The organism is Ammoniphilus sp. YIM 78166 (assembly GCF_004522215.1).
In the GTDB taxonomy this organism is placed as follows: Bacteria; Bacillota; Bacilli; order Aneurinibacillales; family RAOX-1; genus YIM-78166.
In genome coordinates, this window is the sequence record NZ_SDLR01000011.1 from 1 (window position 1) to 99,177 (window position 99,177).

99 protein-coding genes, 4 pseudogenes and 1 riboswitch are annotated in these 99,177 nt (G+C 43.7%); of the genes and pseudogenes, 72 read left to right on the forward strand and 31 right to left on the reverse strand.

All coding sequences use genetic code 11. The features are described 5' to 3' along the window. Window positions 1-290: 290 nt before the first annotated feature. From EIZ58_RS29320 to EIZ58_RS29330, 3 genes are all read right to left on the reverse strand, one after another. Window positions 291-1,082, reverse strand: coding sequence for a nuclease-related domain-containing protein (locus EIZ58_RS29320; RefSeq protein ID WP_167578035.1), 792 nt, complete (start codon window positions 1,080-1,082; stop codon window positions 291-293). A 137-nt stretch (window positions 1,083-1,219) separates the two neighbouring features. Beyond that, window positions 1,220-2,002, reverse strand: a complete 783-nt coding sequence (locus EIZ58_RS29325; protein WP_134704542.1) for a carbon-nitrogen hydrolase family protein — start codon at window positions 2,000-2,002, stop codon at window positions 1,220-1,222. After that, the gene (locus EIZ58_RS29330; protein ID WP_134704543.1) at window positions 2,003-3,343 is read right to left on the reverse strand and encodes an APC family permease; all 1,341 of its coding nucleotides are present in this window, start codon (window positions 3,341-3,343) and stop codon (window positions 2,003-2,005) included. A gap of 220 nt (window positions 3,344-3,563) precedes the next feature. Here EIZ58_RS29330 and EIZ58_RS29335 point away from each other — a divergent pair, with 220 nt between their 5' ends. The 4 genes from EIZ58_RS29335 to EIZ58_RS29350 all read left to right on the forward strand — a co-directional run bounded on the left by EIZ58_RS29335 (window position 3,564) and on the right by EIZ58_RS29350 (window position 6,951). Further along, window positions 3,564-4,820: a sigma-54 interaction domain-containing protein gene (locus EIZ58_RS29335; protein WP_240689455.1), complete on the forward strand. Its 1,257-nt coding sequence runs from the start codon at window positions 3,564-3,566 to the stop codon at window positions 4,818-4,820. A gap of 3 nt (window positions 4,821-4,823) precedes the next feature. Then, window positions 4,824-5,618: a carbon-nitrogen hydrolase family protein gene (locus tag EIZ58_RS29340; protein ID WP_134704544.1), complete on the forward strand. Its 795-nt coding sequence runs from the start codon at window positions 4,824-4,826 to the stop codon at window positions 5,616-5,618. Between the two features lie 172 nt (window positions 5,619-5,790). Then, window positions 5,791-6,186 carry a DoxX family protein gene (locus EIZ58_RS29345; RefSeq protein ID WP_134704545.1) on the forward strand — a complete coding sequence of 132 codons (396 nt, stop codon included), beginning with the start codon at window positions 5,791-5,793 and terminating at the stop codon, window positions 6,184-6,186. A 60-nt stretch (window positions 6,187-6,246) separates the two neighbouring features. Beyond that, window positions 6,247-6,951, forward strand: coding sequence for a pirin family protein (locus EIZ58_RS29350; RefSeq protein WP_134704546.1), 705 nt, complete (start codon window positions 6,247-6,249; stop codon window positions 6,949-6,951). Window positions 6,952-7,090: 139 nt separating this feature from the next. On the opposite strand, the gene EIZ58_RS34960 is transcribed toward EIZ58_RS29350, so the two are convergent. Continuing rightward, window positions 7,091-7,213: a hypothetical protein gene (locus tag EIZ58_RS34960; protein ID WP_255438465.1), complete on the reverse strand. Its 123-nt coding sequence runs from the start codon at window positions 7,211-7,213 to the stop codon at window positions 7,091-7,093. Window positions 7,214-7,455: 242 nt separating this feature from the next. Between EIZ58_RS34960 and EIZ58_RS29355 the strand changes: the two genes are divergently transcribed. The 8 genes and pseudogenes from EIZ58_RS29355 to EIZ58_RS29390 form a co-directional block, all read left to right on the forward strand. Continuing rightward, window positions 7,456-7,629 (forward strand): YezD family protein, encoded by a 174-nt coding sequence (locus tag EIZ58_RS29355; RefSeq protein WP_134704547.1) that lies wholly within the window; start codon window positions 7,456-7,458, stop codon window positions 7,627-7,629. Between the two features lie 141 nt (window positions 7,630-7,770). Next, window positions 7,771-8,829 carry a sulfate ABC transporter substrate-binding protein gene (locus tag EIZ58_RS29360; RefSeq protein WP_134704548.1) on the forward strand — a complete coding sequence of 353 codons (1,059 nt, stop codon included), beginning with the start codon at window positions 7,771-7,773 and terminating at the stop codon, window positions 8,827-8,829. A gap of 27 nt (window positions 8,830-8,856) precedes the next feature. Beyond that, window positions 8,857-9,693, forward strand: a complete 837-nt coding sequence (gene cysT, locus EIZ58_RS29365; RefSeq protein ID WP_134704549.1) for a sulfate ABC transporter permease subunit CysT — start codon at window positions 8,857-8,859, stop codon at window positions 9,691-9,693. A 14-nt stretch (window positions 9,694-9,707) separates the two neighbouring features. Continuing rightward, the gene (gene cysW, locus EIZ58_RS29370; RefSeq protein WP_134704550.1) at window positions 9,708-10,577 is read left to right on the forward strand and encodes a sulfate ABC transporter permease subunit CysW; all 870 of its coding nucleotides are present in this window, start codon (window positions 9,708-9,710) and stop codon (window positions 10,575-10,577) included. Continuing rightward, on the forward strand, window positions 10,574-11,695 hold the full coding sequence (locus EIZ58_RS29375) for a sulfate/molybdate ABC transporter ATP-binding protein (protein ID WP_134704551.1): 1,122 nt from the start codon (window positions 10,574-10,576) through the stop codon (window positions 11,693-11,695). Before cysW ends, EIZ58_RS29375 begins: the two co-directional genes overlap by 4 nt. Window positions 11,696-11,936: 241 nt before the next feature. Further along, the gene (locus EIZ58_RS29380; protein ID WP_134704552.1) at window positions 11,937-12,860 is read left to right on the forward strand and encodes an aldo/keto reductase; all 924 of its coding nucleotides are present in this window, start codon (window positions 11,937-11,939) and stop codon (window positions 12,858-12,860) included. A gap of 4 nt (window positions 12,861-12,864) precedes the next feature. Then, window positions 12,865-13,083: pseudogene (locus EIZ58_RS34965) on the forward strand (zinc ribbon domain-containing protein); the annotation flags it as partial. Window positions 13,084-13,232: 149 nt separating this feature from the next. Next, a pseudogene (locus EIZ58_RS29390) lies at window positions 13,233-13,817 on the forward strand (threonine synthase); the annotation flags it as partial. Window positions 13,818-13,882: 65 nt separating this feature from the next. Here EIZ58_RS29390 and EIZ58_RS29395 read toward each other — a convergent pair. The 3 genes from EIZ58_RS29395 to EIZ58_RS29405 form a co-directional block, all read right to left on the reverse strand. After that, window positions 13,883-14,344 (reverse strand): cysteine dioxygenase, encoded by a 462-nt coding sequence (locus tag EIZ58_RS29395; protein WP_134704554.1) that lies wholly within the window; start codon window positions 14,342-14,344, stop codon window positions 13,883-13,885. 301 nt (window positions 14,345-14,645) lie between these two features. Then, window positions 14,646-16,769 carry a heavy metal translocating P-type ATPase gene (locus tag EIZ58_RS29400; protein WP_134704555.1) on the reverse strand — a complete coding sequence of 708 codons (2,124 nt, stop codon included), beginning with the start codon at window positions 16,767-16,769 and terminating at the stop codon, window positions 14,646-14,648. Further along, a complete protein-coding gene (locus EIZ58_RS29405; RefSeq protein ID WP_134704556.1) occupies window positions 16,750-17,136 on the reverse strand; it encodes an ArsR/SmtB family transcription factor in 387 nt (128 codons plus the stop codon). The genes EIZ58_RS29400 and EIZ58_RS29405 overlap by 20 nt, the downstream gene beginning before the upstream one ends. Before the next feature lie 174 nt (window positions 17,137-17,310). On the opposite strand from EIZ58_RS29405, the gene katG reads away from it, so the two are divergent. After that, window positions 17,311-19,512 carry a catalase/peroxidase HPI gene (gene katG, locus EIZ58_RS29410; RefSeq protein WP_134704557.1) on the forward strand — a complete coding sequence of 734 codons (2,202 nt, stop codon included), beginning with the start codon at window positions 17,311-17,313 and terminating at the stop codon, window positions 19,510-19,512. A gap of 62 nt (window positions 19,513-19,574) precedes the next feature. Here the strand turns inward: katG and EIZ58_RS35255 are convergent, their stop codons facing one another. Together EIZ58_RS35255 and EIZ58_RS34635 are read right to left on the reverse strand one after the other, a co-directional pair. Next, on the reverse strand, window positions 19,575-19,796 hold the full coding sequence (locus tag EIZ58_RS35255; protein WP_370297842.1) for a YetF domain-containing protein: 222 nt from the start codon (window positions 19,794-19,796) through the stop codon (window positions 19,575-19,577). Beyond that, window positions 19,735-19,881: a DUF421 domain-containing protein gene (locus EIZ58_RS34635; RefSeq protein WP_240689456.1), complete on the reverse strand. Its 147-nt coding sequence runs from the start codon at window positions 19,879-19,881 to the stop codon at window positions 19,735-19,737. The genes EIZ58_RS35255 and EIZ58_RS34635 overlap by 62 nt, the downstream gene beginning before the upstream one ends. Before the next feature lie 324 nt (window positions 19,882-20,205). Between EIZ58_RS34635 and EIZ58_RS29420 the strand changes: the two genes are divergently transcribed. Then, window positions 20,206-21,216 (forward strand): DUF3231 family protein, encoded by a 1,011-nt coding sequence (locus EIZ58_RS29420; protein ID WP_134704558.1) that lies wholly within the window; start codon window positions 20,206-20,208, stop codon window positions 21,214-21,216. Between the two features lie 426 nt (window positions 21,217-21,642). Here the strand turns inward: EIZ58_RS29420 and EIZ58_RS29425 are convergent, their stop codons facing one another. The 3 genes and pseudogenes from EIZ58_RS29425 to EIZ58_RS29435 all read right to left on the reverse strand — a co-directional run bounded on the left by EIZ58_RS29425 (window position 21,643) and on the right by EIZ58_RS29435 (window position 22,846). Beyond that, on the reverse strand, window positions 21,643-22,134 hold the full coding sequence (locus EIZ58_RS29425; RefSeq protein ID WP_134704559.1) for a DUF2935 domain-containing protein: 492 nt from the start codon (window positions 22,132-22,134) through the stop codon (window positions 21,643-21,645). Then, window positions 22,111-22,499 (reverse strand): annotated as a pseudogene (locus EIZ58_RS34970) (DUF2935 domain-containing protein); the annotation flags it as partial. The pseudogene EIZ58_RS34970 and the gene EIZ58_RS29425, both read right to left, overlap by 24 nt. After that, window positions 22,406-22,846: a DUF2935 domain-containing protein gene (locus EIZ58_RS29435; protein ID WP_205672405.1), complete on the reverse strand. Its 441-nt coding sequence runs from the start codon at window positions 22,844-22,846 to the stop codon at window positions 22,406-22,408. The gene EIZ58_RS29435 and the pseudogene EIZ58_RS34970, both read right to left, overlap by 94 nt. Before the next feature lie 766 nt (window positions 22,847-23,612). On the opposite strand from EIZ58_RS29435, the gene galT reads away from it, so the two are divergent. From galT to EIZ58_RS29450, 3 genes are read left to right on the forward strand one after another with little or no spacing between them, the layout of a single operon-like run. After that, window positions 23,613-25,139 (forward strand): UDP-glucose--hexose-1-phosphate uridylyltransferase, encoded by a 1,527-nt coding sequence (gene galT, locus EIZ58_RS29440; RefSeq protein WP_370297838.1) that lies wholly within the window; start codon window positions 23,613-23,615, stop codon window positions 25,137-25,139. A gap of 14 nt (window positions 25,140-25,153) precedes the next feature. Continuing rightward, window positions 25,154-26,332, forward strand: coding sequence for a galactokinase (locus tag EIZ58_RS29445; protein ID WP_134704562.1), 1,179 nt, complete (start codon window positions 25,154-25,156; stop codon window positions 26,330-26,332). Window positions 26,333-26,365: 33 nt separating this feature from the next. Next, a complete protein-coding gene (locus tag EIZ58_RS29450; RefSeq protein ID WP_134704563.1) occupies window positions 26,366-27,610 on the forward strand; it encodes an ROK family transcriptional regulator in 1,245 nt (414 codons plus the stop codon). A gap of 989 nt (window positions 27,611-28,599) precedes the next feature. Here EIZ58_RS29450 and EIZ58_RS29455 read toward each other — a convergent pair. From EIZ58_RS29455 to EIZ58_RS29465, 3 genes are read right to left on the reverse strand one after another with little or no spacing between them, the layout of a single operon-like run. Beyond that, a complete protein-coding gene (locus EIZ58_RS29455) occupies window positions 28,600-29,547 on the reverse strand; it encodes a PDR/VanB family oxidoreductase (protein WP_134704564.1) in 948 nt (315 codons plus the stop codon). 23 nt (window positions 29,548-29,570) lie between these two features. Continuing rightward, on the reverse strand, window positions 29,571-30,011 hold the full coding sequence (locus tag EIZ58_RS29460; RefSeq protein ID WP_134704565.1) for a dimethylamine monooxygenase subunit DmmA family protein: 441 nt from the start codon (window positions 30,009-30,011) through the stop codon (window positions 29,571-29,573). Between the two features lie 17 nt (window positions 30,012-30,028). Continuing rightward, complete coding sequence (locus tag EIZ58_RS29465; protein ID WP_134704566.1) at window positions 30,029-30,970, reverse strand: heme-dependent oxidative N-demethylase family protein; 942 nt, start codon at window positions 30,968-30,970, stop codon at window positions 30,029-30,031. A gap of 397 nt (window positions 30,971-31,367) precedes the next feature. Between EIZ58_RS29465 and EIZ58_RS29470 the strand changes: the two genes are divergently transcribed. After that, entirely contained in the window at window positions 31,368-32,138 is a 771-nt protein-coding gene (locus EIZ58_RS29470) for an IclR family transcriptional regulator (RefSeq protein WP_134704567.1), read from the forward strand. Window positions 32,139-32,187: 49 nt separating this feature from the next. Continuing rightward, window positions 32,188-33,477 carry an ammonium transporter gene (locus EIZ58_RS29475; protein ID WP_205672407.1) on the forward strand — a complete coding sequence of 430 codons (1,290 nt, stop codon included), beginning with the start codon at window positions 32,188-32,190 and terminating at the stop codon, window positions 33,475-33,477. A 38-nt stretch (window positions 33,478-33,515) separates the two neighbouring features. On the opposite strand, the gene EIZ58_RS29480 is transcribed toward EIZ58_RS29475, so the two are convergent. Further along, window positions 33,516-34,331 (reverse strand): helix-turn-helix domain-containing protein, encoded by an 816-nt coding sequence (locus EIZ58_RS29480; protein ID WP_134704569.1) that lies wholly within the window; start codon window positions 34,329-34,331, stop codon window positions 33,516-33,518. A gap of 224 nt (window positions 34,332-34,555) precedes the next feature. Here EIZ58_RS29480 and EIZ58_RS29485 point away from each other — a divergent pair, with 224 nt between their 5' ends. The 4 genes and pseudogenes from EIZ58_RS29485 to EIZ58_RS29500 form a co-directional block, all read left to right on the forward strand. Then, window positions 34,556-36,520: a primary-amine oxidase gene (locus tag EIZ58_RS29485; RefSeq protein WP_134704570.1), complete on the forward strand. Its 1,965-nt coding sequence runs from the start codon at window positions 34,556-34,558 to the stop codon at window positions 36,518-36,520. A gap of 60 nt (window positions 36,521-36,580) precedes the next feature. Further along, window positions 36,581-37,150, forward strand: coding sequence for a hypothetical protein (locus EIZ58_RS29490; RefSeq protein ID WP_134704571.1), 570 nt, complete (start codon window positions 36,581-36,583; stop codon window positions 37,148-37,150). Window positions 37,151-37,262: 112 nt separating this feature from the next. Further along, a complete protein-coding gene (locus tag EIZ58_RS29495; protein ID WP_205672410.1) occupies window positions 37,263-38,525 on the forward strand; it encodes an ammonium transporter in 1,263 nt (420 codons plus the stop codon). 74 nt (window positions 38,526-38,599) lie between these two features. Continuing rightward, window positions 38,600-38,788 (forward strand): annotated as a pseudogene (locus EIZ58_RS29500) (MerR family DNA-binding transcriptional regulator); the annotation flags it as partial. A 192-nt stretch (window positions 38,789-38,980) separates the two neighbouring features. Here the strand turns inward: EIZ58_RS29500 and hxlB are convergent. From hxlB to EIZ58_RS29515, 3 genes are all read right to left on the reverse strand, one after another. Next, the gene (hxlB, locus tag EIZ58_RS29505; RefSeq protein ID WP_134704574.1) at window positions 38,981-39,538 is read right to left on the reverse strand and encodes a 6-phospho-3-hexuloisomerase; all 558 of its coding nucleotides are present in this window, start codon (window positions 39,536-39,538) and stop codon (window positions 38,981-38,983) included. An 8-nt stretch (window positions 39,539-39,546) separates the two neighbouring features. Beyond that, window positions 39,547-40,194 (reverse strand): 3-hexulose-6-phosphate synthase, encoded by a 648-nt coding sequence (gene hxlA / locus EIZ58_RS29510; RefSeq protein WP_134704575.1) that lies wholly within the window; start codon window positions 40,192-40,194, stop codon window positions 39,547-39,549. 174 nt (window positions 40,195-40,368) lie between these two features. Continuing rightward, the gene (locus tag EIZ58_RS29515) at window positions 40,369-40,743 is read right to left on the reverse strand and encodes a winged helix-turn-helix transcriptional regulator (RefSeq protein WP_134704576.1); all 375 of its coding nucleotides are present in this window, start codon (window positions 40,741-40,743) and stop codon (window positions 40,369-40,371) included. A gap of 183 nt (window positions 40,744-40,926) precedes the next feature. Here EIZ58_RS29515 and zwf point away from each other — a divergent pair, with 183 nt between their 5' ends. Genes zwf through EIZ58_RS29530 form a run of 3 tightly spaced genes read left to right on the forward strand, consistent with a single transcriptional unit; the run spans window position 40,927 to window position 44,697 of the window. Continuing rightward, window positions 40,927-42,426, forward strand: a complete 1,500-nt coding sequence (gene zwf, locus EIZ58_RS29520) for a glucose-6-phosphate dehydrogenase (RefSeq protein WP_134704577.1) — start codon at window positions 40,927-40,929, stop codon at window positions 42,424-42,426. Between the two features lie 28 nt (window positions 42,427-42,454). Further along, window positions 42,455-43,351 (forward strand): phosphogluconate dehydrogenase (NAD(+)-dependent, decarboxylating), encoded by an 897-nt coding sequence (gene gnd / locus EIZ58_RS29525; RefSeq protein ID WP_134704578.1) that lies wholly within the window; start codon window positions 42,455-42,457, stop codon window positions 43,349-43,351. 14 nt (window positions 43,352-43,365) lie between these two features. Next, the gene (locus EIZ58_RS29530; RefSeq protein ID WP_134704579.1) at window positions 43,366-44,697 is read left to right on the forward strand and encodes a glucose-6-phosphate isomerase; all 1,332 of its coding nucleotides are present in this window, start codon (window positions 43,366-43,368) and stop codon (window positions 44,695-44,697) included. A gap of 177 nt (window positions 44,698-44,874) precedes the next feature. On the opposite strand, the gene EIZ58_RS29535 is transcribed toward EIZ58_RS29530, so the two are convergent. Then, the gene (locus EIZ58_RS29535; RefSeq protein WP_134704580.1) at window positions 44,875-45,603 is read right to left on the reverse strand and encodes a hypothetical protein; all 729 of its coding nucleotides are present in this window, start codon (window positions 45,601-45,603) and stop codon (window positions 44,875-44,877) included. A gap of 484 nt (window positions 45,604-46,087) precedes the next feature. Between EIZ58_RS29535 and EIZ58_RS29540 the strand changes: the two genes are divergently transcribed. From EIZ58_RS29540 to EIZ58_RS29560, 5 genes are all read left to right on the forward strand, one after another. Further along, window positions 46,088-46,627, forward strand: coding sequence for an FAD synthetase family protein (locus EIZ58_RS29540; RefSeq protein ID WP_240689457.1), 540 nt, complete (start codon window positions 46,088-46,090; stop codon window positions 46,625-46,627). Between the two features lie 396 nt (window positions 46,628-47,023). Next, window positions 47,024-47,440 carry a cupin domain-containing protein gene (locus EIZ58_RS29545; protein ID WP_134704581.1) on the forward strand — a complete coding sequence of 139 codons (417 nt, stop codon included), beginning with the start codon at window positions 47,024-47,026 and terminating at the stop codon, window positions 47,438-47,440. A 109-nt stretch (window positions 47,441-47,549) separates the two neighbouring features. Continuing rightward, complete coding sequence (locus tag EIZ58_RS29550; RefSeq protein ID WP_134704582.1) at window positions 47,550-48,770, forward strand: acyl-CoA dehydrogenase family protein; 1,221 nt, start codon at window positions 47,550-47,552, stop codon at window positions 48,768-48,770. A 343-nt stretch (window positions 48,771-49,113) separates the two neighbouring features. Further along, window positions 49,114-50,445 (forward strand): ammonium transporter, encoded by a 1,332-nt coding sequence (locus EIZ58_RS29555; RefSeq protein WP_134704583.1) that lies wholly within the window; start codon window positions 49,114-49,116, stop codon window positions 50,443-50,445. 29 nt (window positions 50,446-50,474) lie between these two features. Then, complete coding sequence (locus EIZ58_RS29560; protein WP_134704584.1) at window positions 50,475-50,714, forward strand: hypothetical protein; 240 nt, start codon at window positions 50,475-50,477, stop codon at window positions 50,712-50,714. Window positions 50,715-50,862: 148 nt separating this feature from the next. Here EIZ58_RS29560 and EIZ58_RS29565 read toward each other — a convergent pair whose 3' ends face one another. Further along, window positions 50,863-51,561: a DUF421 domain-containing protein gene (locus tag EIZ58_RS29565; RefSeq protein WP_134704585.1), complete on the reverse strand. Its 699-nt coding sequence runs from the start codon at window positions 51,559-51,561 to the stop codon at window positions 50,863-50,865. A 159-nt stretch (window positions 51,562-51,720) separates the two neighbouring features. Further along, window positions 51,721-52,431, reverse strand: a complete 711-nt coding sequence (locus tag EIZ58_RS29570) for a YheC/YheD family protein (protein ID WP_134704586.1) — start codon at window positions 52,429-52,431, stop codon at window positions 51,721-51,723. Between the two features lie 350 nt (window positions 52,432-52,781). On the opposite strand from EIZ58_RS29570, the gene EIZ58_RS29575 reads away from it, so the two are divergent. Continuing rightward, window positions 52,782-53,201 (forward strand): hypothetical protein, encoded by a 420-nt coding sequence (locus EIZ58_RS29575; RefSeq protein WP_134704587.1) that lies wholly within the window; start codon window positions 52,782-52,784, stop codon window positions 53,199-53,201. A 122-nt stretch (window positions 53,202-53,323) separates the two neighbouring features. Here EIZ58_RS29575 and EIZ58_RS29580 read toward each other — a convergent pair whose 3' ends face one another. Beyond that, window positions 53,324-53,548, reverse strand: coding sequence for a LexA family transcriptional regulator (locus EIZ58_RS29580; protein ID WP_134704588.1), 225 nt, complete (start codon window positions 53,546-53,548; stop codon window positions 53,324-53,326). Between the two features lie 104 nt (window positions 53,549-53,652). On the opposite strand from EIZ58_RS29580, the gene EIZ58_RS29585 reads away from it, so the two are divergent. From EIZ58_RS29585 to EIZ58_RS29605, 5 genes are all read left to right on the forward strand, one after another. Continuing rightward, window positions 53,653-53,883 carry a hypothetical protein gene (locus EIZ58_RS29585; protein WP_134704589.1) on the forward strand — a complete coding sequence of 77 codons (231 nt, stop codon included), beginning with the start codon at window positions 53,653-53,655 and terminating at the stop codon, window positions 53,881-53,883. Between the two features lie 237 nt (window positions 53,884-54,120). Next, window positions 54,121-55,305, forward strand: a complete 1,185-nt coding sequence (locus EIZ58_RS29590; RefSeq protein WP_134704590.1) for a 2-methylaconitate cis-trans isomerase PrpF family protein — start codon at window positions 54,121-54,123, stop codon at window positions 55,303-55,305. Window positions 55,306-55,404: 99 nt separating this feature from the next. Next, window positions 55,405-56,406, forward strand: coding sequence for a Bug family tripartite tricarboxylate transporter substrate binding protein (locus EIZ58_RS29595; RefSeq protein WP_134704591.1), 1,002 nt, complete (start codon window positions 55,405-55,407; stop codon window positions 56,404-56,406). A 42-nt stretch (window positions 56,407-56,448) separates the two neighbouring features. Then, complete coding sequence (locus tag EIZ58_RS29600; RefSeq protein WP_134704592.1) at window positions 56,449-56,931, forward strand: tripartite tricarboxylate transporter TctB family protein; 483 nt, start codon at window positions 56,449-56,451, stop codon at window positions 56,929-56,931. 16 nt (window positions 56,932-56,947) lie between these two features. After that, window positions 56,948-58,468: a tripartite tricarboxylate transporter permease gene (locus EIZ58_RS29605; RefSeq protein ID WP_134704593.1), complete on the forward strand. Its 1,521-nt coding sequence runs from the start codon at window positions 56,948-56,950 to the stop codon at window positions 58,466-58,468. Window positions 58,469-58,520: 52 nt separating this feature from the next. Here the strand turns inward: EIZ58_RS29605 and EIZ58_RS29610 are convergent, their stop codons facing one another. Further along, the gene (locus tag EIZ58_RS29610) at window positions 58,521-59,399 is read right to left on the reverse strand and encodes a LysR family transcriptional regulator (protein WP_134704594.1); all 879 of its coding nucleotides are present in this window, start codon (window positions 59,397-59,399) and stop codon (window positions 58,521-58,523) included. 186 nt (window positions 59,400-59,585) lie between these two features. Here EIZ58_RS29610 and EIZ58_RS29615 point away from each other — a divergent pair, with 186 nt between their 5' ends. The 11 genes from EIZ58_RS29615 to gnd (EIZ58_RS29665) all read left to right on the forward strand — a co-directional run bounded on the left by EIZ58_RS29615 (window position 59,586) and on the right by gnd (EIZ58_RS29665) (window position 70,062). Beyond that, window positions 59,586-59,783 (forward strand): hypothetical protein, encoded by a 198-nt coding sequence (locus EIZ58_RS29615; RefSeq protein ID WP_134704595.1) that lies wholly within the window; start codon window positions 59,586-59,588, stop codon window positions 59,781-59,783. A gap of 198 nt (window positions 59,784-59,981) precedes the next feature. Beyond that, window positions 59,982-60,251, forward strand: coding sequence for a citrate lyase acyl carrier protein (gene citD / locus EIZ58_RS29620; RefSeq protein WP_134704596.1), 270 nt, complete (start codon window positions 59,982-59,984; stop codon window positions 60,249-60,251). A 16-nt stretch (window positions 60,252-60,267) separates the two neighbouring features. Continuing rightward, window positions 60,268-61,152: an aldolase/citrate lyase family protein gene (locus EIZ58_RS29625; RefSeq protein ID WP_134704597.1), complete on the forward strand. Its 885-nt coding sequence runs from the start codon at window positions 60,268-60,270 to the stop codon at window positions 61,150-61,152. Window position 61,153: 1 nt separating this feature from the next. Then, the gene (gene citF, locus EIZ58_RS29630; RefSeq protein ID WP_134704598.1) at window positions 61,154-62,704 is read left to right on the forward strand and encodes a citrate lyase subunit alpha; all 1,551 of its coding nucleotides are present in this window, start codon (window positions 61,154-61,156) and stop codon (window positions 62,702-62,704) included. A gap of 26 nt (window positions 62,705-62,730) precedes the next feature. Further along, a complete protein-coding gene (locus EIZ58_RS29635) occupies window positions 62,731-63,573 on the forward strand; it encodes a GNAT family N-acetyltransferase (protein ID WP_167578039.1) in 843 nt (280 codons plus the stop codon). After that, entirely contained in the window at window positions 63,570-65,003 is a 1,434-nt protein-coding gene (gene citG / locus EIZ58_RS29640; protein ID WP_167578040.1) for a triphosphoribosyl-dephospho-CoA synthase CitG, read from the forward strand. The genes EIZ58_RS29635 and citG overlap by 4 nt, the downstream gene beginning before the upstream one ends. A gap of 203 nt (window positions 65,004-65,206) precedes the next feature. Then, on the forward strand, window positions 65,207-66,004 hold the full coding sequence (locus EIZ58_RS29645; protein ID WP_134704601.1) for a fumarylacetoacetate hydrolase family protein: 798 nt from the start codon (window positions 65,207-65,209) through the stop codon (window positions 66,002-66,004). Between the two features lie 129 nt (window positions 66,005-66,133). After that, complete coding sequence (locus EIZ58_RS29650; RefSeq protein WP_134704602.1) at window positions 66,134-66,817, forward strand: GntR family transcriptional regulator; 684 nt, start codon at window positions 66,134-66,136, stop codon at window positions 66,815-66,817. Window positions 66,818-66,930: 113 nt separating this feature from the next. Next, entirely contained in the window at window positions 66,931-67,989 is a 1,059-nt protein-coding gene (locus tag EIZ58_RS29655; RefSeq protein WP_134704603.1) for a tartrate dehydrogenase, read from the forward strand. A gap of 27 nt (window positions 67,990-68,016) precedes the next feature. Next, window positions 68,017-68,991, forward strand: coding sequence for a 2-hydroxyacid dehydrogenase (locus tag EIZ58_RS29660; RefSeq protein WP_134704604.1), 975 nt, complete (start codon window positions 68,017-68,019; stop codon window positions 68,989-68,991). A 162-nt stretch (window positions 68,992-69,153) separates the two neighbouring features. After that, complete coding sequence (gene gnd, locus EIZ58_RS29665; protein ID WP_134704605.1) at window positions 69,154-70,062, forward strand: phosphogluconate dehydrogenase (NAD(+)-dependent, decarboxylating); 909 nt, start codon at window positions 69,154-69,156, stop codon at window positions 70,060-70,062. A 113-nt stretch (window positions 70,063-70,175) separates the two neighbouring features. Here the strand turns inward: gnd (EIZ58_RS29665) and EIZ58_RS29670 are convergent, their stop codons facing one another. Further along, window positions 70,176-70,478: an MGMT family protein gene (locus tag EIZ58_RS29670; RefSeq protein ID WP_134704606.1), complete on the reverse strand. Its 303-nt coding sequence runs from the start codon at window positions 70,476-70,478 to the stop codon at window positions 70,176-70,178. A 204-nt stretch (window positions 70,479-70,682) separates the two neighbouring features. After that, a riboswitch (cobalamin riboswitch) is annotated at window positions 70,683-70,851 on the forward strand. Between the two features lie 83 nt (window positions 70,852-70,934). Between EIZ58_RS29670 and cobT the strand changes: the two genes are divergently transcribed. The 5 genes from cobT (at window position 70,935) to EIZ58_RS29695 (ending at window position 74,626) form a co-directional block, all read left to right on the forward strand. Further along, the gene (cobT, locus tag EIZ58_RS29675) at window positions 70,935-71,996 is read left to right on the forward strand and encodes a nicotinate-nucleotide--dimethylbenzimidazole phosphoribosyltransferase (protein WP_134704607.1); all 1,062 of its coding nucleotides are present in this window, start codon (window positions 70,935-70,937) and stop codon (window positions 71,994-71,996) included. 127 nt (window positions 71,997-72,123) lie between these two features. Then, entirely contained in the window at window positions 72,124-72,792 is a 669-nt protein-coding gene (locus EIZ58_RS29680; RefSeq protein WP_134704608.1) for an aspartate/glutamate racemase family protein, read from the forward strand. Window positions 72,793-72,807: 15 nt separating this feature from the next. Then, window positions 72,808-73,572, forward strand: a complete 765-nt coding sequence (locus EIZ58_RS29685) for an SDR family NAD(P)-dependent oxidoreductase (protein ID WP_134704609.1) — start codon at window positions 72,808-72,810, stop codon at window positions 73,570-73,572. Between the two features lie 412 nt (window positions 73,573-73,984). Continuing rightward, window positions 73,985-74,251 (forward strand): AbrB/MazE/SpoVT family DNA-binding domain-containing protein, encoded by a 267-nt coding sequence (locus tag EIZ58_RS29690; protein ID WP_134704610.1) that lies wholly within the window; start codon window positions 73,985-73,987, stop codon window positions 74,249-74,251. Window positions 74,252-74,254: 3 nt separating this feature from the next. Beyond that, window positions 74,255-74,626 carry a type II toxin-antitoxin system VapC family toxin gene (locus EIZ58_RS29695; RefSeq protein WP_134704611.1) on the forward strand — a complete coding sequence of 124 codons (372 nt, stop codon included), beginning with the start codon at window positions 74,255-74,257 and terminating at the stop codon, window positions 74,624-74,626. A gap of 98 nt (window positions 74,627-74,724) precedes the next feature. Here the strand turns inward: EIZ58_RS29695 and EIZ58_RS29700 are convergent, their stop codons facing one another. The 3 genes from EIZ58_RS29700 to EIZ58_RS29710 all read right to left on the reverse strand — a co-directional run bounded on the left by EIZ58_RS29700 (window position 74,725) and on the right by EIZ58_RS29710 (window position 77,355). Next, window positions 74,725-75,183: a universal stress protein gene (locus EIZ58_RS29700; protein WP_134704612.1), complete on the reverse strand. Its 459-nt coding sequence runs from the start codon at window positions 75,181-75,183 to the stop codon at window positions 74,725-74,727. After that, entirely contained in the window at window positions 75,180-76,355 is a 1,176-nt protein-coding gene (locus tag EIZ58_RS29705; protein WP_134704613.1) for an MFS transporter, read from the reverse strand. The genes EIZ58_RS29700 and EIZ58_RS29705 overlap by 4 nt, the downstream gene beginning before the upstream one ends. A gap of 127 nt (window positions 76,356-76,482) precedes the next feature. Beyond that, a complete protein-coding gene (locus tag EIZ58_RS29710) occupies window positions 76,483-77,355 on the reverse strand; it encodes a LysR family transcriptional regulator (protein WP_134704614.1) in 873 nt (290 codons plus the stop codon). A 152-nt stretch (window positions 77,356-77,507) separates the two neighbouring features. Between EIZ58_RS29710 and EIZ58_RS29715 the strand changes: the two genes are divergently transcribed. From EIZ58_RS29715 to EIZ58_RS29745, 8 genes are all read left to right on the forward strand, one after another. Next, window positions 77,508-78,593 (forward strand): isocitrate/isopropylmalate dehydrogenase family protein, encoded by a 1,086-nt coding sequence (locus tag EIZ58_RS29715; RefSeq protein WP_134704615.1) that lies wholly within the window; start codon window positions 77,508-77,510, stop codon window positions 78,591-78,593. Between the two features lie 67 nt (window positions 78,594-78,660). Then, window positions 78,661-79,308 carry a class II aldolase/adducin family protein gene (locus EIZ58_RS29720; RefSeq protein WP_134704616.1) on the forward strand — a complete coding sequence of 216 codons (648 nt, stop codon included), beginning with the start codon at window positions 78,661-78,663 and terminating at the stop codon, window positions 79,306-79,308. Between the two features lie 92 nt (window positions 79,309-79,400). Further along, entirely contained in the window at window positions 79,401-80,696 is a 1,296-nt protein-coding gene (locus EIZ58_RS29725) for a four-carbon acid sugar kinase family protein (RefSeq protein ID WP_134704617.1), read from the forward strand. Further along, complete coding sequence (locus tag EIZ58_RS29730; protein ID WP_134704618.1) at window positions 80,693-81,214, forward strand: sugar phosphate isomerase/epimerase family protein; 522 nt, start codon at window positions 80,693-80,695, stop codon at window positions 81,212-81,214. The genes EIZ58_RS29725 and EIZ58_RS29730 overlap by 4 nt, the downstream gene beginning before the upstream one ends. Before the next feature lie 20 nt (window positions 81,215-81,234). Then, window positions 81,235-81,390, forward strand: a complete 156-nt coding sequence (locus EIZ58_RS33940) for a hypothetical protein (protein ID WP_167578041.1) — start codon at window positions 81,235-81,237, stop codon at window positions 81,388-81,390. A gap of 166 nt (window positions 81,391-81,556) precedes the next feature. Continuing rightward, complete coding sequence (locus tag EIZ58_RS29735) at window positions 81,557-82,615, forward strand: tripartite tricarboxylate transporter substrate binding protein (RefSeq protein ID WP_240689458.1); 1,059 nt, start codon at window positions 81,557-81,559, stop codon at window positions 82,613-82,615. Between the two features lie 71 nt (window positions 82,616-82,686). Next, on the forward strand, window positions 82,687-83,145 hold the full coding sequence (locus tag EIZ58_RS29740; RefSeq protein ID WP_134704620.1) for a tripartite tricarboxylate transporter TctB family protein: 459 nt from the start codon (window positions 82,687-82,689) through the stop codon (window positions 83,143-83,145). A 13-nt stretch (window positions 83,146-83,158) separates the two neighbouring features. Continuing rightward, the gene (locus EIZ58_RS29745; protein WP_134704621.1) at window positions 83,159-84,685 is read left to right on the forward strand and encodes a tripartite tricarboxylate transporter permease; all 1,527 of its coding nucleotides are present in this window, start codon (window positions 83,159-83,161) and stop codon (window positions 84,683-84,685) included. A 96-nt stretch (window positions 84,686-84,781) separates the two neighbouring features. Here the strand turns inward: EIZ58_RS29745 and EIZ58_RS34975 are convergent, their stop codons facing one another. Beyond that, complete coding sequence (locus tag EIZ58_RS34975) at window positions 84,782-84,916, reverse strand: hypothetical protein (RefSeq protein ID WP_255438470.1); 135 nt, start codon at window positions 84,914-84,916, stop codon at window positions 84,782-84,784. Window positions 84,917-84,999: 83 nt separating this feature from the next. Between EIZ58_RS34975 and EIZ58_RS29750 the strand changes: the two genes are divergently transcribed. From EIZ58_RS29750 to EIZ58_RS33950, 6 genes are all read left to right on the forward strand, one after another. Further along, complete coding sequence (locus EIZ58_RS29750; protein ID WP_134704622.1) at window positions 85,000-86,079, forward strand: Ldh family oxidoreductase; 1,080 nt, start codon at window positions 85,000-85,002, stop codon at window positions 86,077-86,079. Between the two features lie 10 nt (window positions 86,080-86,089). Beyond that, window positions 86,090-86,707, forward strand: a complete 618-nt coding sequence (locus EIZ58_RS29755; protein WP_134704623.1) for an RraA family protein — start codon at window positions 86,090-86,092, stop codon at window positions 86,705-86,707. Window positions 86,708-86,779: 72 nt separating this feature from the next. Then, complete coding sequence (gene acnA, locus EIZ58_RS29760) at window positions 86,780-89,497, forward strand: aconitate hydratase AcnA (protein WP_134704624.1); 2,718 nt, start codon at window positions 86,780-86,782, stop codon at window positions 89,495-89,497. 15 nt (window positions 89,498-89,512) lie between these two features. Beyond that, window positions 89,513-90,595 (forward strand): lactonase family protein, encoded by a 1,083-nt coding sequence (locus EIZ58_RS29765; protein WP_134704625.1) that lies wholly within the window; start codon window positions 89,513-89,515, stop codon window positions 90,593-90,595. A gap of 29 nt (window positions 90,596-90,624) precedes the next feature. Continuing rightward, the gene (locus EIZ58_RS33945) at window positions 90,625-90,846 is read left to right on the forward strand and encodes a hypothetical protein (RefSeq protein WP_167578042.1); all 222 of its coding nucleotides are present in this window, start codon (window positions 90,625-90,627) and stop codon (window positions 90,844-90,846) included. Between the two features lie 29 nt (window positions 90,847-90,875). Further along, entirely contained in the window at window positions 90,876-91,013 is a 138-nt protein-coding gene (locus EIZ58_RS33950) for a hypothetical protein (RefSeq protein WP_167578043.1), read from the forward strand. 4 nt (window positions 91,014-91,017) lie between these two features. On the opposite strand, the gene EIZ58_RS29770 is transcribed toward EIZ58_RS33950, so the two are convergent. Continuing rightward, window positions 91,018-91,893, reverse strand: a complete 876-nt coding sequence (locus tag EIZ58_RS29770; RefSeq protein WP_134704626.1) for a LysR family transcriptional regulator — start codon at window positions 91,891-91,893, stop codon at window positions 91,018-91,020. A gap of 202 nt (window positions 91,894-92,095) precedes the next feature. Between EIZ58_RS29770 and EIZ58_RS29775 the strand changes: the two genes are divergently transcribed. The 4 genes from EIZ58_RS29775 (at window position 92,096) to EIZ58_RS29790 (ending at window position 97,394) form a co-directional block, all read left to right on the forward strand. After that, window positions 92,096-94,009, forward strand: coding sequence for a PTS mannitol transporter subunit IICBA (locus EIZ58_RS29775; RefSeq protein WP_134704627.1), 1,914 nt, complete (start codon window positions 92,096-92,098; stop codon window positions 94,007-94,009). A gap of 24 nt (window positions 94,010-94,033) precedes the next feature. Then, window positions 94,034-95,185, forward strand: a complete 1,152-nt coding sequence (locus EIZ58_RS29780; RefSeq protein WP_134704628.1) for a mannitol-1-phosphate 5-dehydrogenase — start codon at window positions 94,034-94,036, stop codon at window positions 95,183-95,185. Window positions 95,186-95,427: 242 nt separating this feature from the next. Next, the gene (locus EIZ58_RS29785) at window positions 95,428-96,285 is read left to right on the forward strand and encodes an AraC family transcriptional regulator (RefSeq protein ID WP_134704629.1); all 858 of its coding nucleotides are present in this window, start codon (window positions 95,428-95,430) and stop codon (window positions 96,283-96,285) included. 128 nt (window positions 96,286-96,413) lie between these two features. Then, window positions 96,414-97,394 carry a formylglycine-generating enzyme family protein gene (locus EIZ58_RS29790; RefSeq protein WP_134704630.1) on the forward strand — a complete coding sequence of 327 codons (981 nt, stop codon included), beginning with the start codon at window positions 96,414-96,416 and terminating at the stop codon, window positions 97,392-97,394. Between the two features lie 61 nt (window positions 97,395-97,455). Here the strand turns inward: EIZ58_RS29790 and EIZ58_RS29795 are convergent, their stop codons facing one another. Then, window positions 97,456-98,328: a LysR family transcriptional regulator gene (locus EIZ58_RS29795; RefSeq protein ID WP_134704631.1), complete on the reverse strand. Its 873-nt coding sequence runs from the start codon at window positions 98,326-98,328 to the stop codon at window positions 97,456-97,458. 150 nt (window positions 98,329-98,478) lie between these two features. Here EIZ58_RS29795 and EIZ58_RS29800 point away from each other — a divergent pair. Next, a partial coding sequence (locus EIZ58_RS29800) for a class I SAM-dependent methyltransferase (protein ID WP_134704632.1) occupies window positions 98,479-99,177 on the forward strand: 699 nt, incomplete at its 3' end.

The following is a 99,177-nucleotide window of genomic DNA, read 5'->3' on the forward strand; positions in this document are numbered from 1 at the left end:
AAACCCAGCCGAAGCCCGTATCGGGGCACCAAAGCACCTGTTTGATGCCCTCCACCCCCGCCGAAGCCCGGATCAGGGCACCAAAGTCGCAGTTTGATGCCCTCAAATCCCGCCAAAGCCCGGATTCGGGCACCACCCCCCTGTTTGATGCCCTCCACCCCCGCCGAAGCCCGAATCCGGGCACCACCCTAATCTAATCCCTTCGAATAAAAGAACAAGTCTTAGCATGTCCTACCAAGGTAAAGTTGTTTAATAAGATATTTCGGATAACTTTTTTAGACACTAATTCGCTACACCAGGTATGTATTTTGGTTGGTGGTTAGTTTAAGGTGAGGAAACAGCATTCTATATTCCTCTACATTTCGAAGGATGGCATGATGGTAGGGTTCTAAAGTATTGCATGAATGGCAAACTAAAGCGTTCTTAATAATGCTTGAATACATTCTTTTACAATGGGGGCAGGGTATACCTTTCTTCAGTTGATCGAAATGATATTTAGGTAAACGACTGTATGGGGAATCTGTTAAATGGGTAGATAATAACTTTGCGGCTAAGTTGGAGTGGGTATCTTTTAGGATCGAGGGTGACTTTGCTAATCTTCCAATAAATCGTTGGAGCTGGGTGGGGAAAATAATGGAGAGATTTGGGGGACAGTTGTAGAGGTGAAATTCGGGGTTAATAAAGATTACGTAAGACATGATGGGAAAAGGAAATCCCAAATCTTGAAGTAACCGCCTCATTAAACTTTCATTGCGCTGCAATTGGAGGAGGGGATTTTTTATTTCGTTTTTGGAAAGGGAGTGCCAACGATCTTCTTCTATATAGTAGTCACCTTCAAAATTTTTTACTTCAAAAAGATAAACTTTATCCATGTCAATTACGAACGAATCAACTTGTAATAAGGTATGATTGTACTCTAGTAATAAGTCGTGAAGGATCAGTCTACTGTTGGCTAATGACTCTATCCATTTATCAAATTCTTGTTCCCCTCTAAAGCCTTTTTCAAGATTTGAAAAATAAGTTTGGTCATTCGGTGTTAGTTCCATTCGGGCGTTTAATGATCTCAGGATTCTTAGTTCCAACGATTCACTTCGTGGTTTCATGATCAATGGCTCTCTCTCCCATCTATTCTAATATTTTTATCATATTTCGGACGTGAAAAATTAGCAAGTGGAAAGGCCTGACCTCATCCACTCTGGAAAAATGTCAGGCCATCCTTCTATCGATACAGCTCGGGTCTGCGTTCCTTTAAGTAATGGTAATTGTGACTAGCATGGGGGGCCAAATCGAGCTTGGCCATCCCAATCGTTTCTTCATCCCTTTGCAGATCCAATACGATTGTCCCGTTAGGATGAACCACGAGGCTTTCCCCGTGATATTCGTAGTGATCATTGGTTCCTATGCGGTTGCAATATACGACATGGCATTGGTTCTCCATGGCGCGGGCCTGACTGAAGATGCGGTGCTGATTCTCGTAAGGGGTCATATTAGCCGAATTGACGAGCAGCACTTGCGCTCCCTGCATGGATAAAGTTCTAGCTGGCTCGGGAAACTCAATATCGTAGCAGGTTAGCATGCCGAACGTAACGCCTTCGAGCTCAAAGGTATCCAAGTGGTCTCCTTTTGAAAACAGTTGGTTTTCATCGGTAAAAAGGTGGGCTTTGCGATAATAGTGCTGGGGTTCACCTTCCTTATCCACCAGACACGAGGTAATGTATACGTTGTTACCCTCAGATTCCATAAACGAGTAGACCACATGGATGGGGTACTTGTGGATAATACGTTGGATCGTCTTTAGTGTGTGCCCGTTTCTTGCTTCCGCAAGTTGGAAAAGCTGCTCTCTTTCCACGAGACCGGTGACGATCAGCTCGGGCAAAAGGAGTAGATCAGCGGATAGCTGATGGGCTTCTTGGATGACTTGTTCGATTTTTTTTAAGTTAGCTTCCTTATCGCCGTCTTGTATAGGAATTTGGGCAAGCGCGATGTTCCATTCTTTTTTCATTTATACGACCTCGTCCATTTTTAAGTCTGCTGGCTGCTGTTTAAATCCTTTTGTCAAATAGACTAAATACATGAGTCCTAAAGCTGCCCATATCATGCCGTATTGTTTGGCCATGGGGTCTAAGCTCCACAGTAAAAGAACGTTAAGTACTGCTCCGATTAATGGGATGATGAGATTGAAAATCAAACCGCTTCCAGAACGTTCATTGTTTTTCCCGTAGTAATGGACAATCACGGATAGGTTGACCATGGTAAAGGCGGCAAAAGCGCCAAAGTTGATGCAGGATGCTGCACTTAAGACATCAAACCGGATCGCGAAGAGTCCGATGAGTCCGATCAGGATAAGTGTGATGACAGGCGTTTGATACTTGGGACTGATATAGCCAAAGATTGCTTTTGGCAATACGGAGTCACGGCCCATGGCGTAAAGAAGGCGGGAGGCAGAAGCTTGCGCCGATAAACCTGAGGTAAATTGGGCGATGATCAGCCCGGCCAAAAAGATCGCGCTGAATAAATTTCCGCCTACCATATACGCCAGCTCATCCCCTGCGGTAGCCATATCTTTAAACTGAGTGTAATCAGGAAAGACCAGATGGGCTAGGTAGGATACGCCAATGAACGTGATTCCTCCGATGAAGGCGGTCAGCATGATCGCTCGCGGCATCGTTTTGACTGGATCTTTGGTTTCTTCTGTAAAGGTCGTAATCGCATCAAAGCCTAAAAAGGAATAGCAGGCAATGGCCGCACCGGCTAAAACGAAATGGAATGAAGTGCCTTCATTGAAAAACGGCTGGATCGAAAATAGGGTGGCTGCCCCGGTTCCGGTCAACAGGCTTCGGATGCTTAACAGAATGAAAATGCCAATGACTAAAAACTGAAAGATCATAAGCAAAAAGTTCACTTTATTACTCACGCGGACCCCTAGAATGTTGACTGCCGTGGTTAGAAGAATAAAGGCGACAATCCAGACCCACATCGGTACGCTAGGGAAAAGGGTGCCAAAATACAGGGCTCCTATCAGCCAGATGACCATCGGAATGAAAACGTAATCAAGGAGAATCGCCCAACCTACCATGAAGCCAACATGGGCATTGAAGGTTTTTCTGGTAAACGTATAGGCAGATCCGGCGATAGGGTAAGCCTTTACCATTTTTCCGTAGCTGTAAGCCGTAAAGAGCATGGCGACGAGGGCGAGAACAAAGGTTGGGACCACGGCACCATGGCTGGCCTCGGCGAGCGTGCCGTACATCCCAAACACGATCATGGGAGTTAAGTAAGCAAGTCCAAATAAGACTACTTGATACAAGCTGAGCTCTCGTTTTAAGGCTGTTTCTTCCGTCATAAAATTCCTCCTCTAAGTTGATTGACTAATTTATACGCAAGAACGGTGCCAATTCGCTCAACTTATTAAATTCAGTTGATTTAGAAAGCTAGAGAACCTATAATGGGCATAAAGATGATTTTTTTCATCAAAACCAACGGTATCGTTCATGAATTTTTTCATCATCATGATTTTTTTCATCACCCTTCCCTCGTGGAAGAAAGAAACGGGAGGAGAGACCATGCCTCAACATGTAGCCGGAATACAAGGGGGCTTATCCTTACTATTGGATGGGCATCTTTACATTCGTTCGATTGCTGCGGATGGACAGGCGAACGACCCAGGCGAGATTTTTCAGATAGGATCATCCCTCCATGATGTAGATTGGGGTGCTTACTTCGTGACCCCACCAGAAATCGGTAAGCCTATCCAGTCGCTGATGTCCCACCAGGGAGAAATGGTGGCTTATAGTTGGAAAGAAATAAGAAATCCAGCGGCCGACGGGATTGAATTCGTCCTCACCCTGCTTAATTTATCTACTATACCATCAACGGCCCTTGCGATCGAGGAAAGTTTGGACACCGGGGAAAATCGTCTGATCATGAAGTCAGAAACGATGCAGCGAGTCATGAAAATTATTCATGCCGTAGCGCAGGTCGATTCCACCGTTCTTCTGCTTGGGGAATCAGGGGTGGGGAAAAGTGCCATTGCCCATCTGATCCATCGTACCAGTAGTCGGGCGAATAAACCGTTTATCTCCGTCAATTGCGGAGCCTTTCCTGAGCATCTTATCGAAGCAGAGTTGTTTGGCTATGAGCATGGGTCCTTTACAGGCGGGAAAAAGGGCGGGGCCATGGGCCTGTTTGAGGTTGCCCACGAGGGAACCATTTTTCTCGATGAAATTGCGGAGCTTCCTTATAGTCTGCAGGCAAAGCTGCTCAATGTACTGCAGGAAAATACGATCCGCAAAGTAGGCAGCACAGTAAACAAGAAAATCAATGTGCGAATCCTTGCCGCTACTAATAAAGATCTAGCCCAGATGGTAAAAGAAAAGTCTTTTCGGGAGGATTTGTTTTATCGTTTGAATGTGGTACCTTTGACCATTCCCTCACTCCGCGAGAGAAAAGAGGACATTCCTGACCTAATTGATTATTTCCTATCTAAATACAATAAAAAATACGGATTGTTCATGCAGCTTCGTCCTCAAGTGAAGGATGAATTGCTTCATTACAACTGGCCTGGAAATATCAGAGAGTTAGAAAATAGAATTGAGAGAATGGTTGTAACAAATAGCCAAGAGGGCTTAGATCAACGCGAACCGTCTAAATCAGATGAGGAGGCCGTGTTTCCTCCGTTAAAGCAAGCGAAGAAGCAGCTGGAAAAAGAGTTGATTCTAAAAGCGTATCAATTGTACGCTAACACGTACAAAGTGGCAGAAGTCTTGGAAGTTGATCAGTCCACTATCGTAAAAAAATTAAAGGAATACAGAAAGGGATAGCCTATGTCGACCTGGAATTTGGGTTTAGCACAATTAAGGAGCAGTTTGTTTGAAAAGGAAACCAATCTTCGCCGTGTGCTCGAAGCCATGTCCATGGCCAGCAGCAAGCAGGCAAGTTATGTCTTGTTTCCTGAACTATATATGACCGGCTATTTTTTAGGGGAGCGGGTATTCGATTTGGCTGAACCCTTGGAGGGAGAGACCATTACGAGAATACGAGAACAAGCCAAACGGCTCAATACCGGGGCCATCATCGGATTTCCGGAGCGAGAAGGGGATAACATCTATAATTCTGCGGCTTTCATCAGCCGCCAAGGCGAGATTCTCGGTACCTATAGAAAATGTCATCTTTTTGACCAGGAGAAGCTCTATTTCTCCCCAGGTGAACAAGCTCCGGTGTTTGAAGCTCCAGAAGGCAAATTTGGGATCATGATTACGTATGATATGGAGTTTCCGGAGCTGGCCCGGGTCCTTGCAATCAAAGGAGCCCAAGTGATCCTGATCCTCAGCTCAAATATGATCCCTTATCAGCCCTATCAGCATATTTACCTGCGCGCAAGAGCGATTGAAAATCACGTGTTTGTGGCCACGGCGAATAAGGTAGGACTAGAGAACGACACCTTGTTTTTTGGCGAAAGCGAAATTATCCACCCGACAGGAACCTCGTTATACAAGTCCTTGAACAACGAGGATCTTGCGGTGGTTCCAATCACGCTTACCGAAACCTCCTCTTCCAAAGGGGTCCTCAATTATATGGAAAATCGGCGGGGGGACCTGTACCGCCGGGAGGGGTTATAAAAATAACATAGCCTGAATCTAGCTTGCTCACAACCCAGCCCAATTTGGCTGGGTTTTAATATTTTTTTAAAAGTATCTTGACAAAAATAAGTACAAAACAGTATGATACTTACATAAAGTTAGTTATAACAAAAAGTAAGTAAATAATAAAAGGTAAAAGGAGAGGGTAGATATGATGGATCTAGGTCTTTTAATCATTCGATTAGTTATAGGTCTAACTTTTATGGGACATGGCGCGCAGAAGTTATTTGGTTGGTTCGGAGGGTATGGACCGAAAGGAACCGGTGGTTGGATGGAATCAATCGGAATGAAGCCCGGTGTCCTGCTAGCCATTCTTGCAGGATTAAGTGAATTCGTAGGTGGCTTGCTTTTTGCTGCGGGATTATTAACGCCAGTGGGAGCTCTACTTATCGCGGCAACCATGGTGGTGGCGATTTTGAAAGTACATGGACCAAACGGTTTTTGGGGTGATAAGGGAGGATTTGAGTATCAATTGGTGTTGATTGCGGTGGTGATCGGTGTGGCTCTTATCGGTGCCGGTTCTTATTCCTTTGATGCAGGGCTATAAGGTTACTCGTGTGTTACGATGAAGTATATGGGGAAAATAAAATTAAAATAGGAGGTTATTATGATTAAGGTATATCCAGCAGAATCACGTTTTACAGCCAATCACGGGTGGTTAAAGAGTTCTCATAGTTTTTCGTTTGCTGATTACTATGACCCGAATAATATGAATTTTGGTCCTCTACGTGTATTAAATGATGATTTCGTTGCCCCAGGCAATGGATTCGGAGCGCATCCTCACCGGGATATGGAGATTGTCTCCATCGTTCTTAAAGGGGAATTGAAACATCAAGATAATACAGGGAGCTCGGAGGTTGTTCGTCCGGGAGAAATCCAAAGGATGACGGCAGGAACCGGTGTGGTTCATTCTGAATTTAATCCCTCTGACACGGAAGAGGTGAACTTCCTTCAACTTTGGTTTATGCCCGAGAGAACTGGACTGTCGCCGTCTTATGAGCAAAAAGCATATGACCAGAATGCCATGAAAAATCAGTTTCTCCCTATCGTTTCGAACCGTGTTCAATCTGAACAGGTGGCGTTCATCCATCAAGATTTAACCTTGTATCTGTCCGAGTTAGAGGCAGGAAAAGCACTGACCTATACTCAAGAGGCCAATCGTAAAATTTTTCTGTTTGTAATTGAAGGCGATCTGACTTTAAACGGAGAGACGAAGTTAAAAACACGCGATTCCGCAAGAATCACGGACGTTACGGAATTGAACTTTGAGGCGAATTCAAACGCGAAAGTTATGTTGATTGATTTACCTTAAATGGGAAGTTTTTGCTGACTCTACGAAGAAAAGCAAACCGATTTGAAACGGTTTGCTTTTTTCTTTTTGAGAATTACTGCGAAAATGATGGCTGAACTCATGCATGAGCAATTGCAGAATAAGGAGGTATGAGAATGAATTAGGCCTCTCGCTGTCGAGTCGGCCCATGATTTTTACTTGTTTTTTGAGGGGCAGCCCATGGACGGAAGATGGTCGCTGTGTCCTCATCTGTAACGGCTTTCTTCGGTGCGATAGCAAACAACTTCACCTCTTCATAGGATAATTCTGACTTGACAGGTAGGTTTTATTGGATTAATATTAGTCTATAAAATTTTAAGAACGGGCCAACCGACTCATCGGAGGTTCAAGGGATTAGATTTTTGGGGAGGTGAATTCACCTACGGAACTACTAATGAATATACCTATGTTATAAATTATTTCTTAAAATCTCGACTGGTTTACTCAAGAATAGTGTTTTGAACACGAAGAAAAGGAGGAAGAAACTTGTCAAAGCGTCAGATTGATGAGTCTTTGGTGGAGAAAATCCTTCGATCCCTAGAAGGGCTCGAATACGGCTCGGTTCATATTACTATACATGATTCTAAAATCACCCAAATTGAAAGAGTGGAAAAACAGCGCTTCCCTTTAGAAAAGAATTCGTTGAAAAAGGGAGTGTAAGCCATCATTCTAATTTAATATCGTTTGGCCGATCGGACCACCGAAGGCTCCTTTAGTCTAGCAACGTTATTTTGGTTGCGGGATTAGTGGAGCTTTTTTTGTTGACCAAAAATTTAGGTACTAAAAAGGGGGAGATTTAAGATGTTGAAAAAATTAGCCTTTTCTTTACTCGCAAGCAGCTTACTGGTGGGGTTAGTCGGATGCGGCACCAGCCAAACCCAGCCGGCTTCTACTCCTGCGCCTGCTTCAGAAGTCAAGCAAGAACAGAAGCCGGTGGAATTGCTGAATGTATCGTACGATCCGACGAGAGAGCTGTACCAGGAGTTTAATGCTAGCTTCGCTTCCAAGTGGGAACAACAGACGGGACAAAAAGTAACGATCAATCAGTCACATGGGGGTTCTGGAAAGCAATCCCGCTCGGTGATCGATGGGCTAGAAGCCGACGTTGTTACTTTAGCCTTGGCCTATGATATTGACGCCATTGCGGAGCATGGTCTAATTCCAGCTGATTGGCAGCAGAAGCTGCCGGATAACAGTGCCCCTTACACCTCAACCATTGTGTTTCTTGTTCGTAAAGACAATCCAAAAGGCATCAAGGATTGGGATGATCTGGTGAAGCCGGGTGTATCCGTCATTACCCCGAACCCAAAAACCTCCGGGGGAGCACGCTGGAATTACCTTGCCGCGTGGGGGTACGCTCTGAAAAAGCATAATGGAGACGAAACGAAAGCGAAGGAATTCGTCACCCAGCTGTTTAAGAACGTTCCTGTTCTCGACTCTGGGGCAAGGGGCTCGACCACCACGTTTGTAGAGCGCGGCATTGGGGATGTGTTGCTCGCATGGGAGAACGAAGCGTTCCTGGCGGTCAATGAACTGGGCAAGGATAAATTTGAAATCATTGTGCCTTCTGTAAGTATTCTTGCGGAGCCCCCCATTGCGATTGTCGATAAAGTCGTCGATAAAAAAGGAACGCGTGAAATCGCTCAGGCGTATCTGGAACATCTCTATAGCGAAGAAGGCCAAGAGCTGGCAGCGAAACACTATTTCCGCCCGCGTTCTCAAGCCGTAGCAGCAAAATACGCCGATAAATACCCGCAAGTGGAGCTATTTACGATTGATCAGGTATTCGGTGGCTGGCAAAACGCCCAAAAGATCCACTTTGCCGATCAAGGCATTTTTGACGAGATCTACAAACCTTAGTCCCAAAGTAGAAAAAGGAGTGTCAACATGAGTAAAAGGTTAAAGCAAAGCAGCATCTTGCCCGGATTTGGACTTTCGATGGGCTATACCCTGGTTTACCTCAGTTTAATTGTACTGATCCCGCTTGCGGTTCTGTTTATGAAGACGACGACGTTAAGCTGGATGCAGTTTTGGGAGACCGTGACTGCGGATCGAGTGGTCGCCTCCTATAAGCTTACGTTTACCGCTTCCCTCGTCGCGGCTAGCCTGAATGCGGTATTTGGATTAATCATTGCTTGGGTATTAGTCCGTTATGAATTTCCTGGCAAGCGGATCGTAGACGGCATCGTCGATTTGCCGTTTGCGTTGCCGACAGCGGTAGCGGGGATTGCCCTGACCGCAATCTATGCCCCGAATGGATGGATTGGTCAATACTTGGACCCCTTAGGGATTAAAGTGGCGTTTACGCCGCTAGGGATCATGATTGCTTTAACCTTTATCGGACTTCCTTTTGTCGTTCGCACCGTCCAGCCGGTTCTCCAGGACTTGGATAAACAGGTTGAAGAAGCGGCTGCCACCTTGGGAGCCACACGATGGCAAACCTTTAGGCGGGTTATCTTCCCGCCTTTGCTCCCCGCTCTGTTTACGGGGTTTACGCTGGCCTTCGCCCGGGCCCTGGGGGAGTATGGATCCGTAGTTTTCATTTCCGGCAATATGCCGATGAAAACGGAGATTACCCCATTGCTGATCATCACGAAGTTAGAACAATTTGATTACGCGGGAGCAACGGCCATTGCGTCCGTCGTGCTGGTCGCATCCTTTCTTTTACTGCTGCTCATCAACTTCCTTCAGTGGAAGAGCAGCAAGAAACATCTAGTTGGGTAAGGGGGAAGCCGTGTATGGCTAAAAGTGCTGCAGTCCAATCACCGGGAATACCGTATCCTCAGACGAGTGAGGGAAAAGGGGTCAGATGGCTCCTCATCGGCATCGCCTTAGCTTTTCTCGGTTTGTTCCTTATTGTTCCGCTCATTGCGGTGTTTTTTGAAGCCTTTAAAAAAGGAGTAGAGGTGTATTTTAGCTCCCTCTGGCATCCAGAGGCCCTGTCTGCGATCCGCTTGACGCTTCTTACGGCGATCATCGTTGTTCCGCTCAATCTTGTATTTGGCGTAGCCGCAGCCTGGGCGATCGCGAAATTTGAGTTTAGAGGAAAGAACTTTTTGATTACCCTGATCGACTTGCCTTTTGCGGTTTCTCCCGTCATCTCCGGTCTGATCTTTGTTTTATTGTTTGGTGCGCAGGGGGTGCTCGGTCCTTGGCTACAGGCGAACGACATCAAAATCATTTTTGCCGTCCCTGGCATTGTGTTAGCTACGATTTTTGTTACGTTCCCTTTTATTGCCCGCGAATTGATTCCCATTATGCAAGCGCAAGGAAGCGAGGAAGAAGAAGCCGCCCTTTCTCTAGGTGCGAATGGCTGGCAGACCTTTTGGCGGATCACGATTCCTAATGTCAAGTGGGGGCTACTGTACGGTGTGATTTTGTGTAACGCGAGAGCGATGGGAGAATTCGGAGCTGTATCCGTAGTGTCCGGTCATATCCGAGGCCAGACCAACACGATTCCGCTGCACGTGGAAATCTTGTATAACGAATACCAGTTTGCAGCGGCGTTTGCCGTTGCCTCTTTACTAGCCATTTTAGCCATCGTGACCTTAGTGGCCAAAAGTATCGTGGAATGGAAAGCAGAACATGACAGGGGGAATATCGAATGAGTATAGAGGTGCGACAGGTAACGAAACAATTCGGTTCTTTTCAAGCTTTGAAAGAAGTGAGTCTTGATATTCCGACAGGAGAGCTCGTGGCCCTATTAGGTCCATCCGGATCTGGAAAAACCACCTTGCTGCGGCTGATTGCCGGACTAGAAGGAACCGACCAGGGCCAAATTTTATTTAAAGGTGACGATACCACAAGCAAGTCGGTACGAGAACGGAAGGTCGGATTCGTTTTCCAGCATTACGCGCTATTCCGTCATATGAATATTTTCGATAATATTGCCTTCGGTCTTCAAGTTCGCCCGCGAAAAGAAAGGCCATCAAAAAAAGAGATCCATAAGCGTGTCCATGATTTGCTGGGGCTCGTTCAGCTCGAAGGATATGCGGGTCGCTTTCCTTCGCAGCTGTCCGGGGGACAACGGCAACGCGTGGCGCTAGCTCGGGCGCTGGCGGTAGAGCCGGAAGTCTTATTGTTGGATGAACCGTTTGGCGCGCTTGATGCGAAGGTTCGTCAAGAGCTGCGGCGCTGGTTGCGGGAGCTTCACGAAAAGCTTCACATTACCACCGTGTTCGTTACGCATGACCAGGAAGAAGCCCTGGAAATGGCCGACCGAGTTGTCGTGATGAGCCAAGGGCAAATCGAGCAAATTGGGACGCCGGAAGAGGTTTATCATGCTCCCGCTAATCCTTTTGTGTACAGCTTTTTGGGCCGCGTCAATTTATTCCAGGGGAGACAGGAGCAAGGGGAGTGGAGAGTGGCGGCTACCAAAGTCGATCTTCCTGCGAGTCTACCCAAAGAACACGTGCAAGCGGTCGGCTACATTCGTCCGCACGATATCGAGGTAAGCCGATCCTATGGAGAAAAGACTACGGTCCCGGCGTTGATTCGGCATATCCATGCAGTGGGGCCTACCGTCCGATTGGATCTGCGAGCAGCAGAGACCGAGGAGTTATTTGAAGTCGAGCTGACCAAAGAGCAATTTAAAACTCTTGATCTAGCCGTTGGGGATGAAGTGTATACTGGCTTGAGTAATATTAAGATTTTTGTGGATCGACATCTGGTCGAAACCCATGTAGAGAAAAGGGCTATAGTTGAAGCGCAGTCGGTTCCGGTGTAAGACATGATGAGAGTCCCTGAGCATTAATGGCAGGGACTTTCGTGTTGTCCGAATGAGGCTAGTATTCGGACAGGCTTAAGCTTTTTTCTCGCCTCCTTGTCCGAATCGAGGAATAACCCCTGAAATCCCTCCCCTGAGTTCTCCATCCAACTCTTGTAAAATTCTGTTATAATAGGAGAGAATGATAGCGGTAACAGTTTTGAGCGCATCAGGGCAGTAGAAGAAGCTAGGAGGATGGAATATGAGAACGATTAGACTTGGAACTAGCACATTAGAAGTCCCGGTTATTGCGGTCGGCTGCATGCGAATGAAATCGTTGAGCAAGAGCGGGGCTGAGTATTTTGTTCAGACGGCGCTAGAAGAAGGGGCAAATTTCTTCGACCATGCGGATATTTATGGGGGTGGCACTTGCGAAGAAATATTCGCGGATGCCGTACCTAGGAACGATGACTTTCGGGAGAAGATCATCCTGCAATCCAAGTGCGGCATTCGCAAGGACTTGGGCATGTTTGACTTCTCGAAAGAGTATATCCTGGAATCGGTGGATGGCATCCTAAGAAGGCTGAAAACCGATTATCTGGATATTTTGCTTTTGCACCGCCCGGATGCTTTAGTAGAGCCGGAAGAAGTGGCGGACGCTTTCGATATTCTAGAAAGCTCGGGAAAAGTGCGACATTTCGGTGTTTGCAATCAGAATCCCATGCAGATTCAGTTGCTACAGAAGTCGGTCAAGCAGCCGATTGTTGCCAATCAATTGCAATTAAGTATAACGAACGCAAACATGATTTCTAATGGAATTAATGTCAATATGGAAAATGAGTCCGCTGTTAATAGAGACGGCAGCGTGCTGGATTTTTGCAGACTAAATGATATCACCATCCAACCTTGGTCGCCTTTTCAATATGGATTTTTCGAGGGCGTATTTCTAGGAAATGAGAAATTCCCGGAACTCAACCAGAAGATCGATGAAATTGCAGCAAAATATGAAGTAAGCACCACCACCATCGCGATCGCATGGCTTTTGCGCCATCCTGCTAAGATGCAGCCGATCACTGGGACAATGAATTTAGACCGGCTAAAGGATTGTTGTAAAGCAGCTAATGTTTATTTGACGCGCCAAGAATGGTATGAAATTTATCGTGCCGCAGGGAATATACTTCCGTAATAACGTTTCGCATAAAGACCGTTTTGTTCGTTTCGGATATGAATGGTTTGAGCGTTTTTTACAGAATTGTGGAGTAGAAATTTTAATCGTGAATAACGAGAGTCTTAGTTTATCGGAACGAGTATTCCAGTGTGAAAACTGTCAGATGGAAATGGATCGTGACTTCAATGCAAGTCTCAACCTGAAATATGCAACAGAATATGCCATGATCACCACACGATAAGGTATATGTGTACGGTGGGCTATCATCGGAATTTACGCCTGTGGAGAGCCAAACTCACGATAGTAGCGAGCAAGTGGCGAGGTCGGGTTCGTAGAAGCAGGAAAAGTCTAGCATAAACAAATGAATATATTTGTTTTTGTTTTTAGTAGCAGCCTTACCGGATTGAGGGCAAGAAGACTATCGGTTTAGAAATCGCCGAACAGCTTCAATGGAAGGTTCACGATGTGATCTTGTATCCCACTGGAGGAGGAGTGGGGTTGATCGGCATATACAAAGCGCTAAAGGAGTTGCAGGAAATCGGTTGGATCGGAAGCAAAATGCCAAGATTCGTGGCTGTTCAAGCTTCCGGCTGTGCTCCCATTGTTAAGGCTTGGAAAGAAGGGAAAAGCGAGTCCGTGTTTTGGGAGAATGCGAGTACGGTGGCGTTCGGTATTACGGTTCCTAAAGCCCTAGGGGATTTCCTTGTCCTAGAAGCTATTTATGCAACCCATGGTTGTGCTATTGCGGTGAGTGATGTTGAAATTCTGGAAGAACAAAGAAGGTTGGCTGCCGCAGAAGGGGTGTTCGCTTGCCCAGAAGGAGCCGCGACTGTCCTAGCCGCTCGCCGTTTAGCCGAGCAAAAATGGATTCATGAAGATGAGGTTGTAGTCTCGATCAACACAGGGACGGGGATAAAATATCCGGAAACGGTTCAGGTTCAAGTGGCTTCCTTGGAGCCTGGAGACAGTATTTAACATCATCAAGCACAAACCAACTCTAAGGCGTTCCATTCTTCGTAGAGTCGATTTGTGCTTTTCGATTATTCTTGATAGACCGTTACATTTTGAAGAGGAGGAGAGTAGACGTGTAGGGATATCATGCGTTCGGTGTGGGGATTTGTCATTTTGTGGATGAGGCCTTTAGTAGAGGAGAATGATTGCCTTTTTCGGATCAAATGGGAAGAAACTTGTTTAATTACACCCTGGTTAGAGCGGTAGACCGAATTGATTAATTTTCCTTCTATTACTCTTGCAAAACCGATTGAATCGCCGTGATCGTGGATTGCCGTCTCCTTATTAGCCGGAAGATGGATGATAATGACTTCCAGCCAATCATTTCGGTAGATGACATTTCGTCCATAGGCATAATCATCTGGCTCCTTAACATAAGGAGCAACGGAAGAAGATAAGGTTGTCAATTTACCTAAAGCTTCCTCTAACTCTTCCAGTGTAGGATTGGTAAGTCTCCCAAAATGTTGATGGATACACTCAGGCAGTTCCATGATTGCTTTTCCTCCTCTGTCCCCATACCAAAGTTGAGTGAAACAGTCGGGAATTCTAGACTGTTGCATAGTACATATCTATCAATGAACAGATCATGGCGTACGCCCAATTGGGATGCTACCTATATGCAACTGGAGTTTTGGTGGGTTCTGGAGAGATGGCTTATAGAACATAAGTGGAGAATAGTCACTTAATTTATGTTTAATCCCCTTACTATCGTCGGTTCATTTCGTTTAGTTGATGATTATCCACCTAAACCCAAAAAGCCGATACCACCAATAAGGTGATATCGACCTATCTTTAATCTTTCACTCTCAGCAGTCTCAAACTGTTCAAGGTGACGAGTAAGGTAGCTCCCATATCTGCGAATATGGCCATCCATAGGGTCAGCCATCCAGGGACGATGAGCAGAAGGGCTACGGCCTTGATAGCCAACGAGAACGTAATATTTTGCTTAATGATGCGCAACGTTTGCCGACTCAGCCGAATAGTAAACGGTAATTTACTCAAATCGTCTGCCATTAAGGCGATATCAGCCGTTTCTAAAGCGGTGTCTGTTCCAGCCCCACCCATCGCGACACCTACCGTCGAAGCAGCCAATGCTGGGGCATCATTTACTCCATCGCCCACCATTGCCACTCTACTTCCATCACTTCTCAGTTTTTTGATAAAAGCTAACTTATCTTGCGGGAGAAGCTCTGCTTGCACTTCATCCACAGCTACCTGTTCACCAATCGCCAGTGCGGTTGCTCGATTATCCCCGGTGAGCATGATGGTTTTTTTCAAACCTAATTCGTGAAGTTTTTGAATCACTTGCTTGCTGTTCTCCCGAACCTGATCCGCTACGGCTAGAAGGGAGAGGATCAGGTGTTGAGTTCCTAAGATCATCACCGTTTTCCCTTGCTTTTGCAGCTGTTCAATTTGCTTCTTGGTTTCGTGGTCAATACGGCCTTCAAACAGCTCATCAAATAAGACAGGACTTCCTACGTAGTAAAGGCACTCGTTCACTTTCGCTTTAATTCCCTTTCCGGTGATTGAAGTAAAATCCTTGACAAGAATGCTGTTAAAATTAATCCCTTCCCGTTCAGCCTGGCGTATGATCGCGGAAGCTAAGGGATGTTGTGAGCCTTTTTCCAGTGCCGCTGCTATCCCTACTAATTGTTTTTTGTCCTCGTCAACAAGAACGACAATGTCGGTCACTTCAGGAACCCCTTGGGTGAGCGTACCGGTTTTATCAAAAGCAATAACGGATAAAGCCCCTGCTTCTTCAAGGTGTACACCACCTTTGATTAATACTCCATTCTTCGCGGCATTTCCTATCGCGGTCACAATGGAAACCGGTGTAGAAATTACTAAAGCACAAGGGCATCCCACCACGAGCACAGCCAATCCTCGATAGATCCATTCGCTCCAATCCCCGTTGATTACCATTGGAGGTATGACTGCAATGAAAAAAGCGACCAGCATAATAACCGGGGTGTAGTACTTCGCGAAACGGTCAACGAAAGCTTGAGAAGGAGCCCGTTCCGCTTGAGCCTCTTCGACTAAATGAATAATTTTAGCAATCGTGGTGTCTTCCACCCGTTTGGTGACCCGAACTTCTAGTAAACCTTCTTCGTTTAAGGTTCCAGCAAACACTTCATCGCCAACCGTTTTCGTAACCGGAACGGACTCTCCTGTGATCGATGCTTGGTTCACCGTTGAGGTTCCTTTGATAATTTCTCCATCCATCGCCAATTTTTGCCCCGGCTTCACGATCATGACATCGCCAACTTGGATCACATCTACCGGAATCATAATTTCTTGATTCCCTCGACGGATGAAGGCTTCTTTAGGGGAAATGTCCATCAAGGATCGAATCGACTGCCGTGCCTTATCCATCGAATAGGTTTCTAGGACCTCACTAATCGCGAAAAGGATGACGACAGTTGCCCCTTCCCCCCATTCGCCAATGGCGGCGGCTCCTAAGATCGCGACCGTCATCAGGGTTTTCATATCAAATTGCAAACGAATGAGATTGATTAACCCTGTTTTGAACAGACGCAAGCCTCCAATAATCATGGAAGTGGCATAAAGTAAGACAGAGGATAGACTATTTTCTCCGTCATACTCCGCAGCAAGCCATCCGCCGAGCAAAAATAGCACAGAAATCAACACGTTGATATTCTCTTTTTTGCGCCAGAACGGGACTTGAACTTCTTTTACGTGCTCAGGCGTAATTTTTAGATTCTCAAAGGCTCCGGCTTTTTCTAATTCTGCTATGGTAGTCTCACCATATACGGTCACTTTTGATGCACCGAAATTCACTTTCGCATCTTGGACACGGGGTAATTCCTTTACATTCTGTTCGAACCGAACAGCACAACCCGCTCAGGTGAATCCTTGAATTCGATAAGTGGTTTGATTAGGTGATTCTGGGTTCATGGGGGTCGGATACCTCCTTGCTATGAAGAAAGGCTAAAGTGATTAGCTGTTTCACATGATCATCATCAAGCGAATAGAATACTAACTTTCCTTCTTTTCGGTACTTCGCAAGGCCAAGATTTCTTAATAATCGTAAATGGTGGGATGCGGTTGCCATGGAACACCCCACGATATGGGCTACATCACAAACGCAAAGTTCCTCCTCTCGAGACAGGGCATAAGCCACTTTGACTCGTGTATCATCGGCAAGTGCTTTAAAAATCTTAGAAACGGATAGGGTATCCTGCTGACCAAGTTCGCCCTTCAGTCTGTTCACTTTCTCTTCGTCATAACAAAATACTTCACAATAATGATGGTGGTTCGCCATGTTTCACCTCATAATCAAATGGTCATTTGATTATTATATTACTCCTTAACGTTGGAATATTCAAATATGTATTTGAGTATTGTGTGGATATGAATTTTAAGTAATGGCTTACTAGATTCCTAATAGAATAGTTATAGCGGTATTCTCATTTGTACATAGAAAGGGGAAAAACATATGGACTTGAAAAAAAATCATGCTAACACCGGAGGGTGCCCGTTTCATCATGGAGCCGTTACGAGCAATAAATCGGGAAGTACGTCAAATCGAGACTGGTGGCCCAAGCAGTTGAACTTGAATATTCTCCACCAACATGACAGAAAAACGAACCCTATGGGTGAGGACTTCGATTATGCGGAGGAATTTAAGAAGTTAGACTATGAGGCTCTTAAGCAAGATCTTCACAATCTCATGACGGACAGTCAAGATTGGTGGCCTGCTGATTACGGACATTATGGTCCTTTCTTTATCCGGATGTCTTGGCACGCGGCAGGTACTTATCGTACAGGTGACGGCCGTGGTGGGGCAGGAACGGGTGCACAGCGTTTTGCTCCACTAAACAGCTGGCCTGACAATGGTAATCTGGATAAAGCTCGTCGACTGCTATGGCCAATTAAGCAAAAATATGGCAACAAGATTTCTTGGGCCGACTTGCTGGTTCTAGCGGGTAATGTTGCCATCGAATCCATGGGCGGCAAGACCTTTGGTTTTGGGGCAGGACGCCCAGATATTTGGCATCCGGAAGAAGATATCTACTGGGGGACTGAAACCGAATGGCTAGGGGATACTCGCTACACAGGTGATCGAGAGCTGGAGAATCCACTGGCTGCCGTGCAGATGGGGCTGATCTATGTGAACCCGGAAGGGCCTAACGGAAAGCCGGATCCGCTTGCGAGCGCTCGCGATATACGGGAAACCTTTGCGCGTATGGGAATGAACGATGAGGAAACCGTGGCCCTCATAGCCGGCGGGCATACTTTCGGTAAGGCACACGGGGCGGGAGATGCTGCTCTCGTGGGTCCAGAGCCAGAGGCTGCTCCGTTAGAAGCGCAAGGCTTAGGCTGGTTAAGCACACATGGCAGCGGCAAAGGTCGTGACACCATCACAAGTGGAATTGAAGGGGCTTGGACGGCTAATCCCACCCAGTGGGATAATGGTTACTTAGAACTCTTGTTTAAATACCAATGGTGGCTGACCAAGAGTCCTGCAGGTGCCTATCAGTGGCTTGCTGTCGACCCTGATGAGAAGGATCTTGCCCCCGATGCAGAAGATCCATCCGTTCGTGTTCCGACGATGATGACCACTGCGGATATGGCCTTGCGTTATGATCCAGCATACGAAAAGATCGCTCGTCGTTTTTATGAGAAACCCGATGAATTTGCCGATGTATTTGCTCGTGCCTGGTTCAAACTACTGCACCGTGACATGGGGCCTAAAGTACGTTATCTAGGCCCAGAAGTGCCGGAAGAAGAACTGATTTGGCAAGATCCTATACCTTCTGTTGATTATGAATTAACCGAGGCAGAAATAGAAGACCTCAAAGCCCAAATCTTAGATTCGGGACTTACGGTCAGTGAGCTCGTGACAACGGCTTGGGCGTCCGCTAGCACCTTCCGTGGTTCAGATATGCGGGGCGGTGCCAATGGGGCACGCATCCGTCTTGCTCCACAGAAGGATTGGGAAGTGAATCAGCCGGCCCAACTCGAAAAAGTGCTTCATGTCCTAGAAGGCATTCAAAAGGAACTAGAAAAGAAAGTCAGCCTGGCTGATCTCATAGTCCTTGGCGGTAGTGCAGCTGTAGAAAAAGCGGCACGAGATGCAGGCTTTAAGGTGACGGTTCCTTTTGCTCCCGGACGCGGAGATGCCACAGAAGAGCAAACGGATGCTGAAAGTTTTGAGGTATTAGAGCCTATCGCCGATGGTTTCCGAAACTACCAAAAGCAACAGTACAGTGTCAGTCCAGAGGAGCTCCTCGTAGATAAGGCACACCTATTAAACCTTACGGCACCAGAAATGACGGTGCTTGTTGGTGGAATGCGTGTTCTAGGGACCAACTATGCTGGCACACCGCACGGTGTATTCACGGATCGTGTAGGCACACTTACGAACGACTTCTTTGTTAACTTACTCGACATGGCAGTAGAGTGGAAGCCTGTAGAAGAAAACGTTTATGTTGGGCGTGATCGTAAAACAGGTGAGGTGGTACGTACAGCCACGAGAGTGGACCTGGTATTCGGTTCCAACTCCGTTCTACGAGCGATTGCAGAAGTGTATGCTCAAGACGATAACAAAGAAAAATTTGTGAACGACTTTATAGCGGCTTGGGTCAAGGTAATGAACGCTGATCGTTTCGACCTGAAGTTAAAGCCAGTAGAGTGACAAAGTACGAGACCACATATGCAAAAGGACTTCTCAGATTATTATGAGAGGTCCTTTTTTAACTATTTAGTGAACCATATTATCGTCTTGCTATTAATGTATAATGTCCCATCTTGTTGTAACTCAGCATAAAAAACTCGCGAAACCGTTTGTACACCAGCATTTTGTAATTGTTGATTCAACCATTTCTCAACTAGATTTAGCCTTGATAGATTATTCGAGTTAATGATTCCGTCCGAGATAATCTGTGGGTGTGGGATATAATCTGACTTTTTCAGGAATATTTAAATCGCCTTTGGTTACCGCTTGCTTATGTTCTTTTTTCATGACTGAAAGGGTACCACTTGTTTCAAAAATGGCATAATCCACATCTGTAATGGAAAATACACAGCTTTGTCGCAGTAGTGAATTTCTGGTCGCCTTTTTAGCGTAGCGTACAACTCCTGCCGAGAAGTGATTCTGTCTTAGTATTTCTTTGATGGTATAATCTTACACCTGAGCGAGGTTGTCCTCAGGCTGTCAAGGAGTCATCTAGTGACAAAAAGGTGAAGGAATGGTCGTCGAAGAAAATGGATGATTCTGATGGTGTGCTTCCCAATCAACTTTCTTGCAAGATAAGAAATGAAGTTTGTAGAGAGGAAATTTACCTAGTAGGGAATACTAAAATAAACTTTTGCAATCCAGGAGGGCAGAATGGAGACTGTTCATAACCCTAAATTAGCTTCAACAGAACTGGCAAATCTTTGGACACAGTACATGGGTGATAGTATGTCAGTTTGTGTATTAAACTATATGCTCCAAAAAGTTGAGGATAAAGATATTCGTTCGATTTTAGAGTTTTCTTTGTCTTTGTCCAAACAGCATCTTGTAACCATTAGAACCTTCTTCAACGAAGAAAAATATCCTATCCCCTATGGATTCACTAAGCAAGATGTAAACCTAGATGCACCTCGTTTATTTTCAGACAATCTTTTTTTGAGATACATACATATTATGGCCGCACATGGGCTAACAGGGTACGCTGTTGCGTTTACCACTTCTGTGCGTGCTGATGTTCGGAAATACTATTCCGATTGTAATGTAGAATCCATGGAATTGTTTAATCGATCTCTTGACTTACTCCTGTCCAAAGGCATCTATACAAGACCCCCGTATCTTCACCCGCCAGAAATGGCTCAGTATGTCAAAAAACAAGGCTTTTTAACCGGGTGGTTCGGCAATCGACGACCGTTAAATGGAATTGAGATCAGTAATATTATTTTTAATATGAATAAAATGATACTTGGAAAAGCGATGGTTCTTGGATTTAGCCAAGTGGCACAAACCCAAGATGTTCGAGAATATTTCATGAGAGGCACTCAGCTTTCCTCAAAACATCTTGAAATCTTTAGTTCCTTGCTTCAGGAGGATAATCTCCATTCTCCTCCATCATGGGATGACGAGGTTACGAATTCCACCGTGTCACCGTTTTCGGATAAATTAATGATGTTTCATACCGGATTTTATACACAAACCGCCGTTGCTTTTTACGGGGCAGCATTGGCAGTATGTATGAGAAGAGATTTAGCCGCGCAATATAGCCGTCTGACATCAGAAATGGAGCAATTTGGAGAAGATGGAGCCAATATATTGATTAATAATGGTTGGATGGAGCAGCCGCCAACGGCAGATGACCGTATTTCTTTGGCCAGCGGTAAGAAGTGATGGTATGGGAGACCGGAGGAATCGAGAGAATGGTCTGGGGTATTGCTTTGTTTAGCTTTGGGAGCTGGTAGCGGAATAGGCTTGGGACATTTGATCCGAAGTTATACAAATACCTAGCGGATGCTTTTCCATCGTTGAAATGATCGTTCGAAATCCAGTAGTTAAGATTTTCCGTGCCGTTGAGTTCTGATGCAATTCTTCACATTTTAAGCAAAAGTACATTTTTTATCGCTCCTTTTTTAAACACTTATATTAAGAATTCTATTAAAATACCTAATGTCCTTTATTTCACCCTAAAATGATTATTGAAACAAATGGATTTAAGCCATTGGGTTGAGCCCCCCAACAAACTCCATATAGACTAATAAACCAAAAAGCAGGCTAACGGTGCCTGTTTTTTGGTTTGTATTTTTTCTGTACACGGTTCTAATGTAACCGCGTCTCCAGGCGATCGATAATGGAAAGGAATTTAGCCGCTTCCCTTGTTACATGAGAAGCAAGCTTAGGATCGATTACACTTCTTACTTGAGCGGTTTCGATCAGTTTCGTGGCTTGTTCTTTAAAGGAGCGAAGTTCCAAGGTGGCCCCTTTATATATGGTTAACTGATCCTGAAGCAAGTCATGGGTCGGTGAGCCAATGTCTAGATTCCTTGCCTGATAAACTAATAGATCAAAGGTCTTACCAAAATCCCTTGCCTGATTGATCAGCAGCTCCTCTGACGGATCAAGCAAATGGGCGATAAACTTGGAGTGCTCCGCCATAATCTTCAAAAAGAAGACATTTTCATCCACGATATCGTCGTTTACTGGGTGTTCTACCCGCAGGTGGATTTGTTTTAGGGTCTTGAGGAAATAAATGGCTTCTCTGCGAACATGTTCAATCAGCAGAGGAAAGTTAAACCCGCGTAGTTTACCCATCGTCTCTTCCAGGACGTTTTGTTTGAACAGGGCAATTTTGTGCGTCAAGATTAAAGTATCTTCATTTAACCTAGATACTTCAAAAGGATTCGCAGGCGTTTGATAGGCCCGCTCCAACTGACGGTCAAATATATCCTCAAATTGTTGGCTTGTTTAATCAGCTTCGTAGCATCTGGAGGAAAGCCAAGACGAAGAAAAAAGGCATGCTCCATCATAATTCGAAGCCAAAACTGGTTTTCCTCCAGTGATCTGGCTACAAATTCGGAGTCGCTTAACTGGGTTGCACCCTGTTCTTCTTCTCCAAAATTCTTTCCATGAATTGCATAGGTTTCCAACTCTTTTGTTGGATCGTGTTCCAATTCCATCTCCGGAAGAAACCGGGGGAGTATGTTTCATGCAGTGAACGGTTTAATTGACTTTCAAACGCGTTTTGGAAAGAATTCGCCTCATCAAGGAATTCATGTGCATCATCAGGTAAGGATATCTTCAGGAAAAAAGCGTGCTCCATCTTGATCCGCAAAAAGAAGCGGTTTTCTTCAAGTGAATCTCTGATAAACTCTTGATCACTAAGAATCCTACCTCCATGCATCCGCATGAACAGATCGTCTTGGGCAGGTTCTACCTGCCAATCTGGAAGAGCATCGATGGGTTCGTGGATAATATGAGGGGCTTGATTTGAATTAATATCCGTTTGTGTTTCGTTCGTTTCCAATGGATTACACCTCTTTACGTTTAAACTGGGCCGTCAATTTTTCCTTGACTACACTAAATTACCCTTTTTATCATTTGTATTCGAAATGGGGGTTGTTGCTCGAGCGAGGATCAAGAGGGTTTAACTTTTGAATAGTGAAAGAAAGTCCACTTATTCAAAGAAAATGGGGGAAAAAAGGAAAAATAAGTGGAAAAAGTTCAACTACACCTTAAATATAGCTTATAAAATATGACTTTTATAGCTAATAGTTGGCTTTTTTCCACCTATAAGATGAAATCTTATTCTGTTTTTAATGAATAGGTGGAGTATTCCCATCTATATCGTATGGGCGGTTATTTTCCTTTTATCTGTTTATCTTTTTTAATCTCCGATCTACCCTCCTTTTGCGTTTTTTGATTGGGAGCCTCCTTATTAGTTTGCTCCTGCACTACTTGACAACCAATAAGAATATTACAAGACACTAAAAATGTGAGAAGAAATAAACATGTCCGTTTCAAAAGGATACACCCCCTAGGAGCATTTATTCAGTGTTCGATACTAAACTTTTCCTCTAAAGAAAAGGAGAGGTCTGCCAATTAACAATTGTAAGATGCCCTAGGACGTGGAAAATCATTCATTTAATCTCTATAAAATGGTATCATCACGTGAGTGTTGACTAAGTAGAACAGAGGGTTTAATATATTAATTAATTTAATTAATTAATAGAGCCTGTCCATAGATGCTTATCAGTTTAAATTAATCTACCACCAATGAAAGGATGAGTCGGGTGACGGAGAGCATTTACACCCACGTACAACGTCTGCTTCAGTACGGGATCAAGAAGAAGCTCATAACCGAATGGGATCTGGATCTAACCAGGAATGCGATTTTGGATGTGTTAGGTTTGAGGGATTGGGACGTAATTGAAATGGGGGAAGAAGAAGAGCCCTCATTGTTTTCTATTTTGAACAGTATTTTGGACTGGGCGGAAGCACAAGGGAAACTTGAAGCTGATTCGATCACCTATCGCGATCTGTTGGATACGAAAATCATGGGGTGCTTGGTTCCGCGCGCATCCGAGGTGATTCGAACTTTTAACGATGCCTATGAACAGAGGGGACCGGAGGCGGCTACTCAGTATTTCTATGAATTCTCACAGGACGTCCATTATATCCGGACGGACCGAATTGCCAAAAACCAGCATTGGCTGGGACCTACGGAATACGGCGATATGGAGATCACTATTAATTTATCGAAGCCGGAGAAAGATCCGATTGCCATTGCGGCGGAAAGAAATATGATACAAAGAAGCACTTATCCTGAGTGCTTGCTTTGCAAGGAAAACGTCGGCTATGCAGGCAGGGTCAATCATCCGGCGAGACAGAACCATCGCATTATTCCAGTGGAACTAGCCGATGAGCTCTGGTACTTCCAATATTCTCCGTATGTCTACTACAACGAGCACTGCATCGTTTTTTCTGAAGAACATAAGCCTATGAAGATTTCTAAGAAGACATTTGAAAGATTGCTGGGATTCGTTGAGAAGTTTCCGCATTACTTTATAGGTTCGAATGCTGATTTACCGATCGTTGGCGGCTCCATTCTGAGCCACGATCATTTCCAGGGAGGAAACCATGAGTTTCCGATGGCCAAAGCCCCCGTGGAGAAGGAGTTCTCTTTCAGGGAGTACCCTGATGTCAAAGCTGGAATCGTCAGATGGCCGATGTCGGTCATCCGCTTAAGCGGCAACAACCCGAACGATTTAGTTGAGCTAGGAGCGTATATTCTCGCCTGCTGGACAACGTATAGCGATGAAAGTGTGGACATTTTGTCTCATACGGAGGGAATCCCCCATAACACGATTACCCCGATTGCTAGAAGAAGGGGAACGTCATTTGAGTTGGATCTCGTTCTACGCAATAACCGAACCAATGATGAGCATCCGTTAGGGATCTTTCATCCTCATCAAGAAGTTCATCATATTAAAAAGGAAAATATCGGCCTGATTGAAGTGATGGGGTTGGCTGTACTGCCGGGAAGGCTGAAAGAAGAGTTAAGGATTTTAGGGGAATGCTTAATTAGCGATGACCCGGTCCAGGAAATTGAAACCTATCCCGAGGTGATGAAGCACTTACATTGGGCGCTAGGTATTAAGCAGAGCCATCCACAATTAAACCCAGCGAATGTTCAACAGATTCTACAGCAGGAGGTAGGGAACATATTTTCCAAGGTTCTCGAACATGCCGGTGTATTTAAAAGAGATTTGGCTGGAAATCAAGCTTTTGTGAGATTTCTACATAGCATCGTTCAATAAAGGGGGATGGGTTAATGGATATTAACCAGTTAAAAACGAGATTTGCCGAGGAATTTGGCGGTCATCAAGACGTTCGCTTGTTTTTTGCCCCCGGTCGAGTGAACTTGATTGGGGAACATACGGATTATAATGGCGGCTATGTATTTCCGGCCGCTTTAACCTACGGGACATGGGCTTTGGTCACTCCAAGACAGGATGGAAAGCTTCGATTCGTATCTACTCATTTTAATGTCAAAGCGGAATGTTCGCTGGATCAACTCGTTTATGTTAAAGAAGAGGATTGGGCTAACTACCCCAAGGGGGTCATTTCGAAACTGTTAACTTATCCCTCGATCTCATCCTCTTTGAGAGGTGCGGATATTTTATATTATGGGAATATACCGAATGGAGCGGGACTTTCTTCTTCCGCCTCGATTGAATTAGTCACCGCTCTCGCCATATCCAGGTTGGTGAACAGCGATATTCCCATGATCGAATTGGTTCAGCTATCCCAACAGGCCGAGAATCAGTTTGTGGGGGTGAATTGTGGGATCATGGACCAATTTGCAGTCGGCATGGGCAAGAAGGATCATGCTATGCTGCTAAAGTGCGATACGCTGCAATATGACTATGTTCCTTTTCAGGCCAATGGCTACAAGTTGGTCATTACCAATACGAATAAAAGACGGGGATTGGCGGATTCCAAATATAACGAGCGTCGATCGGAATGTGAACAAGGGCTGTTGCAGATACAAAAGGTGCTTCCCTACATTTTAAGCTTGGGTGATCTCCGTTATGCCGAGTGGGAGCAGGTTCGCGGAGTCATTCAATCCGACGTCATCCGGAACCGGGTGGAGCATGTGGTCAGTGAAAATGAAAGAGTCTTGCTGGCGACCAGAAGCTTAAAGGAAAATGATCTCATCAGTTTCGGACAGTACATGTTGCAATCTCATGAATCCCTGAGGGACTTGTATGAAGTAACGGGTCTTGAACTGGATACTTTATTTGAAGAGGCTGCAAAAGTTCCGGGATGCGTCGGCACCCGGATGACTGGGGCAGGTTTCGGCGGATGCAATGTAAGTCTTGTTCGGGAAGAAGCGGTGGAAGAATTTAAGAAAAGGGTAGCAGAGAATTACACACTCAGGACAGGATTTATCCCGGATTTTTATGTATGTGAAGTAGGGGATGGAGCAAAAGAGATAACAGGGCTCTAAGGAGCAATAGTCTATAGAAAAGAGGAAGGCACTATGGCATCAGGAATGGTTGGCAGCTTTCAGTTGATGAAGTCCTTGAATAAATCGCTTATATTGAATGTCATTCGCCTAGATGGCCCCATTTCCCGTGCGGAAATCGCCAAAAAAACGAATTTGACTCCGCCAACAGTGACGAATCTGGTTGCTGAGCTGTTAGCGTCGAATCTAGTGATTGAAAGTGATTTGGGGACTTCATCGGTAGGCCGCAAGCCCATCATGCTGCGTATCCATGCTTCGGCTTTTCAAGTAATTGGTATCGATGTGGGGGCTAGTCATCTGAAGCTGGTGTCTACTAATCTAAACGCAGAAATCCAAGAAACTCTGCTTGTCAAAATGCCAAACCCAATCACAGCCCCATCTTTTCTGGAACTGTTGATTCACTCGGTCGATACCCTATTGGAAAAGTCCCAATTACAAAAAGATACAATCCTTGGAATCGGCATCGGCATGCATGGGCTGGTCAACCCGAAGCAAGGAGTCGCGGATTACGCCCCTAATCTCGCTCTGCGTCATATTCCCATACGGGAAAAGCTAGAGACAGCGTTTAACCTTCCTGTTGAAATTGAAAATGATGTCAGGGCCATGGCCTTAGGTGAAAGCTGGTTTGGGAATGGTCAAGGCATTGAAAATTTTATCTGTGTGAACGTAGGAATGGGAATTGGTGCGGGTATCATTTTAGATCATAAACTGTTTACGGGTGCAAGCTTTACGGCGGGAGAGATTGGCCATACCACCATTGAGATCGAAGGGCCGAAATGCAGCTGCGGAAATCATGGATGCCTGCAGGCTCTTGCTGCAGGTCCTGCGATTGCCTCAAGGGTACAGGAGGAGATTCGCCTTGGCAGGGAGAGCTTGATCGCCGAACTGGTTCATGGGGATGTAGAGGAAATTACCGGGGAAACGGTTCACCAGGCAGCCCTTCAAGGTGATCCTTTGGCCATTGAAGCTTTGAAAAATACGGGTCGGTATTTAGGCATCGGTGTGGCTAATCTGATCAATATTCTGAATCCATCACGGATCATTCTTGGTGGCGGGGTATCGAAAGCAGGAGAGTTTATCCTGGGTCCCATGAAGGAGACGGTGGAAAAAAGGGCATTAAATTCCGCTTCTATCTGTGAGGTGAAATTAGGTGATTTTGGCACGGCGATTGGGGCAGCTACCTTGGTTCTCCAAAAATTATTTATGCCGGAATATAGCAATGGGGACACGAGAGGAACCGAAAGAGTAGGTCTCCAGTAATATCCTCGCGGAAACGGACAGTACAAAGGAAAGAAGACATGGATTCAAGAATCCATGTCTTCTTTTGTTGTTAAAGCAGCTTGATCCAATATACGTTTGTAGCTGCGATTGAAGAAAGCAACGCAGTGTTTGCTACCTTATTACAGTTTTCCGCGCCAATTTTCGTGACCATCTATGTGTCGTTAAAAAATAAAGTGTTCCCTATGAGATATCAAATCATTCAAGTCATTTGCTCACAAAACCAAGGAACTTGCTCCCAAACCGGTAATGTTTCCAAGTAGGTGGAGCATATTGCTAAGTTTTTTTGCGATTTTATGTGATTTTAGTCTAGTTTTTGGAAGTGTAATCTAATTTTTGGTCTAGAGCCTTCCATTTTTAAGCTGATTTTTTAGGTAATTAGGCTTTTATTTTTGATCATGTCTCGGACCGGCACCGTATTACTACTGTCTGGCTCCGGATGCTCACAAAAATTTTGGATATGCTCACGGAAAGGAGTGGATGCTCACGAGGAGATGCCGTTTGCTCTTGTACCTGGCATGATTCCAAGTAATTCACGCCATTTGCTCACAAAACCAAGGAACCTGCTCCCAAACTGGTAATAATTCCAAGTAGGGTGGAGCATCTTGCTAAGCATAAATCAGTTTTTACATTAAATAATTGGCACGACTCTTGCTTGTGAAAATGTTATTAAGCACCCATGTGGTTGTTGAACAAGTTTCAATGGCGATGTGGGTGTTTAACCACACCTCATAAGTCCTTGACTGGACTCTATCCTCAGTTTGAAGGAGGGCTAGCCTCCTTCTTTTTTTACTTGTTATATCGATTAACTCTAATCATCAATGCTGCAACAGATCCAACAGGATCCTGCATTGATGTTATTTTATGCCTTGATCCGAAGTGAAAAAATTCAATAATAAATGAAGATATTCGTTATTGAATGATGATATCTTACTCATCCCCTTACTTGTATTTATGTGTTTCTTCCATAGTTATAAATCTAGGACCAGCGTACTGCACTTTGCCCTTGACACGCAGGTTAAGATGACATTTGCCTGTTTCTTTTCAACCTCGGACAGAAATAGATCTCGATGATCAACTTCTCCCTCTAGTACGTCTACTTGACAGCTCCCACATCCTCCAATCTTACAAGAATAAGGGGCTTGTATATTATGTTTTAATAATGTTTCAAGTAGACTTTCTCCTTCTGGTACTTGAATGAACTGATCACTTTTATTTAATTTCACCTTAAAAGCGTGCATGGGACCCAAATCAGGTGGACTAAATAATTCAAAGTGAATGCTTTTCTCTGGGTATCCATATCCTTTAGCTGCCTCTGCATACTCTTTCATCATCGCTTCAGACCCGCAAAAGTATACATGAGTTCCAATCGGTTTGTTGTCCATCAGTTGTGGCTTCATTCTGTGTTTTTCATCTGAAAAGTAGAATCGTGTTTCGTTTGGATAATGGGCAGTAAGATAGGTATAAAAGGTGCAAAATTCCTTTGAGGGTGCCGAATAGTGCAATTCAAAGGTTTGCCCTTTTGCTTTTAAATCCGCAGCCATAGCAAGAAAAGGGGTAATGCCTATACCAGCGGCAAAAAAAACATGATGCTTAGCTTGGAAGCTGAGCGGAAAGTGATTTTTCGGGTAACTGATCTTAAGCTTACCTCCTTCCTTTATTTTATGATGCCAATAGGCTGAACCGCCTTTTGACTGATCACTAAGACGAACGGCAATTTGATAAAAGTCCGTTTGATTCGGGGAAGTAGTTAAAGAATAATGGCGTTCTAATCCATTTTGATCTAAATAGGTAGTTATATGAGAACCTGCAGAAAAGCGAGGCAAGGGGGAACCGTCCGGCCTGACTAGTTTAAAGCTTTTGACCTTCGGTGATTCTTTCTTTATTTCTTTGACAACCACCTCAATGGTATTTGACATAAGATTCTTCCTTTCTATTAAAGTTAGCTTACATGAATATAACCAAGGTAGGCATCCAGTCTTCTAGAATAATGATTGGAGATTAGAAGAGAAGTCTGACAATTTCTGCAGGAAATTTTATCTTCTTGTTGCCTGGGATTATAGGAGTAACATTTTACGCAAAAAGCTTTTTCCTTCCGTGGACCCATTACTTCGTAATGAAGTTCATCTTCTGAAAAACCTGCCAGATATGCTTTTTCTTTTATTTCCTGTATAAATGGCCATGTTCCACAAATAAAAAGATGGGTACCTATAAGTTGTTGCTTGAGTATATTGGAGACATCGGACATAGAAATGGAACTCTTAATGAATATATGTGTTTCCATGGTTTTCATTGCTAGCTCATCAAGTGCCCTCGCTTGTTCAACCAACTGAATATCCTCTAAAAATACTAATATCTTCTTTGCATTTTCTGGAATCTTCATTTCTTCTTACTCTCCTTTTACTTGTTTTTTTTCAAAAACTCAACCATCTTATCCTTATAAGAAAGAAACCCCTTATATTCAGCAATATACTCAGGCAAATCAGTTAAGACATGATAAAGTCGCGTAGCCCATTCCTCATTTTGAATCAATTCATCTAAAGCCATTAAATGAGTATGAATACTAAATAAAATTCCATTACTCCCTGGAAGGCGAAATAACTTTTGATCTTCCACTCTTAGATAAACACATTGCCCTACATTTTCAGCCGTTACCTGATCCTTTATTGGCCCCCACATGTCAAAGCTTTCAGGGAAGGTGTCTAAAATCGGTTCAACGGTCATGGTCCAGTTTAAGCGGGTCCATGGCTTTCCAGGTTCCATTCTTAACAAGAAGTTTTTCACCTTTTCTGCTAATCCGCTAGATGAGAAATGGGGGACGGGACTATGAAACTCGGTATACGCCATTCCGAGATTAAAAGCAATAGACCAGTTTGCCGGGAAACATAGCTGACCGGCATCCATATAAAGATCACCGTCTCGCTGTGCCACATAAATTAAATCCTCTTGAATATGCCGACCAATATAATCTAAAGGTTCAAAAGGCAAACTGGAAGGATCACCGAAGATAAAAGTTTGCTGTTCGGATAACAAGTGATTGGTGAACGTCCAATGGTCACCGTTTTTCTCTAATTGAAAGTAAGTTGGATATAAAGAAGTCATTTCAGCCATAATCATTTCGAGTATTTCCCATTGGGCCTCTATGGAATGGGGTAACGCTTGAAAGGACCGTTCATGGGACGTATTTAAAATCGTCCTTTTTTTCTCAACTTCATCAAAGTATTCAGGTGTAATGTCTAGCAAAAACGGGGGATCCAATGCAACAGAGTTATTGGAATAACGATAGGAGTCTGCCTTAAAAGGGAATGGAAAAATTTTTTCTTGAGTCATTTGTAGTGTCATATATTCTCCTCCTTCAGATGAGTAACGAATAGAAAGGAATCTCCCTTTCTATTCGTTTAGAAATTTCAAGTTTTACTTACATAAAAGAACGCTCAGGCAGACGATGTGCCGCATAAACGGCCTCTCCGTCACTTTCTCCATCGAAGACAACGGTAGTGTCTGGTGTGAAAACTTCATGTTAACATTCATAACACTACATCAAAAAAATTCGTTCATGTAGTCCATTATCCCAATATTTGAGAAATTTTTAAAGGTTATGTAAAATAACCTTACGTAATTTTCGGTTTTTACAATAAATCAACTTCAAACCGCAGTATGTTTATGGAAGAAAACAATCTAGAAATAGGAGAAAGGAGGCAGGATAGGACTATAGAGTTTGTGGAAGGGGGGATGTATATTGAGCGAGACCATTCGGAAGTCAGTTAAAATTTGGACTTGCCTGATGACAAAGAAGGATAAGGTGGAGTGGAGTGCTACTGATATTAGTCGAGAACTTGATATCCCAGTTCAAACCGTCCACCGATTACTATCCTCTCTTGAGGAAAGTGGAATGGTCTTTAAAGACTGGGAAACAAAAAAATACCGTTTAGGCTTGAATTTAATAAGAATGGGGTTCTCATTAAGAAATGAGCTCTTAGCAAGAAATTCGGCAATCCCCATTATGGAAAGACTCGCTAACAAGACAAATGGGTGTGTATACTTAACCTTCCCTGAAGGGGATGAAGGGGTGCTTATTGAGTATATTCATGCCAAACAACGTGATTTGAAAATGGAAGAGTGTATTGGAATGAGGGCTCCACTTTGTATAGGAGCTTCACAAAAAGTAATCTTGGCTTTCATGAATCAAAGATCTCAGCATAAGATCACCAAAATTTTGAACGAAAAAGGAAAAATCCATGATTTGCAGCTATTAAAAAAAGAGTTGCAGACTATTAGAGGGGCTGGGTTAGCTTTATCATTCGGTGAAATGATGGAAGGATCTGCGAGGATTGCGTTTCCTGTTTTTTCTTGGCAAGATCAGGTGGTTGCTTCCATCACGGTTAAAGGATCAGAAGCGATATTCTCAGGGAGTCGGCTTGAAGAGATCGTCAATTCTGCACAAAAAGCAGCTGATGAGCTGTCAGGAGAATTAGGTTGGGTGAAAAAGGCTTCAGAATTTAGCAACTAAAAAGCTCAGGAGGGATAGTATGAAGAGTTTGCTTTTTACACTTTTACTTATGCTATTGCCATTACATGCTTTTGCAGCTACCCCGGGTGAAATTGACACTGGGGATACCACTTGGATCATAGTAGCGACCGGTCTTGTATTGTTTATGCATGTTCCTGGACTTGCCCTTTTTTATGGTGGTTTAGTAAATGAACGAAATGTAGTTTCAACGTTAATGCATAGCTTTGTTAGCCTGTTAATAGTAAGCGTGGTTTGGATTTTATTAGGTTATAGCCTGAGTTATGGAACAAGCATCGGTGGAATAATTGGTGGCTTAGATTATATTTTATTTAATGGTGTAGGACCTGAGGCGTATGGCTCTTTAACTATCCCCCATTATTTGTTTGCGGTATTACAAATTGTTTATGTAGCTATTACCGTAGCCATCATTTCAAGCGGTATCTCTGAAAGGATTTCTTTTAAAGCGTGGATTTTATTCACGATTATATGGCCCATTGCTGTTTACGCTCCCATGGCTCACATGGTGTGGGGGGGCGGATTGCTAGCCCAATTAGGCGAACTGGATTTCGCTGGTGGGACTGTGGTTCATATTACTTCGGGTGTTGCTTCTCTTGTTGCAGCTGTTATGATTGGGCGAAGAAAAGGGTATACACTAGAACAAAAGCCTCATAATGTTGTACTATTTCTGTTCGGTGCGGCCACTTTATGGTTTGGATGGTTTGGCTTTAATGGGGGAAGTGCCCTAGCTTCAGGAAGCCTCACCTCTTTAGTTGTCCTGAATACTCATGCTGCTGGGGCTGCGGCAGGGATTGGTTGGTTGGTAATTGAGTGGATGATGCGTAAACGTCCGACCCTTGTGGGGACAGCTACAGGAGCTATTGCTGGGTTGGTCGCCGTAACTCCTGCAGCAGGTTTTGTATCTGTTCCATCAGCCCTAATTATAGGTTTAATTGGCGCTCCCGTTTGTTATTTTAGCATTTACTATCTGAAAGCAAAATTAAAGTATGATGATACACTAGATGCATTTGGTGTCCATGGTATGGCGGGAATTTGGGGAGCCATTGCTACCGGTCTTTTTGCAAGTGAAGCCGTGAATTCTGCTGGTGCCAATGGGCTATTCTATGGAAATCCAGAACAAGTCGTTCATCAGTTAATAGGTGTGGGTGTTTCCATTGTATTAACCGTAATAGGGACATTTGTTATTTTAAAAGTGATTAGCGTATTTACCCCGCTACGAGTGAGCGAGAGAGAGGAATTGTTGGGCTTGGATGTAAGTTTTCACGAAGAACCTGCCTATAATCCTGAACCCAAACAGACTCTTGCCACCCATGTCAAATAAGAAAAAAATAATCCCTCCGTAAATGGAGGGATTATTTTTCATCCAATCAGAAACTTTTTATATTGTTTTGGTGTTAATTGGATTAGTTTTTTAAACCCTTTAATAAAGTGGGCTTGATCATAGTATCCATTTTCATAAATGATATCTAGCAGTTTGGATTCCTTATTATCCAAAAACATATCTAAGGTATTTTGAAATCGGACAATTTGACCAAATTCTTTCGGCGAAAATCCAATGTAGGTCTCAAATTTCCTTCGAATATGCTGCTCGGAAAATCCGATGGAGTCAGATAATTCTTGAACAGTGACCATGGCCCCAGAAGAATAGATATGATCGATGGCATAACGGATCATTTTTTGATCTTTTCCTAAATCCGTACGAAGCTTCTCCAAGTAGTTTACGAAACGCTCCGTTCGTTCCTGAAAAGAGTTTCCCAAAACAATCCATTCAATCAAGTATTCTATATTGTCCATAACCTCAATTAAAGGAATTTGTTGGGCAAGAAGCTCATTCATTGAGTTATTTAATTTAATAACACTTTGCTCTGGAAAAAAGCGTACACCAAAATATTCACACCCCCTACGAAATTCGGGTTGTCTTTTCCGATAGAAAGGGCTAGTCCATAGAAAGGCGGAAGGATGATTGGGATCACAGCAAAATAAAAAATCAAAACAACCATCAGGAATAAGGGATAGATAAGTCGTAGAATCATCCACTGTTTTAAATTGATAAAACAACGCTACATCTTTGCTGTACCATAATTTTACGGGCCTAAGCTCCTGATAAAAAAGAGTATTTTTCTGAATTTCCGGTTGAGAAGGAAAGTAGATATGACTCTTCATCCTGTTCTTCATAAGTTCGTCCTCCTAAACACGAATAGATATGACCTTGATTAAGAAAAGAATAATACTATTTGCATGTTGTTTATCGTTTCATGTCAAAGAATCTGCCACTGAAAATAAATCACGATTCGTTTTTTACAATAATTTCGACAGAAAAATAGATATTCTAGAAGTGTAGTAAGGATCACCTAAAAAAAGGCAACTAAATTTTATTAAATATTGGGAGGTAACCATTTATGCAAGCACCTGAAGTGAAAGTATCTCAAGCAACTCATCCATTAGAGCCACTAACACCGGAAGAAATTAAAAAAGCTGTAGCCATTCTCAAAAACGAAAAGTTTTTGACAGAAAAAGCTCGATTTGCCCAGGTCGTTTTACATGAGCCTGTTAAAGAATTGGTATTAAATTTTAAAGAGGGAGATTCGTTTGAAAGGGAAGTCTTTATCATTCTGATCGAGCCAGAAACCAATGATACTTTTGAAGCGATTGTATCTCTTACAACGGAAAAGGTAGTGTCCTATGAATTGATACCGGATGTTCGGCCAGGATTTATCCTTGATGAATTTGAAGCCGTCGAAGAATTGGTAAAAAATGACCCCAACTATCAGGCAGCTCTATTAAAACGTGGAATTACGGATCCAAGTTTAGTCATGGTTGACCCCTGGTCATCGGGTTACTTTAATATTCCTGAAGATGAAGGCAAGCGATTGGTTCGTGCCTTGGCTTGGGTAAGGCCGGCAGAAGGGGAAAATGGGTACGGGTACCCAATTACTGGACTTATCCCTGTTGTAGATGTGAATAAGATGGAAATTATTCGAATTGAAGATTATGGAGTGAAACCACTTCCTCCTACACATGCTGCTTATACACCAGAAGAAGCGAAAGATTATCCTATTGACATTCGCCAAGATGTAAAACCCTTGGATATCATTCAGCCTGAAGGCCCAAGCTTTGAGATCGAGGGACATGTGATCAAATGGCAAAAATGGAATATTCGCTTTGGTTTTACCCCGAGAGAGGGTCTCGTTATTCATACCGTAAGTTATGAAGATAAGGGAAAAGCTCGCCCCATTCTCTACCGTGCTGCCTTGTCAGAGATGGTTGTTCCATACAGTGACACAAGCCCAGCTCATAACTGGCAAAATGCGTTTGATGCTGGGGAATATGGAATCGGCCAATTAGCCAATTCATTAGAACTAGGTTGTGACTGCGTTGGGCATATCCAATACTTTGATGCGGTGATGTCAAACAGCAAGGGAGAACCCTTTGTCGTAAAAAATGCTGTCTGTCTGCATGAAGAAGATTACGGCATTGCATGGAAGCATACAGATTGGAGAACAAACCAAGTTGAAGTTCGACGCTCCCGCCGTCTAGTCATCTCTTTCTTCGCAACGGTTGCAAACTATGATTATGGCTTCTTCTGGTCCTTCTATCCAGATGGAACCATTGAATGTGAGGTTAAATTAACTGGTATTTTAAATGTGGGTGCACTGGATGAGGGAGAAGTGCCTAAATATGGTACAGAAGTTGCACCACAGGTTAATGCACCCTATCATCAACATTTCTTTAACTTCCGAATTGATCCCATGTTAGATGGTGTTCATAACTCTCTTGTGGAATCACACACCGTTGCAGAAAAGCCAGGTCCAGAAAATCCAAATTACAATGCTTTCTATACCGTATCCAAAACATTCAAAACCGAATCGGAATCGGTAAGTAATATTGATTTAGCTTCACAAAAGACATGGAAAATTGTCAATCCGAACTCCAAAAACTATCTGGGCCAACCGGTAGGTTATAAGCTTGTCACGGGTGAAAACTGTTTTCCATTTGCCACCGATGAGGCAACGGTCATTCAACGGGCAGGGTTTATTAAAAATCATCTTCACGTTACAAAATTTGATCAAAATCAAATGTATGCTTCCGGGAAATATCCGAATCAATCCAAAGGAGGAGATAGCTTAGAACATTATGTGAAGGCTGACCGTGAGATTGAAAATGAAGACATTGTTGTTTGGTATACAATGGGGCATCATCATATTACTAGACCAGAAGATTGGCCAGTCATGCCAACCGCCTATCAAAGCTTCCAATTGAAACCTGTAGGTTTTTTCGATCGCAACCCAGCCCTTGATTTACCGCGTCCAAAGGCAAAGAGCTCATCTTGCAGTATGACAAAAGTGGATTCATGCAACCATTAGGAAGGAGAGGGAGTTGGCGATAAAGGCCAACTCCTAAACTATAAATGTGGTGGTGAAAGCATGTTAATTTTAATAAGCTCTGCTCTTATTATTGGTTATACCATTTATGCTTGTGTCAACACGAATTCAAAAAGACAGTGGGTAAGTTGTTCGATGGGCAAGTGTATTTCGATGGCATTAGGAATGGTCAGCAGTACAATGATTGGGCTTCTTCTTGCCCTTTTATTGCCAGGTGAATTAGCTTACTCCACCGTATTGTCCATTCTTGTTAGTGGTATTTTCGCTTTTTTTATCGGTAAACCATTTGGTGTTTCAGGAGTGATTGAAGCTTTGTCCGCTAGTTTTATGGGGGCCATGATGGGAGCGATGCTTGGCGATATGACCCCTCAAAACCGGGAAGCTTTTATGATCATTGCGATGGATGTGATCTTTTTATTTTCTGTTCTAGCTTTGATGCTCATGGTAAATAAAGAGGCATTCAAACAAAAAGCAAGGAAGGGAATTCAGTTAACTCCCATTATCCTTTCCTTGGTTCTATCTTTTTCGGTGTTAGGTCTCGCTGCAACCCTAGACAAAAGTCCAGGTGATGCAAATAAAAGTACGGAAGTAAAGCATGAACATAACCATTAAAAAGGAGGTATATCCTATGTTGGACAAAAGAGGAAGCTTAATATTATTAACTTTCTTGGCACTTCTTTTCATTATTCCGTATAACGCGTCAGCAGCAGAAACAGCTCTATCCATTGATTCAGGAGACACAACCTGGATGTTAGTGGCTACTGCCATTGTCATCTTCATGCACGTTCCGGGGCTTGCTCTCTTCTATGGAGGTTTGGTTAGTGATCGTAACGTAGTTTCGACGATGATGCATAGTTTCGTCAGCTTATTAATTGTTACGCTCGTATGGGTATTATGGGGTTACACCTTAAGCTTTGGACCTGATAAAGGCGGCTTGATTGGCGGATTAGATTATTTAGGATTTAATGGGGTGGGAGGAGAAGCGGCATTTGAATCTTACACCATTCCGCATTATACCTTTGCTATCTTCCAATGTGCCTTCGCGGCGATTACCGTTGCCATCATTTCTGGAGGAATTGCAGGCCGTATTTCTTTTCCCGCTTGGATGCTCTTTACCTTCTTGTGGATGACCTTCATTTATTCGCCAATGGCTCACTGGGTTTGGGGCGGCGGTTGGTTAGCTCAGCTTGGTGAGCTTGATTTCGCTGGCGGTACCGTTGTTCATATTCTTTCTGGGGTAAGTGCTCTTACAGCGGCCATTGTTATTGGACCAAGATATGAATATTTAAAGAAAAAACACACGCCACATAATGTGGTTTTATTCTTAATCGGTGCTGCAACACTCTGGTTTGGTTGGTTCGGCTTCAATGCAGGCAGTGCCTTAGGAGCAAATAGCGTTACCGCTCTTGCTTTTGCGAATACCCAGGTTGCAGCAGCTGCTGGCGGACTATGTTGGCTATTAATAGAATGGAAAGTTCGCAAACGGCCTACTTTGGTAGGAACAGCTACTGGTGCCATCGCTGGTCTGGTAGGAATTACTCCTGCTGCTGGTTTTGTAACTGTTCCTTCAGCCATCATTATTGGATTGCTTTCAGCGCCAGTAAGTTATTATGGCATCAACTTCATTAAAGAAAAATTCAAATATGATGATACGCTAGATGCATTTGGTGTTCACGGCTTAGCTGGAATATGGGGATCGATTGCTACAGGGATCTTTGCTACAACCAGTGTCAATCAAGCAGGTAAAGATGGCTTGCTTTATGGCAATCCTGAAATGGTTTTACACCAGGCTGCGGGTGTGGGGACAGCCATTGTTCTCGGTGTTGTAGGAACCTATATCATCTTAAGGATTGTAAAGTTATTTGTACCTTTACGGGTGACCGAAGAAGAAGAATTAATGGGATTGGATATTAGTCTACACGAAGAGCGAGCTTATTGTTCAACGGATCAATTAACAGAAGTAACGAAAGACTCAAAGGTATCATAAGAAGAATAGGCTAGGTAGGATAGATATTTCGCCTCCTAGCCTCTTAAATTCATGCCGAACTGGGAGGGACAACCATGTCATATGAAGAGAAAAAAGTGATTAATATTGGGGTTGTTTCAGAATTGACTGGTCTCTCGGTTAGACAGATTCGACATTATGAGAAACGAGATCTGATTTTTCCAGAGCGCAGTCAAGGAGGGACACGTAAATACTCTTTTGAAGACGTCGAGCGGTTAGTGGAGCTTTCGAATCAGGTAGATGATGTTAAAAAAGGCCAAGTTCATACTGCTTTTTATCATGCCAACTACAAAACCAATGCAAATATATAAGCCATCCTTACCTTCAGCCTTCAGTCTAATGACAATTGGAGGTGCTTTTTTATGTGTAATATATAAAAGGAAAGACCGCACTCCATGTTAGAATGGTTGCGATCTTTCCTTCACTATAGATAGATTCTATTCAAGGTTGGCATGCTTTCCATACATCTTATTTGAATCCAAGCCCTTTTTCTCCATAAATCTTAGAATCAAGGCATCGTAAAACAACAACATGGTTTGCTCAAAAAGGGAACCCATGGGCTGAATCGTTTGGTAGTCGCCAGTTGATTGATTTTTGGGTGCACCTGGCAATTTCACCACAATATCGGCCAATCTTCCAATTGTAGATTCTGGTGAAATTGTGACGGCAGCCACTGTTCCGCCAATGTTTTTTGCTTTCTCAGCAATGGCAACCAATGTTTTGGTCTCACCAGAACCTGAACCAATGATCAATAAATCATCTTTTTCCAAGTTAGCAGTGACCGTTTCACCTACGATATAGGCATCTATTCCCATGTGCATCATTCTCATGACAAAAGATTTCCCCATGAAACCTGAGCGGCCGGCACCTGCAACAAAGATTTTCTTGGATTCAAGTATTTTGTTCATTAATTTCTCAGCGTCATCATTAGAGATGAGTTCAACTGTATGACTTAACTCTTGAACCACTTGATTTAAATATTGGGTCGTATTCATGATTACTATTACCCTACTTGAACTGTATCTTGTTTAATTAACTCCTGCATTTTAGCTGCTGCTGCTTTTTTATCTTCCTTACTGGTAATCCCTCCGCCTACGATGACTAGGTCCGGTTGAGCTTTGATTACTTCTGGAAGAGTTTCTAATTTGATTCCGCCAGCAATCGCTGTTTTTGCATTTTTAACCACTCTTTTAATGGTAGCAAGGTCTTCAAAAGAATTTTTTCCAACAGCTTGAAGATCGTAGCCTGTATGAACGCAAATGTAATCAACGCCAAATTCATCTAGTTCTGCTGCACGTGCCGCAATATCTTTGACAGCAATCATATCGGCAAGAATTTGTTTGCCTTGTTTTCTTGCTTCTGCGACAGCTCCTTTAATGGATTCGTCTTCTGCCGCAGCAAGGATTGTGATGATGTCAGCACCAGCTGCAGAGGCTTGGTTCACTTCATAGCCAGCAGCATCCATAATTTTAAGGTCAGCTAATACCGTTAGGTTAGGAAATGCAGCTTTTACTTCCTTTACGGCTTTAAGGCCTTCATTGATAACAACAGGTGTTCCAATTTCGACTACATCTACATAATCTTGAACCTCTTTCACCAATTGAATTGCACCTGGTATGTCTACAAGATCTAAAGCTAATTGTAATTTCATTTTTCGTTTCTCTCCTTTATTTGGGAATTGGTAAGGCATGGCTTTATTATAAAGCTATAAATACCGTGGTTGGAAGTACGCACTTTTAAATCATATAGTGACAAAAAGTATACTGTAAAAACAAAAAACCATGTGCGAAAAAATCACACATGGTTCTGTAGCTGAATAGACCGCCTATAGAGCTGTTCCTCCTTCTTGGGAGGACTCTTCTTCCTTTATTTCAATAAAAATTTTATATTCTTTTCCCCATTCATACATGGCTTCGAGAATCGGCATTAACGTTTTTCCTCGATCCGTGAGGGAGTATTCCACGTGCGGTGGTACCACCGGAAAAACTTCACGATGAACAATAAAATCGGACTCGAGTTCACGAAGCTGATTGACGAGCATCCGCTGAGTAATATTAGGCATAAGCGCTTTTAGTTCATTAAATCGTTTAGTGCCTTCTTTTCCTAAATACCAAAGAATAAGCATTTTCCATTTTCCGCCGATAACAGCAAGGGTTAATTCTTTTTCACAGCTAAATTCTTTTGCACAAACATGTCCCATTATTCTGCTCCCTTCAAGAAACCATTTTAAGTATACTTTTACACACTATGAGTGGTTTTTGTGACTATATGAAATAAAAGTGCGTACTTACTAACTCATATTATAGCCGTTATACTAATCACAGTACAGATTTAATTGGGTTAATATCCCAAAACATATTTAAAAAAAGTAGGAGGAATAGGGATGAGTACATCGATTCTTTCACCTGGCTTGCGTGGAGAATACTCTCATCAAGCATTAAGTCCGAAGGCAGTAGATTCCATAACATTTGTCCTGTTTGGGGCATCAGGGGATTTAGCGAAGAGAAAAATTTACCCTGCTTTATATAATTTATATCTGAACAAAAAGTTGCCAGAGTCATTTTTAGTTGTTGGGGTTGGGAGAGGCGCATGGTCTGATGAAGAGTTCCAAGCCCGTGTGAAAGATTCGCTATACACTTATTCAAGGCATTTGGTCAATGATCAATCCCAAAAGAAAGAATTCGTCAAAAAATTTCGCTATAGTCAATTAGATATTACAAACGAAGAGGGGTATAAGCAGTTACTCGCACTAATAGAGCATAATGAACAAGAGCTAAGCATGAACGAAAACCGAATGTTTTATTTATCGGTGTCTCCGGAATTCTTTGAGGTGATTAGCTCTAATATCCAAAAAAGCGGCTTAGGGACAACGAAAGGGTGGAAACGGCTGATTATCGAAAAGCCTTTTGGACATGATTTGAAATCGGCTCAACAATTGAATGAAAATCTCAGGAAAGTTTTCGCTGAAGAAGAAATATATCGGATTGATCACTATCTTGGAAAGCCGATGGTTCAAAACCTAGAGGCGTTAGAGTTTGCCAACCCTATATTACAATCCTTATGGAACAATAAGTATATTGCCAATGTGCAAATTACGGCCAGTGAAACCGTTGGGGTGGAAGAGAGAGCAGGCTATTATGAGAAGGCAGGGGCTATTCGGGATATGGTCCAAAATCATATGTTACAGCTGTTGATGATGACAGCGATGAGTTTGCCAAAGCAAATTACTGCTCAAGAGATTCGTGAGCAAAAAAGAAAGGTAATGGAGTCTCTTCGACTTATCGATAAGAATGATGTAGTTCAACACGTCGTTCGTGGACAATATGGATCAGGTGAAATGGAGGAGAAGCCTGTCATCGGGTATTTGGAAGAACCAGGCGTTCAGGTCTCTTCAAAAAACGATACCTTTATAGCTGCTCGTTTATGGATTGATAATCCCTTTTGGGACGGCGTCCCTTTTTATATTCGAACAGGAAAAAGAATGGCAGAAAAGTCAACAAAGATTGTAATTGAATTTAAAAATCCATTCCAAAACTCAGAGCCCAATCTATTAATGATCTATGTTAATCCTAATGAAGGTGTATCCTTGCAACTCAATAGTAAAAATCCCTTAAACGGAGAGATCGAACCTATAACGGTGGATTTTTCAGCAAGAAAGGTAGATGTGCCAGAAGCCTATGAACTTTTAATATTTGATGCTCTCCGGGGTGACTCCACTTTCTTTGCCCATTGGGATGAAGTGGAATTATCTTGGAAGTGGGTTCAGCCGGTACTAGAAGCGTTTGAGGACAATCGCGTGCCCCTTCAATATTACCCGGCTGGGTCGATGGGGCCAGAGACCTCCCATGCATTACTAAACGAGCACGGATTCAAATGGTGGTAGTTAAATTTAGAAATTAGAGGAGGAAACTATGAAAATCGGATTAATTGGTTTAGGCAAAATGGGCTTAAATCTAGGAAAGAACTTGATTGATCAAAAATACAAGGTTACAGCGTTTGACTTAAATAGAATGGCAGTTAGAGAAATGGAAGAGTACGGTGGAGTTGGGTGCTATAGCTTGAAAGATCTTGTACAGTCGTTAGGTACGCCACGAGTGCTTTGGATATTGGTTCCACACTCCGTTGTAGATTCCGTTATCAACGAAATTACCCCTTTTCTAAGCGCAGGGGATATCGTGATTGAAGCAGGCAATTCGCATTATAAAGAGTCGATTCGTCGATATAATGAGCTGAAGGAAATAGGTGTTCAATTTATGGATGTCGGTACTTCAGGGGGTATAGAAGGCGCACGCAATGGAGCCTGTTATATGATTGGGGGCGACCGTGAAGCATGGAGCGTTGTTGAGCCGGTGTTTAGAGATACATCTGTCGATAAGGGTTACTTATATGCTGGCAAGGCAGGCAGCGGTCATTTTTTAAAAATGATTCATAATGGAATCGAATACGGGATGATGGCTGCTATTGGAGAAGGCTTCGAGGTTTTAGAGAAAAGCGAATTTGATTTTGACTTTGAACGTGTTGCGATGGTTTGGAATCATGGTTCCGTTATCCGCTCATGGTTAATGGAATTAACGGAGAGTGCGTTTTCAAAAGATTCCCAATTGAATCAAATCAAAGGGGCCATGCATTCATCCGGAGAAGGGAAATGGACCGTAGAAACCGCTTTGGATCTTCAAGCGTCTACCCCGGTGATCGCCATGGCTTTATTAAGCCGCTATCGCTCTTTGGATAATGATACCTTTACAGGAAAAGTGGTTGCCGCTTTGCGAAACGAATTTGGCGGACATTCAGTAGAAAAACAGTTATAAAGGAGAGGGAATAAATGACGATCTCGTTTGACTACTCAAATGCATTAGCCTTTATGAATCACGGTGAAGTGGAAAACTTAGGTGAATTTGTGAAAGTGGCGCATCATTTTCTCCATCAAAAGAAAGGCCCTGGATCGGATTATCTTGGTTGGGTGGACTTGCCATTTTCCTATAATAAAGAAGAATTTGCCCGAATCGAAATGGCCGCCGAGAAAATTCGAAATCACTCAGATGCCTTGGTGGTGATTGGCATCGGCGGCTCCTATTTGGGAGCAAGATCGGCCATTGAAGCTCTTTCCCACAGCTTTCATAACCAAATCGGGGATAAGACCCCAATCTATTTTGCTGGGCAGAATATCAGTTCTACATATATTTCCCATTTGTTTCAATTGTTAGAGGGGAAAGATATTTCAGTTAATGTGATATCCAAATCAGGAACAACAACCGAGCCTGCTCTTGCTTTTCGTCTTTTCCGGGACTATATGGAGAAAAAATATGGGAAGGAAGAAGCGAGAAGCCGGATTTTTGCTACAACAGATCAAGCTAAAGGTGCATTAAAAAAGCTTGCGGATGAAGAAGGCTATGAAACCTTTGTGATTCCGGATGATGTGGGTGGACGATATTCAATCCTTACAGCAGTAGGGCTATTACCGATTGCTGTAGCAGGATTGGATATCGATCAAATGATGGCAGGGGCCGCAGCAGCCGCTCGGAAATACAGCATTCCTGATTTATGGGACAATGAGTGCTACCAATACGCTGCAGTAAGAAACGTTTTATATAATAAGGGGAAGGACATTGAATTGTTGGTCAATTATGAACCCTCATTGCATTTCGTATCCGAATGGTGGAAGCAATTGTTTGGGGAAAGTGAAGGGAAGGACCAAAAGGGGCTCTTTCCAGCATCTGTCGATTTTTCAACAGACTTGCATTCCATGGGACAATATGTTCAAGAAGGACGTCGAAACCTTATGGAAACCGTTTTGCAAATTAAAACACCTCGGTTAGAGTTGAATATTCAGGAAGATCCGGAAAATGTGGATGGATTAAATTTCTTAGTCGGCAAGACGATGGATGAAGTCAACAAAAGTGCTTTCCTAGGTACCGTTATGGCTCATGTTGATGGGGGAGTTCCCAATCTCCTCATTGAGTTGGATGAGTTAAATGAATTCACTTTCGGTGAAATGGTTTATTTCTTTGAGAAGGCTTGTGGAATAAGCGGTCATTTACTAGGAGTAAACCCGTTTGATCAGCCAGGTGTCGAGGCCTATAAGAAGAACATGTTTGCTTTATTAGGAAAACCGGGGTTTGAGGAAGAAAAGAAAATTGAAAACTGTGGAGGGTAGCTTAAATAAGAAATAGATTGTAAGGTGAGACAGTGACTGTGGTACAGTCGTTTTTACTGCTTCAACATATATTGATAGTTTGAAAAGTAAGTGCTGTCCCGCTAAATAGAATAGCTAGGATGAAAAAGTTTTTATTCATCCTAGCTTTTTTTAATTTCTTATTTACGAGTGATCCTCTTATGCCATAGATATATATTGACACGTCGTAAGACCTGGACCAGAGGAAATGGTAAGCTTATTAAAAGCATCTTCTATATCAATTTGACGATAAGTTTCTACAACTCGGTTATTTTCAAGTAGATTTTCTCGGTGGCGTAATAGTTCATCGTAATTAGTTAACATTTCTCTTGATCTTTTAAATGAGGAGATTACATAACGTTCTGCAGTTGAACAGCTTGTGATTATAACATCAGCATTATGAACTCTTCCGGTAGGTGAATAAGCGATAGCGCTAATGATGCGGTGTTTAGCGCTATTAATTGTCTCAGGTAAAAATGTTGCTGAAGATGGTACAATATCTTCGACGAGCAAACGGGTAATGCCTCGATCATTAATGGCCTCTAGAATTTGCTCAGGATCATCCTCCACAATAACCTCTTTGTTAGGCGTCCATACATCCATCCAGTAATGATCCATATGTTGTTTTCCAACATGGAATATGAAGTATTCTGGGTAGATTCGTAGACTACCAGTAATGTTACATAACTGTGATCGGTGAAAATCATAGAATCTTGTGATTGCCGCCATGAGAAGAGCACTTGCGCCAGCACTTCCCCCAGGTTGACGTACTACAACTCCGAGTCTATCTCTTTTATTGAATCCGGGGAATAACTTATCTAGAGAGGACTTGACATCATGATTCGTAATGTCAAAATCTGTCGTTCTTAGAACTTTTGTCGTGTGCATTTTTATAGCTCCAATCTATCCATAATATTGTAAAGGTTTTAACAAATGGCGATTGTATAATTAATCATATATTTACATAAAAAGATAAAAATAAAATTATATTTTTTTCATATATTGGGATAATCCTAGAATGAATGTTACGTTATCTACCATTAAAAATTTTTATGTTTAAGTATTATAAAATAAAATCAAAGATTTTAAGGTACCCGATAATGGCACTCCGGGAATACAACTAATTGTGTCAGAAAATGCGACAATAAAATTGGAAACGTCTCAATATTTGAGAAATAATTGTAGGTTTCCGTTAATATCTAGGTCATTATATGAATAATTAAATCAAAAAAAATTATGTTGTGTAATGTTTTTTAACATCTAGATAGGAAAGGCACATTTGGATATCTCTATCAATGTATTCTAAATGGACCAATAATCAATATTCTTTTGTGATCAAGAACAACTAAAAATAAGTAAAGGAGTGTATAGTGTGCAAGTGCATATGCATAGAACTTTAAAACTTCCTGCATCAGTACTGACTATTGGAGCACTTGATGGGGTTCATCGAGGACATCAAACTTTGATATCTACTGCCAAAAAACGTGCAATAGAGCTTGCAGTGCCTTTAGTTGTGTATACTTTTGATCCGCCACCAAGGGTCTTCTTTGGAAATTCAATCCAACTAACAACAATTGAAGAGAAGATCAAAAGACTTGGGTTTCTTGGGGTAGATCATGTTATTGTAGCTGCTTTTGATACTGATTACGTAGCGAGAGGCGTAGAATCATTCCTTGATGAACTTGGAGGCTTAAAGCCTTTGGAAGTATGGGAAGGTTCGGATTTCCATTTTGGGAAGAATAGGGAAGGAAATATAAATACTTTACGTGAACGTTTTTTTGTGCAAGTTTTAGAGCCAATGCGCTGTAGTTCAGGAGAAATAATATCTTCTAGTAGGATTCGATTTTTAATAATGCAGAATATGTTGGGTCAAGCAGATCAACTTTTGGGATGGCAAGGCGTTAAAGCTTAGTTTTTAAGTGCATATATAGAGAATTACGTATCAGAAAGTTTGTATGAAGACTGATCCGTATAAACTAGCTCAATAAATCAAGGAGTTGACACTAAGGCCGAAAATGGTGTTAAGTGTTAACTCCTATTTTGTTAGTTTCTGCCCCATTTGTCATAAATCTTTTAACTTGAAATGAGTGGATGTTATCTTATATCCGGAGGAAAACCAAACTTATGTAAACTTATCTTACATTTAGAATGGTATTTTCCTGAAAAGTGAGAAAACTAGATTGGAATACCTCTTTTTATATGTGATTATTGTCTTGTATTAAATAAAGTTTTTGATATGACTTGATTTATAGAGAGTCAATGAAATTTAAAAACTTTATTATAATAACTAATCTTAGAGGTGAAGAGAATGAGTGAAAAAACTTTAAACAAATCAGAATTCAATTTTTTAAGTACGAAACCAGGTATACAGTTAATTAAAGCAGGTACTTATGATAAAAAAGAATTAAATGCAGTATTAGGGAATCCAGAACTTAAAAGCCAAATCATTGATGTGCCCGTTACTTCAAGAGAAAATGCATTATCAGTAGGATTCTACTCAATGCAAAAAACGACAGACAGTTTTGATTTTAATTATGAGTTTTTAGAAGTAAAGGTTATTGTTAGAGGAAATATTGTTGTAAGTGATAAAGAAGGGAACAAGTATGTTGGAGAAGTAGGGGATGTTTTCATTTTTAATCCTGGCACAGTTGTTACTTTTGAAGGCGAGAGCGATGGAGATGCGATTTATACAGCACATCGTTTGCCTGAACCATTATTCATGTAAGTTATGAAAGTAAATTAAACCAGGAAGATGATGGGATATTCAAACATATTTTTGGATGATTCATCCCAGATTCTTCTTAATCCCTACGTGAACTAAGGAGTGAAGAAAATTGCCAGCAACTGATACTGTGCTAGAAAAAGGGATTATGCAAATTCCTAAGTGGTGGAGTTGTCCATCAGGTTATGAGGAAATACAAGAGAAAGCACATTTTGTTGGAAAAAGTGAGCTGCTTCATCGATCCTCTATCTCCGATCAACAAAGTCTTTATCCTCGTGAAAGTTTAAAAAAGATTACTGAGGCCGGATTTGGTGCTGTTACCGTACCTGCTTCTCATGGTGGTCTTGAAACGGGATTTACTGGATTTGCGGTATTAGCTGAAACTTTCGCTCAATATTGTGCATCTTCAGCGATGTGTTGGGTAATGCATACTGCCGCAACACAAACTCTTTTTGAAGCAGGAACCCCTGAGCAACGTAACCGTTTTATTCCTGGTGTAATTAATGGAGAAATTGGAGGTCTTGCCTTTAGTGAACCAGCAACTGGAAGTCATTTTTGGAACGTTGTAAGTTCAGCTCCGAGACAAAGGGATGGATATTTATTAAATGCAGATAAATCATTTGTTACAAGTGCAGGAGAAGCAGATTGGTATATTGTTTGTACAAATTCTCCGGATAGTACGTTAGAAGACAAGTTAATGTTTTTACTTGTAAAGAACGATCAGGAAGGAATTGAATGTTTTCCATTTAATGCGATGGGACTACGTGGAAATTCCAGTGGACCAATGACATTTAAAGATGTTTTTGTTCCAAGAGAAAACCGTATCGGTACAGAAGGCGGAATGAACTATTTTAATGAAAATACAATTGATCCATTATTTCTACTAGGAACTGCTGCTGTTTGGACTGGTGTTGCTCAAGGCGCCCTTAACACTGCGATTGATGGAGCCAAGAAAAAAGTTCATGCGGATACAGGAAAATCAGTTGCTAGTTACCAAGTTATTCGTCATGAGCTGGCAAAAGCTCAAATTCTAATCGATAGTTCAAGAAGTATGGTTTATCGAACAGCTCAAGGAATGGACGAACTTGTTAGAAATGGCCATTCATTAGCAGAACACCTTTTCCCAATTTGGCAAGTAAAAACTCATGCTGCTGATATGGTTATCCAAGTGACAAATCAAGCATTGCAAGTTTCAGGTGGTAGAGGATACCTTACAGGTCAAGTGGAAAAATATTTGCGTGATGGTCGTGCAGGTGCAGTAATGGGCCCTACAAATGAAATTTTACGTGAGTGGATAGGCCGTTCTTTAGTTGAAGTTCCATGGTTCGAATAAAATTGATGAAAATGCTAGGTTGATATTCTATTTGATGCTGAGTGATAAGACTAGTTCAATAATAAATTAACACAAATCAATTATCAATCTGAATAAGTCATCTCATTGGTGGCTTATTCAATATGTTTTTTGATATCTATGTTAGGTCGAAGAAAGAGTGGGTTATGTAATATTTTATTACATTGTAAAAAATTAACTCTCAATATTCGGGAAAAAAGTATATGGTTTAGTTTGGGATTAATTGATAATTAGATTAAATACTACATATGAAGGGGTGATATTCTATTTCTTGTTAAATATTATTACAAACTTTATTAATTAAAAATTAATTGGGGGCGATATTATGGAAGGAATAAGTGAAGCATATGAGTTGTTTTCTATAGCCTCGATTGAAGCATTTTATTGGTGGTGTATAGCTTTTATGTTATTAATTCACGCAGGTTTTTTATCATATGAAATAGGTGTTTCTCGAGTGAAAAATGTTCTGGCTTCTGCGATGAAGAACCTTATGACAATTGCAGTTGTTATACCAACATTTTATTTCTTTGGATGGTGGATTTATAATGCTTTTCCTGATGGTCTGATTCCTAGAATGAGTGAGGGTGCATTAGCTGCATTGCCATGGAGTGAAAATATGGGACCTAATGTCGCTGATCATGCAAGTGGAATTTTTTGGGGAGCCTTTGCACTGTTTGCAGCCACAACTTCCTCCATTTTATCAGGAGCGATTATTGAAAGAATTAGGTTAAGTGCTTTTGTAGTTCTAGCAATTATTCTTGGATCAGTAATATGGAACTTAGCAGCTTCTTGGGGTTGGCATGGTGAAGGATGGTTTTTAACGAAATTTGGATACCATGATGTTGCTGCTGCAGGCGTTGTGCATGCCATAGCAGGATTCTTTGCACTAGGTGTCTTAATTAATTTGGGTCCACGAATTGGCAGGTATACAAAAGAAGGAAAGCCTTTAAATATCTTGCCGCATAATCTTCCTTCAACATTATTGGGATTGATGTTAATCTTTGTTGGGTTTTTCGGGTTCTTAGGTGGATGTATAATTGCCGTAACTAATGGAGAATGGATGACCATTTATGGAACACCTACAAATCTATCAGCATTTGCATTTAATGGATTGATGGGATTGTCTGGAGGACTTATTGGTGCCTATATCGTTACAAAGGGAGATCCATTTTGGGTTGCTTCAGGCGGTTTAGCCGGAGTGATTTCTGTAGGTGCAGGTTTAGATTTATATCACCCTGCCTTGGCTTTTATCATTGCAGTAATCGGTGGTGCAATCAGTCCATTAATTGGAACATCTCTTGAAAGGAAAAAAATTGACGATCCAGTTGGTGCGATTGCGGTTCATGGATTTATAGGGATTTGGTCAGTTATTGCAGTAGGAATATTTGCTTCAGGGTATCCGAATGTAAATGGACCTGAAATTTCATTTATTGGACAGTTAATATGCGCAATAATCATTATTTGTTTAGGTTTTATACCTGGTTATGGGATATCACTTATGATGAAAAAGCTCAATCTATTAAGAATTCCTGAACAGGCAGAGTTGCTTGGACTAGACTTAACAGAAATACCGGGTACTGCGTATCCTGAAGGAATACCATCAACACCAGAAAAATCGAAACTTAAAGAGATAAATACAAAGAATAAAGTTATATAAATGAATTATTCAAAATATGGAGGTATGTTATGAATACAAGTCCGATTTCTAGTTGGGAAAATGTTGGTGCATATTTCACTTTTGGCCCTTCATCAGCTGGAATGTGGGTATCAATTATTATAGCTGCTGGGATAATCGGTACTCTAGTGATTGCAATAATTAGGCATGAACGCCATTCGTTTATGGAAACTGTAGATTTGTATCCAACTCTACAACAAGAACTGAAAATAGGGGTTTTCGTACAACCAGGATTGACTAAAATTAATTAAACATATCTTAGTAGACAAAATAGAGTCTAATTACGGAATAGAACGTTTGTGATATGTGACCGAGTACTTTGGAGGAGTCAAGTGGTATTTAGCGGCAAGGTTATTTTGAAGAGGAAGGAATCCATTTCTTTCCTCTTCTTTGTTTGGCTTAGTGAACATTGTGCAATTGGTCCTGGCGAGTATCCAAATAAACTTGATTTTGTTGGTCGATTTGCCCAAAGAACACATCCTCCACTTTCTCTATGCCGTTAGCGTTCAAAATGGATTGAACCCATTGCTCATCTTTGTTCATCGATATTAAGCTATGCTTTAAGATTTTGCCGTCCATAATAAAGCTCTGCGGGAGGCCTCTTGATGGAACCGCAACCTGTATGTCCTTACGCTTTACCGAGTCTGCCTCTGGTTTCTTCATTAGAGAAAGCTTCCCATTGGATTCGAAAAAGGCAAGTTCTACCTCGTCCACATAAAAGCTGTCCTTTTCCCTCAAAAGGTAAAGCAGATCATCAACCGTTAATCTTGCAGCTTTCATTCCCTCTTCTAGAATTTTTCCATCCTTGATGACTAATGTCGGTTCACTGTTCACTAATTTTCTCATCCTAAAACTTTTTAGGGTTGAGAATTCTAGGGCGAGGATAATGATAGCAAATAGGGAAAGACCAAACAGACCCATCGCTAATGGGAGATCCTGATTGAACATCACGGTTGCGGTCGCAGATCCCAAGGCGATTCCAGCCATAAAATCAAAAAGAGTCATTTGTGAGATTAGTTTCTTTCCTAATATCCTTGCCCATAGGAAAAGAACGGCAAAAGCTGCAAGAGTACGAATACTAATTTCGATCCATGTCAACGTAGATACATCTCCTTGAATATTTATTATTCCATTTTCCTCTCCTTACCTGTATATATAATATTCCTCTAAGGTTGTAAATCATGTTTGAGCCATCAACGTTTTAATACGAAAAACCTCTTTCCAAACACCGAAAAGAGGTTGAATCTAGAAACGTTACTATGTCACGGCCTTCGTTCTCTCTACAGGAGAGACTTCCTCTAATTTCAAGAATAGAACATTTTCAGGTTTAAAGTCCGCTTGTATAATCCATAAATTTCCATATACATCCAATCCTAAATCGAGGTTAATCTTCTGACAAGCAGGGAAGTGCTTCTCGATGAGTTTTGTAGTCTTTAAGGCAATATGATCTAACTCGGAATTCAAGGAAGAATTTCGCAAGGCCTTTTCAATAGAGATTGTGGTAGAACCATTACTAGAGAAGGAGGGGGGGGAATCGGTATAATTCGTTAGTTTAGCCAGTTTAGCTGTTATTTCCCAGGGAGTATTTGAAAGTTTCTGCATGACCACCCGAATGTGAAAAGGACGATGGTCGAGTTTAGCCAAGGGAAGCCACTGCTCAACCCAATAATTTACTTTGGCTGTTTTATCCAAGATTAGTTTGCGTAAGAAAGAGTATAGATTCTTTTTGCTTTGAATGGTTTTCTGCTCATAACCGGTATCCACTTCATATTGATCAGATCCCAGGGAATGAACGAGTATAATTGGTGTTTCGTCATGGTACACCACAGGTTTAACGATGACGGAGTCATATCGATCTAACATATCCCATAAGGACCTATAAGTAAGCCATTCTGTTTGGGGTAAAAGCTTATTAAGATTGGAGTCCTGTTTGAATATCATCACACAATTCTCTTGCTGACTTAGCATCGTCCGTTGTCACCTCCATCTGTCTCAACAATTTTCGTCAAAACGACCAAGGATTGAGAAGGCTCATGTAATTTCAAGGTTTCAAGCCATGTTATGGAATGACTCATCGAGACTCCCCCCTATACTTTTATGGAATATCCTATTCCATTCGACTAGTAAACTCCCGCCCATTTTCAGACATGATTCTCCTTACTATCTAAAGAAATGCTCGGCAACACACCTTTTGGACTTATTTGTATATCTTCTTCGAATCCCTTTCCTCTTATCTCCAAACAGGTAAAGTCATTAATCATAGGTAAGGAGAATAGACTTAAGTACAAAACATTTGAAGTGGGTGTAGCCTGGAACCGATGTCTGAGGAACTTCAAAAACTACTAAAACAGATCATTGAGCGAATCGAGAGAATAGAAAAGCAAGTAGACCAACTTCAAAAAACGGAAATTAAGGTTGAACACCTTACTATTAATAACCCTGTAATCGAGAATCTAAAAGATTTAACTTTTCGATTAGGGGAACTCAATATAAAGGATCTAAGCGGGTCTTTAAATATGGGAAACAACTTTGGCGTTGGCAAGCAAGCAAAAAAGGAGGAACCATCCCAACAGTCAGATGAGAAGAAGGAAGAAGCAAGAGAAAGCAATGATGGAATTCGCGGGAAGGGAGAACATCAACCCAAGAATGGCTTCTCAGTCAAGAGTGAGCCATCCTATATATCTGATGTGAGGAATACAAACAGAGGATATAAGATCATCTTGGAACCTAACTCATAGCTAGTGCAATTACCCCATCAAGAAGATGTCCCTAATCAAAGTTTAGATAGGACCCCGGTGGATTTTCACCGGGTTATTTTATGTTTAATTTTCCCTTAAATCATCTGGTTCTTGAACAGGTGTTACTCCCGTCTCTCCCACCGTTCCAAAATGATGATGTCACTAGGTTTATATTCTGACCATTCGATATAGTTTTCCTTATTCAAGTGCGATAGGATTTCAGTCAGATCCTTCAGATCTCGTCCCGTCTTGATACATAATTCCTCAATTGTAGGAGGCATATTCCACACGATGTCGTAATTGCAGATAATTCGTAGCACCTTTCTCTCGATATCCAATAACCTCAAATGTTATCATCGCTCCCTTCCCTTTTTGCTGAATATTTACGAGTTCTCATGCTTATATTATAATAATACAGAACATATGTTCTTTATTCAAGGGGGGAGTACGGATGAGAAACGAGAATATGATCCGCGATATCTCCAGGGTAATGACTGATTTAGATGAGATGTTAAAAATTGCTCAAGCAGATTATTCGCTCGACCCGAATCGATACCATATCGGAATCATGGTTGGCATTGGCTATGCTAAGAAGGAGCTTGATAAAATCATAGAGCAGGGCAGCGAAACACACGAGGTATTGGCATTAACAGCCAAAATGAACTCAGACAGAGTTAGGTGAACCCCTTTAAACTGCAAAGATTACGCTATTTGAGGCGTCGGTGTGTAGAGAAACTAGTCGTTTTTCTACACATTTTTCTTTTCCGCATTGTAAACATAAATTTTCTTTATGGAAATAAATAAAATATCATTATTTTATTTATTTGTGTTATCAGTATACAATCAATTTAACAAATCTTTTATGAATTATATATCAAACGTTCAAATAACTTGATAGGATTGGGAGTGGAACGTAATCATGTATAGTTACAAACAGCTTTATCGGGTTCCAAGTACCCTCATGAGGGGTGGGACCAGCAAAGGCCTTATCCTTCGGAAAATTGATTTACCCATTCAACAGGATATTAGGGATCGCGTAATTCTAAAAATGTTTGGAAATGGAAATAGCCAAATTGATGGAATTGGGGGAGGGACCTCTTTAACAAGCAAACTAGCCCTAGTTGGTCCTCCTAGTCATCCAGAAGCGGATATTGACTATACGTTTGGTCAAGTGAGCTTGGAAAAGCAAGTGATCGATTATAAGGTCACTTGCGGCAATATGGCTTCTGCTGTTGGATTATATGCGGCGGAAGAAGGATATGTCTCCTTGCAAGAACCCGTTACTCCGGTGCGTATTTTCAATACGAACACAAAAAAAATCATTGAAGTCGAAATTCCCGTAGCGGATGGCCAAATTCAGTACGATGGAGATTTTTCTATTGCAGGTGTGTCAGGATCGGGTTCGCGAATCATGGTGAATTTTCTGAATTCTGGAGGAACCTTCACTGGAAAAACGCTGCCTACAGGAAATCCGATGGATGAAATTGTATTAGATGACGGAAGAAAATTTTCTGTTACAATAGTGGATGCTGCCAATATTCTTGTCTTTGTATGGGCAGAGGATTTTGGCCTGACCGGAACCGAGCTATCACATGAAATTAACGGGAATGTATCCCTAATGGATACGCTTGAACAAATTCGAGTGAAAGCAGGCATTTCCATCGGGGTCATTGGAGTAGATGAAAAAGTGACTCCTACGACTCATGCTCTTCCTAAGATTGCCCTGATTGCACCTGCAAGAGCGTATGTCACCGAAACAGGGCAGGCGGTACGTCAAGCGGATGTTGACATTGTTTCCCGCTACATATCGATGGGAAGCCTTCATCGCGCCTTTGCCGTGAGCGGGGCTATAGCCTTAGGCACAGCAGTAAAAATTCCGGGTACCTTACCTCACCGCATGGTGGAAAAACATGGTGAAGGGATCCGTATTGGACATCCAACAGGAACCCTGTATGTAGAGGTTCAGATGAAAGAGAATGATACGGAATGGAATGTAGAGCGAGCCGGTATCGGACGAACAGCGAGAAGACTGATGGATGGGTATGCGTATGTTCCCGTTTCTGTCCTTTCTCCTACACAAGAAAAAGTAACTAGCCAAAATTAAATAGGAAAGATAGGGAAGGTCCTTTTGACTCCCTGCTCTTTTATAACCTAGTAGAAAGCGTTTACCAAGATCAATTGAAAGAATAGAGGAGGAACGAAGATGAAAATCAAAAACATATTAGCCACACTTGCCCTTTCTGCAAGTATAGTAATAGCGGGTTGTTCCAATAGCAGTGAGCCTGTACAAGGACAAGCAGCCTTTGACTATCCTAAGCAACCAATTGAAATGGTGATCCCGTTTGGTGAAGGCAGTGCAAGTGATACCTTTACGCGTAAATTTGCCGAAATCATGGCCAAAGATCTTCCCAAGCCCATTCAGCCTGTGAACAAAGATGGCAGTGGCGGATTAGTCGGAATGGTGCACGCTTACAAGCAAAAAAATGATGGCTATACCCTTTTAGCGGTGACCCCATCCCATGTGATTTCCGATGTTCTCGGCAAGAGCAAAGATGTACAGTTAATGGAAGATTTTGAACCGCTGGCTCGGATTCAGAGCGACATCTACCTATTGTCGGTACCGGCAGGAAGTCCCATTAAAGATTTTGACGATATGCTCCAAAAAGGGAAAGAACGGGAAATCTCTTTCGCAGGCGTGAGTTCCGGGGGATTGGATGATCTTACTCTAAATGCCCTAGCGGATGCGGCAGGCATTAAAATCAAGTTTATTCCGTATAAATCCGGTTCCGAGGTGAAGGCGGCGGTATTGGGCGGAGAAGTTGATGTTTACTTGGATAAGCTGATTTCCGCAGTGAACTATGTGAAAGATGGCAAGGTAAGACCCATTGTCGTTTTGCATGATGAACGAATTACGCAAATTGATGAATTAAAAGATACACCTACTACTGTTGAGAAGGGTTACGACGTAACGATCGGCTCTTGGCGTGGATTTGTCGTAAAGAAGGATACTCCAGCGGAGGTAAAGGAATATTTAATTAATCAAATGAAAGCAGCGTATGAAACCGAGGAGTATAAAGAGTTTGCTAAGCAGAATCTTGCAGATATTCGAGAAGGCTTCCTTGGACCGGAAGAGTTCAAGGCGGAATGGGAAGAGCAGTATGTGATTTTTGACGAGATTGCAAAGAAAATTGGCTTGAAAAAATAAAGATAAGGGGTGGCTATCGAGTCACCCTAAAGGAGGGGCATCATGGGTGAAGTCATTTTTCATATCCTTATACTTGGGTTTCTAGGTATCTTCCTTAAACAATCATTTTTGGTCGATACCGCCCGTTCATCGGATCCTATTGGTCCGGTTGCTTTTCCACAGGCCATTATTATTGTGGCATTAGCTTTGACGCTATTTTCGTTGTTTCAAACGATCCGGAAAAGAAGGATAGCAGGAAGAGCTGTGAGTTCTGGGATACCGCATGAGTGGTCAAAAGAGTTCTTAGGCTTACTTGTAGCCATTGCAGGTTTTGTTCTAATCGTAGATTTCTTAGGATTTATCATTACGGCTATGATTCTCTTATTTGCCATTCTTTATCTGTTAGGTGAAAGAAGATATAAGAAGATCGTGGGTTTATCCGTTGGTGCTTCCTTTGGATTTGCTCTTATTTTCGGGAAGTTGCTAAGCGTGCCTCTTCCTCGGGGAGTGGAAGCTCTCAAACTACTAAGCTATTACATCTACTAGGTGAGGAGGGGAATCCATGGATATAAATTTATTAATAGAAGGTCTATTAACCACATTATCTCCCGTCAATCTTTTGTTAGTTATTTTAGGAATGCTCATCGGGGTCTTATTTGGTTCCTTGCCGGGAATTAGCTCCTCGATGGCCATTGTCTTAATGTTACCGTTTACGTACTATATGGGAATTATTCCTTCCATTATCCTGCTTGTAGCGATTTACGCAGGGGCAGCGTATGGCGGTTCCATTACAGCAATTCTATTCAACACTCCGGGTACGCCAGAGGCTGTTGCGACGACCTTCGACGGATACCCCTTAGCGAAACAGGGGAAAGCAGGAAGAGCACTAGGCTTAGCAATTAGTGCCTCTGCTTTTGGCGGAATATTTTCAGTTTTCGTCATGCTCTTTTTGTCCCCGCCTTTGTCCGTGGTTGCGTTGAAAATTCAAAGTGCGGAGTATTTTGCCTTAGCCTTGCTAGGTATGGCCGTAATTTCTGCAGTAGGGACGAAGAATGCAGTCAAGGCGCTTGTTTCTGGATTCATAGGGATTACGCTTGCTATGATCGGGATGGATCCGATCAATGGATCTGACCGCTTTACTTTTGGACATATTGATTTGTTAAACGGCATTGAGTTTATTCCGATTATGATTGGTGCTTTTGCCTTAGGAGAGGTTCTTACCCAAGTGGTTGAGCGATCGGAATCGAAAAAATTTACGACGAATGAAAAGATTAAGCTTGAGGGTTATAAGCTAAAAGATTTGGTCGTTCATAAATGGGTTTTGCTCAAATCCTCTGTCATCGGAACCCTTGTGGGAATCTTGCCTGGGACTGGCGGTTCGATTGCCGCTTTCGTAAGCTACGGTGAAGCTATGCGATCGAGCAAGAACAAAGAGAAGTTCGGGCAAGGCGCGGAAGAAGGAGTGGTAGCTCCTGAATCAGCAAATAATGCCGCAGCAGGAGGAGCCATGATTCCCACCCTGGTGCTTGGCATTCCTGGAAGTCCAACAACAGCCGTTATCTTGGCTGCCTTAACTCTACAAGGACTCCAGCCTGGGCCACAGTTGATGTCGGAACAACCCTTATTGCTTTACTGCATTTTCTTCGCCATGCTGATTGCCAGTGTCATAACGTTTATCGGCGGACGGGTAGGGATTAAGAGCTTCGGCTATGTATTGAATTTGCCTTATTCCACCTTGGCGATGTTCATTATCGGACTATCTCTGATCGGCTCGTATGCCGTATCAAACAATATGTTTGACGTGTGGATTATGTTAGCTTTTGGCTTAATTGGGTACTTCATGAAAAAGTATGAATTCTCTCCCGCTTCCCTTATTTTAGGCTTGGTGCTGGGAAAAATGATGGAGGAAACGTTCCGTCGACAATTGTTGATTACGGATGGAAACTATGCTTCGTTCTTCACCCAACCCATTTCTGCGGTGATCATCATGTTGGCTATTGTCTCATTGTTTTACCCGGTCATCTCAAAATACGTTACATTAGGGTTAAAAAAAGATAAGAACAAAATTTCGGAAGCTAGCTAACGAAAAGAAAAACAGACGCTGAACCTGATGAGGTTTAGCGTCTGTTTCATGTTTATTGATGGATAAACTCAGGTTTAGCGTTTTTCTCCATAAATTCAACAAAGGCTTTCACAATTGATAGCTGTAAGGATGATTCTCGGTAGATTAACCATGTTTTTCGCGTAATGAGGGTATTGTTTTTTGATCTTAATTTATAAATGTGCAAATGATCATCATTTTCCAGACAGATGCTGGGCAAGATCGCATAGCCTAGGCCATGGAGGACCATTTCCTTGCAGGTGTCAATTCGATCCACATCCATGGTAATGGAGGGGGGATCCTTATAGGAATCCTGCCACCAATCTTGAATCAGATTCATTAGCGTTTGATCGGTACCATAGTTAATCCGGGGCAGTTGAGGGAGTTCTTCGAGGCGGATCTCCTTTGTGGAGGCAATACAGAGCGTTTCCTCACAAAGTAAGGACTTTTCTCCATGCCAGGCATAGTCCCCACGCACAATCCCTAGATGTACCTCTTCCTTGTGGAGCATGTGGTTAATTTCTACACTCCAACCGGTTTTAAGATTGATGTCGACATCCGGGTAAAACGCAAGGAAATTTTTTAAAACGGAAGGAAGCTTATATCTGGCAAATACACTCGAGACCCCTAACCGTAGACTGCCCTTGACCGTTTGGTCCATATTGTTGACATAATCTTTAGTTTTCTCCAGTTCTACCAGCATTTTCTTCGCGTACTGAACTAAGTACTCCCCTTGAGAGGTAAATTCCACCCCTTTTTTACTTCGCATAACGATCGCTGTTCCAAACATTTTTTCAAGATGCTGCAATCGGTAGGTTAACGCTGGTTGAGTTGTGTATAACCGTTCCGCTGCTTTTGTAATATTACGCTCCTGATGTATGGTTACTAACATCAACCAATCCTTGTATTCCATGTGTCCTCCATCTTCAATGTTATCAATGTTTACTATACAACATTTTTATAGGATCGGGGAGATATCCATAAGGAATAATTATGATTTTCTATAAATTACTAGTATTTTATTTATTGATACAACTTTAATAAAATCATATAGAGGTTGAAAAACAAGGATCAAATAGAAAAATTAGGAGGCTATCATATGCCATTAGGTACAGCAGTTCTTTATAAAGAGGATCAAAACATTGTCATCCTACGAGGGGTGGAGAAAGAATTGGTTGAAGAAATTAAATCCCAGTGCGGAAACGAACACTGCATTTGCCAGCTTAGTGGGGAAAAAGTCGACTATGGCTCCGTTAAGCATGTGCTCTGGATGGATCGAGTGGATATTGGGGATTAAGCAGCACAAGAAGGATGGGTGGTTGCATCACAGCCACCTTCTTTTAGTAGGATTAGTGCTGCGAATTTTATGAATTCTATTATCAATATAGATTTTATTAATTTTATCTGACTATACTTTAAACTCTGTGAATTTAGGTCTATTATTTGAATGTAAATGATTTTTAAGAACTGTAACAAAGGAATGGAGGAATCATTCTTGTCTAGACTTCAAACTACAGCGCAATCAGGCACTCTGGAATCATCGGACATTATGATTCTCCTGGCTCCCGGTGAAGCAGGAACAGGAATAAGGGTCGAGCTGATCAGCCCTGTGCTGCAGCAGTATGGAGAGCATATTAAGAGGCTTATTGCACAAACGATTGAATCACACGGTATTAAAGATGCCATTGTACATGCCAATGACAAGGGAGCGTTGGATTTTACCATTACAGCCCGGGTCAAGGCTGCGATCATGAGAGCTTCATAGCTGGAGGGAGAAATCGATGGATAAGCTGCGCAGAGCGATGCTGTTTGCGCCGGGCAATCATCCTGCCCTGCTGCAAAATGCCGGAATATACGGCGCGGATACTGTAATATTTGACTTGGAAGATGCCGTCTCCATTTCGGAGAAAGATAGTGCAAGATATCTCGTTCATGATGCCATTAAGCATATTGCGTATCCCTGCGAGATAGCGGTACGGATCAATCATATCAGTACCCCGTGGGGATATGATGACTTGGATTGCATCTTAGCGGCAAAACCTGATCTCATCCGCCTGCCGAAGGGGGAAACAGCAGAAGATATTAAAATCGTCGATGAGATGATTAGCCAAGCTGAGGCCAAGTATGGTTTTGAACAGGGTTCAATCAAGATGATGGCGGCCATCGAAAATCCGAAAGGCCTAAGAAATGCCTTTGAGATCGCTTCGGCAAGCCCCAGGATGGTTGCTCTTGCGATTGGAGGGGAGGATTTCGTCACTTCATTAAAAGGGTGGAAAACGAAAGCGGGCTTGGAGCTGTTCGTGGCAAGAACGGAGCTTTTATTTGCAGCAAGAGAGGCTGGCATTCAAGCCATTGATTCTGTATTCTCCGATGTGAAAGATGATGAGACCTTCATAGAGGAAACAACACGCATTAAGGAATTGGGCTTTGACGGTAAATCCGTGGTAAACCCTAGACAAATTGAGTTGGTTTACCGCATCTTTACCCCGACAGGGGATGAAATCGACCAAGCAAATAAAGTGCTGGCCGCTTACCGAGCGGGGCTTGACCGAAGTTCGGGAGTGATCTCCCTGAATGGAAAGATGATCGATGCACCGATGGTTATACGGGCAGAACGGATACTGGCCTATGCATCCGCGGTAAAAGCAGGACAGAGGGGGGAATAGTATGCGAAATGCCGCAGGGAGAGAGATTCCACTGAGCGTAAGGGGATACGGTGAAGTAAGGCCTTACCTGGGTCCGTTTGTTGTACAACCCGATGGCCGTGTCATGGGGCGCAAATTAGCAGCAGGGAGACCTTTGTCAAATAAAGTGATGAATTCTTTAGAGGAAGCGATGGAAGCTGCTGGTTTAAAGGATGGGATGACCATCTCCTTTCATCATTCGCTGCGCAATGGCGATGATGTGATCAACATGGTTATGGCAGCTATCGCCCGAAGTGGCATTAGAGATTTGACGCTTGCGCCAAGTTCGTTCTTAGATGTGAACGATGAGCTGGTTCCTTATATCGAGCAAGGCGTCGTGACAGCGGTAGAAACCAGTGGAGCACGAGGGGAGCTAGGCAAATATTTAACGAATAACCGAATGGAAAAAAAGCCGACAATCATTCGCAGCCATGGCGGAAGAGTACGGGCTATACAGTCTGGGGAACTGCACATTGATATTGCTTTTATTGCCGCGCCAACCTGCGATATTTATGGAAATTTGAATGGGACAGAGGGCCCGGCAGCCTGCGGCTCGCTGGGTTACGCCAAGGTGGACGCCGAATACGCAGATACGGTGATTGCCATTACGGATCATCTGGTGCCAACCCCCATCTATCCAATCAGCATTCCGCAAACGCACGTGGACTATATTGTACAGGTGGAGCGGATAGGGGATCCAAAGGGAATTTCCTCGGGATCCCTGCGCTATACATCCAATCCTCGGGATCTTCTTATTGCCCAGATGGCAGCAAGAGTGATAGAGCGTTCAGGATATTTTCAAGAAGGGTTTGGAATTCAACTGGGTGCAGGGGCAGCACCTGTTGCTACGGGAAGATTCCTGAAGGAGAAAATGGTGGAGCAAGGCATTACCGCGAGCTTAGGGCTCGGAGGGATTACGGGACCCTTTGTCGATCTTTTGGAGGAAGGGCTTATCCGAACCATTTTTGATGTACAGAGCTTTGATGGAAGAGCCATTGAATCCCTAAGGAAGAATCCCCGCCATCAGGAAGTCGATGCTGGCTTTTATGCCAATCCACATAATCGGGGACCTCTTGTGAATCAACTCGATTTTGTGGTGCTGGGAGCGACCGAGGTTGATGTCGACTTTAATGTGAATGTCATTACGGATTCGAATGGCATGATCATGGGAGCTTCCGGTGGCCATTCCGATACGTCAGCTGGAGCGAAGTGTACCATTATTGTAGCTCCTTTGCACCGGGGAAGATTGCCTATGGTTACAGAAGCTGTTCAGACGGTCGTTACGCCGGGGGAAACGGTAGATGTCATTGTAACCGATCGGGGAGTTGCCATTAATCCGAAAAGGATGGACCTGTTAGAGCATTTATCTGGATCAGGCCTGCCGATTATGCCTATACAAGAATTAAAGAATCTGGCTTATGAATGGTCTGGAAGACCCGAACCGATTGCTCTTAGCGATGAGATCGTAGGGGTAGTGGAATACCGGGACGGCACCATAATCGATGTTATTAGGCGCCCGGTGACGATGGACTAAATCAATAGCGCAAAAGGATGGGAAGCATGTTTAGTGGATGTGAGATGGAAATTGTGAATCTAGAGGATGAGAATCAGTTCGCTGAAGTCCAGGGTTTCCTTGCCCCATTCGAGTTGACCTTCGACCGTGGGGTGGAATGGACGATGAATTTCCGGCTCGATGGGAAAATCATGGGGACGGGCTCATTTACAGGAAATGTCTTGCACAATATCGCCGTGGACAAGTCATTTCAGGGGAATGGGCTCGTTGCCGAGATTGTAACGGCCTTAATGCAAGAACTGGGTCGTAGGGGCATATTCCACTATTTTATTTTTACTCGGCCATGTACGGCAAAGGCTTTCCAGAAACTTGGTTTTTCTGAGATCGCTCGGGTCGAGCCGTATGTTTCCCTGCTCGAAATGGGGATCGGGTCGATTTCCGCCTATTGTCAGCAGATTGAAAGGCATGCCGCCCATTTAGAGGGTGAGCGTGCCGCTGTCTTTGTGAATGGAGATCCCTTGTCTCATAGGAATCGGACGTTAGTCCAGCAAGCGGCGGATGAAAAGGAGGCTGTACTCGTTTTTGCCGATTCGTTGCAATCCATGAGAGGAGCAGCACCGAGCCTTGCTAATGTCTGTTGGATTCCAGCTTCTCCTTACCGTATATCGGCCAAGCTGTTTCCTACGTATTTCCTTCGTCAGGAAGAGCATGCGATTTCTCGTAAACTTTTGAATGTCCTTTTATTTGCTACCCAAATTGCATCTAGGTTGCGGATTAAAAGCTGCTATGCATGGGAAGATCTTCAGGTTATGGTGGATACCCTGCCTTCCTACGGGATTCGAGTTCTAGATCGCTCCCCCCTCTGGGTCAAGGAAGAAGTAGCGATATGAGTAAGCTCCTAGGCATCGAAGACATCCTAAATGCGAAGGAAAAAACGGCGAAGATCAGGCAAGATCTTCTCGAGATTTATCGAGTGCCAGTGGTTAGTCTGTCAATTAATATGCCAGGCAGTAGTAAATATAACGAGGATACCGTTCAATTAATCTATAATGCGATGAGTCAATTACGCCAGCAGGTGAAGTATGTTCGAATGAAGCTGCTGGAAGAACGCACTTATCATTCCCCTGTCGGGCCTACCGCCTTCCTGGCGATTGAGGGGGAAGCAGTTATCCTCAAGAGAATCGGGATATCTATAGAAGAAAATCAATCCTATGGACGCTTACTGGATATTGATGTATTTGATCAGGAAGGAAAACAGGTGAATCGCGCCGTTTTGGAGCTGAAGGAGAGGCAGTGCATGGTCTGCCACTTGCCTGCCGTTTCCTGCGTCCGCTCTCAAGCTCATGAACCTGAGGAGGTTTTGTTGTCAGCTAAAGAACTGATCACGGCTTACCGAAGCGATAAGACGAAGACGTATCCTGAGCGGGTCTTCAGGATTGGGAACGCGGCCGTAGAAGCGATACTCATGGAAGCCGCTTGCGCTCCTGCACCGGGGCTAGTAGATCGAATTAATTCGGGAGCCCATTTGGATATGGATTTCTACTCTTTTTTAAAAAGCAGCACGGCTATCAGTTCGGCGATGTACCGTTGTGCTCTGGCAGGATATCAGCACCGAGGAAAGCCTAGGGAGTTGTTGCCCACCCTTCGGCGGATCGGCTTAGACGCTGAAAAAGAAATGTTGTTAGCGACGGGAGGGGTGAATACTCATAAAGGGATGATTTTTATCATGGGTATCCTTTCGGCTGCCGCTTCTCTTGTGTTGCAGAAACCCGTTAGAGAGTTCATGTCTCAAGCGATTTCTTCTGAGGCTGCTGCCATATGCGAAGGCTTGGTGGAAAGAGAGCTGAAGGTACTTCATCACAGCCTTCCAGAGAGAAAATTAACGGCAGGAGAACGATTTTTCTTGGATTTTGGGATCACTGGCATTCGCGGGGAGATGGAAGCTGGACTGCCAAGTGTCCATTCTAAAGGACTGCCTTTACTCCGTGAGGTGCGACAAAAAAACGGCTCAATCAACGATGCCCTGGTCCACGCTTTAATTGGTTTGATGAGCCAGACCGAAGACACGACAATACTAAACCGACACGGTATGGTTACCTTGATCCGTGTACAAGAAGAAGCCCAGTCGATCATGCAGGATGGCGGGATGCTCACCGAGCTGGGACGAAAGCGAATTAAGGAACTAGATGACAAGTATTCAGTCCAGAGAATTAGCCCGGGAGGATCTGCGGATCTCTTGGCTGCCGCCTATTTTATGAACGTGATGGACGAGGGGTTGGCAGAGTTGCAAGCGAGAAACAGCCGCACACTGCGAAGTTAATGAATTTAATTATCAATATGAATTTTATTGAATTTATTAGACTATACTTTAAACTCTGTCAGTTTTGGTATACAATATGGTTGTGAGTGCTATCATTTGCTGGTAGATTCATGAGCGACGGTTCAGTTTTTGAATCGGTAACACCGAAATCAAGCAGCACGTTTCTTTTTTCATAGATCCTTTAGTAGGGAGTGCTTATGTCCATGCAGGTACTACAAAAGACTCAGAAACTTATTCGTTATGAGAATCAACAGGGAGAAGCTCATTACGGAATAGTTGAGGATGACGTCATCTTACAATTATCAAGCAATTTTAACGAACTGATCAATAAAGAGTTCAAATTTGACGGCGTAGAAGTAAACTATAACGATGTGAAAATCCTGGAACCTGTTACGCCCTCTAAAATTATCAATTTTGGATGGACCTATGCCGGGCATGCGAAGGAAACAGGTGGAGTGGCTAACCTTAAGGAACCTTTCTTGTTTCTAAAGCCTGCTTCTTCCCTTATTCCAAATGAGGGGAATATCCTTTTGCCTCCTAGTGATTTAACCAATCAGGTCGAATTGGAGGGGGAAGTAGCTCTAGTCATTGGGAAGCGCGGAAAGAATATTAAAGAGGAAGAGGCTCTCGATTATGTTTTCGGGTGCACGATCTTTAATGATGTGACTGCGAGAGACCTAACGAGAACAGATCCTCAATTTACTCGCGCGAAAGGCTTTGATACGTTTGGGCCGCTGGGTCCGTGGATTGTAACGGGTATAGATCCAACGAATTTGCGGATCGTGACCACTTTAAACGGGAAAGTCGTACAAGATGGGAATACGAATCAGATGTCCCTTTCCATTCCTTACCTTATCAGCTGGATTTCCCAGGTGATGACTCTAGAACCAGGTGATGTGTTGGCTACGGGTTCCCCTTCAGGAAGTTGTCCGATGAAGTCGGGAGATGTGGTAGAAGTTGAAGTGGAGCAGATCGGTAAGCTTCGAAATTATGTAAAGTAAATGATCATAAGAGTCTGTCCTTTTACCCCATGATTGGGTTTCGGGACAGGCTTTTTTGCTATCCACATTGAATGTAGGGGTTAAATACTATATGTTATAGACATACCTCTTGGGAAAAAGGGTGATGAAATGAGTGATTATTCCATTGAAAAGCGCTCACCTTATTATGAACAATTTTATCATTCAATTAAAAAAATGATATTTGAAGGCAAATTCAAACCAGGTGAACGTATAAATGAAACGCAATTAGCGAAAGAATTTAATGTTAGTAAAAGTCCGGTACGGGAAGCTATACGTGTATTAGAAAAAGAAGGATTAGTGATTGTCGATGAAAAATCTAGAGTGTTAGTCTATGAACCTACCATGCGAGACGTGGAAGAAATTTATTATTGCCGCATGGCACTGGAGTCTTTCGCCGTCCGATCGACAACTAAAATCGCTACAGAGGCTGAAATCAAGGAGATAGAAACCACCCTTGCGAAAACAGAACAGGCGATCCAAAATGGGGAAGAAAGTAACGTCATTATTGCTTTGAATGATTTATTTCACCATTTAATCCTTGAGTATACGCAAAATCGCCGATTACAAAAACAGTGGAATGATCTTAAATCGCTTACGTATCTTTTTCGCATCTTGAATTTTCAAGGAGAGGATCGGGCTACCATCATTCTCAAACAGCACCGTGGAATCTTTCATTATATGAAGTCGCGAGATCAAGAGGCTGCTTCAAAGGCTATGATTGATCATTTACAATGCGACTTAGAACATCTATTACAAGTGATATCTCATTCTACAGAACAGGTGAAGCCATGAATTTAGGATCGTGGCTTCCTAACTCTTTTGTATCCGATGACCGTATGGTATAATTACTTCATAACGAATGCAGTCGACCGTCGTCTAAAAATAAAATGTAGGAGGAAAGAAAGATGAAGAATTATGAAATCGCGGTTATACCTGGTGATGGAATTGGTAGAGAGGTAGTACCTTCTGCTTTACAAGTCTTGGATACGATTTCGGAAGTGCATGGAGGTTTGCGATTTAAAACAACGGAATTTGATTGGAGTTGTGAATATTACCTCGAACATGGCATGATGATGCCTGAAGATGGGATACAAACGCTGTCTAATTTTGAAGCGATTTTCTTAGGAGCTGTTGGGAACCCAACGCTTGTCCCGGATCATATTTCGTTATGGGGTTTATTGGTGAAAATTAGACGGGAATTTGAACAAGTCATTAATATTCGACCGGCTAAACTGATGAAGGGTGTGAGATCCCCTTTATCCAACCCGAAAGAATTCGACTTTATCGTTGTGCGTGAAAACAGTGAAGGGGAATATAGCGAAATTGGTGGCCGTATCCATCGGGGAGAAGATGAAATTGCCGTACAAAATGCCGTATTTTCTAGAAAAGGTACGGAACGAGCCATGCGCTATGCGTTTGAATTAGCCAAGCACAGAAGAGGTCATGTAACGAGTGCTACCAAATCCAATGGAATTGTTCATTCGATGCCCTTCTGGGACGAGGTCTTTAACGATGTAAAGAAAGAATATCCTAACATCGATACGGCATCTATCCATATTGATGCGTTAGCCGCGTTTTTTGTGAACCGTCCGCACACGTTTGATGTGATTGTGGCGAGTAATTTATTTGGTGATATTTTGACAGATTTGGGAGCTGCGATTATGGGAAGTATCGGAATTGCCCCTGCAGCGAATATCAATTTAAATGGAAAATATCCATCCATGTTTGAACCTGTTCACGGATCCGCACCCGATATTGTTGGAAAAGGGATTGCGAACCCAATTGGGCAAATTTGGACAGCGAAAATGATGCTAGACCATTTTGGCGAGACGGAGCTCGGAAGCAAATTGCTAGATATTGTGGAGCAAGTAACCGAAGCGGGTATCGTCACAGGCGACCTGGGTGGTAAGGCCACTACACATGAGGTAACGGAAGAAATTTGTAACCGAATTAAGCTGCTTTAAAGGATCGTTTCAAGGGGGAGAAACAATATGAGTAAACCTCGAATATTTGTACCCAATCGGGTGAATGAGGAAGTCATCCATTATCTGCAGCAATATGGAGATGTCGATTACCGAGATCAAGAAGAAAAGATGGCGGAAGAAGAGTTTTTGGTCGGATTGAGGAATGCAAGTGCTCTCTTATGTTATTCCAGACAAAAGATTAACGCCAGTATATTAGAGCAAGCTCCCCTGCTGAAGGTCGTAAGCAACATCGCGGTCGGTTACGATAATCTGGATCTTGGAGAAATGACAAAGAGGGGAGTCTTGGCGACCAACACACCCGGTATTTTAACGGAAACCACAGCGGACCTTACGTTCAGTATTCTCATGGCTGCTGCTAGAAGAGTGGCTGAAGCGGATTATTATGTGAAATCCGGACAGTGGAAAGAGTGGTTCCCTAGTTTGATGCTGGGCAAGGATGTATTTGGGGCCACCATCGGGATTATTGGCATGGGAAGAATCGGCGAAGCCGTAGCGCGCAGGGCAAAGGGGTTCGATATGAACATCCTTTATTATAACCGTTCACGCAAGACGGATGCGGAAGCGAAGTTAGGAGCAACGTTCGTTTCGCTTGAGGAGCTGCTTCAACGATCCGATTATGTTGTGGTGTTGACCCCACTTACCGCAGAAACCCAAAAATTCATAGGGGTAAAAGAATTGGCCCTGATGAAAAAGGATGCCATTCTTGTTAATGCGTCTCGTGGAGCTACCGTTGACGAAACGGCCCTCATTCATGCTTTGCAAGAAAAGAGAATTGCCGGAGCCGCTCTGGATGTTTATGAAAAAGAGCCGGTGGACCCGGAAAATCCATTGTTGAAGATGGCTAACGTGGTAACCCTCCCTCATATTGGCAGTGCCACAAGGGAAACACGCGCCAAAATGGCCATGAAAGCGGCAAGGAATGCAATAGCTGCCTTACAAGGTGAGATTCCGGAGAATCTATTGAATAAAGAAGTTCTTTAAATCCATTAATCTATCGTGGCTGCTTCGGCGGCCATTTTTACGTTAAGAATCCTCCAAGTGGAATTCGGTTGATGGATTTTTATTACAGCCTTGCACATACTAACCTAGAACAAAAAGTAGGGTAGCGTTGATTGGCCATCTTACTTTTAGGAGGTCAAGAATATGAAAGTTGGATTGATCGGGTTAGGAAAAATGGGTTTGAACTTAGGGCAGAATCTCATTGACCATCATCACGAGGTAGTCGCATTTGATGTAAATGAAAAGGCGGTAGAAGAAATTCATGGATATGGCGCGAAAGGCACATCAAGCCTAAAGGAACTAACGGAATTATTGGGAACCCCAAGAGTGGTTTGGCTCATGGTTCCGCATTCGGTAGTCGATTCGGTCATTGATGAATTGACCCCGTTCTTATCCATTGGGGATATTGTCATCGAGGCGGGGAATTCCCATTACAAAGAATCCATTCGCCGGTACCATCGACTAAAGGAAGCAGGAGTAAACTTTTTGGATGTGGGAACTTCCGGCGGGATGGAAGGGGCACGCCATGGCGCTTGTTATATGGTTGGGGGAGATTCAGAGGCTTGGAACTTGGTGGAGCCCCTTTTCCGAGATACTGCTGTGGAAAATGGATATCTATATGCAGGAAAAGCAGGAAGCGGGCACTTCCTAAAAATGGTTCATAACGGGATCGAATACGGGATGATGGCCGCTATTGGAGAAGGTTTCGAAGTATTGGAGAAAAGTGAATTTAATTATGACTATGAAAAAGTAGCGAAAGTCTGGAATCACGGATCGGTCATACGTTCCTGGCTGATGGAACTAACCGAACGTGCCTTCTCCAAGGATGCAAATCTGGATGAAATCAAAGGAGTGATGCATTCTTCCGGAGAAGGAAAGTGGACCGTGGAGACGGCCTTGGATCTGCAAACCGCTACTCCAGTCATTGCGATGTCCTTATTGATGCGTTATCGTTCCTTGGAGAATGATACGTTCACAGGGAAAGTGGTCGCTGCTTTACGCAATGAATTTGGGGGACATGCTGTGGAAAAATACAAAGATGATAACCAATGAGGCTATTCGTGATAGCCTCATTTTTATTAGCATCCTACTGTAACGATATAGGTTGTCAAGTTCTGAATTGGCTTGGGCGAGTTCGAGTAACATCGAATGAGCTTGATGGATCATCAATTCATTTGATATTTTTTTAAATCTACGTTACCGTTTTGATCTACTACAACCCCTTCCATTTCAAGATTCATGATTTGCTCATTGTAAGACTCCTCCTTTTTGATAGCGACGTTACCTTTTGCATTAATTACACGATGCCATGGTAAGCGATGCTTTCTACTCATCGAATGTAGAATACGAACAACTTGGCGAGCAGCACGTGGATTTCCCGCTAAGCTCGCAACCTGTCCATAAGTCATGACCCGGCCTTCTGGTATATTTCGAATAATCGTAATTACATTTTCGGTAAAAGGTGTCACCAAAATTATTCCTTTCTAATTAATCATGTGGAATAGATTTAAATTCCGCCGTGTTTTTTCCAGGGAGGGCCATCCCCGCGTGATGAACTCGGCTTGTGATCGATCGTTATTTGTAAATAGTCATATATATTATGGATGTAAATCATGCTAAGGTAAAGATTGTCATTCTACTGATTTTATGGTTTACTAAAATTGTGTTTTCACAACTCAATAGTCTCAATAGGTGCCCTGAATAAGGGAGAATAGGGAAGTTTTTAACAACGCGGAGCCCGCCACTGTAGTCGAGGAGCAGCTGCTATGCCACTGGGAAACTGGGAAGGCGCAGTATGTGAGGAATCGGAGCCAGGAGACCTGCCTTAAGAGAAGTTTTGCTTGTAGGGTTTGGCATAACCCCAGCTTATTTAAGCTGGGGTTTTTTGCATTGGTCGGGAATTGCCATCAAAGGAGGATTTTAGAATGCAAAAGTTAAAGCAAATCATGGGGTTAATTGAGAGGTTGGACACCCAAGTCCAGGATCAAATGGAACAACATTTAAACCATCTTACGAAACCAATGGGTAGTCTAGGCTTGTTAGAATCAGTAGCGATTAAAATAGCTGGGATGACTGGAAACCCGATGCCTGAAATTGACCCAGCTGTGGTCGTGGTCATGGCAGCAGACCATGGTGTTGCTACAGAGGGAGTTTCAGCGTTTCCATCTGAAGTCACGCAGCAGATGGTGGGTAATTTTATATCTGGCGGAGCCGCTATCAATGTTTTGTCGCGCGCTTCCCATGCGTCAGTTGAGGTTGTCGATATTGGCGTGAATGGGTTACTGCAACTTCCGGGTTTAGTCAACAGAAAAGTACGATTTGGCACGGACAATATGGTGCAAGGCCCTGCGATGACCAGGGAAGAAGCCATTTCAGCGATAGAAATAGGGATCGAGATAGCAGAGGCAGCCATAGAAAAAGGGGCTAAGCTATTGGCCTTAGGAGAGATGGGAATTGGCAATACGACGGCTAGCAGTGCGATGTTCTCTGTTCTTGGCCAGATCCCTATTGAACAAGTCGTGGGGTATGGTACGGGGTTAGATGATCAGGGCAAAAATAAAAAAATCCAAGTAATACAGCGGTCCATCGAAGTAAACCAACCTAATCCAGAGGATCCTATTGACGTTTTACACAAGGTCGGGGGATTAGAGATTGCTGGACTAGTAGGTATTGTTTTAAAGGCAGCTGCAGCACGCATTCCTGTAGTAGTAGATGGATTCATTACAGCTGTAGCAGCGCTAACCGCGGTTCGAATAGCCCCGGCATGTAGGTACTATCTAATCGCCTCCCATCAATCCGTAGAACCAGGCCATGTTTTGGTGAATCAGCTTTTAGGACTTGAACCACTCCTCAACTTAAACCTTCGTCTCGGAGAAGGAAGTGGGGCGGCCGTTGCCCTTCCCCTAATCAGGTCTGTCATACGGATTGCACATGAGATGGCAACCTTTGAGAAAGCTGGCGTGTCCGGTGCACTGGAAAACAGCTAGAGATCGGTTTGATGATTTCGTTTTATAACTTTTTTCTATGGCTATCAATACCATAATACTATTTTTAAATCCTTTTCTTCTATCTTAGTATGAATAGTAGGCGATAAGAAGAGGAGGAAATGAATAGATGAAAAAACGAATTGGTTTGATCTACGCGACATTAAATTCCGTACAACCTATCCTTGATGCATTCCAGGAGCATGCTCCTGAAGCTGTTACCTTGAACTTCATGGATGAAGAATTAATTACAGACTTGAATCGTTTGGGAAAAGTTACGCCTCGGATGCTGCGAAGATTAATCCATCTCGTTGAGAAAGCGGAAGAAAGCGGCGTAGATGGCATCTTGCTTACTTGCTCCTGTTTTACTCCTTACGTACCCATTGTCCAAAAATTTTTTGACACCCCTATTCAGAGTGCTGATTACAGCATGTTGGAGCTGGCAGTGGAGAAGGGAAATCGCATTGCGGTCATTGCAACCGTAGAGAAGGCGGGGCCAACGACCGCACAGCTTATTCAAGAGATTGCAGACGAGCGAAAAAAAGAAATAGAGATTCAGATCGAGGTAATGACCGAAGCATTCAGTGCGCTACAAAATGGCTATGGTGAAAAACACGATGAAATGATCCAACAAAAAATCAGAGAAGTATCCACAGTAAACGATGTTGTGGTGTTAGCTCAATTTTCCATGGCAAGGGCGTTGATAGGACTAGGAGAGAATACGAAGCCTGTTTTAACAAGTCCGGAAGTGAGCGTGAAATCCATGATGTCGCGATTGTCTCAACAAGATGGAGAATAGAGGGAGGTTGCTGGAATGTATGACTTTGCTGATTTAAAAGGAAAGAAAGTCATTGTGGTCGGGGGGAGCAAGGGGATTGGGAAGGATATCGCTGTTTCCTTCTCCCGACTAGGATCGGACGTGCTTATTACCGGAAGGAATGAAAAGGATCTGCAGGGAACGACGGAGGAACTTAGACAGCACAATCCGAACTGTTCCTACCTAATTGGAGATATCCAACATGTGAATGAGATCTATGAAATGATAGACCAAGCGCATTCCCGCCTGGGGAGGATTGACGTACTGGTAAACAATGCGGGAGTGAATATTGCCAAGCCCGCTTTGGACGTTTCCGAAGAAGATTGGGACCGGGTGCTCGACACGAACCTAAAAGGTACATTTTTCTGCTCTCAACGGGCCGGTAAGCATATGATCGAACAGGGGATTGCTGGCAAGATCATCAACATTGTTTCCCAGATGGCTTTTGTCGGCTACATTAAGCGTGCGGCCTATTGTTCCAGCAAAGGAGGAGCTGTTCAATTGACCAAGGCGCTTGCGATTGAATGGGCTCAGTATGGGATCAAAGTCAATGCGGTGGCCCCCACTTTTATCGAAACGGAGCTTACCCAAAAGATGTTTGAGGATCAAACATTCTATCAGGATGTGTTAAATCGAATTCCATTAGGAAGCTTGGCCAAGCCATCTGATGTAACGGGGGCGGTCTTATTTCTAGCATCCGATATGGCTAACTTTATTACCGGCGATACGATTAGGGTGGATGGCGGTTGGACGGCGATATAGGTGGGGAATTTTTGAGGACACTGAGTCTGCTAATTACCACAAAAGTAGTCACTTAGGAGAATGATAGGACACAGAATCCGTTATTTGCTTAAAAATGGGTCAAGAGAGGCCCATTTTAGCAAAATAGCGGAACCTGTGTCCGCCAAACTTAAATTAACCCCCGTTTTGACCCGAATAACGTACTTGATGTCCGCAAGAAACTCAACATAAGAATAGGGTGCCCCGTCGTGTGGCACCCTATTTTTTCTATTTAATAATCATCACCGGTACCGCAGTCCAACTCGATGATCCTTGTTATGAATAGATGTCTCCGCAATTATGGCCTTCTTTACTTTGTATTTAATAATGAAAAATCGTATACTAAAAGTAATACTTTTTCACGTGTAATACTCATTAAGGAGGTAATGATATTTTGAACCTAATCTCTGGAAAGATGACAAGTAAAGGTCAATTAACTATCCCTGTTGAGTTAAGAAATTATCTTAAAATAGAGGAAGGGGATAGGCTAGAATTTATTATTGATCAAGATGGCAAAGTGATTAATGTAAAACCTGTCAGGAAGAAAAGGTTAAGTGACGTTGCAGGGAAACTTAAGGTGGATAAGATTGTGGATGTTGATGAGATTCGGGACGAAATTTACCGAGATAATATTTTGAAGAAACTTGACAAGGAAAACTAGGGAATGAAAGATAAATTCATTGTCGATACAAATATTCTTATCAGAATAATCGTACAAGATGATGATGGACAAGTGGAATATATTAAAGAAATAATCAAGAAAGTAGATGATGGCGAATTTCTATTGTTTGTTCCAACTATTGTTTTTGTCGAAACATGTTGGGTTTTGAAGTCAAGATATAAACTTTCAAAGAAGGAAATTACGGATTGCTTAGCTGAAATCTTTCAAGTGGATGGTGTAATTCTAGAAGATGAAAATTGCCTCAACGGATTAATTTCTCATGCTGTTAACAATGTCGATTTCGTTGACGCTCTGTTGGCTGAAAAATCGAAAACTACGGGTTACGCTGTATTGACGTGGAACGCAATATTTTAAACCTAACGAATTAAAAGGTCTAGGCGAATAAAAGTCTAACGTACCAAATGTCCGCAACAAACGCAAGAAGAGGGTGCCCAATGGACACCCTCTTCTTTCTATTTAATTATCATCACAGGTACCGCAGATCGCTGAGCGACTTCGTGACTCACGCTTCCGAGGAATAATTCCTGCACGTTGTTAAGGCCTCTGCTGCCCATGAGGATTAAGTCGCATTTTTGTTCTCTAGCATACATGAGAATCTCATCCGCTGGCTTTCCTTCCACGATAGCCACCTGATACCTCGTATCACGCAAAAGGGATAATCGTTCACTTGCCCCGTTTAGAATGTCCTTTCCGTGCTCCATTATTTCTTCACGAATCTTATCCGCATGGCGATATTCGCTAACGGTAAAAATGTGTGGCACCGTGACCGCATGCACTACATGCAAGTGGGCGTCCCGATTCAATTGAGCCAATTGAATTCCATACACTAAAGCTTTTTCTCCTATTTCCGAACCATCATAAGCAACCAAAATCCTTGTATAGGCCATTTCTGCACTTCCTTTAATTATCATTTAAATTCCACTTTTTTTGCGGAGTCCACTACTTGAGGGACATCTCCCTGTTTTGATCCCCTAATCACCATGGTGCCGCCTAAGAGAAAGGCGCCGCTGATGAAAAAGACGGAAAGAATTCCTACCCATGAACCGACTAAGCCGAAAAACACAGGAGCAATCAGCTGCGAAAGTCGATTGGTAGTCAGTCGAAGTCCCAACACTTCTCCCGTCCTTGATTTCGGTGAGGCATTATACGTCGTAGTCATGGAGAGAGGCTGTCCGCATCCAAGACCAAAGCCCATCAAAGCAGCCCATAAACCCAGTAGAAAGACTTCACTTGTAAACGGAACAAGCATAAAGGAGAACCCGGCAACTAAAATGGAGGAAATTAGAACACGTTCGCGTCCGTATGAATCGACTAGCCTTGCTAAATAGGCACGTATGATCACCATTGCAAACCCTTGAATCGATAGAATCCAGCCAATCGTAGACGCCGTGATTCCGATATCTTTGGCATACAACGGAAAATAGGCGACGAAGATATCGCGGGAATATAAAACTAATGCACTGGAGATCAAGGCGGTTCGCAAAACAGAAATCTTAAGCAGACTGATGGATGCCAGTAAGCTCACTTTTTTGTTCTCCGGCCGTCGTTTTGTATTCGGGATCAACCAGGCTACCGCTACCGTGATGATGCTAATCAGGAGAGACGCGAGAAAAGCCGTTGGATAAGAAAAATATTGGACGAGGTAACCGCCGGTAACGGGTCCGATCACCGCGGCTACAGACACCGCCGTAGAAAAAATCCCGTAATAGTGATCCCGCTTATCCTCAGGTGCCCAATTGCCCAGAACGTTCTGTAAGGAAAGAACGACAAAGACATGGGAGATTCCAACGACAACCTGACTCATATACAGCGACCACATGGTCGGGAATAAGAAGGGAAGTGCCATTCCTAAACTTACGCCGATCATGCCGATGAAGACGGGAAGACGGTCTCCCACTTTGTCTGCGATTTTTCCCGCATAGATGGCGATGAAGAGGGGAAAAAAAGCATAAGCTGCCGTTAACGCTCCGATGTCAAAAGTACTGGCACCCAACTCTGAAGCAAACAAGGTGATGATCGGTCGGGTGATGTTAAGAATCATCTGAAATCCAAAAATTATGATAATGACCGTTTGTAGTATCATTTTTACTCTTTAGGAGTGAACCTCCTTCCCTAGAAATCGGTTAATCTATTCGTATTATACTGCGTGCGCTGAAAGCGAGAAAAATAGCTAAATCCTATGGAGAGCCATGAAAAAAAGTTATAGGGCTTTAAAGGTCATGTTTGAAGTCCAGTCCTTCAACAAACTCGACGAATGCTTTGACAATTTTTAGTTCCAGTGATTTTTCATGATAGAACATCCAGGTTTTACGAACGATGAGCTGACCTTCCGCATCGGTTAGGTTGATTCGGTGCAGCTCCGGATGCTTATCGGCGAAGACACTTGGCAAAATTCCGTAGCCGAGTCCATGGATGACCATCTCGGTACAGGTATCACCCTTGTCCACTTCCATGACGACGTTCGGAGCAATGGAATAATTTCGGCTCCACCAATTATCCATAATATCTTTTAATAGGGCGTCGCATTCATACTCGATTCGAGGCAATTGCGGCAGCTCGTTTAACTGAACGGGATCTTTCGAAGTCACACAAATATTCTCTTCAAATAAGAGAGTTTTTGCTTCAGGCCAGTCATACTCCCCGCGTACCATCCCGATATGGACTTCTTGATTGTAGATCTGGTTAAAGATCGTGCGGCTAAACCCTGTAACCACTTTGAATTCGACTTTAGGATATTGTTGGCGAAAGAGGCTTAGAAGCCGGGGAAGCTTATACCTGGAAATATAGTTGGAAACGCCTAAACGTAAGGTTCCCACGACCTCTTCTTCCATATTCAGCGTTTGCTCTTTAATCTCACGAAGGTTGTTTAGCATTTCATCCGCTTTTTTAGCTAAAAACTCCCCTTGGGGGGTAAATTGTACTCCTTTGCTTACTCTTTCTATAATGGTGACGTTGAACTCTCTTTCCATCTGCTGGATCCGTTTGGTTAAGGAAGGTTGTGTAATATATAAGCTTTGGGCTGTTTTGGTTATGTTCATTTTTTCATATAAGACCTTCAAGATAAGCCAATCTCGATCGTCCATTTTCCCGCCTCCTTTTGATTGGTAGGATACCACAGAAGAGAATTATAGTAAAAAGTTATCGGTACCGATTCTTTTTCGATATTTTTCATTCCATGCAGAGCATTGTATAGTTTATTTATCAAGTCGAACAAACAACGGAGAGGATGAGAAGAATGGCAAAATATAAAATTGGAGTATTGTATGGAGATGGGATTGGTCCTGAAATTACGAAGGCAACGGTAGAGGTGCTAACAGCTGCTGCAGAACGTTACAAGAACACCGAGCTGGAGTTTGTGGATCTGCCGATGGGGTGGGTTGGGATCGAAGAACATGGAGATCCAATGCCTCAATACACAAAGGATGCCCTAAAAGAGACGCATGGATGGATCATGGGGCCTCACGATTCTGCAGCATATCCTGCAGAGCATAAGGCGAACCGGAATCCAAGCGGGGAGCTGCGCCACTCTTTCGATTTATATTCAAACGTTCGTCCAGCTAAAACGATGCCTGGGATCGAGAGTGTGGCGGGGGAAGCAGATTTAGTCATCTTCCGTGAAAATACAGAGGGCTACTACTGTGACCGAAATATGTTCGTGGGTGTGGGAGAATGGCATGTTACACCAGATGTAGTCATTTCTTCTGGAGTGTTCACAAGACAAGCGATTGAAAGAATCGCCCATGAAGCTTTCCGCATGGCGATGAAAAGACGCAAGAAAGTGACGATTGTCCATAAGGCGAACGTGATTAAGCTAGGAATGGGATTATTTCTAAACGTTTGTCGTGAAGTGGCTCAGCAATATCCCGAAGTAACCGTGGATGATTACCATATTGATGCGATGGCTGCCCATCTTGTCAGACGTATTAAAGACTTCGATGTTATCGTAACTGAAAATATGTATGGGGATATCCTTTCCGATCTAACAGGTGAACTCGTGGGAAGCCTAGGGTTAGCTCCTTCTATTAATACGAATGATAACTTGGCAATGGCTCAAGCCGCTCATGGTTCAGCCCCGGATATTGCTGGAAAGAACATTGCGAATCCGATGGGGATTATGTTCTCTACGGTGATGTTCTTAGATTGGCTATCTGCCCGACATGATGATCCGGAAGTGTTCCAATTGGCTCGCCATATGGAAAGCTCCATTATGGCAACGGTAGCAGAAGGGATTTGTACCCGCGATTTGGGCGGAAGCGCTTCGACTAACGAGTTTGCGGCGGCGATCGTAGAAAGAACCAAGCGTACTTATCAGGAAGTGTAAGGATATGAATGGAGGGTCTAGGGGGCATAATTGCTAGACCCCTCCAAACTATAAAGGAGTTTAATTCATGGATACTAATCACCAGCTCATCAAAGCCGGACAATATATGCTGGCAAATCAGTTAGCTTGGGGAACTTCTGGAAATATAAGTGCCCGGGTCGATCAAGAGAGGATGTACATCACAGCTTCAGGGACGTTTTTGGGAGAGTTAGGGCTTGACGATTTTGCTGAATGTCTGATCGAATCAGGAGCGACGGCGGGATCGAAAAAGCCTTCGAAAGAAACTCCCTTCCATCTCGGAATCTATCGAAACCGTCCAGATGTCGGCGTGATCTTGCATTCCTCCCCTTTTTATACGACCTTGATGGCGTGTTCCAATGAACCCATTTTGTCCGAGTTATTTATTGAAACGATGTATTATTTAGAGCACGTCGCGTATGTGGATTATTATCATCCAGGATCACAAGAGCTAGCTGATGCGATAGCGGAGCAAGCCAAAAGAGCCAATGTAGTCATCATGAGAAACCACGGAGTCGTCGTTTTTGACGATAACGTCAAAGAGGCCTTGATGAGACTCGAGACCTTAGAAATGGGTTGTCGCACGATCATCCAAGCCAAGGCTTCGGGCATTCCATTGAAGGCCATCCCTAAACAAGTGGTTCGAAGCTTCTTAGAAGACTCCCTGTACAAGCCACGCAAGGGGTATTCCAAATAGGCATGGGTAGGGATGAATAATCGCTATTTTTCTTTATGATAGGTTTTCATTAGTATAATAAATAAGTTGGCAGGGAGAGAGGGAGGAATACCATGATTGGGATCGTTGCCGATGATACCACAGGGGCTAATGACATAGGATTGATGTTCAGTAAACATCGCTATTCGGTCAAAATCGTAACATTTAGTGAAGAGATGAATCTGCAAGCGGATTCAGATGTGCTGATTATTGATACCGACAGCCGGTTGGATAGCCCGGAACTAAGTTACGACAAGGTTTTTAAAGCGACGCAAGCCTTGCAACAATTAGGGTGTACCTTATATTTCAATAAAACCTGCTCGGTGTTTCGCGGGAATATTGGAAAAGAGTTTGACGCGATGATGGATGCATTAAATGAACATTTCGCCGTCATTAGCCTGGCGTTTCCCAAGAATGGCAGACAAACGAAGTATGGTGTTCATACCATGCATGGAAAATTATTGGAAGATTCCGAGTTCTCCAAAGATCCTGTGCATCCGATGAAGAAATCTTACCTGGTTAGTATCTTGCAGGAGCAAACGGATCGCCACGTTTCCCTTGTCAGCATCGACACGGTGAGGCGAGGAGCGGAGTTTCTCCGCAAGGCGTTGGACGAGATGCGCAAGACCTCTACGTATTGCATTGTCGACGCAGAAACACAAGATGATCTTACCGTTATCGCGGAAGCCACACGTGATTTTCCGGTGCTATGCGGCAGTTCGGCCATTGGCGAGGAGTTGCCTAAGTTTTGGCCCTCTAGAAATGGGCGTGATCCATTGGCCGACGTCGATATGGAAGATCAAAATGGCGTCCTGGTGGTATCGGGCAGTTTAACCCCGCAAACGAAGGCGCAAACGGAATATTTGATTTCGCAAGCGGTTCCTGTCCTTGTATTGGATTCTCGTAAAGTATTTACATCGGATGAAAAAGAGTTGGAGATTAAGAGGATGAGCAGAGAAGCGGCGGACCTCTTGAAACAAGGGCAAGAAGTCCTTGTGATGGCAGATAACAGGGAGGAGATCGTCTCGGAAACGAAGGACATGGGGCGGCGCCTCGGTCTAGACCCTCTTACTGTGAGTAAGCGTATTTCTGCAGCCCTAGCCGAGGTGACTTTGCACGTGGTGGAAGAGACTCAGCTCAAAAGACTGGTGGTAGCCGGTGGGGATACGTCGGGAACGGTCTGCAGAAAGTTGGGTATCCAAGGGAATGTTGTGCTCGAAGAAATTGAAACTGGATTACCATCTGGATTAGCACTCGGGCGAAAAATGCTCATTGTACTCAAGTCTGGCAGCTTTGGTAAGAAGGAATTCTTGCTGAAAGCCATTGATCATTTAAAAGTAATCTCCGAGAAGGGAAAAGCGCTTCTATGAAGTTGGCTTATCCATATGGAACACCGGAGTTAAAATCCCAAGTGCTTGGAGCCACGGGGGACGCGCAGCTGATTTTTCCGAGACTAAGAGAGATGGGGTATACCGCCATCGAGCCCTTCATACGGGATCTGAGAGCGTTTGATACCGGTGCATTCATTAAATCTACTCATCTATTCGATTTGCGACTGGCTGCGATTGGAACAGGACCGATGGTAAGTGATGACCAATTAACCTTTACGTCAAAGGATCCAGGTCGAAGAGCGGAAGCGATTCAAAGGATGAAAGAGCTTGTGCAATTCGCCTCCCAGTTTGGATGTCCAGTTGGAGTTGGCAAGCTGAGGGGTGCGATCCATCCTGAACAACCGGAACAGTCGTGGAACTGGATGAAAGAAGCTTTCGAACAAGTTTGCCGGTTTGCTGAAGGCTATGGCGTTCAAATTGCGCTGGAGCCACAAAACAAACAAGTAATTAATAATTTAACTACAACCCAAGAGGCCTTAGTTTTATCCAAGAGCTAAGCCTCCCCAACCTCATGCTCATGCTCGATGTATTTCATATGGATGCAGAGGAACATTCCGTATCGCACGGCTTTACACTAGCGAAGGACAAATTGATTTATATCCATATTGCCGATAGTCACCGTCAGGCACCAGGAAAAGGGAAATATAACTCCAAGAAGTTCTGCAGACCTTAAAGGATGCCAATTACCAAGGCTATATTGCACCAGAGATCTCACAGGGCAAGGATAGCTTACAGAAAGCCCAAGCTTCTATCGATTACTTGAAAGCTATCGGATTCAACTAACATTACTATCTACTTTTATTTAGATAGATTACAAAAAAAGTATGGGAGGGTTATTGATGAAAAAGTTAATGTCTATGGTTTTATCCGGAGTGATGGTATTGACTTTAGCGGCATGCGGCTCCAACTCTACTTCGCAGCCGGCAACACCGCCAGCAGGAGACAGCGCTGAAAAACCTGCGAGTACCGAGGCACCAAAATCCACGTACCCTGAAAAGCCACTTACGATCATGACTCCAGCAGGAGCGGGCGGCGGATTGGATACAATGACTCGCGTGCTTAGCAAAACGCTTGGGAATACTCAGCTCGTGACCCAAACGATTACGGTAGAGAACAAGCCTGGCGGCGGACAAGTCGTAGGAAGTGTGGAATTTGCCAATAAGGATAAAGGGAATAATTTTAAGCTATTTACGACTTCAACCCCATTCATTTTGAATTACATTAAAAAAGAGGGAACGAGCCCGGTTTCCTTTAGAGATATTACTCCTATTGCCCGATTAGTTACAGAATCGGATGTGTTAGCAGTAAACGTGGATTCGAAGTATCAGGATCTGCAGTCCCTTATGAATGACTTGAAAGCGGATGCAAGCTCGGTGGTTTTTGCTGGAGGATCCGGTCCTGGGTCGTTTGACCATTTGAATGTGATTTACCCGGCGATGAAAGCGGGTGTTGATGTGAAGAAAATCAAGTACGTGTCTTATGATGGTGGCGGTGAAGCCCTTACGGCACTTTTAGGTGGTAATGCTGAAGTCCTTAGCTCGGACATCTCCTCGGTTTATCAATTTGTAGAGGCTGGGAAGGTAAGAATTCTAGGAGTTTCTTCCGGCGAGCGCTTGGAAGGGAAGTTTAAGGATGTGCCGACCTATAGAGAGCAAGGCATTGACGCGGAGTTAACCAACTGGAGAGGCTTTTTCGGACCTGCGAATATGTCCGATGACGCAAAAGGTTATTGGGAAACCAAGATTAAGGAGTTAGTGGCAACGGATGAATGGAAGAAGGAGCTTGAGACTCAAGGATGGAATGACGGATATTTAAGCTCTGCAGATTTCATTAAGCAAATGGAAGAAGAAGAAGCGATGTACTTGGAAATTTATAAGCAGCTTGATATGGCAAAGTAAGGGCAATAAAAAAGTCATGTGGGGAAGAGGAACCTCTTTCCCTCATGATGACAAGACAGGAGAGGAATTACTTGAACAAAACGTTTGACCGGTATACGGGTGTTGTGCTGCTTGCCCTTGGGGCTTTGGTAATCGTGGAGAGCCAGAAAATTTCAACCAGCGCCTACGGCAGTAATGTAGGACCGAATATCTTTCCGTTATTTATCGGTATTGCGATGATCTTGTTAAGCGGGATTTTGATTCTTGAAACCTTCCGGTATCCCCATAAAGAAAAACAAAAAGGAAGTCTGGATTATCGAAGCTTTGGTATCATTTTTTCAGCAGCCGTCCTTTATGCCTTTTTTCTTGAAGACCTTGGATATGTGATCTCCACCTTCCTATTCCTGCTGGTTGGGTTTCAAACAATGAAGAGAGAGCGAATGGTATCTTCCCTCATCATTGCTGGATGTTTTTCTTTTGGTGTTTATTATCTCTTTGTCGAAGTGCTGCAAGGTTCCTTGCCGGCATTTCCGTCATGGCTAAGTCTTTAGGTGGAGGTTAGAAATGGAAACGGTTGGTTATTTACTGCAAGGATTTTCGGTTGCCGCCCAATGGCATAATCTCCTGTTTGCTTTTTTTGGAGTACTGATTGGAACCTCAGTAGGGGTTCTTCCTGGAATAGGACCAATGAGCGGAATCGCGCTGCTGATGCCGATAACGGCATCCATTACCAGCGGGTTAGCCCCCGATGCGGCGGCTACGAGTTCCATCATTCTTTTGGCTGGCGTTTATTATGGGGCAATGTACGGCGGTTCAACCACTTCGATTCTTTTGAATACACCGGGTGAATCGGCGTCGGTTGTGACCACATTGGATGGTTACCAGATGGCAAAGAACGGTCGTGCCGGGATTGCACTTGCAATCTGTGCGATTGGATCGTTTGTCGCAGGACTTGTCTCTCTCATCGGTTTGATATTACTAGCCAACCCGTTAGCTGAGGCAGCCATCAAATTTGGACCGGCGGAATACACGTCGCTCATGTTACTTGGACTGGCTGCGGTGAGCGGTCTGGCCGGCAAATCGATCGTTAAAGCCTTGCTGATGATCCTGGTTGGATTACTGCTTGGAACCATAGGAATCGATCATACATCGGGAGTAACTCGCTTTACTTACGATATTCCTGTCTTGTATTCAGGGATTGAATTTTTAACCATTGCTGTCGGGTTATTTGCCCTTGGAGAAGTGTTTAAGACCATTCTTGAGCGAGATGGAATTGAAGGAACCATTGCCAAAATATCGAGGATTCTGCCGACCAAGCAGGACATGAAGGATAGCGCCCTTCCCATTGCTCGAGGATCCATCTTTGGCTTCTTCATCGGCGTTCTGCCAGGCGCAGGAGCCACGCTGGCTTCATTCTTTTCGTATTTAATGGAAAAAAAGATGAGTAAAAATCCTAGCAAATTCGGTAGAGGGGCGATTGAAGGGGTAGCGGCTCCGGAATCCGCCAACAATGCCGCAGCAGGCGGAGCCATGATTCCATTGCTGACGTTAGGGATTCCAGGTTCGGGATCGACCGCGATTTTGCTGAGTGCCTTTATCATGTACAATATTCAGCCCGGTCCTCTCTTATTTCAGGATCATCCCCAAGTAGCCTGGGGGTTAATTGCCAGTATGTTTATCGGTAATGTGATGCTGTTGGTCTTGAATATGCCTCTGGTGAAAGTATTTGCAAAAATCATTGACACACCAACGAAATATTTGTTGCCTCTAATCGTAGCTTTTTCCGTGTTTGGCGTCTACGCGGTTCAATTTTCCACGTTTGACTTAATGCTTCTCATGGGTTGTGGGGTGGCTGGTTATTTTCTGACGAAAAACGATTTCCCCGTTGCTCCGTTGGTCCTTGGCCTTGTCCTTGGTCCGATGATCGAAAATAATATGCGAAGAGCACTCACTTTATCGAATGGCGATTTTATGATTTTTCTTCAAAAACCGATTTCTCTAGCTTTCCTGATTGTTGGCTTATTATGGATTACCATTCCATTGCTCATGAAACTGAAGGGCAAACAAGTCATTGTAAATGAAGAGGCCTAGGTTAGATGGCGATGGCGGAAGTGTACGACGTCATCGGGCATGGGATAGTTCCTTATTTGCCCTAGATCGTGACCTCGATCTAGGGTTTTTTAGATGCTAGACTAATAGGTTGACGAGCGCCCAATCCAAGTGTGGAATCGCCCAAAAACAGGGCTGAAGCGCCCGAAAATGGGAGGGAACGCCCAATCGTGAAGCGAACGCCCTATACCTCACGCCATTCTTTTTTTTCATATCCAATAATGATTTTTTGATATTTTATAAAAACTTCTTCCTCGTTTATGCTTGATTCATAGAGATGACGAGGAGGGTATGACATGGAATCGGATAAAGTGTTTGTTGCTCCTGACACATTAAAGGATTTGGCTTCCCAAGTATTTGAAGGAATTGGCTTGCGCAGGGAGGACGCGATGATCATCGCTCGGGACCTGGTTGCTGCAAACATAAGAGGACTCGATTCTCATGGGGTTTCGCGAATCCCGATGTATCTGGAGCGGATTCGACGCGGGGTCGTGAATCCGCAGCCCAACATTACCATTAAAAAGATCACTGCCGCTGTGTCTTTAGTGGATGGAGATAACGGAATGGGGTTTTTGGCCGGTCATCGGGCGATGGACGAAGCAATCAGACTAGCGAAGGAAAGTGGAATTGGTCTAGTAGGGGTCCATCGAAGTACGCATTATGGGATGGCTGCCCTCTATGTTCAGCAGGCCATTCAAGCAGGATACATTTCTCTTGCCTTAACGAATTCCTCGCCAGCCGTACCCGTATGGGGCGGACGAAGTACGTTTCTTGGAGCTAGTCCTCTAGCGGCTGGGGTGCCGGGAGGGGAAAAATCGGATTATGTGTTAGATATGGCCATGACCGTCATTGCAAGAGGGAAGATCCGCCTAGCCGCAACTCATGGCGAGCCCATCCCGCTTGGGTTGGCCCTTGATGCCGAGGGGGTGCCGACAACGGATGCGAAGAAGGCGTTTGAAGGCGTTTGCTTGCCCTTCGGTGGCGCAAAAGGTTCCGCACTAGCCATGTTAATGGATTTACTAGCTGGGGTATTAACGGGAGCGAACTATGGAGGAGAAGTCAAGAGCTTGTATTTTGACCATTCTGAACCGCAAAATGTCGGACATCTATTTTTCGCCATACGGCCGGATCTGTTTATGCCGATGGAGGAATTCTCCCATCGGATGGATACGTTCGTGGAACGGGCTAAAGCGGTTCCTCTTGCCCAGGGATTCGATGAGATCCTCATTCCAGGCGAACCGGAGGAACGAACCGAGCAGCAACGCAGAGTAACAGGCATTCCGCTAACCGAAGAAGTGATTCGAGGTCTGCAGGCCGAGGTCGAGAGCTTAGGTCTTGCATTTCCAGATTTCTATAAATTAAATACAAACCTATAAGGAGAGAGAAATCATGAGTATCATAGATCAATTTAAAGCGGTACCTACGACTTGCATTTCGGACACGATGCAAGGGATGAATAACTTGGATCCAGCGATCAAGCCATTAAAGGGAGAATATCGCGTAGCAGGAAGAGCGTTTACCGTAAAGATGCCCGTCGGGGATAATAAAGTGTTTCTACAAGCGATTAGAGAGGCTCAGCCTGGAGACGTTCTTGTGGTTGATGCCAAAGGGGATACGTACCGGGCAATCGCAGGCGATTTTATTGTAGGGTTGGCCCAAACCCTAGGCATCAACGGCATTATTGCCGACGGAGTGATCCGAGACATTGAAGGCATTAAGCAATTGGATTATCCCGTGTTCTGCAAGGGAACCACGGTGGCGGCAAGCGGGAAAGCAGGTATGGGAGAAATAAACGTACCAATCTCTTGTGGAGGAGTTACAATTCACCCTGGAGATATCGTTGTTGGAGATGCCGACGGAGTGGTTGTGGTTCCCCAGGCGATAGAGGAAGAAGTACTGAAGAAGTCCATTGAAAAATTAGATTTTGATATCAAGAGAGCCGAAAAGGTCTCAGGCAAGCGAGATGAAGTGATCAAGTACTTGGATAACTTCTTATCCAAGTAATGTAGAAGGGACAGGCGGAATTGTTATACTTCGTCCTGTCCTTTTTTATCAAATAGATTGGGGTGGAGATACATGGAAGAAACCATAAAAGATACATGGAGAGCCCGTTCAACGTTCTCCGTTAACGATAAGAAATACGATTACTTTCGAATTAACGCTCTAGAGGAGCAAGGGTTGGGGAACGTTTCTAGACTGCCTTACTCCGTAAAGGTTCTATTGGAGTCTGCGGTTCGCGAATACGATGGCATCGCCATAACGGAAGAACACATCAGCAAACTTGCCAATTGGACGGTGGAACGGGATCCCAATCAGGAAGTTCCTTTCAAGCCAGCTCGGATCCTATTGCATGATACAACAGGTCTTCCAGCCATGGTGGATATGGCGTCCATGCGGGAGAGTGTCCAACGGGCAGGAGGCGATGTTTCTTCCGTCAACCCGTTGATCCCTGTGGATCTTGTCGTGGATCATTCGATCACCGTCGATTATTTTGGCAGGCCCGACGCCATGGAGCTGAATGAGAAAACCAATTTTGAACGAAACATGGAGCGATTCCGCTTCTTCCGCTGGGCGCAAAAAGCCTTTGATAACTTCCGAGTGGTTCCTCCTGCGTCCGGCATCATGCATCAAATTAATATGGAGTACCTAGCCTCGGTTGCTACAGTTAAAGAGGATGAGGATGGCTTAATGGTTTATCCGGATTCTCTCGTGGGAACCGACTCTCATACCACGATGATTAATGGAATGGGCGTAGTCGCTTGGGGGGTTGGCGGGATTGAGGCTGAAGCAGCAATGCTGGGGCTGCCTTTATATTTCGTCGTGCCTGAAGTGGTTGGATTCAAACTGACGGGTACACTTCCCGAAGGAACGACCGCAACCGATTTGGCCCTTACAGTCACGAATCTTCTCCGGAAAAAGGGTGTGGTGGGTAAATTTGTGGAGTTCTATGGAGCGGGGGTAGCAGCACTGAGCATCGCAGACCGCGCGACGATTGCCAATATGGCACCTGAATATGGCGCGACGATGGGATTTTTCCCTGTTGACCAAGAAACCTTGAACTATTTGGCTTTAATCGGCAAGAACGAAGAGCAAATCGCCCTCGTTGAAACTTATTATAAAGCGCAAGGCATGTTTATGTCTCCTGACCGTCCAGAACCCGTGTATTCCTATGGGATTGAACTGGATCTATCTACCGTTGTCCCTAGCCTAGCAGGACCGAAACGTCCACAAGATCGTGTAGACCTTTCGCAGATGAAGCAGCATTACCATGAGGTCGTTCGTAATCCGGTCGACAAGGGAGGATACGACTTGTCTGAAGAGGAATTGAGGAAAGAGATTGCGGTTGAACATCCTAACGGAGAAAAAACAGTCATCAGGAATGGGACGGTTGTCCTTGCCGCGATTACAAGCTGTACCAATACCTCTAATCCGAATGTCCTGATCGCAGCTGGTCTCGTGGCCAAAAACGCGGTGGAAAGAGGTCTCAAGAAGCCGGCTTATGTAAAGAGTTCTTTAACACCCGGTTCTCGAGTGGTTACCGATTATTTGAATGAATCTGGTCTGATGACGTATCTTGAGGACCTTGGGTTCCATATTGCGGGATACGGCTGTGCAACCTGCATCGGGAATTCAGGACCGCTGCCTCTAGAGGTTAGTCAAGCGATTACGGAAAACGATTTGACCGTAGCAGGCGTGTTATCCGGAAACCGGAACTTTGAAGGACGGGTGCATCCGGAAATTAAAGCGAATTATTTAGCTTCGCCACCTCTAGTGATTGCGTACGCTCTAGCAGGTACGGTGGATATTGATTTCGCCACAGAGCCTATCGGCTATGACCAAAAGGATCAACCGGTATATTTAAAGGATATTTGGCCAACATCAGGAGACATTCAGGGATGGTTGGGCCATGCGGTTCGCCCGGAATTATTTCGTGAGCGGTATAAGGAAGTCTATCAGGCCAATGAACAGTGGAATAGCATCGATGTTCCGGCAAGTGAGCTGTATGATTGGGATGAAAAATCCACTTACATTCAGAATCCACCGTTCTTAGACGTGTTACCTGAGATTCCAGATGATATCCGGGACATTCAAAGTGCTCGAGCGTTAGCGATTTTAGGAGACTCTGTCACTACGGACCATCTTTCTCCGTCGGGAGCGATTCGGGTAGATAGTCCAGCTGGACGATATTTGCTCGAGAAGGGTGTCAAACGAGAAGATTTTAACTCGTATCCCTCTAGACGAGGCAACCATAAAGTCATGATCCGCGGGGCCCTGGCCAATCATCGAATACGGAATCTCATGGTACCGGGATCCGAGGGCGGGGTGACGAAGTATCTGCCAACGGGAGAAGTCATGAGCATGTTCGAGGCGAGTTTAAAGTATCAGGAAAACCAAACGGCGCTTTTCTTAATCGCCGGCAAAGAATATGGAACGGGAAGCTCTCGCGATTGGGCGGCTAAAGGAACACATTTGCTCGGTGTCAAAGCGGTCATTGCAGAAAGCTTTGAGCGGATTCACCGCAGCAATTTGGTCGGGATGGGCGTTCTTCCTTTACAGTTCGTACCGGGAACAACGGCTGAAACGCTTGGTTTAACAGGTAGTGAAACCTTTAGAACCGTTGGTCTAAGCGATTCGATTAAACCGGGTCAAAAGATAAAGATTCAAGCTAATAGAGAAGATGGCAGTATCTTTGAATTCGATGCGATTCTCCGTTTAGATAGCGTTGTGGATATTGAGTACTATCGAAATGGCGGAATTATGCAGAAAGTCGTTCGTCAGTTAAATAAGAGATAGGAGATAGAGTAGGATATGACTACAGAATACTTTGCCTACGTCGGTTGCCGTACAACCAAGGAGAGGAATGCCCGCGGGGAAGGGATCAGTGTATACCGCGTAGATTCCGCAACAGGAGAATGGACCTTCGTTCAGCTAGTAGGGGATGTTGTAAATCCTTCCTTTCTTGCCTTCGATCGTAACCAGGAATTTCTTTATACGGTTCACGGAGACCGCAGTGAAGTGAGCGCGTTTCGCATCGACAAGCAGACGGGTCAATTGACCTTTATTAATCAGCAATCCACGGAGGGGAAAAACCCCGTGCACTTGGTCGTGGATCCCACGAACCGATATCTTGTGGTAGCAAACTATATTAGTGGAACCTTGGCTGTTCTTCCCATAAATTCTGATGGCTCGCTTGCGCCTCTTACCGATCTGGTGAAGTCGCCTGGCAGCCCAGACACCGAGGGAGTGGATTTATACCTTAAGCAAGGCGTGTCTCATCCGCATCATTGTCCATTGGATCCGACTGGCAGATTCATTGTGGTTCCAGACTTGGGCGTAAATAAGCTATTTGCTTATCAGCTTGATACGTCCCATGGAAAATTAATCATCAACGATCCTGCTTTTGGCACTGCTCCTGAAGGATCGGGCCCAAGGCATATCGATTTTCACCCAAACCAGCCTTATGCTTATGTGGCGAGTGAACTGGATTCAACGGTGGTCGCTTATCGCTTTGATGCGCAAACAGGTGAGTTTAAGCTGTTGCAAACTCTTTCTACCCTGCCGGAAAGCATCAAAGGAAATACTTGCGGAGAAGTTGCGGTGGCCCCATCCGGGAAGTTTGTTTACATCTCTAACCGTGGACACAACAGTGTGGCGATTTTTACGATTGATCAGTCTACGGGGTTACTTTCACCAGTGGGCTGGGAGCCAACGCAAGGAGAGACCCCTCGTTTCTTCACTTTTGATCCAACAGGAGAGTTTTTCTACGTAGCGAATGAAGATAGTGATAGCATTGTACAGTTTCGTGCAGACGAGACAAGCGGTGCTCTCGTGCCGACTGGACAAGTGGTTCACACGGGAAGTCCAGTATGTGTGGTATTTAGTAGGGAGTAGAAAATAAAGAAGACATGGTTGCATGATCCATGTCTTCTTTATTGTTTGTTGTTTGGCAGCATCACGGACGAATAGTTCCGATACCTCTTGTGGGATACCCTGCCCCCTATTTAACCCACTTTTGCTCGTCATTCGCCGGTAAAGGAACCTCAGATGCTGGTAAATACGCTAAAGATGCCGGTAAAACGAAAAAGTTGCCGGTATTACTATTGGCTCATGATAAAATCAAAGGAAATGGGGGTAAAAACTAGCCTAATACCCCCCACCTCAGAGTTCGCCAATGTCCTTTGTGCCCCCACTTGCCGGTATTCCACAGAAACTTGCCTGTACGGTACCCATATTTGCCAGTGAACTAGCCAAAGTCGCCGGTACCAGCCCCATTCCCGCCGGTAAGCCAACCAACCAATCAACCGAATAGGCACTTACCCGTTTTTAACGGACTCCATGTCCGCATTAACAAACTCCACAAAAGCTTTAACCACGTTCAACTCTAAGGATTCCTCCTGATAGAACATCCATGTCTTCCTTATTAATGGGTTTCCTTGTTTATCCGTTAGGTAGACGAGATGAATGTTTTCTATATTCTCAAAAAACATTGAAGGGATAATGGCATAGCCTAGTCCATTCAGGACCATTTCTTTGCATGTATCTCCTTGATCCACGACCATCGCGACGGTTGGAGGTTGGATGTAATGCTCGGCCCACCAATTATCCACGAGTGCTTTATAAAGGGCGTCCGTACGGTAATCGATCCGAGGAAGGTGAGGCAATTCACTTAGTTCAATCTTATGTTTAGAGGCGATGCACAGCCTTTCTTCCATTACCAGCAACTTTTCACCCGACCAGCTATAGTCTCCACGGACAAAGCCGATATGCACATCTTGGTTGTACACCAAGTTGAAGATGTCTCGGCTAAAGCCCGTTTCGACTTGAAAATCAACTTGCGGATATTGCTCTTTAAATAACCGAAGAAGGCCAGGCAGTTTATATTTACTAAAATAGTTCGAAACCCCAAGTCTTAGAGTACCCGCCACTTGGTGATTAAAATTGTTTAGATCTTCTTTTATCTCCCGGAGGGTGCTCAACATCTCGCCCGCGCGCTTGGCTAGGTATTCGCCTTCAGGAGTAAACTGCACTCCTTTTATTCCTCTGTGGACGATAGTTACCCCGAATTCTTTTTCAATTTGTTTGAGGCGCTTCGTTAGGGTAGGTTGAGCGATATAGAGACTTTGCCCGGCTCTTGTGATGCTTTTTTCTCTATATAAAGTGTGTAAAATGAGCCAGTCGCGATCGTCCATGGTGATCCTCCTCTAGGTTTATCATCTTATTTTATCAGATTTTTACTGGAGGTTGAAAACTTTGCAGAATGAAATAAAGTATTAACATCCATATTTAAACAAAAAATACTTTTGTCACTAGGTATGTGACAAGGTTGATTTTTGACTTTATTGATACCGCATAGTATGAGGTTAAAGAAGTAATATACAAAGGAGAGAATATATGACGCAATCGAATATAAAAGTAACGGTACAAAAGTTTGGTAACTTCCTTAGCTCCATGGTCATGCCGAACATATCCGCTTTTATTGCTTGGGGCTTAATTACAGCTTTATTTATTCCTACTGGCTTTATTCCAAATGAAAGCCTTGCCAAAATGGTCGGTCCGATGGTGACCTACTTGCTTCCTATTTTAATAGGTTACACAGGAGGTAAACTGGTACATGATCAGCGTGGAGCTGTTGTCGGGGCTATAGCAACTATGGGTGTCATTGCCGGTGCTAATATTCCGATGTTTCTTGGGGCTATGATTATTGGCCCGCTAGGCGGCTATATAATTAAGAAATTCGATCAATTAATTGAAGGAAAAGTCAGAACTGGATTTGAAATGTTGGTAAACAATTTTTCTGCCGGGATCCTTGGCGCGATCCTTGCCATTCTTGCTTTCTCAGGGGTTGGCCCTGCAGTTGACGCGTTCACGGGTTGGCTTGTATCCGGAGTAGACTGGTTGGTTGGGACGGGGCTGCTGCCATTGACAAGCATCCTGATCGAACCGGCAAAAGTGTTATTCTTAAATAATGCTATCAACCACGGCGTACTTTCACCAATCGGTGTCGAGCAGGTAAAAGAAACAGGACAGTCGATCTTATTCCTTCTAGAAGCGAATCCCGGACCTGGTATCGGTGTGCTGCTTGCGTATATGTTTTTCGGCAAAGGCACGGCGAAAAAGTCAGCGTCTGGTGCCGGGATCATTCACTTTTTCGGCGGGATTCATGAAATCTATTTTCCATATATCCTGATGCGCCCCATGCTTTTCCTTGCCGTTATCCTTGGCGGAATGACTGGCGTGTTTACATTGGTTCTTTTAGGGGGCGGATTATTCGCACCGTCATCTCCAGGCAGTATCCTTGCCATTACGGCGGTAACGCCTCACCATGCGGGTGCTTATATTGCTAACTTTGCCGGTGTACTGGCGGCGGCGGCCGTATCCTTCGTTGTCTCTACCTTTATTTTAAAAACAGGGAAGCAGGGCGAAGAAGATATTGAAGCAGCAGCTCAAAAAATGCAAGAAATGAAAGGCAAGAAAAGCTCTGTATCTAATGTATTTACAGAAGAACAAGGCGCTCTGCCTGATCATGTTACAAAAATCATCTTTGCCTGCGATGCTGGTATGGGATCAAGTGCCATGGGGGCTTCCCTACTTCGTAAAAAGGTAAAGGAGGCTGGCATGGATATTTCTGTCACCAATATGTCCATCAGCAATCTGCCAGCCGATGCCCAGATTGTGATCACGCAAGAGGAACTGACACCAAGAGCCCGAAACAAAGTACCAGATGCTTATCATATTTCTGTCGATAACTTCCTATCTAGTCCAGAGTACGATAAGCTGATCAGCGAGCTGCAGTTCCCAGCCAATTCGGAGCTTTATGAACTGGTTGAGGAGGCAGAAGAAAATGGTACGGATAATCAGGATCAAGAAATGGGGCATGATGACGATTTGCTCCGTCCGGAAAACGTCTTTTTGAACCAGGAGTTTGCCAACAAGGAAGAAGCGATCCGCTTTGCTGGAAGAGCCTTAGTCAATGCCGGATACGTAAATGAAAGTTATATTGAGGCCATGATAGAGCGAGATAATATCACTTCGACTTATATGGGAAATGATGTTGCCATCCCACATGGAACAGAAGAAGCCAAAAAGGCTGTCATCAAATCAGGATTTACAGTTCTGCAGGTCCCAAATGGTGTGGATTTTGATGGTCAGAAAGCCCGTTTGATTTTCGGCATTGCGGGGAAAGACGGCACACATCTTGAAATTCTATCTGGCATTGCGATTACGTGCTCGGAGATGGAAAATATCGAAGAAATGGTGAAGGCAAAAACAGCTCAGGAAATGATCGATATCATTGGAAAAAAATAATTAAACCGATAAAGGAATGATTTCATGACACAAGCCGTACATTTTGGAGCAGGGAACATCGGTAGAGGGTTTATTGGAGCCCTTTTTTCCCAGTCAGGATACCATGTTATTTTTGTAGATATTGCAGAACAGATTATTGATCAACTGAACAAGGAAAAACAGTACAAGGTCAAGCTGGCCACAGACGAACAGGAAACCATAACCATTCAGAACGTTTCAGGGCTGAATAATCTCAAACAGGAAAACGAAGTGGTAGAAGCAATCAAGGAGGCCGATTTTTTGACAACGGCCATTGGACCCAGCATCCTTCCGAGAATTGCGCCATTAATCGCCAAAGGCTTGGCTGCAAGAGTAAAGGAGAATAGGGAAAAGCTTTATGTCATTGCCTGTGAAAACCAAATCTCGGCAACTGATCTGCTAAAAGGCTATATTCTGGAGCACTTGGATCAGGAGACCCAAGAAAAGGTTCTATCCCAAGTTGCTTTCTTGAATTCAGCTGTTGACCGAATTGTGCCGATTCAAAACAACCAAGGTTCACTCGATGTTCTCGTTGAGCCTTACCATGAATGGGTCGTGGAAACAACCGAAGAAATCCCCCCCATTGAAGGGATGAAAATAGTCCCGGAACTCGCTCCTTTTATTGAGAGAAAATTGTTTACCGTAAACACAGGACATGCCGTAATTGCGTACTTCGGCTATCTGGCAAACAAAGAAACGATTGATCAGACACTAGCGGATGTGGATATTTATCAACAGGTAAAGGAAACGCTCGGTGAGACCGGCGCCTATCTCATCTATGAATACCATCTGGACCCGAACGAACATCAGCACTATATAGATAAAATCATCAGCCGTTTCCAAAATACTCATTTAAATGATAGTGTAACAAGAGTCGCACGTTCACCCATTAGGAAGCTTGGCCCAGAGGACAGGCTCGTACGCCCGGCAACTCAAGCGCAAAAAGCAGGACTGCCCTACACTAATCTGGCCAAAGCCATCGCGGCAGCCTTGCTGTTTGATTTTAAGGAAGATGAAGAAGCAGTCAAACTGCAGGCTATGATAAAAGAACAGGGTGTGCCCTTTGTCCTTCAAGAGGTGTGTGGGCTGGCTGAATCAAGCGAGCTTGCCAAAGCGATTATCGGGCAGTATGAAGTGCTAAAGGGGGACCAACGGTAACAACTAGAAATGCGTTTAATATAGATACGCTGAACGAGGGTGTCCCAAATGCCTAGTTTTCGAGGGGATGCCCTCTTTTTTTTGCATCTCTTTGGTATAATTAAGTCATTAGAGACTGCGATGTTGCTCAGGCACTCATCCTTTAGTTATGGAATTCGTTGCAATCTGTCATTTGACCGCATTCAAAGACAGGATTAATACATAGAAAATCTTTAGTATAGGAAGGGAAAGGGAGAGATGTTATGGATTGGCTTAACGCCATGAACCGGGCGATAGACTATCTGGAGGCCAATATGACGGAAAAGCTGGAAATCGAGAGAGTGGCAAAGATCGCTTTTTCCTCCTCGTTTCATTTTCAGCGCATGTACTATATGTTGACGGGCGTCACGGTGGCAGAATATGTTCGCAGAAGGAAGCTCACCTTGGCTGCACAGGATATATTATCGGGTGAAAAGATTATCGATGTAGCTTTTAAGTATGGATATAAAACACCAGAAGCATTTGCCAAAGCATTTAGAAACATGCATGGGATTAGTCCTTCTGGAGTACGTGAGCCGGGAGTCAAGCTGATGGCTTATCCAAAGCTTTCCTTTCACATTTCAGTTAAAGGGGATAGAAACATGAATTACAAAATTGTGGAAAAAGGCAGCTTTACCGTAATCGGAAAACAAACTCGAATATCGGCTGTAAACGGTGAGAACTTCAAACAAGTGCCAGAATTCTGGAAGGATTGCATGAACGATGGATCGTATGACTGGATTTGCTCTAAGGCGGGACAGCTAGGTGTGCTGGGGATATGTATGGATTTGCAACACTTTGATGAGGGGTTCTTTACCTATATGATTGGAGTAGAAGAAACGAAAGACTCGCTTCCGAGCGGTTTCCGATCAGCCACCATCCCAGCAGCGACTTGGGCTGTTTTTGAATCCGTCGGGCCATTACCGGATGCCATCCAGGATGTAACCAGAAGGATTTACACGGAGTGGTTCCCAGCAACGGGCTATCAGCATGATTGTGCACCAGAGCTTGAGGTGTATCCTGCCGGTGACACCAACTCTGCGGATTATAAGTGTGAGGTTTGGGTCCCGATTAGGAAATAGGTGTGGCAACTTGCAGTTGTCGGTGCACTTTTATGACTTTTGAAAAAAATTGCCCCTATTAAACTGTTTGTAGTTATTCTATTATAAGGATACTGGACTACTAACCGACAACTGGAGGATGACTAGCCATGGAACAAACCAAAAAAGCATGCTGCGCCGCAAGCCGAAGTGTAACGCTTGAGCTAGGCTCTATGAATGATAAATTACCTGTCAAACAAGCAGCTGATGAGGTTCTTGAGCAGTTTAAGAGAAACTTTGTTCATATTGCAGCCGGAGAATTTTTAATGGGGACGAACAGCAGTGAAGGGTTTCCTGCTGACGGAGAGGGACCTGTACGTAAAGTCTGTGTAAATGAATTCTATATCTCGCCGTATACCGTAACGAATGCAGACTTTCAAGCGTTCGTCGAACAAACAGGTTATAAGACGGAAGCGGAACGTTTTGGATGGTCCTATGTGTTCCACTTGCTTGCTTCGGAAGAGGTCAAAGCGCAAGTGGAAAAAGTGCCACACGGACTGCATTGGTGGCTGCCTGTGGAGGGAGCTTCTTGGAATAAACCTGAAGGCCCTGACTCTAGTATCGAAGACCGTATGAATCATCCCGTTGTTCATGTTTCTTGGCATGATGCGGAAGCTTTTTGCAAGTGGTCCGGTACTAGACTGCCGACAGAAGCAGAGTGGGAGTTTGCCGCGAGGGGTGGACTGATTCAGAAAACTTACCCGTGGGGAGATCTATTAAAACCAGATGGGAAGCACCGCTGCAATATTTGGCAGGGGAAGTTTCCGGATGTGAATCATGCAAGTGATGGCTATATCGGTACTGCACCGGTAGACGCGTACGAGCCGAATGGCTATGGGCTTTACAATGTGGCCGGGAACGTATGGGAATGGTGCAGTGATTGGTTCTCGCCGAGATACCATCTGGAAACGACCAACGAGCAACCTTACTATAGTACGGAAACTGGAAAACGATCGATGCGAGGCGGCTCCTTTCTATGTCACCGCTCCTACTGTAATCGCTATCGAGTAGCTGCACGCAGTTCGAATACACCGGATAGCTCGACTAGTAATTGTGGATTTCGGGTGGTAGCTGATAGAGTTGAATACTAGGTAGATATGGAAACTCCGACTGCATTAGTCGGAGTTTCTCACGTTGAGGCCGGCCCTTCGGCTAAAGATCATGCTTAAAATCCAACGCTTCCACAAACTCCACAAACTCTTTGACGATTTTTAGTTCAAGGGATTTCTCATGATAAAACATCCAGGTTTTTCGAACGATGGGTTGGCCGTCTGCGTCTGTAAGGTTGATGCGGTGTAAGGACGGGTGCTTATCAGCAAAGACACTAGGCAGGATCCCATAGCCCAGGCCATTAAAGACCATTTCAGTGCATGTATCCCCGATGTCCACTTCCATGACTACATTTGGTGGCTCCGCATAGTTTCGGCTCCACCACTGATCGATAATGTCTTTGAGAAGCGAGTCCGATTCGTATTCAATTCGCGGAAGCCGCGGAAGTTCGCGTAAATCCACGAGTTCCTTTGAGGTTACGCAAACATTCTCTTCAAAAAGCAGGGATTTCGATTCCGGCCAAGCATATTCTCCCCGCACGATGCCAACATGAATATCCTGATTATAGATTTGGTTAAAGATCGTTCGGCTAAAGCCCGTAATCACCTTGAACTCGACATGAGGGAAAGCGTTGCGGAACAGACCAAGCAGGCGAGGCAGCTTGTATCTCGATATGTAATTGGAAACTCCAAGCCTGAGCGTCCCCGTAACTTCTTCGCCTCTATTTAGCGCCTGCTCCTTAATCTCTCTTAGGCGGTCTAGCATCTCATCGGCGCATTTCGCTAAAAACTCTCCCTGTGGGGTAAAGTGCACCCCTTTGTTCCCGCGTTCGACGATGGTGACTTTAAACTCTTTTTCCATCTGTTGAATTCGTTTGGTTAACGAGGGCTGGGTCATATATAAGGTTTCTGCCGTTTTGGTAATGTTCATCTTTTCATATAAAACTTTGAGAATAAGCCAATCTCGATCGTCCAATTCGTATACCCCCCAATAAATAGTACCTTACCACATCGAGGGAGCATAGTAAAAATTTATGGGGTACCATTCCCTTTTGTTATTTTTCTTTATGGCGCTCTCGTCGTATAGTTGATGTATGAAATGGAATGACCCAAGGAGGGGACGGACATGCAAGAACAAGATCCAAAGAAAATCAAGGATGCGGTGAAAGACCAGTTTTCAAGGAATGCCGAGAAGTATGTAACCAGCGAAACCCATGCAAAAGGGGATGATTTAACTCTGATGCTAGAGTGGCTCCAGCCGCAGCCGGATTGGACCGTTCTGGACATTGCAACAGGTGGGGGACATGTGACGAAGAACCTGGCTCCTCATGTGGCCCACGTGTTTGCCACGGACCTTACCCGCGAGATGTTGGCGACAGCCCAAAAGCATCTCGCGCCTACTTGTCCCAATGTGTGGTACATGGTGGCTGATGCGGAGAGTCTCCCATTTCTTGACGGTACATTTGACCTCGTAACCTGCCGCATTGCCGCCCATCACTTTCCGAATCCTAAGGAGTTTGTGCGTGAAGCGGCTAGGGTGCTCAAGCCAGGTGGCAAGTTTCTGTTCATCGATAATGTCGTACCGGCAGATGATCAATTAGACCAGTTTGTGAATACGCTCGAATATATCAGAGATGAGAGCCATGGTCGCTGTCACCGAACCGAAGAGTGGACGGCCTGGGCAAACGAAGCAGGGCTGCAAATTGTTACCTCACGGTTGCGCAAGAAGACATTTGACTTTCCGACATGGGTGAGACGTACCACAAAATCTGAAGAACAAGTGACAAGAGTGGAGCAGCATATTCTTCAGGCGGATCAGAGGATG

Bases quoted from the DNA above. Each gene is read 5' to 3' on its own strand.
- EIZ58_RS29325 (WP_134704542.1), bottom strand. From the start codon at position 2,002: ATGAAAAAAGAATGGAACATCGCGCTTGCCCAAATTCCTATACAAGAC.
- EIZ58_RS29330 (WP_134704543.1), bottom strand. From the start codon at position 3,343: ATGACGGAAGAAACAGCCTTAAAACGAGAGCTCAGCTTGTATCAAGTA.
- EIZ58_RS29335 (WP_240689455.1), top strand. From the start codon at position 3,564: ATGCCTCAACATGTAGCCGGAATACAAGGGGGCTTATCCTTACTATTG.
- EIZ58_RS29340 (WP_134704544.1), top strand. From the start codon at position 4,824: ATGTCGACCTGGAATTTGGGTTTAGCACAATTAAGGAGCAGTTTGTTT.
- EIZ58_RS29345 (WP_134704545.1), top strand. From the start codon at position 5,791: ATGATGGATCTAGGTCTTTTAATCATTCGATTAGTTATAGGTCTAACT.
- EIZ58_RS29350 (WP_134704546.1), top strand. From the start codon at position 6,247: ATGATTAAGGTATATCCAGCAGAATCACGTTTTACAGCCAATCACGGG.
- EIZ58_RS29360 (WP_134704548.1), top strand. From the start codon at position 7,771: ATGTTGAAAAAATTAGCCTTTTCTTTACTCGCAAGCAGCTTACTGGTG.
- cysT (WP_134704549.1), top strand. From the start codon at position 8,857: ATGAGTAAAAGGTTAAAGCAAAGCAGCATCTTGCCCGGATTTGGACTT.
- cysW (WP_134704550.1), top strand. From the start codon at position 9,708: ATGGCTAAAAGTGCTGCAGTCCAATCACCGGGAATACCGTATCCTCAG.
- EIZ58_RS29375 (WP_134704551.1), top strand. From the start codon at position 10,574: ATGAGTATAGAGGTGCGACAGGTAACGAAACAATTCGGTTCTTTTCAA.
- EIZ58_RS29380 (WP_134704552.1), top strand. From the start codon at position 11,937: ATGAGAACGATTAGACTTGGAACTAGCACATTAGAAGTCCCGGTTATT.
- EIZ58_RS29395 (WP_134704554.1), bottom strand. From the start codon at position 14,344: ATGGAACTGCCTGAGTGTATCCATCAACATTTTGGGAGACTTACCAAT.
- EIZ58_RS29405 (WP_134704556.1), bottom strand. From the start codon at position 17,136: ATGGCGAACCACCATCATTATTGTGAAGTATTTTGTTATGACGAAGAG.
- katG (WP_134704557.1), top strand. From the start codon at position 17,311: ATGGACTTGAAAAAAAATCATGCTAACACCGGAGGGTGCCCGTTTCAT.
- EIZ58_RS29420 (WP_134704558.1), top strand. From the start codon at position 20,206: ATGGAGACTGTTCATAACCCTAAATTAGCTTCAACAGAACTGGCAAAT.
- EIZ58_RS29425 (WP_134704559.1), bottom strand. From the start codon at position 22,134: ATGGGTAAACTACGCGGGTTTAACTTTCCTCTGCTGATTGAACATGTT.
- EIZ58_RS29445 (WP_134704562.1), top strand. From the start codon at position 25,154: ATGGATATTAACCAGTTAAAAACGAGATTTGCCGAGGAATTTGGCGGT.
- EIZ58_RS29450 (WP_134704563.1), top strand. From the start codon at position 26,366: ATGGCATCAGGAATGGTTGGCAGCTTTCAGTTGATGAAGTCCTTGAAT.
- EIZ58_RS29455 (WP_134704564.1), bottom strand. From the start codon at position 29,547: ATGTCAAATACCATTGAGGTGGTTGTCAAAGAAATAAAGAAAGAATCA.
- EIZ58_RS29460 (WP_134704565.1), bottom strand. From the start codon at position 30,011: ATGAAGATTCCAGAAAATGCAAAGAAGATATTAGTATTTTTAGAGGAT.
- EIZ58_RS29465 (WP_134704566.1), bottom strand. From the start codon at position 30,970: ATGACACTACAAATGACTCAAGAAAAAATTTTTCCATTCCCTTTTAAG.
- EIZ58_RS29475 (WP_205672407.1), top strand. From the start codon at position 32,188: ATGCTATTGCCATTACATGCTTTTGCAGCTACCCCGGGTGAAATTGAC.
- EIZ58_RS29480 (WP_134704569.1), bottom strand. From the start codon at position 34,331: ATGAAGAACAGGATGAAGAGTCATATCTACTTTCCTTCTCAACCGGAA.
- EIZ58_RS29485 (WP_134704570.1), top strand. From the start codon at position 34,556: ATGCAAGCACCTGAAGTGAAAGTATCTCAAGCAACTCATCCATTAGAG.
- EIZ58_RS29490 (WP_134704571.1), top strand. From the start codon at position 36,581: ATGTTAATTTTAATAAGCTCTGCTCTTATTATTGGTTATACCATTTAT.
- hxlB (WP_134704574.1), bottom strand. From the start codon at position 39,538: ATGAATACGACCCAATATTTAAATCAAGTGGTTCAAGAGTTAAGTCAT.
- hxlA (WP_134704575.1), bottom strand. From the start codon at position 40,194: ATGAAATTACAATTAGCTTTAGATCTTGTAGACATACCAGGTGCAATT.
- EIZ58_RS29515 (WP_134704576.1), bottom strand. From the start codon at position 40,743: ATGGGACATGTTTGTGCAAAAGAATTTAGCTGTGAAAAAGAATTAACC.
- zwf (WP_134704577.1), top strand. From the start codon at position 40,927: ATGAGTACATCGATTCTTTCACCTGGCTTGCGTGGAGAATACTCTCAT.
- gnd (WP_134704578.1), top strand. From the start codon at position 42,455: ATGAAAATCGGATTAATTGGTTTAGGCAAAATGGGCTTAAATCTAGGA.
- EIZ58_RS29530 (WP_134704579.1), top strand. From the start codon at position 43,366: ATGACGATCTCGTTTGACTACTCAAATGCATTAGCCTTTATGAATCAC.
- EIZ58_RS29535 (WP_134704580.1), bottom strand. From the start codon at position 45,603: ATGCACACGACAAAAGTTCTAAGAACGACAGATTTTGACATTACGAAT.
- EIZ58_RS29545 (WP_134704581.1), top strand. From the start codon at position 47,024: ATGAGTGAAAAAACTTTAAACAAATCAGAATTCAATTTTTTAAGTACG.
- EIZ58_RS29555 (WP_134704583.1), top strand. From the start codon at position 49,114: ATGGAAGGAATAAGTGAAGCATATGAGTTGTTTTCTATAGCCTCGATT.
- EIZ58_RS29560 (WP_134704584.1), top strand. From the start codon at position 50,475: ATGAATACAAGTCCGATTTCTAGTTGGGAAAATGTTGGTGCATATTTC.
- EIZ58_RS29570 (WP_134704586.1), bottom strand. From the start codon at position 52,431: ATGCTAAGTCAGCAAGAGAATTGTGTGATGATATTCAAACAGGACTCC.
- EIZ58_RS29575 (WP_134704587.1), top strand. From the start codon at position 52,782: ATGTCTGAGGAACTTCAAAAACTACTAAAACAGATCATTGAGCGAATC.
- EIZ58_RS29585 (WP_134704589.1), top strand. From the start codon at position 53,653: ATGAGAAACGAGAATATGATCCGCGATATCTCCAGGGTAATGACTGAT.
- EIZ58_RS29590 (WP_134704590.1), top strand. From the start codon at position 54,121: ATGTATAGTTACAAACAGCTTTATCGGGTTCCAAGTACCCTCATGAGG.
- EIZ58_RS29595 (WP_134704591.1), top strand. From the start codon at position 55,405: ATGAAAATCAAAAACATATTAGCCACACTTGCCCTTTCTGCAAGTATA.
- EIZ58_RS29600 (WP_134704592.1), top strand. From the start codon at position 56,449: ATGGGTGAAGTCATTTTTCATATCCTTATACTTGGGTTTCTAGGTATC.
- EIZ58_RS29605 (WP_134704593.1), top strand. From the start codon at position 56,948: ATGGATATAAATTTATTAATAGAAGGTCTATTAACCACATTATCTCCC.
- EIZ58_RS29610 (WP_134704594.1), bottom strand. From the start codon at position 59,399: ATGGAATACAAGGATTGGTTGATGTTAGTAACCATACATCAGGAGCGT.
- EIZ58_RS29615 (WP_134704595.1), top strand. From the start codon at position 59,586: ATGCCATTAGGTACAGCAGTTCTTTATAAAGAGGATCAAAACATTGTC.
- EIZ58_RS29625 (WP_134704597.1), top strand. From the start codon at position 60,268: ATGGATAAGCTGCGCAGAGCGATGCTGTTTGCGCCGGGCAATCATCCT.
- citF (WP_134704598.1), top strand. From the start codon at position 61,154: ATGCGAAATGCCGCAGGGAGAGAGATTCCACTGAGCGTAAGGGGATAC.
- EIZ58_RS29635 (WP_167578039.1), top strand. From the start codon at position 62,731: ATGTTTAGTGGATGTGAGATGGAAATTGTGAATCTAGAGGATGAGAAT.
- citG (WP_167578040.1), top strand. From the start codon at position 63,570: ATGAGTAAGCTCCTAGGCATCGAAGACATCCTAAATGCGAAGGAAAAA.
- EIZ58_RS29645 (WP_134704601.1), top strand. From the start codon at position 65,207: ATGCAGGTACTACAAAAGACTCAGAAACTTATTCGTTATGAGAATCAA.
- EIZ58_RS29650 (WP_134704602.1), top strand. From the start codon at position 66,134: ATGAGTGATTATTCCATTGAAAAGCGCTCACCTTATTATGAACAATTT.
- EIZ58_RS29655 (WP_134704603.1), top strand. From the start codon at position 66,931: ATGAAGAATTATGAAATCGCGGTTATACCTGGTGATGGAATTGGTAGA.
- EIZ58_RS29660 (WP_134704604.1), top strand. From the start codon at position 68,017: ATGAGTAAACCTCGAATATTTGTACCCAATCGGGTGAATGAGGAAGTC.
- gnd (WP_134704605.1), top strand. From the start codon at position 69,154: ATGAAAGTTGGATTGATCGGGTTAGGAAAAATGGGTTTGAACTTAGGG.
- cobT (WP_134704607.1), top strand. From the start codon at position 70,935: ATGCAAAAGTTAAAGCAAATCATGGGGTTAATTGAGAGGTTGGACACC.
- EIZ58_RS29680 (WP_134704608.1), top strand. From the start codon at position 72,124: ATGAAAAAACGAATTGGTTTGATCTACGCGACATTAAATTCCGTACAA.
- EIZ58_RS29685 (WP_134704609.1), top strand. From the start codon at position 72,808: ATGTATGACTTTGCTGATTTAAAAGGAAAGAAAGTCATTGTGGTCGGG.
- EIZ58_RS29695 (WP_134704611.1), top strand. From the start codon at position 74,255: ATGAAAGATAAATTCATTGTCGATACAAATATTCTTATCAGAATAATC.
- EIZ58_RS29700 (WP_134704612.1), bottom strand. From the start codon at position 75,183: ATGATAATTAAAGGAAGTGCAGAAATGGCCTATACAAGGATTTTGGTT.
- EIZ58_RS29705 (WP_134704613.1), bottom strand. From the start codon at position 76,355: ATGATACTACAAACGGTCATTATCATAATTTTTGGATTTCAGATGATT.
- EIZ58_RS29710 (WP_134704614.1), bottom strand. From the start codon at position 77,355: ATGGACGATCGAGATTGGCTTATCTTGAAGGTCTTATATGAAAAAATG.
- EIZ58_RS29715 (WP_134704615.1), top strand. From the start codon at position 77,508: ATGGCAAAATATAAAATTGGAGTATTGTATGGAGATGGGATTGGTCCT.
- EIZ58_RS29720 (WP_134704616.1), top strand. From the start codon at position 78,661: ATGGATACTAATCACCAGCTCATCAAAGCCGGACAATATATGCTGGCA.
- EIZ58_RS29725 (WP_134704617.1), top strand. From the start codon at position 79,401: ATGATTGGGATCGTTGCCGATGATACCACAGGGGCTAATGACATAGGA.
- EIZ58_RS29730 (WP_134704618.1), top strand. From the start codon at position 80,693: ATGAAGTTGGCTTATCCATATGGAACACCGGAGTTAAAATCCCAAGTG.
- EIZ58_RS33940 (WP_167578041.1), top strand. From the start codon at position 81,235: ATGCTCGATGTATTTCATATGGATGCAGAGGAACATTCCGTATCGCAC.
- EIZ58_RS29735 (WP_240689458.1), top strand. From the start codon at position 81,557: ATGAAAAAGTTAATGTCTATGGTTTTATCCGGAGTGATGGTATTGACT.
- EIZ58_RS29745 (WP_134704621.1), top strand. From the start codon at position 83,159: ATGGAAACGGTTGGTTATTTACTGCAAGGATTTTCGGTTGCCGCCCAA.
- EIZ58_RS34975 (WP_255438470.1), bottom strand. From the start codon at position 84,916: ATGAAAAAAAAGAATGGCGTGAGGTATAGGGCGTTCGCTTCACGATTG.
- EIZ58_RS29750 (WP_134704622.1), top strand. From the start codon at position 85,000: ATGGAATCGGATAAAGTGTTTGTTGCTCCTGACACATTAAAGGATTTG.
- acnA (WP_134704624.1), top strand. From the start codon at position 86,780: ATGGAAGAAACCATAAAAGATACATGGAGAGCCCGTTCAACGTTCTCC.
- EIZ58_RS29765 (WP_134704625.1), top strand. From the start codon at position 89,513: ATGACTACAGAATACTTTGCCTACGTCGGTTGCCGTACAACCAAGGAG.
- EIZ58_RS33945 (WP_167578042.1), top strand. From the start codon at position 90,625: ATGTCTTCTTTATTGTTTGTTGTTTGGCAGCATCACGGACGAATAGTT.
- EIZ58_RS33950 (WP_167578043.1), top strand. From the start codon at position 90,876: ATGTCCTTTGTGCCCCCACTTGCCGGTATTCCACAGAAACTTGCCTGT.
- EIZ58_RS29770 (WP_134704626.1), bottom strand. From the start codon at position 91,893: ATGGACGATCGCGACTGGCTCATTTTACACACTTTATATAGAGAAAAA.
- EIZ58_RS29775 (WP_134704627.1), top strand. From the start codon at position 92,096: ATGACGCAATCGAATATAAAAGTAACGGTACAAAAGTTTGGTAACTTC.
- EIZ58_RS29780 (WP_134704628.1), top strand. From the start codon at position 94,034: ATGACACAAGCCGTACATTTTGGAGCAGGGAACATCGGTAGAGGGTTT.
- EIZ58_RS29785 (WP_134704629.1), top strand. From the start codon at position 95,428: ATGGATTGGCTTAACGCCATGAACCGGGCGATAGACTATCTGGAGGCC.
- EIZ58_RS29790 (WP_134704630.1), top strand. From the start codon at position 96,414: ATGGAACAAACCAAAAAAGCATGCTGCGCCGCAAGCCGAAGTGTAACG.